Annotated in this window: 112 protein-coding genes, 2 tRNA genes, 1 pseudogene and 1 riboswitch (1 of these 116 running past the window's edge); of the genes and pseudogenes, 55 read left to right on the plus strand and 60 right to left on the minus strand. The window is 53.9% G+C overall.

Translation table 11 applies throughout. The features are described from left to right. Window positions 1–44 precede the first annotated feature (44 nt). The 3 genes from BM485_02280 to BM485_02290 form a co-directional block, all read right to left on the minus strand. Complete coding sequence (locus BM485_02280; GenBank protein OKY76098.1) at window positions 45–1,265, minus strand: IS256 family transposase; 1,221 nt, start codon at window positions 1,263–1,265, stop codon at window positions 45–47. A 378-nt stretch (window positions 1,266–1,643) separates the two neighbouring features. After that, a complete protein-coding gene (locus BM485_02285; GenBank protein OKY76099.1) occupies window positions 1,644–2,543 on the minus strand; it encodes a hypothetical protein in 900 nt (299 codons plus the stop codon). Window positions 2,544–2,803: 260 nt separating this feature from the next. After that, a tRNA-Arg gene (locus BM485_02290) sits at window positions 2,804–2,880 on the minus strand. 460 nt (window positions 2,881–3,340) lie between these two features. Between BM485_02290 and BM485_02295 the strand changes: the two genes are divergently transcribed. Further along, the gene (locus tag BM485_02295) at window positions 3,341–3,613 is read left to right on the plus strand and encodes a hypothetical protein (protein ID OKY76100.1); all 273 of its coding nucleotides are present in this window, start codon (window positions 3,341–3,343) and stop codon (window positions 3,611–3,613) included. Between the two features lie 200 nt (window positions 3,614–3,813). Then, the gene (locus BM485_02300) at window positions 3,814–6,780 is read left to right on the plus strand and encodes a hypothetical protein (protein OKY76101.1); all 2,967 of its coding nucleotides are present in this window, start codon (window positions 3,814–3,816) and stop codon (window positions 6,778–6,780) included. 23 nt (window positions 6,781–6,803) lie between these two features. Here the strand turns inward: BM485_02300 and BM485_02305 are convergent, their stop codons facing one another. Next, a complete protein-coding gene (locus tag BM485_02305; GenBank protein OKY76102.1) occupies window positions 6,804–7,829 on the minus strand; it encodes a tRNA lysidine(34) synthetase TilS in 1,026 nt (341 codons plus the stop codon). Between the two features lie 325 nt (window positions 7,830–8,154). On the opposite strand from BM485_02305, the gene BM485_02310 reads away from it, so the two are divergent. From BM485_02310 to BM485_02370, 13 genes and pseudogenes are all read left to right on the plus strand, one after another. Beyond that, complete coding sequence (locus BM485_02310) at window positions 8,155–9,024, plus strand: UTP--glucose-1-phosphate uridylyltransferase (protein ID OKY76103.1); 870 nt, start codon at window positions 8,155–8,157, stop codon at window positions 9,022–9,024. Beyond that, the gene (locus BM485_02315) at window positions 9,021–11,471 is read left to right on the plus strand and encodes a primosomal protein N' (protein ID OKY76104.1); all 2,451 of its coding nucleotides are present in this window, start codon (window positions 9,021–9,023) and stop codon (window positions 11,469–11,471) included. Before BM485_02310 ends, BM485_02315 begins: the two co-directional genes overlap by 4 nt. Before the next feature lie 151 nt (window positions 11,472–11,622). Next, entirely contained in the window at window positions 11,623–12,066 is a 444-nt protein-coding gene (locus BM485_02320) for a hypothetical protein (GenBank protein ID OKY76105.1), read from the plus strand. Between the two features lie 94 nt (window positions 12,067–12,160). Further along, on the plus strand, window positions 12,161–12,685 hold the full coding sequence (locus BM485_02325; protein ID OKY76106.1) for a peptide deformylase: 525 nt from the start codon (window positions 12,161–12,163) through the stop codon (window positions 12,683–12,685). Beyond that, window positions 12,675–13,625, plus strand: coding sequence for a methionyl-tRNA formyltransferase (locus BM485_02330; protein ID OKY76107.1), 951 nt, complete (start codon window positions 12,675–12,677; stop codon window positions 13,623–13,625). Before BM485_02325 ends, BM485_02330 begins: the two co-directional genes overlap by 11 nt. Then, window positions 13,622–14,806 carry a TIGR00299 family protein gene (locus tag BM485_02335; GenBank protein ID OKY76108.1) on the plus strand — a complete coding sequence of 395 codons (1,185 nt, stop codon included), beginning with the start codon at window positions 13,622–13,624 and terminating at the stop codon, window positions 14,804–14,806. The genes BM485_02330 and BM485_02335 overlap by 4 nt, the downstream gene beginning before the upstream one ends. Continuing rightward, a complete protein-coding gene (locus tag BM485_02340) occupies window positions 14,806–15,261 on the plus strand; it encodes a phosphatidylglycerophosphatase A (protein OKY76109.1) in 456 nt (151 codons plus the stop codon). The genes BM485_02335 and BM485_02340 overlap by 1 nt, the downstream gene beginning before the upstream one ends. A gap of 279 nt (window positions 15,262–15,540) precedes the next feature. Beyond that, the gene (locus BM485_02345; protein ID OKY76110.1) at window positions 15,541–16,728 is read left to right on the plus strand and encodes a chromosome segregation protein SMC; all 1,188 of its coding nucleotides are present in this window, start codon (window positions 15,541–15,543) and stop codon (window positions 16,726–16,728) included. Then, on the plus strand, window positions 16,725–17,282 hold the full coding sequence (locus BM485_02350) for a hypothetical protein (GenBank protein OKY76111.1): 558 nt from the start codon (window positions 16,725–16,727) through the stop codon (window positions 17,280–17,282). Before BM485_02345 ends, BM485_02350 begins: the two co-directional genes overlap by 4 nt. 219 nt (window positions 17,283–17,501) lie before the next feature. Beyond that, the gene (locus BM485_02355; protein OKY76112.1) at window positions 17,502–18,080 is read left to right on the plus strand and encodes a hypothetical protein; all 579 of its coding nucleotides are present in this window, start codon (window positions 17,502–17,504) and stop codon (window positions 18,078–18,080) included. A gap of 169 nt (window positions 18,081–18,249) precedes the next feature. After that, a pseudogene (locus BM485_02360) lies at window positions 18,250–18,381 on the plus strand (transposase). 330 nt (window positions 18,382–18,711) lie between these two features. Beyond that, window positions 18,712–19,032 (plus strand): hypothetical protein, encoded by a 321-nt coding sequence (locus BM485_02365; protein OKY76113.1) that lies wholly within the window; start codon window positions 18,712–18,714, stop codon window positions 19,030–19,032. An 18-nt stretch (window positions 19,033–19,050) separates the two neighbouring features. Continuing rightward, on the plus strand, window positions 19,051–19,491 hold the full coding sequence (locus tag BM485_02370; GenBank protein OKY76114.1) for a hypothetical protein: 441 nt from the start codon (window positions 19,051–19,053) through the stop codon (window positions 19,489–19,491). A 33-nt stretch (window positions 19,492–19,524) separates the two neighbouring features. Here BM485_02370 and BM485_02375 read toward each other — a convergent pair whose 3' ends face one another. Next, window positions 19,525–19,782, minus strand: coding sequence for a hypothetical protein (locus BM485_02375; protein ID OKY76115.1), 258 nt, complete (start codon window positions 19,780–19,782; stop codon window positions 19,525–19,527). 312 nt (window positions 19,783–20,094) lie between these two features. Beyond that, the gene (locus BM485_02380) at window positions 20,095–21,114 is read right to left on the minus strand and encodes an IS110 family transposase (GenBank protein ID OKY76116.1); all 1,020 of its coding nucleotides are present in this window, start codon (window positions 21,112–21,114) and stop codon (window positions 20,095–20,097) included. Window positions 21,115–21,340: 226 nt separating this feature from the next. Here BM485_02380 and BM485_02385 point away from each other — a divergent pair, with 226 nt between their 5' ends. The 5 genes from BM485_02385 (at window position 21,341) to BM485_02405 (ending at window position 23,160) form a co-directional block, all read left to right on the plus strand. After that, window positions 21,341–21,820, plus strand: coding sequence for a hypothetical protein (locus tag BM485_02385; GenBank protein ID OKY76117.1), 480 nt, complete (start codon window positions 21,341–21,343; stop codon window positions 21,818–21,820). Between the two features lie 133 nt (window positions 21,821–21,953). Beyond that, a complete protein-coding gene (locus BM485_02390) occupies window positions 21,954–22,214 on the plus strand; it encodes a hypothetical protein (GenBank protein OKY76118.1) in 261 nt (86 codons plus the stop codon). Further along, entirely contained in the window at window positions 22,211–22,522 is a 312-nt protein-coding gene (locus BM485_02395; protein OKY76119.1) for a hypothetical protein, read from the plus strand. The genes BM485_02390 and BM485_02395 overlap by 4 nt, the downstream gene beginning before the upstream one ends. Window positions 22,523–22,553: 31 nt before the next feature. Then, on the plus strand, window positions 22,554–22,751 hold the full coding sequence (locus tag BM485_02400) for a hypothetical protein (GenBank protein ID OKY76120.1): 198 nt from the start codon (window positions 22,554–22,556) through the stop codon (window positions 22,749–22,751). Between the two features lie 130 nt (window positions 22,752–22,881). Further along, a complete protein-coding gene (locus BM485_02405; protein OKY76121.1) occupies window positions 22,882–23,160 on the plus strand; it encodes a hypothetical protein in 279 nt (92 codons plus the stop codon). 22 nt (window positions 23,161–23,182) lie between these two features. Here BM485_02405 and BM485_02410 read toward each other — a convergent pair whose 3' ends face one another. The 6 genes from BM485_02410 to BM485_02435 all read right to left on the minus strand — a co-directional run bounded on the left by BM485_02410 (window position 23,183) and on the right by BM485_02435 (window position 27,216). Beyond that, window positions 23,183–23,602: a hypothetical protein gene (locus BM485_02410; GenBank protein OKY76122.1), complete on the minus strand. Its 420-nt coding sequence runs from the start codon at window positions 23,600–23,602 to the stop codon at window positions 23,183–23,185. Between the two features lie 194 nt (window positions 23,603–23,796). Then, a complete protein-coding gene (locus BM485_02415) occupies window positions 23,797–24,138 on the minus strand; it encodes a hypothetical protein (protein ID OKY76123.1) in 342 nt (113 codons plus the stop codon). Further along, window positions 24,135–24,716, minus strand: coding sequence for a hypothetical protein (locus BM485_02420; GenBank protein OKY76124.1), 582 nt, complete (start codon window positions 24,714–24,716; stop codon window positions 24,135–24,137). Before BM485_02420 ends, BM485_02415 begins: the two co-directional genes overlap by 4 nt. Window positions 24,717–24,756: 40 nt before the next feature. Further along, window positions 24,757–25,740, minus strand: a complete 984-nt coding sequence (locus tag BM485_02425) for a hypothetical protein (protein ID OKY76125.1) — start codon at window positions 25,738–25,740, stop codon at window positions 24,757–24,759. 24 nt (window positions 25,741–25,764) lie between these two features. Beyond that, window positions 25,765–26,253, minus strand: coding sequence for a hypothetical protein (locus BM485_02430; protein ID OKY76126.1), 489 nt, complete (start codon window positions 26,251–26,253; stop codon window positions 25,765–25,767). A gap of 3 nt (window positions 26,254–26,256) precedes the next feature. Next, window positions 26,257–27,216, minus strand: coding sequence for a hypothetical protein (locus BM485_02435; GenBank protein ID OKY76127.1), 960 nt, complete (start codon window positions 27,214–27,216; stop codon window positions 26,257–26,259). Between the two features lie 230 nt (window positions 27,217–27,446). Next, window positions 27,447–27,661: riboswitch (cobalamin riboswitch) on the plus strand. Window positions 27,662–27,948: 287 nt separating this feature from the next. Between BM485_02435 and BM485_02440 the strand changes: the two genes are divergently transcribed. From BM485_02440 to BM485_02460, 5 genes are read left to right on the plus strand one after another with little or no spacing between them, the layout of a single operon-like run. After that, complete coding sequence (locus BM485_02440; GenBank protein ID OKY76592.1) at window positions 27,949–29,919, plus strand: hypothetical protein; 1,971 nt, start codon at window positions 27,949–27,951, stop codon at window positions 29,917–29,919. Next, on the plus strand, window positions 29,919–30,713 hold the full coding sequence (locus BM485_02445) for a hypothetical protein (protein OKY76128.1): 795 nt from the start codon (window positions 29,919–29,921) through the stop codon (window positions 30,711–30,713). Before BM485_02440 ends, BM485_02445 begins: the two co-directional genes overlap by 1 nt. Before the next feature lie 3 nt (window positions 30,714–30,716). After that, window positions 30,717–31,643, plus strand: a complete 927-nt coding sequence (locus BM485_02450) for a hypothetical protein (GenBank protein ID OKY76129.1) — start codon at window positions 30,717–30,719, stop codon at window positions 31,641–31,643. Window position 31,644: 1 nt separating this feature from the next. After that, a complete protein-coding gene (locus BM485_02455) occupies window positions 31,645–32,652 on the plus strand; it encodes an ABC transporter permease (GenBank protein ID OKY76130.1) in 1,008 nt (335 codons plus the stop codon). Next, window positions 32,649–33,464, plus strand: a complete 816-nt coding sequence (locus tag BM485_02460; GenBank protein ID OKY76131.1) for an ABC transporter — start codon at window positions 32,649–32,651, stop codon at window positions 33,462–33,464. The genes BM485_02455 and BM485_02460 overlap by 4 nt, the downstream gene beginning before the upstream one ends. A 10-nt stretch (window positions 33,465–33,474) precedes the next feature. On the opposite strand, the gene BM485_02465 is transcribed toward BM485_02460, so the two are convergent. Further along, window positions 33,475–34,290 carry a hypothetical protein gene (locus BM485_02465; protein ID OKY76132.1) on the minus strand — a complete coding sequence of 272 codons (816 nt, stop codon included), beginning with the start codon at window positions 34,288–34,290 and terminating at the stop codon, window positions 33,475–33,477. 41 nt (window positions 34,291–34,331) lie between these two features. Beyond that, window positions 34,332–35,636, minus strand: coding sequence for a spore maturation protein (locus tag BM485_02470; protein OKY76133.1), 1,305 nt, complete (start codon window positions 35,634–35,636; stop codon window positions 34,332–34,334). 229 nt (window positions 35,637–35,865) lie between these two features. Between BM485_02470 and BM485_02475 the strand changes: the two genes are divergently transcribed. Next, on the plus strand, window positions 35,866–37,284 hold the full coding sequence (locus BM485_02475) for a hypothetical protein (protein OKY76134.1): 1,419 nt from the start codon (window positions 35,866–35,868) through the stop codon (window positions 37,282–37,284). Here the strand turns inward: BM485_02475 and BM485_02480 are convergent. After that, the gene (locus BM485_02480) at window positions 37,277–37,663 is read right to left on the minus strand and encodes a hypothetical protein (protein ID OKY76135.1); all 387 of its coding nucleotides are present in this window, start codon (window positions 37,661–37,663) and stop codon (window positions 37,277–37,279) included. The genes BM485_02475 and BM485_02480 overlap by 8 nt on opposite strands. A 148-nt stretch (window positions 37,664–37,811) precedes the next feature. Between BM485_02480 and BM485_02485 the strand changes: the two genes are divergently transcribed. Further along, window positions 37,812–38,372 carry a hypothetical protein gene (locus BM485_02485; protein ID OKY76136.1) on the plus strand — a complete coding sequence of 187 codons (561 nt, stop codon included), beginning with the start codon at window positions 37,812–37,814 and terminating at the stop codon, window positions 38,370–38,372. Between the two features lie 196 nt (window positions 38,373–38,568). Beyond that, window positions 38,569–39,828 (plus strand): transporter, encoded by a 1,260-nt coding sequence (locus BM485_02490; GenBank protein ID OKY76137.1) that lies wholly within the window; start codon window positions 38,569–38,571, stop codon window positions 39,826–39,828. 69 nt (window positions 39,829–39,897) lie between these two features. Here the strand turns inward: BM485_02490 and BM485_02495 are convergent, their stop codons facing one another. After that, the gene (locus BM485_02495) at window positions 39,898–41,520 is read right to left on the minus strand and encodes a glucose-6-phosphate isomerase (protein OKY76138.1); all 1,623 of its coding nucleotides are present in this window, start codon (window positions 41,518–41,520) and stop codon (window positions 39,898–39,900) included. 483 nt (window positions 41,521–42,003) lie between these two features. Between BM485_02495 and BM485_02500 the strand changes: the two genes are divergently transcribed. Further along, window positions 42,004–44,232 carry an isocitrate dehydrogenase (NADP(+)) gene (locus BM485_02500; GenBank protein OKY76139.1) on the plus strand — a complete coding sequence of 743 codons (2,229 nt, stop codon included), beginning with the start codon at window positions 42,004–42,006 and terminating at the stop codon, window positions 44,230–44,232. A 57-nt stretch (window positions 44,233–44,289) separates the two neighbouring features. Here BM485_02500 and BM485_02505 read toward each other — a convergent pair whose 3' ends face one another. Next, window positions 44,290–45,087 (minus strand): hypothetical protein, encoded by a 798-nt coding sequence (locus BM485_02505; GenBank protein ID OKY76140.1) that lies wholly within the window; start codon window positions 45,085–45,087, stop codon window positions 44,290–44,292. 70 nt (window positions 45,088–45,157) lie between these two features. Continuing rightward, entirely contained in the window at window positions 45,158–46,522 is a 1,365-nt protein-coding gene (locus tag BM485_02510; protein OKY76141.1) for a phosphomannomutase, read from the minus strand. A gap of 104 nt (window positions 46,523–46,626) precedes the next feature. Between BM485_02510 and BM485_02515 the strand changes: the two genes are divergently transcribed. Continuing rightward, a complete protein-coding gene (locus BM485_02515; protein ID OKY76142.1) occupies window positions 46,627–47,247 on the plus strand; it encodes a hypothetical protein in 621 nt (206 codons plus the stop codon). On the opposite strand, the gene BM485_02520 is transcribed toward BM485_02515, so the two are convergent. The 8 genes from BM485_02520 to BM485_02555 all read right to left on the minus strand — a co-directional run bounded on the left by BM485_02520 (window position 47,236) and on the right by BM485_02555 (window position 54,478). Then, a complete protein-coding gene (locus BM485_02520) occupies window positions 47,236–47,604 on the minus strand; it encodes a transcriptional regulator (protein OKY76143.1) in 369 nt (122 codons plus the stop codon). The two genes, BM485_02515 and BM485_02520, sit on opposite strands and share 12 nt — an antisense overlap. 184 nt (window positions 47,605–47,788) lie before the next feature. Further along, entirely contained in the window at window positions 47,789–49,126 is a 1,338-nt protein-coding gene (locus tag BM485_02525; protein ID OKY76144.1) for a 3-deoxy-7-phosphoheptulonate synthase, read from the minus strand. Continuing rightward, on the minus strand, window positions 49,119–49,733 hold the full coding sequence (locus tag BM485_02530; GenBank protein OKY76145.1) for a hypothetical protein: 615 nt from the start codon (window positions 49,731–49,733) through the stop codon (window positions 49,119–49,121). The genes BM485_02525 and BM485_02530 overlap by 8 nt, the downstream gene beginning before the upstream one ends. 73 nt (window positions 49,734–49,806) lie before the next feature. Continuing rightward, window positions 49,807–50,703, minus strand: a complete 897-nt coding sequence (locus tag BM485_02535) for a dihydropteroate synthase (protein ID OKY76146.1) — start codon at window positions 50,701–50,703, stop codon at window positions 49,807–49,809. A gap of 328 nt (window positions 50,704–51,031) precedes the next feature. After that, the gene (locus BM485_02540) at window positions 51,032–51,241 is read right to left on the minus strand and encodes a sulfur reduction protein DsrE (protein OKY76147.1); all 210 of its coding nucleotides are present in this window, start codon (window positions 51,239–51,241) and stop codon (window positions 51,032–51,034) included. Between the two features lie 39 nt (window positions 51,242–51,280). Next, window positions 51,281–51,568, minus strand: coding sequence for a hypothetical protein (locus tag BM485_02545; protein ID OKY76593.1), 288 nt, complete (start codon window positions 51,566–51,568; stop codon window positions 51,281–51,283). Between the two features lie 213 nt (window positions 51,569–51,781). Then, window positions 51,782–52,537 carry a hypothetical protein gene (locus BM485_02550; GenBank protein ID OKY76148.1) on the minus strand — a complete coding sequence of 252 codons (756 nt, stop codon included), beginning with the start codon at window positions 52,535–52,537 and terminating at the stop codon, window positions 51,782–51,784. Window positions 52,538–52,549: 12 nt separating this feature from the next. Then, complete coding sequence (locus tag BM485_02555) at window positions 52,550–54,478, minus strand: ferredoxin (protein OKY76149.1); 1,929 nt, start codon at window positions 54,476–54,478, stop codon at window positions 52,550–52,552. 280 nt (window positions 54,479–54,758) lie between these two features. Here BM485_02555 and BM485_02560 point away from each other — a divergent pair, with 280 nt between their 5' ends. The 3 genes from BM485_02560 (at window position 54,759) to BM485_02570 (ending at window position 56,887) form a co-directional block, all read left to right on the plus strand. Beyond that, window positions 54,759–55,082, plus strand: coding sequence for a thioredoxin (locus BM485_02560; protein ID OKY76150.1), 324 nt, complete (start codon window positions 54,759–54,761; stop codon window positions 55,080–55,082). Beyond that, window positions 55,082–56,011 carry a thioredoxin-disulfide reductase gene (locus tag BM485_02565; GenBank protein OKY76151.1) on the plus strand — a complete coding sequence of 310 codons (930 nt, stop codon included), beginning with the start codon at window positions 55,082–55,084 and terminating at the stop codon, window positions 56,009–56,011. Before BM485_02560 ends, BM485_02565 begins: the two co-directional genes overlap by 1 nt. A gap of 72 nt (window positions 56,012–56,083) precedes the next feature. Next, the gene (locus tag BM485_02570) at window positions 56,084–56,887 is read left to right on the plus strand and encodes a hypothetical protein (protein OKY76152.1); all 804 of its coding nucleotides are present in this window, start codon (window positions 56,084–56,086) and stop codon (window positions 56,885–56,887) included. Between the two features lie 71 nt (window positions 56,888–56,958). On the opposite strand, the gene BM485_02575 is transcribed toward BM485_02570, so the two are convergent. From BM485_02575 to BM485_02590, 4 genes are all read right to left on the minus strand, one after another. Beyond that, a complete protein-coding gene (locus tag BM485_02575; protein ID OKY76153.1) occupies window positions 56,959–57,516 on the minus strand; it encodes a hypothetical protein in 558 nt (185 codons plus the stop codon). Next, window positions 57,513–59,066: a sigma-54-dependent Fis family transcriptional regulator gene (locus BM485_02580; protein OKY76154.1), complete on the minus strand. Its 1,554-nt coding sequence runs from the start codon at window positions 59,064–59,066 to the stop codon at window positions 57,513–57,515. The genes BM485_02575 and BM485_02580 overlap by 4 nt, the downstream gene beginning before the upstream one ends. A 202-nt stretch (window positions 59,067–59,268) precedes the next feature. After that, window positions 59,269–59,529 (minus strand): hypothetical protein, encoded by a 261-nt coding sequence (locus tag BM485_02585; GenBank protein ID OKY76155.1) that lies wholly within the window; start codon window positions 59,527–59,529, stop codon window positions 59,269–59,271. A 144-nt stretch (window positions 59,530–59,673) separates the two neighbouring features. Next, window positions 59,674–60,201 carry a hypothetical protein gene (locus BM485_02590; protein OKY76156.1) on the minus strand — a complete coding sequence of 176 codons (528 nt, stop codon included), beginning with the start codon at window positions 60,199–60,201 and terminating at the stop codon, window positions 59,674–59,676. Between the two features lie 176 nt (window positions 60,202–60,377). Here BM485_02590 and BM485_02595 point away from each other — a divergent pair, with 176 nt between their 5' ends. Beyond that, window positions 60,378–61,319 carry a hypothetical protein gene (locus BM485_02595; GenBank protein OKY76157.1) on the plus strand — a complete coding sequence of 314 codons (942 nt, stop codon included), beginning with the start codon at window positions 60,378–60,380 and terminating at the stop codon, window positions 61,317–61,319. 13 nt (window positions 61,320–61,332) lie between these two features. On the opposite strand, the gene BM485_02600 is transcribed toward BM485_02595, so the two are convergent. Together BM485_02600 and BM485_02605 are read right to left on the minus strand one after the other, a co-directional pair. Next, entirely contained in the window at window positions 61,333–61,695 is a 363-nt protein-coding gene (locus BM485_02600) for a hypothetical protein (GenBank protein OKY76158.1), read from the minus strand. Window positions 61,696–61,784: 89 nt separating this feature from the next. After that, complete coding sequence (locus BM485_02605) at window positions 61,785–62,213, minus strand: hypothetical protein (protein OKY76159.1); 429 nt, start codon at window positions 62,211–62,213, stop codon at window positions 61,785–61,787. Window position 62,214: 1 nt separating this feature from the next. On the opposite strand from BM485_02605, the gene BM485_02610 reads away from it, so the two are divergent. The 7 genes from BM485_02610 to BM485_02640 all read left to right on the plus strand — a co-directional run bounded on the left by BM485_02610 (window position 62,215) and on the right by BM485_02640 (window position 66,567). Then, window positions 62,215–62,496, plus strand: a complete 282-nt coding sequence (locus BM485_02610; GenBank protein OKY76160.1) for a hypothetical protein — start codon at window positions 62,215–62,217, stop codon at window positions 62,494–62,496. 34 nt (window positions 62,497–62,530) lie between these two features. Then, complete coding sequence (locus BM485_02615; protein OKY76161.1) at window positions 62,531–62,911, plus strand: hypothetical protein; 381 nt, start codon at window positions 62,531–62,533, stop codon at window positions 62,909–62,911. After that, on the plus strand, window positions 62,908–63,225 hold the full coding sequence (locus BM485_02620) for a hypothetical protein (protein OKY76162.1): 318 nt from the start codon (window positions 62,908–62,910) through the stop codon (window positions 63,223–63,225). Before BM485_02615 ends, BM485_02620 begins: the two co-directional genes overlap by 4 nt. Window positions 63,226–63,393: 168 nt before the next feature. Next, entirely contained in the window at window positions 63,394–63,729 is a 336-nt protein-coding gene (locus BM485_02625; protein ID OKY76163.1) for a hypothetical protein, read from the plus strand. Further along, window positions 63,726–64,058, plus strand: a complete 333-nt coding sequence (locus BM485_02630; GenBank protein OKY76164.1) for a hypothetical protein — start codon at window positions 63,726–63,728, stop codon at window positions 64,056–64,058. Before BM485_02625 ends, BM485_02630 begins: the two co-directional genes overlap by 4 nt. A 30-nt stretch (window positions 64,059–64,088) precedes the next feature. Beyond that, window positions 64,089–64,589 carry a hypothetical protein gene (locus BM485_02635; GenBank protein ID OKY76165.1) on the plus strand — a complete coding sequence of 167 codons (501 nt, stop codon included), beginning with the start codon at window positions 64,089–64,091 and terminating at the stop codon, window positions 64,587–64,589. A gap of 55 nt (window positions 64,590–64,644) precedes the next feature. Beyond that, a complete protein-coding gene (locus BM485_02640; GenBank protein ID OKY76166.1) occupies window positions 64,645–66,567 on the plus strand; it encodes a hypothetical protein in 1,923 nt (640 codons plus the stop codon). Between the two features lie 123 nt (window positions 66,568–66,690). Here BM485_02640 and BM485_02645 read toward each other — a convergent pair whose 3' ends face one another. After that, window positions 66,691–68,637 carry a hypothetical protein gene (locus BM485_02645; GenBank protein ID OKY76167.1) on the minus strand — a complete coding sequence of 649 codons (1,947 nt, stop codon included), beginning with the start codon at window positions 68,635–68,637 and terminating at the stop codon, window positions 66,691–66,693. A gap of 282 nt (window positions 68,638–68,919) precedes the next feature. On the opposite strand from BM485_02645, the gene BM485_02650 reads away from it, so the two are divergent. After that, window positions 68,920–69,495, plus strand: coding sequence for an FMN reductase (locus tag BM485_02650; protein ID OKY76168.1), 576 nt, complete (start codon window positions 68,920–68,922; stop codon window positions 69,493–69,495). On the opposite strand, the gene BM485_02655 is transcribed toward BM485_02650, so the two are convergent. Then, window positions 69,485–70,468, minus strand: coding sequence for a hypothetical protein (locus BM485_02655; GenBank protein ID OKY76169.1), 984 nt, complete (start codon window positions 70,466–70,468; stop codon window positions 69,485–69,487). The genes BM485_02650 and BM485_02655 overlap by 11 nt on opposite strands. A gap of 194 nt (window positions 70,469–70,662) precedes the next feature. Here BM485_02655 and BM485_02660 point away from each other — a divergent pair, with 194 nt between their 5' ends. Then, window positions 70,663–71,673, plus strand: a complete 1,011-nt coding sequence (locus BM485_02660) for a hypothetical protein (GenBank protein OKY76170.1) — start codon at window positions 70,663–70,665, stop codon at window positions 71,671–71,673. Window positions 71,674–71,698: 25 nt separating this feature from the next. Beyond that, window positions 71,699–74,443, plus strand: coding sequence for a hypothetical protein (locus BM485_02665; protein OKY76171.1), 2,745 nt, complete (start codon window positions 71,699–71,701; stop codon window positions 74,441–74,443). A 55-nt stretch (window positions 74,444–74,498) separates the two neighbouring features. Here BM485_02665 and BM485_02670 read toward each other — a convergent pair whose 3' ends face one another. Continuing rightward, window positions 74,499–76,076, minus strand: coding sequence for a selenobiotic family peptide radical SAM maturase (locus BM485_02670; GenBank protein OKY76172.1), 1,578 nt, complete (start codon window positions 76,074–76,076; stop codon window positions 74,499–74,501). Between the two features lie 101 nt (window positions 76,077–76,177). Here BM485_02670 and BM485_02675 point away from each other — a divergent pair, with 101 nt between their 5' ends. Further along, window positions 76,178–76,444, plus strand: coding sequence for a hypothetical protein (locus BM485_02675; protein ID OKY76173.1), 267 nt, complete (start codon window positions 76,178–76,180; stop codon window positions 76,442–76,444). Here the strand turns inward: BM485_02675 and BM485_02680 are convergent. After that, on the minus strand, window positions 76,409–76,513 hold the full coding sequence (locus BM485_02680) for a hypothetical protein (GenBank protein ID OKY76174.1): 105 nt from the start codon (window positions 76,511–76,513) through the stop codon (window positions 76,409–76,411). The two genes, BM485_02675 and BM485_02680, sit on opposite strands and share 36 nt — an antisense overlap. Before the next feature lie 261 nt (window positions 76,514–76,774). Between BM485_02680 and BM485_02685 the strand changes: the two genes are divergently transcribed. Then, window positions 76,775–78,430 (plus strand): hypothetical protein, encoded by a 1,656-nt coding sequence (locus BM485_02685; protein ID OKY76175.1) that lies wholly within the window; start codon window positions 76,775–76,777, stop codon window positions 78,428–78,430. A gap of 196 nt (window positions 78,431–78,626) precedes the next feature. Beyond that, the gene (locus BM485_02690) at window positions 78,627–80,312 is read left to right on the plus strand and encodes an energy-dependent translational throttle protein EttA (protein OKY76176.1); all 1,686 of its coding nucleotides are present in this window, start codon (window positions 78,627–78,629) and stop codon (window positions 80,310–80,312) included. Here the strand turns inward: BM485_02690 and BM485_02695 are convergent, their stop codons facing one another. The 6 genes from BM485_02695 to BM485_02720 all read right to left on the minus strand — a co-directional run bounded on the left by BM485_02695 (window position 80,313) and on the right by BM485_02720 (window position 85,350). Next, window positions 80,313–82,514 (minus strand): ferrous iron transport protein B, encoded by a 2,202-nt coding sequence (locus BM485_02695; protein OKY76177.1) that lies wholly within the window; start codon window positions 82,512–82,514, stop codon window positions 80,313–80,315. It lies immediately after the preceding gene. Between the two features lie 268 nt (window positions 82,515–82,782). After that, on the minus strand, window positions 82,783–83,019 hold the full coding sequence (locus BM485_02700) for an iron transporter FeoA (GenBank protein OKY76178.1): 237 nt from the start codon (window positions 83,017–83,019) through the stop codon (window positions 82,783–82,785). 3 nt (window positions 83,020–83,022) lie between these two features. Beyond that, window positions 83,023–83,262, minus strand: a complete 240-nt coding sequence (locus tag BM485_02705) for a hypothetical protein (GenBank protein ID OKY76179.1) — start codon at window positions 83,260–83,262, stop codon at window positions 83,023–83,025. 91 nt (window positions 83,263–83,353) lie between these two features. Further along, window positions 83,354–83,620, minus strand: coding sequence for a hypothetical protein (locus BM485_02710; GenBank protein OKY76180.1), 267 nt, complete (start codon window positions 83,618–83,620; stop codon window positions 83,354–83,356). Window positions 83,621–83,691: 71 nt separating this feature from the next. Beyond that, window positions 83,692–84,303: a hypothetical protein gene (locus tag BM485_02715; GenBank protein ID OKY76181.1), complete on the minus strand. Its 612-nt coding sequence runs from the start codon at window positions 84,301–84,303 to the stop codon at window positions 83,692–83,694. A gap of 12 nt (window positions 84,304–84,315) precedes the next feature. Beyond that, window positions 84,316–85,350 carry a cytochrome C biogenesis protein gene (locus BM485_02720; GenBank protein OKY76182.1) on the minus strand — a complete coding sequence of 345 codons (1,035 nt, stop codon included), beginning with the start codon at window positions 85,348–85,350 and terminating at the stop codon, window positions 84,316–84,318. A gap of 203 nt (window positions 85,351–85,553) precedes the next feature. Between BM485_02720 and BM485_02725 the strand changes: the two genes are divergently transcribed. Continuing rightward, window positions 85,554–86,789 carry a hypothetical protein gene (locus BM485_02725; GenBank protein OKY76183.1) on the plus strand — a complete coding sequence of 412 codons (1,236 nt, stop codon included), beginning with the start codon at window positions 85,554–85,556 and terminating at the stop codon, window positions 86,787–86,789. Between the two features lie 104 nt (window positions 86,790–86,893). On the opposite strand, the gene BM485_02730 is transcribed toward BM485_02725, so the two are convergent. Continuing rightward, complete coding sequence (locus BM485_02730; protein ID OKY76184.1) at window positions 86,894–89,485, minus strand: ATP-dependent chaperone ClpB; 2,592 nt, start codon at window positions 89,483–89,485, stop codon at window positions 86,894–86,896. Between the two features lie 240 nt (window positions 89,486–89,725). Further along, entirely contained in the window at window positions 89,726–89,962 is a 237-nt protein-coding gene (locus BM485_02735) for a hypothetical protein (protein ID OKY76185.1), read from the minus strand. Between the two features lie 49 nt (window positions 89,963–90,011). Between BM485_02735 and BM485_02740 the strand changes: the two genes are divergently transcribed. Continuing rightward, entirely contained in the window at window positions 90,012–90,524 is a 513-nt protein-coding gene (locus BM485_02740) for a hypothetical protein (protein OKY76186.1), read from the plus strand. A 326-nt stretch (window positions 90,525–90,850) separates the two neighbouring features. Then, window positions 90,851–91,066, plus strand: coding sequence for a hypothetical protein (locus BM485_02745; GenBank protein OKY76187.1), 216 nt, complete (start codon window positions 90,851–90,853; stop codon window positions 91,064–91,066). On the opposite strand, the gene BM485_02750 is transcribed toward BM485_02745, so the two are convergent. The 5 genes from BM485_02750 to BM485_02770 all read right to left on the minus strand — a co-directional run bounded on the left by BM485_02750 (window position 91,053) and on the right by BM485_02770 (window position 97,439). Then, window positions 91,053–92,234, minus strand: a complete 1,182-nt coding sequence (locus BM485_02750; GenBank protein ID OKY76188.1) for a 3-phosphoglycerate dehydrogenase — start codon at window positions 92,232–92,234, stop codon at window positions 91,053–91,055. The two genes, BM485_02745 and BM485_02750, sit on opposite strands and share 14 nt — an antisense overlap. 138 nt (window positions 92,235–92,372) lie before the next feature. Beyond that, a complete protein-coding gene (locus BM485_02755) occupies window positions 92,373–93,389 on the minus strand; it encodes a hypothetical protein (protein ID OKY76189.1) in 1,017 nt (338 codons plus the stop codon). A gap of 383 nt (window positions 93,390–93,772) precedes the next feature. Continuing rightward, a complete protein-coding gene (locus BM485_02760; protein OKY76190.1) occupies window positions 93,773–94,738 on the minus strand; it encodes a tryptophan--tRNA ligase in 966 nt (321 codons plus the stop codon). Window positions 94,739–94,899: 161 nt separating this feature from the next. Then, window positions 94,900–96,813 (minus strand): molecular chaperone DnaK, encoded by a 1,914-nt coding sequence (locus tag BM485_02765; protein ID OKY76191.1) that lies wholly within the window; start codon window positions 96,811–96,813, stop codon window positions 94,900–94,902. Between the two features lie 35 nt (window positions 96,814–96,848). After that, window positions 96,849–97,439, minus strand: a complete 591-nt coding sequence (locus BM485_02770; GenBank protein OKY76192.1) for a nucleotide exchange factor GrpE — start codon at window positions 97,437–97,439, stop codon at window positions 96,849–96,851. Between the two features lie 432 nt (window positions 97,440–97,871). On the opposite strand from BM485_02770, the gene BM485_02775 reads away from it, so the two are divergent. Further along, window positions 97,872–98,651: a hypothetical protein gene (locus BM485_02775; protein ID OKY76594.1), complete on the plus strand. Its 780-nt coding sequence runs from the start codon at window positions 97,872–97,874 to the stop codon at window positions 98,649–98,651. Window positions 98,652–98,704: 53 nt separating this feature from the next. Here BM485_02775 and BM485_02780 read toward each other — a convergent pair whose 3' ends face one another. Continuing rightward, window positions 98,705–100,009 (minus strand): aminotransferase, encoded by a 1,305-nt coding sequence (locus BM485_02780; protein ID OKY76193.1) that lies wholly within the window; start codon window positions 100,007–100,009, stop codon window positions 98,705–98,707. Window positions 100,010–100,169: 160 nt separating this feature from the next. On the opposite strand from BM485_02780, the gene BM485_02785 reads away from it, so the two are divergent. Continuing rightward, window positions 100,170–100,376, plus strand: a complete 207-nt coding sequence (locus tag BM485_02785) for a hypothetical protein (protein ID OKY76194.1) — start codon at window positions 100,170–100,172, stop codon at window positions 100,374–100,376. A gap of 21 nt (window positions 100,377–100,397) precedes the next feature. Here the strand turns inward: BM485_02785 and BM485_02790 are convergent, their stop codons facing one another. Further along, window positions 100,398–101,333, minus strand: coding sequence for a hypothetical protein (locus BM485_02790; protein ID OKY76195.1), 936 nt, complete (start codon window positions 101,331–101,333; stop codon window positions 100,398–100,400). A 247-nt stretch (window positions 101,334–101,580) separates the two neighbouring features. Then, window positions 101,581–102,888, minus strand: a complete 1,308-nt coding sequence (locus tag BM485_02795; GenBank protein OKY76196.1) for a citrate (Si)-synthase — start codon at window positions 102,886–102,888, stop codon at window positions 101,581–101,583. Window positions 102,889–103,055: 167 nt separating this feature from the next. On the opposite strand from BM485_02795, the gene BM485_02800 reads away from it, so the two are divergent. Together BM485_02800 and BM485_02805 are read left to right on the plus strand one after the other, a co-directional pair. Further along, entirely contained in the window at window positions 103,056–103,748 is a 693-nt protein-coding gene (locus BM485_02800) for a thiamine-phosphate diphosphorylase (protein ID OKY76197.1), read from the plus strand. After that, complete coding sequence (locus tag BM485_02805; protein ID OKY76198.1) at window positions 103,742–104,398, plus strand: hypothetical protein; 657 nt, start codon at window positions 103,742–103,744, stop codon at window positions 104,396–104,398. The genes BM485_02800 and BM485_02805 overlap by 7 nt, the downstream gene beginning before the upstream one ends. 99 nt (window positions 104,399–104,497) lie before the next feature. On the opposite strand, the gene BM485_02810 is transcribed toward BM485_02805, so the two are convergent. The 6 genes from BM485_02810 to BM485_02835 all read right to left on the minus strand — a co-directional run bounded on the left by BM485_02810 (window position 104,498) and on the right by BM485_02835 (window position 112,329). Beyond that, on the minus strand, window positions 104,498–105,451 hold the full coding sequence (locus BM485_02810) for an HflC protein (protein OKY76199.1): 954 nt from the start codon (window positions 105,449–105,451) through the stop codon (window positions 104,498–104,500). A 102-nt stretch (window positions 105,452–105,553) separates the two neighbouring features. After that, window positions 105,554–106,681, minus strand: coding sequence for an HflK protein (locus tag BM485_02815; protein OKY76200.1), 1,128 nt, complete (start codon window positions 106,679–106,681; stop codon window positions 105,554–105,556). 101 nt (window positions 106,682–106,782) lie between these two features. Next, window positions 106,783–107,721, minus strand: coding sequence for a hypothetical protein (locus tag BM485_02820; protein ID OKY76201.1), 939 nt, complete (start codon window positions 107,719–107,721; stop codon window positions 106,783–106,785). Window positions 107,722–107,764: 43 nt separating this feature from the next. Then, on the minus strand, window positions 107,765–109,690 hold the full coding sequence (locus tag BM485_02825; protein ID OKY76202.1) for a hypothetical protein: 1,926 nt from the start codon (window positions 109,688–109,690) through the stop codon (window positions 107,765–107,767). A gap of 190 nt (window positions 109,691–109,880) precedes the next feature. Next, window positions 109,881–112,073 carry a hypothetical protein gene (locus BM485_02830; GenBank protein ID OKY76203.1) on the minus strand — a complete coding sequence of 731 codons (2,193 nt, stop codon included), beginning with the start codon at window positions 112,071–112,073 and terminating at the stop codon, window positions 109,881–109,883. A 169-nt stretch (window positions 112,074–112,242) separates the two neighbouring features. Next, window positions 112,243–112,329, minus strand: a tRNA-Leu gene (locus tag BM485_02835). Between the two features lie 122 nt (window positions 112,330–112,451). Between BM485_02835 and BM485_02840 the strand changes: the two genes are divergently transcribed. Next, window positions 112,452–113,426 (plus strand): riboflavin biosynthesis protein RibF, encoded by a 975-nt coding sequence (locus BM485_02840; GenBank protein ID OKY76204.1) that lies wholly within the window; start codon window positions 112,452–112,454, stop codon window positions 113,424–113,426. A 107-nt stretch (window positions 113,427–113,533) separates the two neighbouring features. On the opposite strand, the gene BM485_02845 is transcribed toward BM485_02840, so the two are convergent. After that, window positions 113,534–115,087 carry a hypothetical protein gene (locus tag BM485_02845; protein OKY76205.1) on the minus strand — a complete coding sequence of 518 codons (1,554 nt, stop codon included), beginning with the start codon at window positions 115,085–115,087 and terminating at the stop codon, window positions 113,534–113,536. 30 nt (window positions 115,088–115,117) lie between these two features. Then, window positions 115,118–115,343, minus strand: partial view of a hypothetical protein gene (locus BM485_02850; GenBank protein OKY76206.1) — the 3' portion only. 665 nt of this gene lie beyond the right edge of the window; only the last 226 of its 891 coding nucleotides appear in the window; its start codon lies beyond the right edge, outside the window; the stop codon is at window positions 115,118–115,120.

Consider the following 115,343-nt stretch of genomic DNA (forward strand, 5'->3'; position numbering starts at 1 on the left):
GGGCCTGTAAAGAATTTTGTGTAAATGGTTTTCATTTTTAATTTTCAATATGCAGGCATTCTGTCGCCGAACAAGATTGAAAAGCGGTTCAAGGCAGCCTTCCAGTCTCTGATTGGCATAGTCCATTTTTTGGCGATATTGTTCAGCGCCATGTAAAGCAGTTTAAGCATCGACTCGTCATTGGGAAATGAACCCCGGTTCTTGGTAACTTTGCGCAGTGACATGTTCAACGACTCAATAGCATTGGTGGTATATATCACCTTGCGTATCTCGGGCGAATACGCAAAAAATGGGGTGATTCTTTCCCAATTTCTTCGCCAGGATTGGCCGATGGACGGATGCGTTTTGTCCCATTTTTCTTCAAAGGTCATCAGTTCCATTTCGGCCTGCTCGGCTGTTGGCGATTGGTAAATGGCCTTGAGATCCGCAGCCACCTCTTTGCGCTGTTTCCATGAGACATATTTCAGGGAATTGCGCACCATGTGGACGAGACAGAGCTGGACCTGGGTGAAGGGGAAAACCGTCTCAATGGCTTCAGGAAAACCCTTGAGGCCATCGACGCAGGCAATGAAAATATCCTGCACGCCACGGTTTCTTAGCTCAGTCACTACCTGCAACCAGAACTTGGCGCCCTCGTTTTCGGCAACCCACATTCCCAGGACATCCTTGACGCCGTCCATGGTGATGCCAATAGCCAGATAGACCGCCTTGTTCTTAACATGCCCATTGTCGCGCACCTTAACCCGGATAGCGTCCATGTAAACAATGGGATAAATGGGGTCCAACGGGCGATTTTGCCAAACTTTAACCTCGTCAGCAACGGCATCGGTGACCGTTGAAATCAGGGTGGGAGAGACATCAACTCCGTAAATGTCTTCCAAGTGCCCCTGAATCTCCCTGGTAGTCATCCCTCGGGAGTAGAGAGAGATAATCTTGTCGTCAAAGCCGGGAAAGCGGGTTTGCCCTTTGGGAATGATGACCGGATCGAAACTGCTGTCGCGGTCGCGCGGGACCTCAATCGGCATTTTACCGAAGTCGCCCTTGATGGTCTTTGCAGAGTTACCATTTCGGGCATTACCGCCTTTGGTGACGATGGTTCCATGTTTTTCGTGGCCCAGGTGGACGGTCATTTCCGCCTGTAACGCCCGCTCCAGTAAGGCCTTGGTGAGCTGCTTGAGCAGCCCGTTTTCACCGATCAGTTCTTCGGGCTTCTGGTAATTGTAGTCGGCAAGTAAACGATCCAAAATTTCTTTATCAATGGCCATATGAGCTCCTTTTTAAAGGGTAGTTTTTTGACTTACTCAGTCATAGCCATTTACACAAACTATTTTACACCCTCCGAACCCTGGCCGTTTTAGACCTTGCCATCCCGTTTCATATCATTCAGATTACGGCAAACAGCCTTGTTTTCCGCTACGTCGGCAACAGACAGTGGTTCAAAGACCCGGACAAGCTTGACGTCACCCATGAGTCAATCAGCCTGAAAAACCTCCCGGTGGAAACCGTCGCGGATTACCGCATCCCAACGGATATGGTCCAGATGAGATACCATTGTGTCAGATTCAACAATCTTTCCCAGACCCAGACAAAACAACTGGAACACCTCATTCACCTCTGCACACAAGAACCGGGAGCAAACCGACTCACACCTTGCCGCCGGATTTCTTCTGAAAAAGCGCATTGAACCTGGGAGGCAAAGCAAGGGTGAACTCCATCCGCTTGCCCGTTACCGGATGCGAAAAAGCCAGGTAATAGGCATGCAGGCCAAGCCGACCAAGGGGATCCGACGTGGCGCCGTATTTTTTATCCCCTGCCACCGGATGGCCCATGTCGGCCATATGGACGCGGATCTGATTTTTCCGCCCGGACTTCAGGGTAATATCAAGCAGGGCGTATTCGCCCCCCTCCTTCACCACCTCGTAGTCGGTCACCGCATATTTCCCCTCCCCGTCGTCCACACTCCGTGAATAGACGCGCAGCGCCTTGGATTCATACAGATAACTTTCCACCCGCCCTTTCTTATCCAAGGGTACACCTTCAACAATCACCCCATACCGTTTCTCCGCTTCATTCCAACTCCCCTGAAGAGCTCGCTTGGCTGCTTCATTCCTGGCAAAAACAAGCAAGCCGGAAGTGCCCTGGTCCAGTCGATGGACAATGAAAACGCGCTCCTTGACAGTGGATCCCTTTTCCTTGGCCTGCTTATTGACGTAGGCTGTCAACCGGTAATAAGCGGTTTTTACCTTTTCCGTTTCCGAGGCAATGGTCAGCAAACCTGGCGGCTTATTGATAACGATGACATCCGCATCCTCATGAAGAATCTCCAGCCCCTCATAAGAGGGGGCCACGCCCGCCATTTCCTTTTCCGACCTGACGGACACCACGTCAGCCGGCAGCAGTTCGCACTCAGGGCGAGTCACAGGCTGTTGATTAACGGTAATTGCCCGGTATTTGACGAGCTGTTTCACCTTGGTCCGCGAATAGCCGGCAGCACCCAACAGGAGAAGAAGAGTTGTTTTTTCTTTTGCGACAAGCTTGATCATAAATTTTGTTCCTCATACGGGAAGTGACGACAAGGCTGGATTTCAAAATGTTACTCAATGACGCATTGCAAGGAGATGCGTGTGTTTTTAATCCACTGACAAGGAAACAACAAGACGGAATAAAAAAAAGGAGCTTTTCGAAGAAGGTTGAGGCTTCACAGAAACACGGAGGGATTGCGTTGCCGGCTCACACCGACGAAAAAACGGTACCGGCAACCAAGCATAACGACATAAAAAATGTGACTCATCTTTTTGAACCATGGTGGGCGAGACGGGATTCGAACCCACGACCTTTGGCTTCGGAGGCCAACGCTCTATCCAGCTGAGCTACCCGCCCACAGTCTTAAAGACGGTTCTCTCTTTACCACGAATTGACTTGAGCGTAAAGTTTTTTATCCTTCCCCGAGGTTTGACCTTGGTTGGGTTGCGACCTTTTGTCACTTGACAAATCGTTCCTTTCTCGCCTAATAAACGATAAGCGTATCAGCAGAAATCAAAATTATCATTATATCGGCCAACGTGGTCTTTTCGCTGACAGAAATTGCTTTTCCCCACAAAATTAAACTTGACAGCACAATGACACATTGTGCTATTGGTACTTGCTGAAATGAATGCCGTTTCAGAAAATACGCCTAAAAAAAACAAATCCATCTCTTCTTTACGAAATGACGAATTGCCGCGCAGATACCCCCTGCAGCCGGCAAATATCCGGATTGGACCGTTTTTAGGAAGATTTTTTCCCACAAAACCTAAAATGAAGCAAAAAGGACGGCACCAAGGCAGGTTTCATTATCTGGGTGCTTGAGTATGCCGGTGCCAAAAATGTTTCCTACCTGAACCGGGGCATCGAAGGACGGCATGAAGCCGGGTACCACACCTCCGACGAGGAAGCCGAGCCCAAGGCCGTCACCTTCGGCGGCAAACCAGGCATCACGCCGGACAAAACCGTGGTGACGACCTGCAGCACCGGCCAGCCGGCGGGCAGCGCCTACTTCATGTTCCGCTATCTCGGCTATGACAACGTCAAGGTCCACAACGCATCATGGATAAGCTGGTGCGCGGCTGAGTAACAGCTTTTCCCGCAGCTGACAGTACCAGCCGGCCCTTGTTTGAAGCAAGGGCCGGTTTTTATTTCAGGCCCGGTGAAACCAATGCACCCCAAAAACCCTGACAATATCATCTCTCGACATACCAGCAAGCAGCATCAAAAACCACCACGATTCCGCCGGCAAATTATTTTACCGCTGCAAACACATACCGGATAAAGCCCATGGTCCCCTGCCGCATTTTCAGAACAACACTTAAAACCAGATCCATACTCCTGGTTGCTTTTGCCATCACCGTTCTTTCGTTTTTTTACACCAGCCACCACTTTGCCATATACAACAAACACCTGAAATCACACCTGACAGAGCAGCAACAAAATTTCCAACACATTTTTTCATCATCGCAGCACCTCTATTTTTCCATCTACAACAGCTGGTTGACCAATTTCATTGAAAACCACAAAGAAAATGTCCAGGCCTTTGCAGCGCGGGACAAAGAAAAACTTTACGCCCTCACCCTGCCGCTTTATCTGTCGCTGAAAAAGTCCTACCCCGACATTCACATCATGCATTTTCACGAACCAAACGGCCGATCATTGCTTCGCATGCACCAGCCGAAGCTTTTCGGCGACGACCTCCGGCAGTTACGGCCGGCTGTCCAACAGGTCAACCAAACCCATAAACCGCTTACCGGCTATGAAATCGGCATTCACGGCTGCTTTTACCGCATTATCCATCCCGTTTTTTATAACGGCGAGCATATAGGAGTTATCGAACTCGGAGTTAAAATTGATGAAATCGTCAAGGAAATAACCCACGCCACCGGCAGCCAGGCAGCGGCCTTTTTCCCCACCTCTTTATGGAAAAAGGCCGTCAATTCATTCGATGCGGCAACTTCCTACACCGACTACACTCTGGTCGAAAAAAAACCGCAAATCGGACCGCTTCTTCCTGAAAACTTCAACTTTCAGGCAATGACTGAATTTGAAACGAATGGAAAACACTATCTCGCCCTGACACTCACCGGGCTGCTCAACCCCTTTCAGGAATCCCTGGGCGGCATCATCAGCCTGGTGGATATTTCAGATGAAATAAAAGACAAAAAATCCTTTATCCTCCAGTCGCTGGCGGTCAGCATCAGTCTCGGCCTTTTCTGCATTTTCTTTCTTTGTTTAAGTTTTCAAAAAATCATCGGCAATCTTGAAAAATCGAAAGAAAATCAGGAAAAGCTCATAAACCAGTTGAACAAAGAAATCGACAGCAGGCAGGAGGCGGAAAAATCCCTGGCACAGAATGAAATCAGACAGCGCCGCATTTTAAACAGCCTGCCGGACACGGTTTTCCTGCTGGACAGAAACCGCATCGTCAACTGGGCCAATGAATCCGCCCTGAAACTTGCTCCGGATATCATAGGCCGGCAATGCGATCTCTGCATGATTGGAGCCGATATTGACCAGGAAGACTGTTTCTGCAGGAAAGCGCACCTGTCGAACATTATACAAAAATCAATTATTCATCGCCCTGCCGCGGCAGGAAAAAAACAGGAAACATACTGGGAAGCGATCCTCATTCCCCGCTTTGATGATCAGGGCGCCGCAACCGACGCACTGGTTGTCCTGCGGGACATCACGGAACGGATGGAGTCAATTCGAAAAATAGAAAAACTCAACCGACACAACAGCCTTTTGCTGGAAGCAGCCGGCGAGGGAATTTATGGTGTTGACCTCGAAGGAAAAACAACCTTCATGAATCCCGCTGCCGTACGCATGACCGGGTTTACCGAACAGGAAATGCTGGGGAAAAACCAACATGAACTTCTGCACCACACCAAGGCGGACGGCAGTTCCTACCCAGCGGCGGAATGCCCGATCCTCACCACCATGCAGAGCCGGAAACCGCATTTTATCACCGAGGAAGTTTTCTGGAAAAAAGACGGCGGCAGTTTTCCGGTGGAGTATATCGCCACGCCGGTGGAGGAAGAGGGGAAGGTTATCGGCGCGGTCGTTTTATTCAGTGACATCACCCAACGGAAACTGCTGGAAAAACAGCTGCTGCATGCCCAGAAAATGGAAGCGGTGGGACGCCTTACCAGCGGCATTGCCCACGATTTCAACAATCTGCTCACCACCATCTCCGGTTACAGCGAAATACTGCTCATCAAAATGGACAACGATGATCCCATGCGGGACAAAGTGCAGATGATCTTGCAGGCAGGCAAGATGGCCGCTGCCCTGACCAGGCAATTGCTGACCTTCAGCCGCAAGCAGATTCTGGAAATCAAAACGATCAACCTCAACCATGTCATTGACAGATTGACGAAAATGCTGCGCCGACTGATCGGTGAAAACATCAGTCTCAAAATTGAATTCCGCGAGCCGGACTGTTTTATCCAGGCCGATGCCGGACAGTGCGAACAGGTTCTCATGAACCTTGCCATCAATGCCAAGGATGCCATGCCCGGCGGCGGATCGCTGACCATCACCACCGACATTGCCCACCTTGAGGCGACAAAACCGACCGGATTTGACGACATCCAGTCAGGCTCCTATGTTCTCATGCAGATAACCGACAGCGGGGAAGGCATGACCGAAGAAACCCAGAAACTGATATTTGAACCGTTTTTCACCACCAAGGAGCAGGGCAAGGGAACCGGACTCGGTCTGGCCACGGTTTACGGCATCATCAAGCAACACAACGGGTTTATTTCGGTAAAAAGCGCTCCGGGGCAAGGCACTTCCTTTGACATTTATTTTCCTCTTTCCCGGCAAAAACCCGCCCTCAACAACATGATCATGCCCGACATTCTTCCACGCGGCACGGAAACGGTCCTGGTGGTGGATGACACCTCCTCAATCCGCCAGTTTATCAGGGACACCCTTGAACCATTGGGCTATGATATTCTCGAAGCCAACAATGCGGAGGAGGCCATGAAATATTATGACGGCCGCGACAAAGCCATTGACCTGCTGCTCACCGACATGGTCATGCCCGGCCTCAGCGGCAAAGAACTGGCGGTGGTCATGCGGCCCCGTCATGCCGCCATGAAAACGCTGTTCATGTCCGGGCATGCCGCCGCCCTTTTTACGGAGGGAAACGATTCAAAATCGGATATTCACTTTATCCAGAAACCACTTTCTCCCAGTCAGATCGCCCTGAAGGTGCGAAACATCCTGGACGCCAGACAAACATGACAACCTGAACCCGGCTCGCCCAACTACTCCAGATTGCCCCTTGCCGCGACTTTTCCTTGCGGATAGAAAAAGGAAAGCCGCTTCTTTTCTTTTTTCATCCGCAGTCCGCCGGAAAAATGCAGCCGGGCCCCGCCCGCACCAGTGCGTGCCACATCAAGAACCCGGCTGATTTTTTGAAAATCGGGACGATTTTCCAGCACAAGAAACAGCTTTTCGACAATTCGCCGCTGCAGGGCAACATCAAGGCCGAGAAAGAGCTCAAGATTAAGGGAAAAGGCAGGCAATCCGCCCGCCCTCGCGTCCACGGCAACCACCTGCCGCCAGACCTGCTCGGTCAAACGGACCAGCACCGTTTCCTCATCCTGGAGGATGATCGCCGTGCGGCGCAGCGTTTCATCAACATTCGGATTAAAGGTGCGCAGATAGGGGAGCAGGTCAAGGCGGATACGGTTGCGCAAATACGCCCGGGCCGCGTTGGAACTATCCAGGGCAAAGGGAATTTCTTTATCAGTCAGATAGGCGAGCAGCTTTTCCTTCGCCGTTGTCAAAAAAGGCCGGATAATGATGCCGTCGCGCATGCTCCGCATGCCGGCAAGACCGGCCCGCGCCGTTCCCCTGATGAGCCGCAGCAGCACCTCCTCGGCCTGGTCGTCGGCGGTATGCGCCACGGCGATCTTGCCGGCCCGCCGATCACGGGCGACCTGGTGCAGCGCATCATAGCGCAGATCACGGGCCGCATGCTCAATGGAAACCTTCCGGATCGCCGACGCACCGTGCACATCAATACGGCGGATATCATATTCAACCCCAAGGGACCGGGCCCGCGCCTCGACCAGAGCCGCCTCGGCCGGCGCCTCATGGGGCCGGAGACCATGATCGACATAAACGGCATGAATTTCGATGCCCAGCAAGTGCTGCAAGGCCGCCAGCACATGGAGCAGGGCCATGGAGTCCGGGCCGCCGGACACGCCGATGACAATCCTTTCCCCTTGCCGGATCAGCCCCTGGTTGCGCAGAAGGCCCTGGATTTTCTTTTCAAGCGGATGCATGGCGACAATTTGCCGATTGATAATTGATCATTGCGGGTGTATCATGAGAAAAAGTCAAATTTACCATGGCCGATTCATGTATGCTTTTGAATTTGCTCCATTTATAATTTCAAATGACGTTCTGTCCGCTTTTTTCAGCAAAATTCACAAAACCGGAATGCGACTTCACGCGACGGAAAAATAATTTTTTCCGCATTCCGACTTGCCTTTGACAACCAACAATGCACTACGCCGACAGATTGTATTTTTTTCAATATGAGGATAAACTCGCAAGACGTCGCAACGTAACTGTATACCATGAAAATCAAATTTTGAGAGATCATTTATGAGAGTACGCAAAGCCGTTATCCCCGTTGCCGGACTCGGCACCCGCTTTCTTCCGGCCAGCAAAGCCATCCCCAAGGAGATGCTCACCGTTGTCGACCGGCCGACCATCCAGTATATCGTTGAAGAGGCGGTCGCCTCGGGCATCGAGCAAGTGATCCTCATCACCAGTGAAGGAAAAGCGGCCATTGAAAACCATTTTGACTATAACTTTCACCTGGACACGATTTTAAGCAACAAGAAAAAAACCGGTCTGGCGGAAGAGATGCGGCATCTGGCCAATCTCATCGATATCGTTTCCGTGCGCCAGAAAAAACCCCTTGGCCTGGGACACGCCATCTGGACGGCCCGCAACGTGGTGGGCGACGAACCCTTTGTCGTCCTGCTCGGCGATGACCTGGTCCTGAGCGAGGTGCCCTGCACCAAGCAGATGATCGACCTGTTCAACGAGGTGCAGGAGTCGGTGGTGGCCGTGCAGCGGGTGCCCCAGGAGGAAACCTTCCAGTACGGCATCGTCGAAGGTTCCCGGGAAAGGAGCAGGGTCATCAAGGTTGACCGCATGATGGAAAAACCCGCGCCCGGCACGACAAAATCAGACATGGCCATTATCGGCCGCTACATCCTCCAGCCGGATATTTTTTCCATCCTGGAAACAACAACCCCCGGCCACGGCGGCGAGATCCAGCTCACCGACGCCCTGCTCGCCCTGTCCAACAAGCGCGGCATGTACGCCTATGAGTTTGAAGGAACCCGTTTTGACGCAGGTGACAAACTGGGCTACCTCAAGGCGATTGTGGCCTTTGCCCTCCGCCATCCGCAGCTTTGCGAAAGTTTCAGCGACCACATCAAGGAAATCGCTTCCCATCTATGATCCATCTGGAAGTGGCGGTGGCGGCACCGGTCACCGAATCACTTACCTACTGTTATGCAGCCGATGATGCCCGTCTTCTCCAGCCGGGCATCCGGCTGCTTGTCCCCTTAGGGGCCCGGCAGGTCACCGGCTATCTGCTCGCGACCAAAGCACCGGGTGACACGCCGTATCAAATCAGGCCGGTAACCGATGTGCTGGACCGGGAGCCTCTTTTTCCGCCGGCCATGATTCCTTTTTTCCGCTGGCTTTCCTCCTATTATCACTATCCGCTGGGAGAAACCATCAAGATTGCCCTGCCGGGCGGCCTTTCACCCCACAGCGACAGACAGGTACGCCTCGCGCCGTCAGGCGAAGAATTGCTGATGAACCGGGAAAGCGGCAATCCGGAACAGAGGCCCGACTGGCTCGAAGAGCTGACAAGCAAAGGCTTTCTCTCCGCCGCCCGGCTCCGTCCGATCTGGCGTAAAAAAAAATGGCAGACCCTGCTGAAAAAATGGCAGGAAGCGGGCGCGGTTGTTATTGAAGACTGCGCCATTTCCTCCCGCAGCAAGGCGAAAACGGAAAAATGCGTGCGATTGGCAGCCGATAGTCCCGCCGGATCGGCGGCCGCGCTCAAGCCGTCTGAAGAGAAAACCCTGGCCCTGCTCCATGATCTGACCCGAGGCGACTGCTCGACCCTGGTTTCGGCAAGCAACCTGAACCGCGCCTATAGCGGCGCAGGCAAGGCATTGAAATCCCTTGCCGAAAAACAACTTGTTTTCTGGGAAGAACAGGAGGTGTTCCGCGATCCGTTCGGCGAGGAGCCTCCCTTTTACCCGCCACCCGCCCAGTTGACGGATGAACAGAACGAGGTGCTGGCGCAACTGCTGCCGGCCGTGGCGCGAAAAAAATTCATCCCCTTTCTCCTCCACGGCATCACCGGCAGCGGCAAAACGGAAATTTACCTGCAGGCCTGCCAAAAAACCATCCAGACAGGTCGAACCGTCCTGGTGCTGGTCCCGGAAATTGCCCTGGCCAGTCAGCTTGAGGCCCATTTTTATTCACGCTTCGGCAGACAGGTGGCGCTTCTCCACAGCGGACTCAGCGATGGGGAACGTTTTGATCAATGGCGCAGAATCATGGGGGGCCGGGCCAAAATCGTCATCGGCGCGCGCTCGGCGATCTTTGCCCCGCTCAGCGATCCCGGCCTGATCATCGTCGACGAGGAGCATGACGGCGCCTACAAGCAGGAAGACACCCTGCGTTACCAGGCCCGGGACATGGCGGTGCTGCGCGGCAAGCTGCAGGATTGCCCGGTGCTGCTCGGTTCCGCCACCCCGTCGCTGACCAGCTTCCACCATGCCCGAAGCGGCAAATATCAGTTGCTGAACCTGACGAAACGCATTGAAAACAGATCGCTTCCCGACGTCACCATCATTGACCTCAAGTCCGCAGTGAAAACCGGCTCACCCCATGCATTCTTTTCCGAGGAACTGCTGGACGCACTGCGGGAAAATCTTGCCGCCGGTAACCAAAGCATTATTTTCCTCAACCGCCGGGGCTACGCCAACCTGATGATCTGCGCCGATTGCGGCAGCCCGGTCAAATGCCTCCACTGCGACATCTCCCTTACCCTGCACAAAGGCCGGGGTCAGCTCTGTTGTCATTACTGCGGCTTTACCGCCAAGAGCGCCATTATCTGTCCCGCCTGTCTGTCGCCCCGGGTGAAAGAAATCGGTTTCGGCACGGAACGGCTTGAGGAGGCCTTGACCAGTGAATTCCCCACGGCCAGGATCGCCCGGCTCGACCGCGACACCTCCACCAGCCGGAAAAAATTTCTCAAAATCCTGAAAGACGTGCATCAACAGCGAATAGACATCCTGGTCGGCACCCAGATGATCACCAAAGGCCACCACTTCCCCCATGTCACCCTGGTCGGCGTGATATGGGCCGACGCCGGACTCGGCCTTCCCGACTTCAAGGCCGGTGAGCGCACTTTTCAGCTTATTTCCCAGGTAACCGGCCGGGCCGGACGGGGTGACAAACCGGGCCGGGTTTTCATCCAGACCCATCAGCCCGACCACTATGCGCTGATCAACGCCCGCCGACATGATTATTCCAGCTTTTACGAAAAGGAAATTTCCCTGCGCAAGATACTTTTCTACCCGCCCTTTTCCCGCCTGATCAATCTTCGTTTTTCCGGCGATAACGGCACCAAGGTGGAGGATGCGGCAAAAGAGACGGCCCGCGCGGCAAACGCCCTTGCCGCCCCTTTCCGGGTGACCGTTCTCGGCCCGTCCCCCGCGCCCCTGGCAAAACTGCGGGACAAATACCGCTGGCAGCTTCTCCTCAAGGGCGAAGACAGCACTGCCCTGCACGCCCTTTACCGGCAACTTGCAACCCGGCCCGACTGCCGGCTGCCGGGCGTTGATCTGCAGGTGGATGTCGACCCGGAAAGCATGCTGTAAAACGCTCGACAAGCAGGCTCGTGCAGGGGGTCCCCCTTGACAAGCCGCGCCACCGGGCATTATTTGTTGCCCAACCGCATCAATTCTGCTATATTTACAAATTTTTTTCAGCCATCAACTTTCAACCGACCAACCAAAGACACGAATCGACATGAAACATTTTATTCTCTTTCTTTGTATCGCGCTCCTTGCCCTGACCGGCTGCTCCAATGAGGAAACAGGCGCGGCCCAGACCCCTTCCCAGGGGCAAAACACCGCCGTTGCCGGCGGGCAGCCCGCCACTTTCCGGTCAATTCCGGTTTCCGAGGCCAAAAAAATACTGGAATCCCGCAACGACATTGCGGTGCTTGATATCCGCACTCCCCCGGAACTGCGGGAAGGGGCCATTCCCGGTTCCACTCTGGTGCCGTTCTGGGCGATCATGCAGAACAAGCTCAACCTGCCGCTGGAAACGCCGATCATGCTGATCTGCGCCGTGGGGGGAAGAAGCTATGCCGCGGGCCAGATACTGGCACGATACGGTTACCGGGAAGTTTACAATGTCAGCGGCGGCCTGGTGTCCTGGAAAGAAGCAGGCTACCCGGTCAAGTATTGATGGATTCCTGAAAAGCATATTTACCGACACATTCTTTTTTGATATACATTCTCAAAGACTTGTGATTTCCCATTCCGAACCTTATAGTTAAGCAATGGCCATACGCGAAATTCTCAAATATCCGCATCCCATTCTTCGTCATCCGGCCAAACCGGTTACCGAATTTAACGAAGAGCTCAAGCAACTGATCTCGGACATGGCGGAAACCATGTATGACGCCCCGGGAGTCGGTCTCGCCGCAAACCAGATCGGCGTGCTGCTCCAGGTGGTGGTGATTGACGTCTCGCCCAAGGACGAGAAGAAGCTGATTCCGCTGATCAACCCCGAAATTCTCGCCGGTGAAGGCAGCCGGGTGGACGAAGAAGGATGCCTCAGCGTGGTTGACTATTGCGCCAATGTAAAACGGTTCGAACGCATCAGGGTACGGGCCTGCCGCCCGGACGGGCAACAGGTTGAATTCGAGGCGGAAGGCTGGTTTGCCCGTGTCATTCAGCACGAGGTGGATCACCTGCACGGCACCCTTTTTATTGACCACCTCAGTTCGCTGAAAAAAGCCCTGTACAAGAAGAAACGCAAGAAACAACTGAGGGAAGAACAGGCGAAAGACCATGATAAATAAAATCAACAGGATTATTTTCATGGGCACCCCCGAATTTGCGGTGCCGACACTGCAGGCCTTGCTCGATCACAATGAAAACGTGGTTGCCGTGGTCACCCAGCCTGACCGCCCCAAGGGTCGGGGCCGCAAACTGTCGTTGCCGCCGGTGAAGATCCTGGCGGAAAGCCATGCCATTCCCGTTCTCCAGCCAACCAAAATCAGGACCGACGACTTTCTTGAAACCATCCGGGAATTTGACCCGGACCTCATCGTGGTCGCCGCTTACGGCCGCATCCTGCCCGGCCCGCTGCTCAACCTGCCGCCGCTCGGCACCATCAACGTCCACGGCTCGCTGCTGCCCAAATACCGGGGCGCCGCCCCCATCCAGCGCGCTATTCTCAACGGCGAAAAGGAAACGGGCATCACCATCATGCAGATGGACGAAGGCATGGACACCGGCGACATCCTGCTGCAGAAAAGCCTGTTCATCAAAAAAAACGACACCTCGGCAACTCTTGCCGCGAAAATGGCGGATCTGGGCGGTCGCCTGCTGATCGAGGCGATTGACCTGCTGCGCAAGGAAAAGCTCCAGCCGGAAAAACAGGACGACTCCCTTGCCACCGATGCGCCGATGCTGGACAAGGATGAAGCCCGGATCGACTGGAAAAAACCGGCCGAGCGGATCAGCTGCCTCATCCGCGGACTTGACCCCTGGCCCCTGGCGTTCACCGAACATGAAGGAGAATGGCTGCGGCTCTTTGCCCCGGAGGTGATCAGCGGCGAACCCACCGAACCGCCCGGCACCCTGTGCCGCGCCGACCGGGACGGCCTGATGATTGCAACCGGCCATGATTACCTGCTGGTGCGGGAAGTGCAGCGCCAGGGCGGCAACCGAATGACGGTGGACGCCTTTCTGCGCGGGCGCCCCCTCCAAACGGGCATCCGCTTCGGCGCACGATGATCATCGCCTACACCGACACCTTTTCCGGCATCAGCGGCGATATGTTTCTCGGTGCACTGATCGACGCCGGACTCCCCCTTGCCACCCTTGCCAACGAACTTGCCGCCCTGCCTGTTGCCGGTTACGAAATCTCGGCGGAAAAAACCGAGGAAAACGGCATCAGCGCCACCCGGGTCAGTATCATTGTCGGCCACGATCACCATCACCGCTCCTGGCGCACCGTCCAAAAACTCCTGCGGGAAAGCGACCTGCGGGACCGGATCAAACAAAACGCCCTGGATATTTTCACCAACCTCGCCGCAGCCGAGGCACGGGTGCACGGCTGCGCCGTCGATGATGTTCATTTTCATGAGGTCGGGGCCGTCGACGCCATCGTCGACATCATCGGCGCGGCCATCGGCATGGATTATTTCGCCATCGAGCAGCTCACCTCATCCCCGCTCCCCCTCTCCCACGGCTGGGTGCAGTGCGCCCACGGCACGCTGCCCCTGCCCGCTCCCGCTGTCTGCGAATTGACAAAGGATATCCCGGTTTACGGCGTTGATCTGCAACAGGAACTGGTTACACCCACCGGTGCGGCCATCATCAAAAGCTGCTGCCGCGGCTTTGGCCCCTTTCCCGCCATGCGCATCAAACAGGTGGGGTATGGCGCGGGCAGCCGCAAACGTGACGACAGTCGGCCCAATCTGCTGCGCCTGGTCATCGGCGAATCGTTTTCCGCCAGGGAAGCCCAGGAGGTGGAGGTGATCGAAACCCATCTGGACGACTGGCAGCCCGAGGGCTTTCCCTATGTCAGCGAACAACTCTTTGCCCAAGGCGCGCTGGATGTGGCGATCATCCCCATGCAGATGAAAAAGGGCCGTCCCGGCTTTCTTCTGCGGGTGGTGAGCGAACCTGCCCTGTCCTGGGAGCTGCAACGCATCATCCTCAACGAGACAAGCGCCATCGGCCTGCGTTACCGCAAGGAATCGCGCTGGACGCTGGCCCGTTGCCAGGGCTTTATTTCCACCCCGCTCGGCCCCGTTGCGGTGAAAAAGGTAACAACCCCGGCGGGCAAAGAAGTGCTCTATCCGGAATATGAGGATTGTCGGCGCATAGCCGCGGAAAAGAACATCCCCCTGCGGGAGATTTACGGGATGGTGGGCGCGGCCCAACCGGAAAACTTCCAGGAGAGGACCTGATGGACAAACTGATCATGCTGGTCGCCACCGGCTTCTACACCGGCCACCTGCCGAAGGCGCCCGGCACGTGGGGAACCCTGGTCGCTTTCCCGCTTCATTTTCTGCTGCTCCGTCTGCCGGGGGGAATGTATTACCCGGCGCTCGGCATCATCTTTCTCCTTGCCGTTTTTACCGCCGGCAGCGCCGAGAAAATCATTGATCGCGCCGACCCGGGCCTGATCGTCATTGATGAAATCATCGGCATGCTGATCGGCCTCATCGCCGTGCCCTTGAAACCAGTCCCCCTGCTCTGCGCCTTTTTGCTCTTCCGTGTTTTCGACGTCCTCAAGCCGTTTCCGGTGGGCTGGGTCGACTCCCGCCTGCACGGCGGGCTCGGCATCGTCCTGGACGACGTGGTGGCCGGCATCTACACCCTGCTTGTCATGCAGTTCCTCAAATACTTCCTCGCCTGGTAGAACGAACGAGATTTACAGCGCCGCGACCGTTGACCAGGCCGAGACGAACGTGAAAACCATTTCCACACAAAGGATAAATTTTCTCCTTTTGGGAAATAGGTTGACTTTTCCCTATGAATTATCCTATCTGTTAAATCAAGGACGATCGGGATATCTTATCGTAAATACAGTGTTAATTCCATCTCAAACCAAGAGAAGCAGTGATTTGGAAGTTAAGCGCACCTCTCAAATAATTAATTTGGATGCATGCAATGCGGTTAAGCAGCGAGGAAATAGCGAATGAAAATCGAATCAATAAGGTTAAAGAATTTTAAGGCCTTTCAAGACGCTGAACTGACGAATCTGCCTAATTTCTGTGTTGTTGTCGGCGCTAATGGTACTGGAAAAAGTACCATTTTCAGTGTGTTTGGTTTTCTCCGCGATGCGCTCACTACTAATGTAAATACTGCCTTAATGAAGCTCGGTGGAAGTCGGGGATTTCAAGAAGTACGTAGTCGTAATTCCAAAGGTCCAATTGAAATAGAGCTGAAGTTCCGCGCAAAACCCGATAGTCCCTTAACCACTTATTTCCTGCAGATTGGTGAAAAAAAAGGCAAGGCATTAGTGGAACGGGAGGTTCTTAAATACAGAAGGGGGAGCAGCGGCCAGCCTTGGCACTTTCTTGATTTTACCCGAGGCAAAGGGACAGCAGCTACAAATGAATTTGATCCCGTATCTAATGTAAAGGAATTGAACAGGGAAGAACAAACGCTGAAATCAACCGACATCCTCGCCGTCAAAGGATTAGCGCAGTTTGCGAGATTTCCGGCAGTTATGGCACTCGGCAATCTCATCGAAAATTGGCATGTTTCCGATTTCCATATCAGCAAGGCACGGCCGGAACAGGAAGCAGGATATGCTGAACATCTGTCCCGCGAAGGCGAAAACCTGTCCTTGGTTATTCAATACCTGCACAATCATCATGAAAAAATTTTTCAAAAGATTCTCGATCTTCTTAAAAAGAGAGTACCCGGCATTTCCCATGTCGATTCCAAAACTACTGAAGAGGGACGAGTCCTTCTGAAGTTCCAGGACGGCGTGTTTGAAGATCCTTTTCTCGCCCGGTACGTTTCCGACGGCACCATCAAGATGCTTGCTTACCTAACTCTTCTTTATGACCCAACCCCACATCCGTTGCTGTGCGTGGAAGAGCCGGAGAACCAGCTCTATCCGAAACTCTTATGGGAACTTGCCGAGGAATTCCGAGCTTATGCCAATCGAGGTGGGCAGGTTTTTGTCTCAACACATTCTCCGGATTTCTTGAACGCGGCAAGAATTGATGAGGTGTTCTGGCTGGTAAAAAAAGATGGCTATTCCCAAATCCGGCGAGCAAAGGATGACGAACAGCTCACAGCGTATATGGCCCAAGGCGATCAGATGGGGTACCTCTGGGAGCAAGGTTTTCTTGAAGGAGCCGATCCTCGATGAAAACCATTGTTTTTTTTCTTGAAGAGCCATCAGCGCGAGAAATGCTTGCCGGGATTCTTCCACGTATCCTCCCTGATGATATGCGGATTCGCTATGTTGTTTTTCAGGGAAAGCAAGACCTGGAGAAAAACCTAAAAGCGAAATTGCAGGGCTGGATGCTGCCGGACTCCATCTTTGTTGTAATGCGTGATCAGGATTCAGGTGATTGCAGGGCAATAAAAACAAAGTTGGTCGGACTCTGCCGCGAGGCTGGAAAGGATGGAGTCCTGGTTCGCGTTGTTTGTCGGGAATTAGAGAGTTTTTATCTGGGCGATCTGGCTGCCGTGGAAAAGGGGCTTGGCCTCAAAGGGCTTAAAAGAATGCAACAGGGAAAGAAGTTTCGGAACCCCGATGCTCTGGGTAATCCAGCCGTTGAGTTATTCAGACTTACCAGCAATACGTATGATAAAGTGTCAGGCTCTCGTGCGATCGCTCCCTATTTGAATTTAAAATCCAACTGCTCCAAAAGTTTCAACGTGCTCTTGTCTGGAATCAACAATCTGATAGAGCCATGAAAATGGAGCCATCCCAAGCAAAGTTGACAGAGAGCTGGTACCACAATTCCGGACAGTGCGTTAAGGTGGAGAACACACACTGACCAAGGAGAGTCCCAATGAGCAAAACGAAACGACAGCGGGGAATCGTGTTCATGGCGTTCGCCTCGGCAATGAGCCAAGGGCAGACCTGTCCCTTTTCCTGACAAACTTTTGGCATACAGAGAGGCGTTAATACATATGACGACCATCGAATATCTCACTGCAATTTTAGTTTTTATAACTGCCATTTACGCGTATCTAACTCATCGCATGGCCAAAGCGGCCGATGCTTCAGTGCAGGCGGTCATCGCACAATCAGAGGCGATGATGCGCCCGTACGTAACAATTTCACCATGGGTCCGTCCGTTTTCCTCATTTTTCTACCTTCGAATAACCAACACCGGCCGCACAGCTGCGGAGAAGGTTCACTTGACAATTGATCGGGACTTTTTTCAATGGGGCAACACAGGCCCTGATGCCAACCTTCGCACCAAAACTGCATTCTCGCAGCCGATTGACAGCTTGGCGCCGGGAGCCGAGATGCTCTTCGCGTTGGGTCAGAGTTGGGTTGTACTTGGAAAGGACGCCAAGCCCGAAGTTACTCCACCGCAATTTAGCGTGACGGCGACCTATGAATATTCTGGTCGAAAGGTAACCGAGGTTTCTCGGGTCGACCTACGTCCATATATCGGGTCTACCAGCGAGGGTAATCCCATTGTTGAAGAATTGGAACGAATTCGAAAAGTTATGGAAAAAATATCATCAGTTCCGCAATAAATGGGGTCAAAATTCAAGGGACACCAAAATTCACACCAAAATTCACACCATTCAAGCACACCATTCAAGGGACAACCATTCAAGGGACAACCATTCAAGGGACAACCATTCAAGGGACACCATACTTATTTATTGACGTCACGGCTGGTTCAGGAATAGACTTGAGATTATGGCACGAATAGCACGAGTTGTCGTACCCGGCACTCCCCATCACATCACCCAGCGTGGCAATCGCCGCATGGAGACCTTCTTTGCGGAGAGGGATTATCATGAGTACCTCTCTCTGATGGCCGAGTGGTGTAACCGCTGCAAAAAAAAGAAAAGGGGTCGGGGGTCGGATTTATTTTTGAGCTGCCACCTCCTCGGCCAATGAAAAATTCACCGGCGTAGCGTAGCGGAGACCGGTGGAATGGCTGATTGGCGTCTTTCCCTTCTTATCCGATGATCGGCTGCAGGACTTCCTGGAGTGTGGAATATCAAATGGGGACAAACCCCAATAAAATCGAGTAATTCAAGCCTTTCAGAAAAGCAGACCTGGCCCGGTAATTACGGCTACGACTCTCGTGATCGGTCGGACTTCCGGCCCCCCCCCCCCGAAAATCGCCCAGCAGAAATTAGAAGGAATGCGCCAATGATCGCAAAAATAATACGAGCGCTATGGATTGGGGCGACGGTTTTCGTGCTTGCGGTCACGCTTTATGCATTCGATGGAAAGCCTGATAGCGATATCGGAATTTTCTTCGCGTGGTGTATGTTGCCCCTCTCTTTTCCCGGCGGCCTGCTGGTTTCGTTGGCACATGTGGCGTTATACGATTTTTTTTCCGTCACAATTGAGACTTCCTATCTATCGTTCGTGCTGGACTGGATTGGATTCTTAATCCTCGGCTATCTCCAGTGGTTCAAGCTCGTGCCCTATCTCATCAGCAAGCTACGCGGGTCGAAAAAAATGTAGGTGTGGAGCAAGCGGCGAATGGCAGATAATTCACAATCTTCCGCTAGAAAGTGGTTGAAGGTTTCACAGCTGTTTAAAGTGCTGGCGAAAATATCTTCAATTATGCTCGTCCCGTACGGTTTCTTTATCGGTTTTTTGGGATTAGCCCCACATGGAGATGCCCCTGCTCTTTATAGAGAGCTGGGTGTAGCTATATTTGCATTAGGAATTATTTACTATTTCCCCAATAGCCAGATTGCTACAAGCGGCAAGAAAATTTTTCTATATTTTGGGGCGACCATTTCGCCGATTGTTTTTTTGTTTTTTGCAGCCTTAAAGACAATAATGATTGAGGATGTTTGGTCATTTGTAGCCAGTGGCGGGATCGTTACCTTTTTGATAATGGTGCCAGTATTCTCACTAGCACCATTGTCATTGTGGGCTTTTATAAAAGGTGCCGGGAGACATAAAATTTCTTAAAGTCTTTTCCTGATGCTTTTCCCAAGGGGGCTCCTAGAGGGCAGACGGGTTGGCCGGGTGGGCGCTGTAATCGTAAGTGGTTGGCGGATTTTGCTGGAGAGGATGGTCACCCATTAAAAGGCCCTCGTCAAGAGAAAAAAGTACCCCGTTCAAGAAAAACACTGTTTTCTTGCGAGGGTAAAATGTCCGCTCTTGCACCATATTTGCCAGTGACTTCAAAGCCTTGACCGCATCCGCTATTTCACTTGCCAGGTTGCGGATTTTCTTACCGCTACCGCACCAGTCACCCATGAGGATCAAGAGCCGGGAAAACCTCCACTGAAAAGTCGATTGCGGAGCGCAGAGACCTCAAAATATCTCGGAGCGAAGCAATCTTTCCTTACAGTTTTTTGTTTTCTGCTCCCTGTTCGCAATTGCGAACCCAGAAAATCAGCGGTTCCATGCCGTAGCCAATTATTTGTATCAAATCCGCTGGTTGCAAACCAACCCTTGCTGGTTTACGACATGGGCAGTAACGCATTTGCAATCACGGACAAAACGGTTGCCAATCAAATCTGGTGGTTAATGCCAACCCCCTACACAGGTTCACCGTTCTGGCCAATTTCAGGCAAAGAGCTTTTTCTCATCAAATGCCACACCGTCTCGCATGATGTAATAGGATGCCCTTGCCAATTTGTGCGCCAGGGCAGCGTGAGCCACCATGCGGTTTGCTCTGGCCGCTTTCCTGTTATAAAACGCCTTGGCGGAATCGCTGTATCGTTTTGACAGTTCGGCAGCCTCGGAAAACGCCCATGCCAGGTATTTGTTGCCGTTTTTGGTGTTCCCTTTCCCCTTATTCTTGCTGTTGCTCGTCCATTGGGTCGGCACCTTTCGGCAATACGAGGAAAAAGAACCAACCTTGGAGAATCTGCTTATGTCACCGGTTTCCAGCAGAATGGTCAGCGCCAGGATATTCCCAACTCCCGGAATGGTCTGCAGAGCCAGAAAGGATGTCTTTTCCATCATGCTGCTTTTGATGGAGTGCTCTATCTCTCTGATTTTTCCGGTTAAAAAATCAATGCACTCTTTGCTGACCGTGCCGCTCAATTGCAGATCGCTTTGTCCGGCAAGCAATGGGGTAATGAAATCTTCCTTGACCGCCTTTATCTTTTTCGCATGAAGGCTGCAGCCGCAATTACGGCTAATGATCCCCTGCAGGCTGTTGATGAGTGCTGTACGCAATTGCACCAGATGCCCGCGTTTTCGCAGTAAATCCCGCACTGGCCTGTCATCCTTCGGGTAGATGTAGCCCACAGGCAGAATGCCAAGTCTCAGCATATGAGCCAGCCAGAAGGCATCATGATTATCATCGCTATGCTTGAGCCCTTTGTATTTCTGGATTGCCGCCGGGTTGGCCAGATGCACGTGATAGCCGGCTTCCCTGAGCAGATCAACGAGCCAATACCAGTTGAATGTTGACTCAACGACAACGCCTTCAACTTGCTCCCTGAAAGGTGCAAGTGTTGCAAGAATCGTCTCCGGATGGTTAGGGAGTTTTTTCTTGAACACCCGGTTGTCATTGTCGTCAATGATTGCCAGATAATTGTTGTTTGAGTGCAGATCGATTCCGGTGTAAAGTTTCATAGGCACCTCCATCAGGGTTGAATTGGTCTTCTCCCTTGATTGTACAACCTTCCAGGTTGCAGCGGGAACTGAAACCAGCTCCCGTGAGGTGCCTTTTAGATGATTATCAGGTCTGCTCTTGGCTCTTGGGCAAGGGAAAGAGGGCCAGATTGGCTCTTAGCTCATTGCTGAGGCGGACGCAACGAACACGATGAGAAAATAAGGAGACCACGTTCCCGTCGGCCTCATGACCGGGCTCACCGATCAGGCAGGAGCCCGGACCGCCTTCACTTGTGACAACCGGGGGCAAGTCCTCACCCGCACCGATCCGTTGGGCAAAATCGCGACCAGCACCTACGACAACGACGGCCGGGTCATCGCCATGACCGATCCACGCGGTTTTACCACCGGCTATGAGGATGACGCGGCCGGCAATCTCACCCGCCTCACCTATCCGGGCAACAAAACAGTGACCTACACCTACGACGCCCTGAACCGGCTTGATACCGTCACCATTGACTGGTGCGGTAGCGGCAAGAAAAACCGCAACCCGGCAAGTGAAATAGCGGATGCGGTCAAGGCTTTGACATCACTGGCAAATATGGTGCAAGGGCGGACATTTTGCCCTCGCAATAAAACAGCGTTTTTCTTAAACGGGATACTTTTTTCTCTTGGCGAGGGCCTTTTAATGGGTGACCCCTTTCCGAGATGCAATGGCGAACAGTAACAAAGCGGTTTAATTCCTCTCCTTCTTTTTTGTGCAGGATCATGTGTCTATTCTGTTGTTTCGGTGGATAAAGCCCCTTGTCTTTTGTTCCTGAAAGGCGCATATTGGGAAATAAAGTAGGGAGGTTAAACCAATGTCTAAAACTCGATTAAACATCAGCCTTGATCAAGACATTGCAGACTTTGCCAAAGTTTTCGCGGCCGAAAATCGAACATCTGTTGCCGATATGGTGACTCAGTATTTGCTCACCTTGAAACGCAAAATAGAAGGGAAGGAAACGGAGAAAATTCTGTCAGATCCATCCTTTCAAGCCGCAATGGAAGAAGCACAGGAAAAACTTCGCAAGGGCACCGCAGTATGGCATTCTTATGATGATGTTTTTGGCGGCAGATGAGAGCCGTGTTTGAAAAGGCGTTTCTTGCCGCCATTACAAAGCATTCGTCGATAAAGAAGCTGGTCCAGAAGAAAGTCGACATGATTATCGAGATCCCGATTGCCATGGGAGAACCATTAAAGGGCAATCGGCAGGGTTTCTATTCTTGCCCCGTAAAGCGCAACTTTATCATTATCTATCTGTATTGCGAGTCGTGCAGAAAAAAATCTGACGACTTTGTAGTCGCTTGCTCAGACTGCAAACAATGGCCTGATGATACTATCAAGTTCGTGTTGCTTGGACCTCATGATCAGGATTACGAAAAATAATTGCTTATTTTCCATACAGGTGGGAGTGTTCATGCCATTTTCAGTGCGGTGTGGCATCGCCTGTTTCCCCATCCCCCAAAAGCAAAAAATAAATAAATCCCGATTCGGGGAATGTGAAATTCCTCTCAAAACAGTAACCTACACGTACGACGAGGCCGGCAGGATGACCGGGCTCACCCAGTTCAACATCACGGTGGCCGCCTGCACCCATGATAACGCCAACGGTTGACTGATCTGGTGAACCTGACCGCGCCGGCCGAAAACTCCATCGCCGCCTGTCACTTCACCCGGACAACAACGGCGACCGGATTCAAGAGGCACTGCGCCATGCCGAAGAAGAGCTCAGCCGCCGGGATCAATTGAAAGTAGCCGGTTACGGTCTTGACGAATTGGGCAAGGAGGTGGCCGGTCTTTTTGCTATCGAGCCGGGGCACATTTATTCTACCGGTAAATATCAGAGAATTGTTCAGGCTCGCAGTCTGTTCTGCTCCTGGGCGGTTCGACAATCGGGTTTGACGGCAACATCCCTGGCCAAAAAGCTCCATCTCACCCAGCCCGCTGTCAGTATCGCCGTAAAACGTGACGAGAAGATCGCGCAGGAAGGACGATACGCCCTCGGCAAAACAGGAAAATTATAATTTTATGGACGTCCCCAGTTGACTAAAAAACCAGGTTCATGTCCGCCGGGATGACGGTCCCGGTGTAGTAGGTCTCCGGATCGGCCAGGACCACTCCTTCGACAAAGTCGTCGTCCTTGAAACCGAAGACCACCTTATTCAGGGGGCAGGCGAGCAGGCTGGCCCCCTCCATGTGCAGCATGAGCAGCATATCCTCCGGCATCGGCAGGTTCATGGACTCCATGCGGTCCATCACCTTTTTCTGCTCATCCTCCGGTTGGTCCGGCAGGCACTTGAGATGGTTGATCTTCTCCTTGTGCACCGCATTGATTCCCCGCGAGCCGAAAAAGATCGTGACCTCGGCCCCGGCCCGTTGCAGGCTGATGGCGGTCATCAGGCCGTTAAAGACTTGGCAGAGTTCGTCATGGAAGATCATGATTGACACCTTCTTTTTTCCCGGCATAACGCTACCTCCGAGGGGTATTGGGGACGTCCATTAAATTACAAATTAATCATTGCCGGGCGAGTTGCTATACCGGCAACATGGCGGTACAGGGATGGGGGGGCAGATCCGCTCTTGACTTTTCGTGGTTATGCAAAAGTCAAACTATTTCCCTGATGTTCCCCAGAAAGAAAGCCCACCATAAATCTCTGTAATCAGCAGGTGAGATGAAACCCGGCGGCGATGTTTTTCCCCGCATCAAACAGCCGGTTGAAGGTTGCTACCGCTTTCGCGGTCGGCTCTTCAATCAGTGCGATCCCCAGTCGCCCCAACTCGTCCTTCAGCTCAGCCGTCACCCGCATCATGCCCGGATTTCCCTGGCCGATGATTACGACGTGCGGTTTGACCGCAAGAATATCGACAATATCATCCTGTTCGACGGCGTGCCCTGCCTTTCTCCACCAATGCGAAATCACTTTCCCATTGATAATTTTCAAATCCGAGGTGTAGGCTGTCCCGGCAATGACGATCCTGCCGAATGAATAGTTTTCCATCATGACCCGTCGACCAGCTCCTCCCGCTTAAAGACAACACTGATCGGCACGTCCAGCATATTCACCTTCAGAAATTTCCGTATCCTTTCAACGCCTTCACCATGCTGGGTGTCGATCATGACGACGATCTTTTTTATCTCCCCTCCAAGCTGCATGACCTCCTGGACAGAACGAAGAATAAGATCGCCGGAGGCCACCACGTCTCCGGCCAGGGCGACCCGATCCCCACCCTTGATCCGCGATTCGATCCATTTGGGATCATGCAGATTGCCTTCCTTCTTCATGCTGTCCCGGATATAAAACACACCGATCTTCTTTAAAAAGGCGGCGCGGCATAAAATGGAGGCAATGCCGTGGGAAGGGCCGCCAAGGGCATGAATATCAAGATCCTTTATTTCATCATAAAGCACCTGGCCGGCCAGCTCCACCCCCTTGTGTTTCAAGGAAATTTCCAGGAAATCAAAATAGCTGGTGACAATGCCCGCCGGCGTTTTGAAAAGGCTGTCCTTTTTATAGGCGCGTTCCCGGATGAGCTGCTTTAAACGTTCCCTGGCATTTTGCCCATTTTCATCTGAATCCATGTCTTCCCTCTTCCCCGCGCCCCGTTATTCCCGCCCTGCCTCACAGCACGGCAACCACTTTTTCCACATCATCCACCAGTTCTTCAACCGTATCGTACCAGACGCTTGCCCCCTGGGAAAAGTGCATGAAAATATTGTTCATCTCCGGCGGGATATAGGGATACAGCTTGCGGAGATTGACCACCCGGTTTTTGGAGAGCAGTGAATAATCCTCCGGCTCAATTGTCGCCAGCACCTTTTCCCCGAGGGAGGGCTCATCAACGATTTCACGGGGATGATAGTTGCCCCGGGCCACCAGAAACATGAGCATATTGCCCAGCTCCAGCAGATCAAGGGCAAAGGGCCGTTCCGGCAGGTAAAACTCATAGTCGAAATCTATCCAGCGGAACATGCCGGTTTCATATTCCACCAGGATATGGTCACGGCGGATGTCGCCATGACGGAAGCCGGCCTCGTGCAACTGCTGAATCGCCCTGGCGCAGGCGACATATTCCCGCAGAACACCGGGCAGAATGGATTCAAAATAGTCCCGGTGGCCGCAGTCATCCCGATAGATATGTTTGTCAAGCCTGCGGCCGCTGATGATATCGAGAATCCGCACCAGGTTGCCGGCCTCGTCTTCCACCGCATAGCCCTGCATGAAACGTTCCTGCCCATGGGTCAGCTCAAGAATCCGCGCCTCTTTTTCCGGGCTGCGATAGCAGGGAATGGTAAAATGGCCGACGGTGACGGAAAACACCTCATGAAAAACAAGCTTGAGGATGTAGGAAACACCGCTTTCCAGATCAGACACCTTGGGCACCCACTGCTTCGGCTGGTCATCGACCCCGAAGCGCCCTTCAACCGTATGGCCGGTGACGAGAAAATAGCGGTTATCGGCGACAATGATATCGCCGTAATCAATGGAGCTGAAATTCGAGGTATCGCCGTAAACCTTCGGCTGTCGTCGCAAAGATTTGCCGATTCGATGCTCCCGGAAAAGGGAAACGATACGGTCCGGTATGTCCTGTAATGTTTTCGGCATGCGGATCTCCCGTCAGGAATGCAATCAGGACACAATCCACACGGTGAAATCTCGGCTTTCCCGCAGAACCGCGGTGGAAACACTGCCGAAAAGAAATTCTTCCGCTTTGGAAATGCCGCGCTTGCCGAGGACCACGGTGCCGAAGCCGCCTTCTTTCTGGACCTGCAGGATCGTTTTGCTGAAGGTTTTGCCGGTGGCCATCAGGCAGGAGGTGGTGATCCGGGTCCCGGCTATGGCGTGGCTGCCGAGCACCTCGACGGCTCGACTGAACACCTGGCGAGCCGCATTCTCCTTTTCATCCCTGTATTCCTGCAGGGTGTGCTTTTCGGTGAAATAATAGGGCGGCGGTTCCGGATACACATGCAGCAGACAGATCTCCGCCTTGTCAATACCGCCGACCACCTCGCCCACATAGTTCAGGACCAGCTCGGAAAGGTTGCTGTCATCCACCGCCACCAGAATCTTATGCCAGTTTGTCATTTGGTTCACCCGGTTTCCGCTGGGAAGCGGCAATCATCAGAATCTCTCTTCCTTGTCGTCAACCATGCCGTAGCTCATCTCCACGCTCTTGATCAGTTCGAACATGGTCTGATGAGTCACGGCCTCAACCCCGTTTCGCTTGCCGTAGCGGTAGAGGATACCGTTCAAGGCGTCAACCTCGGTTTTTCTTTGGTTGATGATATCCTGCAGCATGGGAGAAAGATGGTTGAATGTCCGACGGCAGGTGGCGAGCAGCATGGCATAGAGGTCGGTGGAGCCGAGGACGATGCCGCAGGAATCGGCGATTTCCTCGCCTTCATCCACCAGCCGCTTCAGCAGGGAAATGGACTCCAGGCCCTCGATGAGATGGCCGTTGCGCTGACGCACCACCGCGGAAACGGAATTAATGGCGGCATGAACGATCACCTTGCACCACATGCGGCTGACAATATCATGCACCGGCTCTGTTTCAATGTCGCATTTGTTCAGCAACCCGTTTATTGTCTGCAGCCTGGGACTTATCGTGCCGTCGTCTTCGCCGATTTTGGTCTTGCCGACGCCGTCGTTCACCACCAGGCCCGGCCCCAGAGCCGTTGCCGCCATATTGGTAAAACCGGCGATGATGTTTTTGCGCTCCACAACCCTGCCCATCACTTCAAGATGGCCCAGGCCGTTCAACAGGGTCACCACCGGCGAGGCATCGGCGACCAGATGGGAGACCCCGAGAATAGCCTCATACACATGATAGGACTTGACAGCCATGATCAGCAGATCGCACGCCGCGATTTCCCTGCCGCTGTCCGCGGCCCGGGCCGGATAATAAGTGATCTTCTCCGGCGTCGCATGCTCATGCAAGGTTACCCCGATACCTTTTGCATTGATGGCGGCAACGACCTCGCGGTCCGGCTCGACAAACCAGACATCTTCACCGCCCCTGGCCAGCAATGCCCCGAACAAGCGACCCAAGGCCCCTGCTCCGACAATGACAATTTTCATCTCGACACCCGCCCTTCCCGGTTGATTGGGAGCTGTCACAAAACAGCATCTTCATTTGAGAAATAACGAAACAAGATCATAAATATATCTCATCACATCGGCAAAACCCCTGTCAAACGAAAAAACGGATACCGCGTGAAACATCCGCATCAGCATGATAAAAATATGATTTTCAGGTTGGCGATCATCTTTTCACCTTTCCCTTGACTTCCTTTTTTTTTGCCATTAGTTTGAGGGCACATTTTTCAGGCGCTCTTAACCGAGCTTAATAGGGAACCCTGTGTAAATCAGGGACGGGCCCGCCGCTGTAACCGGGGACGAAGGTCGCACCATGTCACTGGCCCAAATGGGATGACGCTTTTTCAGGGCGCATCGCAGGGCTGGGAAGACGCGACCGCAGGATGATCCGGAAGTCAGAAAACCTGCCTGGAAAGTACGCTTTGTTGCTCCCGTGGATCAGGAGCAGCACACTGCATCTGAGGAAAAATCAGGGAATCCCCGGATCAATTTTTATTGGTCCGGGGATTTTTTTTGTCTGCCAGACGCCATCTCCCCCGGACTGTGACTCTCATTTTTCATCACATCAATTCGGAGGCAACACATGGCAACACACGAACAATCTTTCTGCAAAATCACCCTTTTTCTCATCAAAGACTGGGATGCCTTTCAAACGGCCATGCGCGGCTGCCTGTAAACGACGAAAAGGAGCAGACAATGCAGACAAAAACAACAATGCAATGTTTCATGCTGGCGATGTGCCTGCCTTCCATGGCATCTGCGGCGGCAACCACGGACATGCAATCATCCGTGTCCATGGAAGAGATGGTGGTTACGGCGGCCAGGGTGGACGAATCCGTCAAAGAGGTTAGCGCCTCGATGCTGGTTATCGGTGCGGAGGAAATCGCCGCCTCCCCTGCCGACAACGTGGGCGAACTGCTGGCCGGGCTGGGACTGGGTTCCGTCAAGCAGTACCCCGGCGCCCTGACATCAATTGACATCCGCGGATTCAAAAGCGAATCCTACGGCAATGACCTCAAGTCCCATGTGCTGGTGCTGTTAAACGGCAGGCGGGCCGGAACCGGCAATGTCGCCAAAATCATGACCGCAAACGTGGAACGCATCGAGATCATCCGCGGTCCCGGTTCGGTGCAATACGGGTCGGCGGCCATGGGCGGCGTGGTCAATGTCATCACCCGCCGGGGAAGCGGCGCTCCTTCCGCCGAGGCGACCGGCACCATCGGCAGTTACGGTTACGACGAAACAGCTTTTCGTCTTGCCGGACAACGCGCGAATGTCGATTTCTCCGGCAGCTTTTCCCGGTCCACCATGGATGACTACGATACCGGATCCGGCGATAGATTTGCCAACAGCGGCTACGACCATATTGACGCATATTCGGTCAACACGGGCTACACCTTCTCGCCGGCCAGCCGGATCGGCCTTCTTTTCAATCGCTATTACGGCGATGAAATAGGCTCCCCCGGCTATATCAGCAGCAATGACCTGGACAACAGCAAGGACGCCGCCAACCACTCCATGGATCTCATCTATGACGGGGCGGCCGCGGACGAAAAAACCAGTTGGCAGATGCGCCTCTTCAACGGCAGGGACAAAGACACCTGGCATGATCCGCTGGTCAGTAATGCCGGCGGCTGGGATGACGGCGTTGACGACTGGAACAGCACGGATTTTGACGGCGCCCAGGCCCAGGGCAGCATGCACATCGGCATCGTGCGGGTGACCGCGGGCATTGACTGGCTTTCCTATGAAACACGCAGCTCCATGGACCCGGCAAAGTCGGAGTATGAAAACCATGCGGCCTTTGTGCTGGCCCAGGCCAAATTTCTGCAAAAAAAGCTGATCATCACCAGCGGACTGCGCCATGACAGCTATGAGGTGGAGGTCGTGGAACCGGCCGGCAGAAATGAAGAAGACAGCAACCTGGCCGGGAGTCTCGGCATGGTTTACCTGGTCAACGAGGAAGTCAAACTGCGCGCCCATTACGGCGAGGCCTTCATCATGCCTGGCGCAAACGAACTGGCCGCCGATTTCGTTTCCGACTTCGGGATCCATTACCTGGGCAATTCCTCCCTTGATCCGGAATCAAGCAGGACCTATGAGGCAGGGGTTGATTACAGCGCTAACGGAATTACGGCCAGCCTCGGTATTTTCCACACCCGCTTTAAGGACAAGATCGAAAGCGTGGCCGCCGGGCGCAACCGAACCTGGGAAAATGTCGGCAAAGCAGAAATTTCCGGCTTTGAAGCAAGCGCGTCCGTGGATCTCGGCAGCCGTTACGGCTGGGATTATGAAGTGCGGCCGTACCTCAACCTGGTCTTTCTTGACCGCTATGAAGACCTGGACGCCCAGGAGGAGCTGAAATACATCAGTGACCTTAATGCCGCCTACGGTATCTTTATCAGCGATTATGACAGCCTTTCCCTGCGCCTGAACTTCAGCTACCGGGGCGAGCAAAGGATCGAGGACTGGGAATCCGGCCTTTTCCCCGCGCCGGTCGACACCTCCGGCGGTTTTACCGTGGCCGACCTGACCATGAGCAAGAAAATCCTTGATTTTCAGGACCGGGGCTCTTTTGCCCTCACCGGGAAAATCACCAATCTCCTTGACGCGGACTATGCGTATGTCAAGGGCTACCCCATGCCGGGCAGGATGTTCTTTGCGGGGTTGAACTTCCTCTACTGATGAACGCGGAAAAAATGGCGACGGGAGAGGCAGGCGATGCGGACAAGGCGTTGCTTGCCGATCCTGTCTCCGGACAAACATCAAGGCGCCGGCTGGCCATCGCCGGGGCGATACTGCTGCACGCAATGCTGCCGGCAACGGCAATCAACAGTCGGCCGAGAAACCAGCTTGCAACTGAGCCGCGGGTGATCGAAATCAACCTGTCGGCACCAGCGCATAGCAAAGCGGCTCTGCCGCCCCGGAAAACGGAAAACAGCGGGAAAGGCGGCGGACTGAAACGAGCAAAGGAACCGGCGTTGCACAAGGGGAAAGAACCGGAGCAATCCGTGCAGCGGCAAACGCCTGAACGCAACAGGAACAGTCAGCCAAACAGCGTGTCCCCGGCTGCTCCGGCCCAGGGAAAGGAGCGGCAAACGCCTTCGTCCCGTCCGACAAGCGCCGCAATGCCGACATCCCCGGCAGATTCACGGCCTGACGATACGGGAGATACGGCGACTCCGCCGCTGCCGCCCCTGCAAAAAGCCGCTCCCCGCTACCACGCAAACCCGCCGCCGGAATATCCGCCCCTGGCCCGGAAGCGGGGGCTGGAAGGGACCGTCGAGCTTGATGTGCTGGTCAACCGGCTGGGAGCGGCGGAACAGATAAAATTGGCCCGGAGCAGCAGCCACGATCTCCTTGACCGGGCGGCGATCGCCGCTGTCAGTCGCTGGTTGTTTCTGCCCGGCAAACAGGGGGCGGAAGATATCCCCATGTGGGTGCGCATTCCGATCCGCTATGCATTACAGGAGAAATGACCGATGAAAACACCACTCTTTTTTTTAAAATTCACGGCAATCCTGCTTCTGCTGCTGCTTTCCCGCGGCATGGCACAACCGGTTGAGGCGGCAATCTTCGTCGACCAGCTGGGCCGCGAGGTCAGCCTTGCGCACCCGCCGCAACGGATCGTCTCCCTGATGCCGAGCATCACGGAAATCGTTTTCGACCTGGGCGCCGGCGACCGGATCAAGGGGGTGACCCAATTCAGCAATGAACCGCCCCCTGCGGCCAAACTGCCGAAAGTCGGCTCCTATGTCCATCTTGACCTGGAAAAGATCGTCAGCCTGCGGCCTGATCTCTGCCTGGCGGCGCGGGACGGCAACCCCAAACACATGGTGGACGGCATCATTGCCCTCGGCATTCCGGTCTACTCCCTTGACCCCCGGAGCCTGGAGGAGATCATGGAGTCAATCCTGCTGCTGGGCGACCTGCTGGCAAAAGAAAAAAGGGCTGCCGCCATTGTCGGTGAAATGAAGGAAAAGATCCGGGCCGCCGCCCTGCTGGCCGCCCGGGATGGTCGAACGCCCAGGGTTTTTTTCCAGATCGACGCCGCACCGATCATCTCAGCCGGTTCAAATACCTTCATCGACCAGCTTATCTCCCTGGCCGGCGGGATCAATCTTGCCGCGGGTTCCGTCGTCTATCCCCGTTATTCATGGGAAGACATCCTCATCATGCGGCCCGAGGTTGTCATCATCGCCTCCATGGCAGGCGGCTACAGCGATGACGAATTGAAAGCCGCATGGCGCAGATGGCCCCAGTTGCCGGCGGTACGCGACAACCGCCTTTACGTACTCAAGGCCGACATGTTTGACCGACCCACCGCGCGGATTGCCGACGGGCTGCAGATGCTGGTTGACATCCTTCATCCCCGCCTGCCCCCGGATCAGACGGAAACCAGGAACTAAAATGGACAGGATATTCACCCCCATCGGCAAACGGCTGGTTCTTCTCTGCCTGCCGCTCGGCCTGCTGCTGGCGCTTGCCTTTTTTTTCGGCAGTCTGCTCGGCTCCTCCAATCGCAATCCTTTTCTTCTCGGCGACATGCTCACGGAACTTGCATCCCCGGACAGCACCCAACGGACCATCATCACACAGATTCGCTTTCCCCGGGTGTTGCTGGCCGCCGTCACCGGCGCCACCTTGTCGCTGGGGGGCCTGGTCTTTCAGGTTCTACTGCGCAATCCCCTGGCCGAGCCATACATTCTCGGCATTTCCGGCGGCGCCGCAGTGGGGGCCATCGGCGGCATGCTGGCGGGCGTCTCCTTTTTCCCCGGCGTGACGGCAGCCGCCTTTGCCGGCAGCATGACCACCCTCGGACTGGTGCTGCTGCTGGCCTCCGGCACACGGGCGGTTCGTCGGGATTCACTGCTTCTGGCCGGGGTGATGATGAACGGTTTTGCCGGAGCGCTCATCATGTTTCTCATCTCCCTGTCAAAAAGCAGTGAACTGCACCACATGCTTTTCTGGCTGATGGGCGACCTTTCCATGGTCCAGCCGGAAAGGCTTGCTTTCTTTTACCTCATTGTCCCATGCGCCATGATTATCTTTTTTCTCGCCCGGCCGATGAATGTTCTCCTCGCCGGCCGGGAGGCCGCGGTGTCACTGGGGGTGGATGTGAAAAAAATCTCGCTTCTCCTGCTTGTCACCTCGACCTTCATGGTCAGCCTGGTGGTCTGCTTCTCCGGGCTGATCGGTTTCGTCGGCCTGGTGATTCCCCATATTCTTCGCCTGGTCATCGGACCCGACCACCGACTGCTGGTGCCGGCAGCCGTTTTCGGCGGCGCCTCCTATCTGGTGATCTGCGATCTTCTGGCGCGAACCCTGCCCGCCTCGGGAGAACTTCCGGTGGGGATCATCACCGCCATGATCGGCGCGCCGCTTTTCATCCTGCTTCTCCGGAGAAGCCGGCAATGAAAGCGGTGGAGGCCCGGAACATATGCCTGGCGTACAACGGCAAGAAAGTGTTGGAGAATCTTTCTTTCCACATCGAAAGCGGGGAATTTTTCATCATCATCGGCCCCAACGGCGCGGGCAAATCCTCCCTGCTCACCACGCTTGCCGCCACGGGGAAAAAAGCGGCAGGGACCATCTCCCTTTTTGCAAGGGAGCTGCATCAGTATCGTCGCCGGGAACTGGCGCGGATTGCCGCCCTGGTACCCCAGGGACTGGAGTCCGGCTTCCCTTTCAAGGTTGCCGACACGGTGCTCATGGGCCGTTCACCTCATGTCGGCCTGCTGGGGATTGAGACGGAAAAAGACCATGCAATCGCCACGCACGCCATGGCGGCGACCGATACCCTGCACCTGGCGGGGCGCACCTTGGACCAATTGAGCGGCGGAGAAAAACAGCGGGTGAGCATCGCCCGGGCCATCTGCCAGCAGCCGCGCATCCTTTTTCTCGATGAACCCACCGCCGCGCTTGATCTTGCCCATCAAATACGCATCATGGATCTGCTGGAAAAACTGCGCCGGGAAAACGGCATCACCATCTGCATGGTTTCCCACGACATCAATCTGGCCGCCATGTATGCCGGACGCCTGCTGCTGTTAAAGAACGGCAGGCTGGTTGCCTGCGGCGGACCAGAGGACGTGCTGCGGCGTGAATTGCTGGAAAAGAGTTACGAGTGCCGGCTGCTGGTGGATGAAAATCCGCTCTGTCGCACCCGGCGCGTCCTGCCCGTGCCGGAAAAATTTCGGCACGGGCCCGGGGCGGAGCACGACAAATGACAAACGGAAATCACCAGGAGGAGGCAGCCTGCGCAAACAGACGGCGGTCATGCAGGGCAATGGCCTCCTTTTCGCAGACCCCCCGGCAGATGCCGCAGCCGTAGCATTTTGCAGCATCGATCACGCATTTCTTCAACCGCCGGTCAAAGGAGACCGCATCAAAGGAGCAGGCCTTGCGGCACTTGCCGCAACCGGAGCAGCGGTCATGCTCAACCGCCGCCACATACTCCGCCTTCCACATCACCCTGGCAAGTTTCAGCTCATACTGAACCTTATAGGCCATGCAGTCGTGGTCACAGTTGCAGATCGCGCCGATAAAGGGGGTCTGGAAGGTCCAGACGCTGTGGGTGTTCCCCTCCAGATCAAGGCCGCGCATCTCTTTTTTCGCCTCCGCCGCGCTGATCCGGTCGAAATCACGAAAATCGGGCTGATCCTTGAGAATATGGGTCATATCGAGCCCCACCCCGTAACAGTATCGCTTGTCGGCTCCGGTATTTACCTTGCGGCAGATACAGGGCAGGCGAACAATGGAGCTGACCCGGTCAACGATATGATTGACATCTTCCAGGGGCAGAATCTGGCCGAAATGGCCTTTTTTCTGTTGCCGGGTAATCCAGGGATAGGCAAGGAGATCATAGAGACGGGGAAAACGTTTTCTCCATTTTTCCGCCCGCGCCAGGCCATCATGCATACCTTGGCCGAAGTGGAGGAGAAAGTGTCCCAGTCGCTCCTCGGAGTTGACCTGCAAAAACACCTCCCGGGAATAATTGGCCATATTCTCGTACCATTTTTTCCCTTCTCCATGGCTGACACAAAACTCGCACATGATTTATCCTTTCTCATTCACAGTTACAAAAAAAATGAAGATCACCCTCCCCACCAAAGCCGGCAAACCACAACCGAGACCACGATGCCCGCCGCATCGGCGCACAGGGCGGCCGGCAGGGCATGACGGGTGCGGATGATGCCCACGCTGCCGAAATAAACGGCCAGCACATAAAAGGTGGTTTCCGTCGAACCCTGCATGACGGAAACGAGAAAGGAAAGGAACCCGTCCGGATCCTGGTTGACCATTTCACTCATGATGCCAAAGGCGCCGCTGCCGGAGAGCGGCCGCATAAGCGCCATGGCCAGGGCCTCGGCCGGCATGCCAACCGCCTCGGTCAGCGGGGAAAGCAAAAGGATCATGATGTCCATGGCGCCGCTTGCCCTGAACATGCCGATTGCCGTGAAAATGGCCACCATGAAAGGAATGATGCGGATCGCGGTGGTGAACCCCTCCTTGGCGCCCTCGGTCAGGGTTTCATAAATCTTTACCCCGCGCAGATAACCGAAGAGAAGAAAAGCGGAAATGAGGACCGGAATGAGCCAGCTTGACACGGCGTTCAAGGAGTCGGAGGAAAAAACGGAAAAATCCGGCGTCTGTCCGAGCCGGTAAAGGATCCCTCCAAGAAAAGCGGTGATCAGCAACCAAATGAATATTTTACCGATGCGGCCGGGCGGCACAAGCTCACTCTCAACCGTTTCCGCCTTTTCCGGCTCGCTGTTCGTTGCCTCATCCCGGCCGGCCCCTGCCTGATCGTCGCGCCCGGCCAGCACTTTAGCCATGACAACGGCAACCAGTGTGGAACAGCAGGTGGCGATGAGCGACGGGATGAGGATTGCCGCCGGGTTTGCCGCATTGGCCGCGGCCCGCACCGTGATGACGCCGAGGGGAAGCAGGGTGACGCTTGAGGTGTTGATGGCCAGGAAAAGACACATGGCATTGGTGGCCGTCCCCTTTTGCGGCGCCAGTTTTTCCAGCTCCTGCATGGCCTTGATCCCCATCGGGGTGGCGGCGTTGCCGAGTCCCAGGGCATTGGCCGCCATGTTCATGATCATGGCGCTCATGGCCGGATGATCATGGGGCACATCAGGGAACAGCCGCACCATCACCGGCCGCACCCAGCCGGCGACAATGCGCATCAACCCGCCGGCCTCGGCCACCTTCATGATGCCGAGCCAAAGGGCCATGGGGCCGATTAGTCCGATGGCCAGGGTAACCGCGCTTTTTGCCGATTCAAACGAGGCCTTGGTGACCTCGTCCATCCTGCCGGTATAGGCGGCCGTCACCGTGGCGATAACCACCAGGGAAAGCCAGATGATATTAATGGCGGCAGGTTTTTGCTTCATTGATGAACTCCGGATTCAAGTTTGCGGGAGCATATTGCGGAACCACCATAGCATGTTGCGGCCCAAAATGCTTGCAACGGATGCGGATATTTCATCAACCGCATCCCCTTTTTTGCGGCATGCCGTTAAAGAAAAACTATTGAAATCATTTTCATTTACAATTGAATCCGGAATCGATTTAATATGTTATCATGTTTCCCGCAGTGAATTCCCCCAGCGGAGCAAATGAATGAAAAAATTTTTTGCGAGAAGCCACAGCCTTTTTATCAATCTCCTTTTCGGCATGGGCGTCATCCTTTTTCTGTGCATGGGCTCCCTGGCCTATTTCAGCATCAGCTACGTCAACCGAACCATCATCAACAATGTCATGTCCGAAGCCGATCGCTTCAACAATACGATCAAGCTCGGCACACACTACAGCATGATGAGCAACATGAGGGACGACATAACGCAGATTATCAGAAACATCGCCAGCCAGGAAAACATTGAACACATTCGCATCTACCACAAAGGCGGCCAAATCAAATTCTCAAATAAAGACGAAGAGGTCGGCACAATTGCCGACATCAACAATTACGCCTGTGCCATTTGCCATCAACTCACCCCGCCCCCTTCCGTCCTCGGCCTGCAAGAAAGGACTCGAATATTTTCTTCCGCCGGCCAGCGCTTTCTCGGGATTGTCACCCCCATATATAACGAACCAGGCTGTTCGTCCGCCTCCTGTCATGCCCATTCTCCGGATGCAACCGTACTTGGCACACTTGATACGGTTATCTCGCTTCATGAGGTTGACCGGGAGATCCATTTCCTGGAGCAGATTTTTTCCTCTTTCATCATTTTGATTTTTTTAGTCACCTCGATCCTGATTGTTCTTTATCTGTTTCGTTTTGTCAGCCAACCGGTAAAAAAGATGATCACCGGAACACAAATGATCGCCAATGGCGAATTTTTCAATCCCGGGACGGTTGATCGAAATGACGAGATGGGCAGGTTGGCCTCGGCCATCAGCCGCATGGGCGAAGAGATCGCCAGACAGCAGAACGAATTACTCCGGACCAATGCGGAACTGGTCAAGACAAACAGGGAACTTCAAGAATTATCGAATACGGATGCCCTTACCCGACTCTGCAATCGCCGCTTCCTCCTGGAAACCTTAACCAAGGAATACCGGCGGGCAAGACGCTACGGACACGAGCTGTCCGTGCTCATGATTGACGCGGATCATTTCAAGCAGGTCAACGACCGCCATGGACATCTCTGCGGCGACACGGTTCTCATATCAATTGCCGACACGCTCAAGAAAACGGTGCGCAACACCGATCTCGTTGCGCGTTACGGCGGGGAAGAAATGATTGTCCTTTTGCCGGAAACCGGCCGCGAACAAGCGATCCGCATTGCGGAAAAATTACGCAAAGAGATTGCGTCGAGCGTCATTCCCTGTGACGACGAACAGATCTCGATCACGGTCAGTATCGGGGTTGCCGCCTATCCGGAAAATAATGTCGCAGACCCCATGCTCCTCGTGGAAGCGGCAGATCTGGCCATGTACAAGGCAAAAAAAACGGGAAGAAACAAGGTGGGCTATCACAACACGGATACGACGATGGTCGTGGACAGCGCGGAGAAGGAAAAAGAAAAAATCAGATAACCGTATTGACGAGCAGGCCGCTCTGTTCGGCGGGATCGGCGGCGAGAAATTCGTCGACATTCCGCTTCAGATCAAAGGTGCGCCCGCTGTCATCGACCAGACGGATAACCGGCTCATCACCGGAAGAAAGCTCAAACTGCGATGAGCCGCGGCCCAGTTCATCAAGCTTCCTGTTCAGCTCGCGAATCCTTGATTCAAGTTCGCGGCGGACCCTGGTCGTTTCAACGGTTTTCTCTGTGGTTGTTTTGGTCGATATCTCGGTTTCGGCCCCTTGCTCACGCCGCACCTCCCGGGCAACCTCAACCTGCCGGCTCCGTTCATACTGCTGCGTTCTGCTTATTTGGCCTGAGGTGGCTGAAACAGATCCACTTCTCTCCATGACAAAAGCCCCTTTCGAATTTAACAGGCTTCTCCTTGACCGCACCCTATCTTTATCTTATAAAGTCGCAGTTACTGCTGTCAATCTTTGAGTGTCATAAAAATTTAGCCATGAAAGCCCTCGAGGTCAAGAGAGCCCTTCTAAAAACATGGAACCAGTCACCCTTCTCTTCATCGCCGTCGCCCTTGCCATGGATGCCTTTGCCGTGTCGCTTGCCGCCGGAGTGGCCCTGCATCCGGTCAGCAAACGACAACTCTTCCGCCTCGGTTTCCATTTCGGCCTGTTCCAGGGGATGATGCCGATCATCGGCTGGCTTGCCGGCCTCAGTGTCCAGCACCTGATCAGCGCCTATGACCATTGGGTCGCCTTCGGACTTCTCGCCTTTGTCGGCGGGAAAATGATCCACGAGAGCTTCCAGGACGGAGAGGAAAAAGAAAAAAGCGATCCCACCCGGGGGCTGACCATGGTCATGCTCTCCGTTGCCACCAGCATCGATGCCCTGGCCGTGGGACTGTCACTTGCCGTTATCGGCGTCACAATCTGGACGCCGGCCCTGGTCATCGCCCTTACCGCCTCGATACTGACCGTGGCCGGCATGCTGATGGGCGGCCGCATCGGCATGATCTGGGGAAAACGGGTGGAGGTATTGGGCGGCCTGCTTCTCATCGGCATCGGCCTGAAAATCCTCCTGCAACACCTGTGGACCTGAACAGGAAGGACCCCGCAAAAAAACAGGGTGTCACCTTCTTGACCCAACCAATACTTCCGGGGAAAATCAGGCGCTCACCGTCATCGTTGCAAATTTTTGACTGGGCCAAATAGCCGTTTTACTTTTCTCTTCGCTTTTGCTACAAAATATTGTGGCATTATGCCGCACCCGAATTCCTTCAACAAACCAGGCAATCGTGAAACAGCTTATTTTTCTTCTTATACTGCTTTTTCCCATCGCCGCCCATGCCACCAACGGCTACTGGGCCCATGGATACGGCGCGAAAAGCAAGGCCATGGCCGGCAGCGGCTCGGCCCTGCCCCTGGACGCCATGGACGCCGCATCAAATCCGGCGACCATGGTCCATCTCGGCAACCGTCTGGACGTGGGAATGTCGGCATTCATGCCGGACAGAAGCTTCACCGCCGGAAGCGACACCGGCGGCAACCCGTCGTGCATTCTTCCGGGCGCCTACGAAAGCGACAATGATATTTTCTTCATCCCCCATATTGCCGGTAACCGCATGCTCGATTCCCGATCTTCGCTCGGCATCAGTATCGGGGCAAACGGCGGCATGAACACCGAGTACGACAGCGCCGTCTTTTCCTCTTTCGACAATCCCGGCGGCACGGCTTCTTCCCCCACCGGCATTGATTTCAAACAGGTGTTTCTGGGATTGACCTATTCCCGGAAAATATCAAACAACCACTCCTTCGGCATCACTCCGATACTTGCGGCGCAGTCATTCAAGGTCACCGGCCTGGAACCCTTTCAGCCCTTTTCCTCCGATCCTTCCCACGTCACCAATCAAGGTTCGGACTATTCCTACGGCGGGGGGATAAAAGTCGGCTGGCTGAGCAGATTCTCGGACAGCTTCTCGGCAGGCATCTCCTACCAGTCCAAGCTGTGGATGTCCCGATTCGAGGCGTACCAGGGGCTTTTTGCCGAGCAGGGTGATTTCGACATCCCGCCGAATCTTACCGTTGGCCTGGCCTGGGAAATCCTGCCGACTTTCACCCTGGTCTTTGATGTGCAGCGCATTTACTTTGAAAAAATCAAGTCAATTGCCAACCAGGGCGATATGATTTTTCAACCGGGGAGCATCCTGCTGGGCACTGATGACGGGCTTGGATTCGGCTGGGAGGATACCACCATCGGCAAGCTCGGCCTGCAGTGGCAATGGCGTCCGGATGTCGTGCTGCGGGCCGGTTACAGCCTGAGCGAGCAGGTAATTTCCGGAGAACAGGCCCTTTTCAACATCCTGGCCCCGGCAGTGGTGACCGAACATTACACCTGCGGCCTGACCAAAACCCTTGCAAACAAGGAAATCAACATCTCGCTGATGTATGCGCCGGGGGAAAAAGTCACCGGCCGTAATCCCAACACCGGTTCACAATCCGGAACCCTTGAAATGGAACAATTTGAATTTGAAGTCAGTTTCTCCTTCCTCTTTTAAACCGCGGCAATCGACCAGTCATAAGCGTCTTCGCCGCCGAAAAAGACAGGCGACAACACATCCCTCCCGTCACTCGGCACTTTCCGCCAGGCCCGCGATCCGCAGCATGGCCCACCCTGCATCCTCGGCATCTCCGGAATACGATGCATCGGCGCGGCGACCGGCAAAGTGATCAAGCAGCTGGTTGGCCAGTTTTTTACCGAGCTGCACACCCTCCTGGTCAAAGGAATTGATATTCCACACAAATCCCTGAAAGGCGATTTTGTTTTCATAGATGGCCAGCAGACTGCCCATGCTCCGCGGGGTGAGCCGGTCGGCCAGCAGTATGGAATTGGGCCGGTTGCCGGGGAATCGCTTGTTCGGATTTTCATGGTCCTGACCGGTGGCCAGGGCCAGTGACTGGGCCAGCAGGTTGGCGACCAGCTTCTCCTGGGAGGTGGTGCCCTGGATAAGAATGTCCTTTTCGTATTGCGACTGACGGAAACCGACAAACTCCACCGGCACCACGGTTGTGCCCTGATGGATGAGCTGATAAAAGGCATGCTGGCCGTTGGTGCCGGGCTCGCCCCAGATGACCGGCCCGGATTGATGGGACAGGGCATCACCCCGGCGGTTGATCGACTTGCCGTTGCTTTCCATGTCGCATTGCTGCAGGTGGGCGGCAAAACGGATAAGCCCCTGGCTGTAGGGCAGAATGGCCAGGGTTTCACTGCCGAGGAAATTGTGGTTCCAGACACCGAGCAGGGCCAGCAGCAGCGGAATATTTTCCCAAATGTCCTTCTTCTCCGCTGCCCGGTCCACCTCATGGGCACCGCGGAGAATATCGACAAACCCTTCATATCCAAGGGCAAAACCGAGCAGCACGCCGCCCACCATGGAGGTGGCGCTGTAACGGCCGCCGATATAGTCAAACATATAAAACGAACGAAGGTAGCGCGCCGGGTTGTCCATCGGGCTTGCTTCGCCGGTAACCGCGACAAAATGAACCGCCGGATCAAGCCCGGCCCGGCCATAGGCATGGCGAACCAGCTCTTCATTGGTCAAGGTTTCCAGGGTGGTGCCGCTTTTTGACACCACATTGATCAGGGTCCGGGACAGATCAAGACCATTGAGCACCGCCGCCGCATCGTCGGGATCGACATTGGAAATGAAATGAACCCGCCGCTCCTTCTTTTGAAAGGCGGCCAGGGCATGGTACAGGGCCCTGGGGCCGAGATCAGAGCCGCCGATTCCCACCTGCACCATGTCGGTAAAGGACTCGCCCCTGCTGTTGACGATACGGCCCTGGTCAAGATCGGCAAGAAACCGCTCCAGCTTGGCCAGCTCTTGCCGGGCCTGAGCCGAGGCATGCGGCTCCAGGGGGGGATCACTGAAGACATCGCGGGTGGCGGTATGCAGCACCTGCCTGTTTTCGCAGGGAAATCCTTCAATACGGTTCATCACCGCCCCTTTTTTCATCGCCATGAACTGTTCGACCAAACCCGCCTCATCGGCAAGTCCCTGCAAGGCGTCAAGCACCGCGTCGTCAAGCCGCTGGGTGGCAAAAAGAAGATCAAAGCCGCAGGAAGAACAGACATAGCGGTTGATTCTCTGCCGATTCAAGGCTCCCGGTTTCCGCAAGTCATAGGGAGAAAGGGAAAATTGCCGCAAGGGGGCAAAGGCGGAAAGCTGATCAAAATTTGTCGTGTGCATAGTCGCTAACCTTTCGAATGGTTTACAAAAAAGGGGAAAATCATTTCACCTGCCGACCTTCATCAGTTCATCACAATTCCATGTACCGAGTCAAATCTTTTTACGCTCAAGGCCCACATCATCCGGTCCGTCGAGCTGGGAAACACGCATTGATAGCCATCTCAATATTGATGAAATCGTAAAAAGTCTTTTTTTACCACACAGGGCACAGAGAAAACATTTTGCCTTACAGTCATTTATCTCCGTGTGCTCCGTGGTTGATTCTCAGTTTTTTGCGAAACCATCAATAGTGATCAAAGCCATTTCGTTTCAGCCAAAGTGTGACGGAAAGGGCGATTCACCGCGCGCCGGACAATAATGCTATTTGCAATCCCAAACCGTATATGCTAATTCTTTCAACACATCATCGTTCATGCCGGTTCATTGAAAACCATTTTTTTATAAAGCTTCAGTTGATACAAGCATTAAAATCAAGGAAAAATTATGGCAACACAAAAGATCATTTACACGGAAGTTGATGAAGCACCCGCCCTGGCAACATATTCATTGCTTCCTGTTCTGCAGTCATACACCAAGGGCTCGGGCATCTCCTTTGAAAAAAAGGATATTTCGCTGTCCGGACGAATCATCGCCAATTTCCCCGACCGGTTGCCCGACAGCCAAAAAATCCCCGATTATCTCGCGGAATTGGGCAAGCTTGCCAAGCTGCCGGAAACCAACATCATCAAACTGCCCAATATCAGCGCCTCCATTCCTCAGTTACAAGCGGCCGTCAAAGAGCTGCAGGACAAGGGATATGACATCCCGGACTATCCCGAGAACCCGCAAACCGATGCCGAAAAAGAAATTCAGGCGCGATTCGCCAAGGTTCTTGGAAGCGCCGTCAACCCGGTCCTGCGTGAGGGGAACTCGGACAGAAGGGCTGCGGCATCCGTCAAACGCTTCGGCCAAAAAAATCCCCATAAGCTGATGAAACCATGGCCCGCGAATTCCAAATCCAGGGTCGCCAATATGAATGCGGATGATTTCTACGGCAGCGAGAAATCCCTGACCACCCAAAAGGCGTGTGAGGCGCGGATTGAATTTGTCGACGAAAAGGGCGCAATCACCCTGTTCAAGGAAAAGCTTCCCCTGCTGGCGGGCGAGATCATTGATGCATCGGTCATGAATATTGCCGCCCTGCGGAAATTTTACGGCGAGCAGATCAAGGCGGCGAAAAATGACGGGCTCCTGCTGTCACTCCATCTCAAGGCGACCATGATGAAAGTCTCGGACCCGATCATGTTCGGCCATTGCGTTTCCGTCTTTTATCAGGATGTGTTTGCCAAGCACAGCGTTGTCATCAAGGAACTGGGTGTCAATGTCAACAACGGCCTGGGTGATCTTTATGCCAAAATCCAGCACCTGCCGGAAGACCGGCGGGCGGAAATCGAGGCGGACATTGTCGCGGTCTATAAAACAAACTGCGAACTTGCCATGGTGGACTCAAGCAAGGGCATCACCAACCTGCATGTCCCCAACAATATCATTGTTGATGCCTCCATGCCCGTTTTTATCCGCGACGGCGGCAGGATGTGGGGGGCGGACGACACGCTGCACGACACCATCGCCATGATCCCTGATCGTTGTTATGCAACGATCTATCAGCAGGTTGTGGAAGATTGCAAAAAACATGGCGCCTATGATCCCGCCACCATGGGCAGTGTCGCCAATGTCGGCCTGATGGCGCAAAAAGCGGAGGAATACGGCTCCCATGACAAAACATTTATCGCCCCGGCAGCCGGCACGATTCGCATTGTTGATGCCGTTTCCGGCGAGACCCTGCTTGCCCGGCAGGTGGAAGCAGGCGATATTTTCAGGGGCTGCCAGACCAAGGACGCGCCGATCCGCGATTGGGTCAAGCTTGCAGTCAGCAGGGCCAGGGCAACCGGCACTCCGGCAATTTTCTGGCTTGATGCAAACCGGGGTCACGATGCCGAGATCATCGCAAAAGTGAACAAATATCTGCCGGATCACGATACCAGCGGACTTGATATCCGCATCATGCAGCCGGAGGAAGCCATGCGCTTTTCCCTGGAGAGAATCCGCAAGGGAGAAGATACCATTTCCGTCACCGGCAATGTGCTGCGTGATTATCTCACCGATCTTTTCCCCATCCTGGAACTCGGCACCAGCGCGAAAATGCTTTCCATCGTGCCGCTCATGAACGGCGGCGGCATGTTTGAGACCGGCGCAGGCGGGTCAGCGCCGAAACATGTCGAGCAGTTTTTGCGGGAAGGCCATCTGCGCTGGGATTCCCTCGGTGAATTCTGTGCGCTGGTTCCCTCATTCGAGCACATCTACAGCACATGCAAAAATGAAAAAGCACGACTTTTCGCCGAAACCCTCGATCAGGCCATCGGCACGTTTCTGGAAAACGAAAAGTCTCCGTCACGGAAGGTCGGACAACTCGATACCCGAGGCAGCCACTTTTACCTGGCCCTTTACTGGGCGCAAAGCCTCGCCGCCCAGAACAAAGACAAGGACGTGCAGGCGCGTTTCACCAGGGTGGCGCAGGAGTTGCGCGACAATGAAGAAAAAATCATTGCCGAATTAAACAGCGCCCAGGGACGACCGGCGGATATCGGCGGGTATTATCGGCCGGATGCGGAAAAGACGTTTCGCGCCATGCGCCCCAGCGCCACCTTCAATAACATAGTGGATACCATCTAACCAGCGCAAGGTGATCATTCCCCGGTCCCGGGGTGGGAATGATCACCCAATCCCGGATCAGTTGCAGCTGCCGGAGCGGCACAGCTTGTTGCCGTCGAAAAGAAGGCATCCCCGGTCTCCGCATTGCCGATACTGTATGACTTTCTGTTTGCCGTTATTGTAGGAAACCGTGATTGTTCCCTGCTCGGTGGTCCCCTGGATGGACCAGCTGCCTGAGCCTCCCCCCTGACTCGCCGTGCCCCACGCCATGGTTTGATTACCGAGCGAATCGGCGGAGCTGCCCGAATAGCCCGACTCCCGGTAGTCGTTATAGCTGCCATCCGGACAAAGTGCTATTTTTCGTTCCGTGGAACCGGAATATCCCCACCAAATACCGGCCATCTGTTCCGCGAGCTTGGCGTCATTGCCGGCCGGGGGAGTTGTGCCGACCTTTGCGCCGCTGCCTTGTGCGGCGGTTTTCTCGGCAAAGGCCTTTTTCGCGTAATGACCGCCGTAATTCATCGCTCCTTCCGGCGCGCTCAAGTCAATATCAAGGCGTTCGCTGCGGTCTTGCAGCAGAACGGCCCATTTAATTTTGCGAACCTGCAGGATATAGAGTCCGGGAGGCAAGCCGGCGAAGGTGTATTTGCCGAAAAAGTTGGTGGTATCGCTTGTTATGGGTCTTTCGCTGTTCCCGTCAAGCAGGGTGACGGGCTCCGAGGCGGCCGGGACTTCCGGTGATTCACCCACAAAGCCGGTGATGGTGTAGCCGGTTTCCGGACTGCCCGGAGGTGTCATCGTCACACAGGACACGATCAAAACGGATACCAACAGACTGACAAGCATCGAAAGCTGCATGGTGACACGCCTCTTCATAAAGCCTCCTTTTCTTCATTTTTCGGTTACTCGTAAAACCATCTCGTGCTCCGGCAGCAGAGCTTCTTTCTCACACTTTTTTATACTCACCAATGATACCGAGCAGTTCCCCTGTTTTCTTCTCAAGCAGATCTTGATCATGCCGGGTTTCCACGTTGAGCCGCAGCAATGGTTCCGTATTTGATTTCCTGATATTGAAACGAAAGGCCGGGCCGCTCATGCTGAGCCCGTCTGTATAATCCCGATCCGGACACTGCCCGGCAAAGATGCCCTCAATGCGGGCGATCACCGCATCCGGATCGCTGACCCGGCTGTTGATTTCCCCGCTCACCGGGTAGGCTTGCCGCATATCGCGAACCATGGAGGAAAGGGTCATGCCGGTGGCGCCGACAAGTTCGGCAACGAGCAGCCAGGGAATCATGCCGGAATCGCAATAGGAAAACTGTCGAAAGTAGTGATGAGCGCTCATCTCGCCGCCGTAGAGGGCGTCTTCCGCCCGCATCCTCTCCTTGATAAAGGCATGGCCGGTCTTGCTCATCACCGGAACCCCCCCGGCCTTTTGCACCACGTCAACCGTATTCCAGGTAAGACGAGGATCATGGATAATCTTCTCACCCGGCCGTTTGGCGAGCAGCGTCCGGGCCAGCAGGCCGACAATATAGTAGCCCTCGACAAATGTTCCTGTCTCGTCAAAGAAGAAACAGCGGTCAAAATCTCCATCCCAGGCAATTCCCATGTCTGCTCCGTGGGCAAGAACAGCCTCAGCAGTCTTCCGGCGGTTTTCCGGCAGCAGTGGATTAGGAACGCCGTTGGGAAACGAGCCGTCCGGCTCATGGAAAATTTTGACAAAACTGAAAGGAAGTGATTTTTCCAGCTGATCGATCACCGCTCCGGCACAGCCGTTTCCGGCATTGACCACCAGTCGCAGAGGTTGCAGCGATGAAACATCAACATAACCAAGAAGGTGATCGACATATTTTCCCCGGTTGTCGACGTGTTCGAGTTTGCCCTTCCGGGGCGCGACAAAACCCTTGCCGGAAAGGGCAAGCTGCTCGATGTCTTTCAGACCCGTGTCACCGCTGACCGGCACCGCACCCTTGCGAACCAGCTTCATGCCGTTGTAGTCGGCGGGATTATGGCTCGCGGTGACAATGATGCCGCCGTCAACATCAAGGGAAAAGGCGGCAAAATAAATCTCTTCCGTGCCGCAGATGCCAAGGTTCACGACATCCACCCCGGCGTCCAGAAACCCAGCCGCCAGGGCGCGGGACAATGTCGGTCCGGAGAGGCGGATGTCATGGCCGACGGCCATTTTCGCAGGCGTAAAACGAGCCGCATAGGCCTGCCCGATCTTATAGGCCAGCTCTTCGTTTAACTCATCCGGCACCCTGCCGCGAATATCATATGCCTTGAAACATCTCAACCCCTCACCCATGCATGTTGCTCCTGAAAAAAATTGAAAGCCAGGAATAAATTGACACAATGCCATTAATTGACCATTATCAATGGCCGATTGTCAATTCATTAAAAGGATGCGCCATGAAAACCGAAATTTTACCGGAGGAAATCGCCCGCCAGGTGGCGGAACTCTATTCCGATATGGAAACCGCTTACGATGCGCTGGCACGCGAACTGATGTTCACCTGCCGAGGCTGCCCGGACAACTGCTGTGACAGTTATTTCCAGCACCATACCTATACGGAATGGGCCTATCTGTGGGAAGGACTACGAAAACTGCCGGAAGAAAAAAGAAAATATTTTGAAAAACGGGCTGAGGATTATGTAACGAAGAGCAACCGCATGCTGGCCCAGGGGGAAAGACCCAGTCTCATGTGCCCCGTCAACGAGGAAGGCCTTTGCGCCCTTTACCCGCACCGGCTGATGATCTGCCGCATGCACGGGGTGCCGTCCGCCATGACCCGGCCGGACGGCAAGCGGCTGGAGTTTCCCGGCTGCTTCCGCTGCCAGGAGATTGTCGCGGGGCGAGACGATGTCCCGCATCTCGACCGGACCGGACTTTATCAACGGCTGGTATTGCTTGAAATGGAGTGGCTGGGCCGGAAACGCACCATACTGCCCAAGGTCAAGATGACCCTGGCCGAGATGATCGTCAAAGGCCCACCTCATTTCACTTTCTGCGGAAGCGACTCACAGGAGTGAGGTCAGGACTTCGCATTCCTTGCAGGTCTCGATTTTTTCCTTGCAGCTTTTCTCCACTGTGCAGTCACAGAGTGTGCCGCAGATGAACCAGCAGAGATGTCCTGCCTGAAATTCCCAGGCAGGGCACTGCTCCTTGCGCTCGCAATTTTTCCTTTCCCAGCATGGCTTCCGCGTCTTGTCCAGCCTTCGCTGGCTGGACAGCAGAAAAAAAAGCTGCCGCTGGATATGGGAGGGGATGGTGCGCCAGCCCTGTTCATAGCTGTGAATGGCCTTGAGTGAAACCCCGAGAAGAGATGACAGTTCCTTCTGGGTTTTCCCCAAACTCTTTCTTGCCTTGGCAAATTCTATTTTATCCATAACCTCTGTTTTTTTTAATTTTTAATTGGAAAAGCGGATTCCGCCGCGATGTCACATCGTAGCATCGACAGATATTTCCTCATAATAGTAAAAATTATTCTCAAACACAACAAAAAGCGGTCATGAAACATATTCTCATGACCGCTTGCAAGAAAAACGGTGAATCCGTATCGATGATGCGCGCTTAACTGCGGATCATCTCGGCGATCTGGAACGCAAGCTCCAGGCTCTGCTCGGCGTTGAGACGGGGATCGCAGTTGGTCTGATAATTCTGCTGCAACTGGTGATCGAGAATATTGCGGCCGCCGCCGGTACACTCGGTGACATTGTCGCCGGTCAATTCAAAATGAACTCCGCCGGGAATCGATCCCTCTGCCCAGTGAATCTCGAAAAAGCATTGCAGTTCCTGGAGAATTTCGTTGAAGTTCCTCGTTTTATGACCGGACTCCGCCGTATAGGTGTTGCCGTGCATGGGGTCGCAGCTCCACACCACCTTGAATCCCTCGTTCTTGATCGCCCGGATCAGGGGAGGGAGATATTTGTCCACATCCTTGGCGCCGAAGCGGGTGATCAGGGTCATTCTGCCGGCTTCGTTTTCCGGATTAAGTTTGCGGATCAGCTTTTTAACCTCCTCCACATCGTGCTTCGGTCCGATCTTCATGCCGATCGGGTTCAACACGCCGCGAAGAAACTCCACATGAGCGCCGTCCAGCTGCCTGGTCCTGTCGCCGATCCAGACCATGTGAGCGCTGCAGTCGTACCACTGACCGGTGATGGAATCCTGCCGGGTCAGGGCCTCTTCATAGCCAAGGAGCAGGGCCTCGTGCGAAACAAAGAAAGAGGCCTGATTGAGTTGCGGGATATCGGTATCCAGGCCGATAACCTCCATGAAATGCAGGGCCTGATTAATGTTGCGGGCCAGCCGTTCATAGGAGCGCCCCATGGGCGAGGCCTTGACAAACTCGTTGTTCCAGGAATTGACCCGCTGCAGAGCGGCATACCCTCCCCGGGTGAAGGCCCGGGTGATATTCATGGTGGCCGCGGCCAGATAATATCCCTTGACCATGCGCTGCGGATCAGGACGGCGCGCCGCTTCATCGGGATCGGGACTGTTGACCATATCGCCGCGGTAGCTGGCGATCTCCTTGCCGTTCACCATTTCCGTGTCCGCGGATCGCGGTTTGGCATACTGCCCTGCCATGCGACCCACCTTAATGACCGGCTTGCCGCCCGCATAGCTCAAAATGACCGCCATCTGCAGAATAACCTTCAGGGTTTCCCTGATTCCAGGGGCGGTGCATTTATTGAAATCCTCGGCGCAATCCCCGCCCTGCAGCAAAAAAGCCTTGCCTTCAACCGCATCGGCCAGCTGTTTTTTTAATTCGCGGATTTCCCCGGCAAACACCAGGGGCGGCAATTTTGAAATAGTATCAATCGCCTCCTGATATGCCTGCCGATCAGGCCATTTCGGTTGTTGCAGCGCCGTAAAATTCTGCCAGCTTGACTTTGTCCACTCAGCCATCTTTTTTCTCCGTTATCGTATTCCCGCCCCTTCCTTCCGGGGCATGGGGCAAGGCGCAGGGACCTCCCGCGCAGCAAACCTCAACATCATAGGCATTTAATATCCGCAATTCCTTCTCCCGCTTTACCGGCTCGGGCAATGGAAGAAAGCGGAGCTGATCAAACATCCGGGCCGCATCGTCCCGGGAGGGGATGGCACCCATGCCGCTTCCCAGCACCTTGCCGGTCAAACAATCGAGCAACTCGGCATCCACGCCGTTGGTGACAACGGCAAGCGGTATCTGGTAATCCTCGTTGAGAACCCTGGCCGCGGCAATGGCGGAGCGTTCGCGGGTGACCAGCGATCCCGGGGCATAACGGATGATCATAAAACTTTTACCGTTATACTGAACAACAATATCAATCTTCGAGGTGACAAACTGATGGGCGAAAAGGGTTTCAATCCGCCGGCGCATTTCAAGTTCACCTTTGGCAAATCCCCTTTCCTCCACCAGCAAACGGGAAATCCTCTGCCGAATCCTTTCATCATCGGTGTCGGTCAATGTCTCCCCGGTGACGAAATCAGTGCATGTACCGTAGACAATATGATGCAAAGGGATATCCGTCATGCCGCCCTCCGTTCGCTCAAACAGCAAAGGGGCCTGAGGCGGCCCCTTTCACCATTTCAGACCGTGACAACTTTTACAACTCAAGCCATGACTCGGAAAAGACGGCCTGACCGGAAAGAACTTTATAGGTTTTGTAATGCTCAAGGGCGGTGCCGGTCAAGGTGGACGGATCAGGATCATTGCCGTCCATCATGCCGTGTACCATATCAACCAGATTCTGGCGCTCGCCCTTGCAGATGGCCATCAGCTCGGCATCGTAGGAATTAACAATAGCGGTGCTGATGCCGTATTTCATCAGCATGATGAGGTAGGTCCGGTCAAGATATTTGCGCAGATGCTCGGCCACGCCGTTTGACACATTGGACAAACCGACGGTTGAACCGGCACCGGGGGCGATATCCTGCAGCATGCTGAGAAACTCAAGGCCTGAGGCGATCTGATCGGCACCCAGGGTAATCGGGGTGCCGATGGGATCAAAAAGCATCTTTTCATTGGGGATCCCCGCTTCGGCCAGCGCCATCATCAGGTCAACCGCCATGGCGGCGCGCTCGTTGGAATCACGGGGCATACCCTCCGGTCCCCACAGCAGGGCGATGACGTTGCAGCCTGCCTCGGCGGCAACCGGGATGAGTTTCTCCATTCTTTCCGGCTGGGCGGAAATGGAATTCATGATGGCGTCCGCCTTGTTTTTCACCGCCTGGAAGCCTGCAGCCATGGCTGCGGTATTGGTGGTATCAAGGCAAAGAGGGGTCGCGGTGACGGCTTCCACGGTCTGCACCACCCAGGGCATCAATTCGGTACCGTCTTTTCGTGCCGGGCCGATATTCAGATCAAGATAGGAGGCGCCCGCGGCACTTTCTTCCTTGGCCATCTCCTGAACGGGACCGGGGTTTCTCTCTTTCATGGCGCCGCCGCTTCTCTTGCCCATGATGTTGATGCTTTCAGCAATTGCTAATACCTTCTGCGACATGCTCTCACTCCTTGTCATATATAGATTGAACGGTTATGGACGTACGGACCGGAATTGGCCGGATAAGGGGTAACAAGGCAAAATAGCGTGATTAACCTGCATTGTCAACACGCAAAACTACCTAGCGGACATGGCTGAAAGCGATGAGCCGTGCACGGTTCAAGACAGTCTTCCGGTCAGGCGGCGCACGATGAACAGAGGCCGCACCCCCGCCGGTCTTTCAAAAGGTTACAACGCGATCACTTTTCACAATCAGTTCATAGAGATCGTCCTGTTTGCCCCGGCGGTGAAATCCTTCCTCCACACCGTGGAGGTCGAGACATTTCCCTCAGGCGAGCAAAACGCCCTCGGACAGGGTAAACAGCTTTGCCAGCTCCGACAGGGGAAAATTCTGCGAGGCCAGCGACGCATAGGAAACGGATGGGCCATTGAGAAAAATAGTGACCTCATCCATTTTTTCCAGCATGAGATTGCCCATGCGAAAGGCATTCCATAAAATTTCCGGATTATCGCTGCATGCAATCAGGGCTATATTCATCATTCCTCCTCATCAAGCAGGTCGCGCCTGCTGCGCTGTTTAGTCGGTGGTGTTATAGGTATACGAGCTCACAACCTCATAATTATCAAAACGTATCACCAGATCCCGGGTGCTGGTTTCGGAAAAAACGCCATACCGGTATTTGCCGTAGGTCCATGTTTTTTCGCCGTTTTCAATACCAACCCGCCAGGGCTCGCCGAACATTGCCCGGATATCGTTCTGGGTCGTCCGGCCGATCTGGATACGGGGAATCTGCGAAACGGGAAAATCACGGCCGACGGTGGCGCAGCCCGGCAGGAGGAACATGGCCGCCAATAAAACGGCCATGAGGAACCGGAAAAAAGCAAGGGACGGACGGATACGGCATGATGGATCAGGGGAAGCGTGCATGTTCATGGTGTTGTCCTCATCGCAAATTTTATCATTTCAACCTCATCCATCTCGCGCCGACCACGGCAAGAGATTGAGGCGTTTCAGCCGCTGAAATTTTACTCCTGTCCACCTTCGACAACAACAAAAAAACCGGATCGGGTAAGAAATCTATTCACGCCGCCGGGGCCACATCAGCAGACAAACCCGCCACAGTCGACGGACCGGGCCGGATGCCGTCCCTCCCGTTGCCGCCTGCCACCGTGCCAGGGATCCCGTGGCCTGGGCATCATGCAGATAATGAACATGCCAACCGGAACGAAGGGCTGCCCGGCACAACTCAAGCTGCCAGAAAAAGCCGTCAAGACGGGAATGGAAGCCGTTGATCTCGTCAAGCAGACAGCGGTTGACAACCATGCCCGGTCCGGCGAACCAATCCGTCTCGCCGCCGGCATACTCCCCCCAGCCGGGAACCGGCTGCCCGGGCAAAAGCGAGGAAGAAAAAATCAGGGACAAGACCGAGGGAAATTTCCGGGCCACCGGCTGGATCCGCCCCGATTCATCTCGTATCTTCGGCCCAACGATGCCGGCCTCCGGCACCTCGTCGAGAAAGTCGACAAGGGAGGCAAGGCAGCCCTCGGCGACCATTGTCGACTGATCCCACAGGGAAAAATAGCGGCCGCGCGAACGACGCAGAACCTCATTGACCACTCGACCCGGAGGATCACCGCCGTTACAGGCCACAAGCGTGAGATCGGAAAATTCTTCCGCCAAGGCAGCGGCGTCACCCGCCGGGTCGCGCATCGCGACAAAAACTTCCAATCCCACATGATCCGCCGTGCCGTAAAGGGTGCCCAGAAAACGCCGGATCAGCGCGGGCCGGCCCGCAGCCCACACAAAAACGGAAAGATCGGGCTGCACCTCCACTCTTTTGCCCTCTTATCCCGCCTGCTTGATCTTGACGGACGGAAACAGACTCAGGTCGGTATGGGGCAAAAACAGGGCGGCCATGTAATGGTTCATGAAATCCGGGCTTTCGCTGAGCTCCATATTGGTGATCAATTTGCTCACCTCCGACCTTTCGCGGAAACGCTTGTGGTCATCAAGGCTGATTTGGGCGCCGAGCAGCGAACCGTTGCCCAGATAAAAGAATTTTTCCCGGTTGATGTCCGGCAGCAGCCCGATGCTGATGGCCTGCTCCAGATCGAGATACGCGCCGAAATTTCCCGCCAGGATGATCCTGTCAAGGTCGGTGAACGTCATGCCCACGGAGTCAAGCAGGGTGAGGTACCCGGCATACATGGCTCCTTTGGCCCGGATCAGATTGTCAAGATCAACCTCGGTGATGACGATATCCTCGCCGATCAGCGAATCCTTTGACCAGGCCAGCACGTATTCATACCCATCCAGCCCTTCCCGGATGCGGGGATGATCGATGGATCGGTTGAATTTCCCCTGCTGGTCCACCACCCCCGCCTCGAACAGCTCGGAAACGATGCTGATCAGACCTGACCCACAAATCCCACGCGGCTTGGTGCGATCAATGGTGATGATCATCGGGTCATAGGTCTGGGGATGGATATGAAAATTCTCAATCGCCCCGCTGCTGGCCCGCATGCCGTGGCGGATGCCGCCGCCCTCAAAGGCCGGCCCCGCCGAACAGGCGGTGCACATCATCCAATCCTGGTTGCCCACCACAATCTCGCCGTTGGTGCCGATATCAATGAACAGGGTCAGCTCGGGGCTCTTGTGCATCTGACAGGCATGAACACCGGAGACGATATCGCCTCCCACATAGCTCGAAATGGAAGGATAAAGAAAGAGACGCACCGAGGAGTGGGCCATGACGCCGAGCCCCGCGGCCCGGGTCAACGGAAACTGGCTGCAGGTCGGCACATAGGGGGCCTCGCGGATAAATTTCGGATCAATGCCGAGCAGCAGATGACTCATAACCGTATTGCCGGCCGCCATGATATAACTGATATCGCTGGGGCTGATCACCACCTTGCGGCAGACCGACTGAATAATCTCATTGATGGTATGCACCACCCTTTCCTGCAGGATGCGCAGCCCACCCGGTCGCTGGGAATAGATAATGCGGGAAATGACGTCCTCGCCGTAGGGAATCTGACCGTTATAGGCCGAAGACTCGGCCAGCACCTTGCCGGAATTGAGATCCATCAGGATGCCGCCCACCGTGGTGGTGCCGATGTCAACCGCCAGACCATACAAACGGTCGGTGGTGTTGCCCGGCTCGATGGCGATAATCCTGTCCGGCTCTTCCGACCGCTTGCCGCGCAGCATGAGGACGGTCACCTCCCATTTTGCCTCCCGCAGGATGAAAGGCAGCTCTTTCAACATCTCCGGGTGATCGTAGGTTGGTTCCTTGCATTCGTAACAGCCCTTGCGGATCGCCCTGAGCAGGCGCTGCAGGTCCGGCACGTTGTCTTCAAGGGAAGGGGGATCAAGCTTGAGGAAACGTTTTTCCACCGGCGGATCCACATCCCATTTCCCGATCAGCGCCTCAAGGGATCTGGCGGAAATAGCCCTGGTGGTCTTCGGCTTGCGCCTCAGGGCCTTGCCGTCCTTTCCCATTTGCGCCGGAATTTCAACCACAACATCACTGACCACGGACGCCTGGCAGGCCAACCTGATTCCCTGGTCATACTCTGTCGATTTCAGATGCTGGCCCCGATCAGCGGCCACCTCCCCTTCGACGATCTTTACCTTGCATTTGCCGCAGACGCCGTCGCCGCCGCAGTATGCGTGCAGATAGACCCCGGCCCCGGCCGCCGCGGCAAGCAGGTTTTCTCCATCCTCAACCGTGATGGTGGTCCGGTCCGGTAAAAATGTAACTTTTTTCCCCATAGTGGTTTATCCCCTGTGAAATAACTGAAAAGCGGTTTGCTGACACAATATCAGCTCCTTTGTTCTTGTCAAGAAACAAGCGCGGCAAAGACCGGTTCACTCGGCTCCTTGTCACGTGAAAGGTATTGAAAAAGGAGAGAATTATCTTGTCATCACATGGAACTCCCGTTAAAATGACCAAGATATTCCAGCAATAAGACTGCAGGAGGAAATCACCGACATTTAAATTCACCTATCAACTGTTTTTTGGGATATTATCACTTCACCCAGGGAGGAAAGCATGGCGGACGACAAGGTTCTTCACGTAACAGATGCGGATTTCGCGCAACAGATTCTCAAATCGGACATTCCGGCCCTGGTTGACTTCTGGGCGCCCTGGTGCGGCCCCTGCAAGGCCATCGGCCCCATGATCAACGAACTTGCGGGCGAGTATGCGGGCAAGGTAAAGATCGTTAAGATGAATGTTGACGAGAATCCCGAAACCCCGGGAAAATACGGTATCCGCGCCATCCCGACCCTCATCTTTTTCAAAAACGGCGAAGTTGCCGATCAGATCACCGGCGCTGTCGGCAAAACCCAGATGATGGCCATGCTTGACAAATAATGACAACCACTGATTACCAACTGGTCATCGTCGGCGGGGGACCGGCCGGACTCACGGCAGGCATTTATGCGGCCCGGGCACGACTGAATGTCGTGCTTCTGGAAAAAGGAGCCCCCGGCGGCCAGGTCATGAACACCGACTGGGTGGACAACTTTCCCGGTTTTCCGGAAGGGATCTCCGGATTCGATCTGGCGGAAAAAATGACCGCCCAGGCTGCCCGTTTTGAACTGGCTACCAGGCTGGGCGAAGTACGCTCCATGGACCTTGTCGGTCCGGTCAAAAAAATCCTCCTGGAAAACGGAGAAACCATCACCAGCCAGGCGGTTATTATTGCCACCGGCGCCAGACCGAATCAGCTCGGTGTTCCCGGCGAAAAGGAGTTGACCGGCAAAGGGGTTTCTTACTGCGCCACCTGCGACGGCCCTTTTTACCGGGGGCTTGAGATTGTTGTGGTCGGGGGCGGCAACACCGCAATCCAGGAGGCGATCCACCTCACCAAGTTTGCCGCCAAGGTTTCCGTCATTCACCGCCGGGATGAGTTGCGGGCCACAAAAATCCTGCAGGAAAAGGCCTTTGCCAATGACAAGATCGAGTTCATCATGAATTCGGTTGTCACGGAAATCCTCGGCAACAAGGAGGTCGAAGAAGTGGGTCTGAAAAACGTCGTTACCGGCGAAGAATCAACCCTTGCCGTCAAAGGCGTGTTCGTGCTCATCGGCACCCGGCCCAATAATGAAATGCTGCCCTTTGACCAATTGAAAAACGAAGCCGGCTTTATCGTAACCGACGGGGAAATGAGAACATCCCAGCCCGGCGTTATGGCGGCGGGCGACATCCGCAGCAAACTGGTCCGCCAGATTGTCAATGCCGCCGGCGAAGGCGCGGTCGCCTGTCTTGCCGCTGAGGACTACCTCGGCTCACTCAAATAAAAAAAGCGCGGCAAAGCCGGCATTCCCATGTCCGCGCCTTTCACTTGTCCAGGAAAAACAACGATCCTTACCATGAAGCTCATTTTACGAAACCATTCTCGCGCATTATGGCCCAAACAGCTGCTTCTGCTCTTTCTCTGTGCCGCCCTGCTTCTCCTGCCCGGCTGTTCGGTTTACCGCGACATCCGGTCCATGTTCTCGGACGGCGATACGGTCCAGGCCTCACCGGAATCCCTGGCCATGGACGCCATGGACGAATTCAACAACGGCCAGTACAGCAGCGCCCTGAAACTCTTCGGAGAAATCCAGGAGCGTTTCCCCTTCAGCCGCTTCAGCCTGATGGCCGAACTGAAAACATCCGACTGCCACTACCATCTGGGCCATTACGGTGAAGCGATTGCCGCTTACGAGGAATTCAGCAAAAACCACCCGACCAATGAGGCCTTGCCCTATGTCCTGTATCAGATCGGGATGTGCTATTACAAGCAGATAGACACCATCGACCGGGATCCCGGCCACGCCATTGATGCGGAAAACGCCTTCAACAAATTGCTCAAGGTGTACCCGGTATCGCCCTACACGGAAGAAACCAAGGCCAAAATCCGCATTGTCCGTGATTTTCTCGCCGGCCATGAGATGTATGTGGCGGCTTTTTACATCAAAACCGAAAAGTTCGAGCAAAGCAAGGCCAGGCTCCACTATATCATGGACAACTATCCGGACAGTTCCGTTGCACCGGAGGCGGAAAATCTTCTTGCCCAGCTTGAATCGGGGCAGTCGATAAAAGGCAGCTGGCGGGACTGGATTCCGGAAATCGGCCTGCCGGACTGGGCCACATTCAAGGATTTCGGCGCAACGACGCAAACGACGCAATAACTCATCATCCTCGGTCGGCAAACAAACAGGCCGTCATGTCGGTGCCATTCGCCGCATGAAGGCCTGTTTGCCTATCCACCCCTTTCCATTCTCTTTCGCCACCCTTTATCATAGCGCTCCTGCTCACTGTAAATACAACCACAGTAAGGCTGACGATAAAGCCCCATGGCCTTCGAGCGATCAATGCCCTCCTGCCAGCCGGCACGAAAATCCTGATAGTAAAACGGCATGCCGAAACGCTCTGCCAGCACCTCTCCCTGTTTGCGGATCAACTCGTGATTCTGGTAACGGCTGTACAGCAGGGTGGAAGTAAATGCATCCGCCTTGACGGCAAGAGCGTGCCGGACCGTGGCGGCAAGACGCATCTCATAGCAGAAACCGCATCGATCATCCTCATGAAAGACAACCTGCCGGAGAAATGACCGCAAGCCATATTCCCGGTCGATGGTAACCTGGAAATGCTCGTGCGCGGCAAGCTCCTCCAGGGCACCAATCCGCTGCTTGAATTCCCGGAAGGGATGAATGTTGGGATTATGAAAAAATCCACTCACCGCCATTTTCTCTCGCCTTAAAACATCAAGGGGATAAACGGCGCATGGTCCGCAGCAGACGTGGAGAACGATCTTCACGGCGGTTCCACCTTGAAACCCTGGGGCTCAATAGCGTATTTATGGATTTTATAATTGATGATGCGCAGGCTCGTTTCCAGCATCCTGGCGGCCCGGGTCTGATTTCCCCTGGCCCTTTTCAGGGCGTCGATAATGAGTTCCCTTTCAAAGTTTTCCACTGCCGCGGCAAGGGAAAGAGGGTTTCCCGCATTGGTGCTTTCCGAGCTCTGCAGGGTGGGCGGAAGATGATAACTCTTGATGGCATCCTCATCACAGATCAGCACTGCCCGCTCCATGCAGTTCTGCAGCTCCCTGACGTTGCCCGGCCAGTGATACTGCATGAGCAGATCAATGGCCGGGGTGGTGATGCGGGGAATATTTTTTTCATTTTCAGCGCAGAACTTCTTGAGAAAATATTCGGCCAGCAGCAGGATATCGGTTCTCCGTTCCCGCAGGGGCGGAAGGTAAACGGGAAACACATTGAGCCGGTAATAAAAATCCTCGCGGAAGTTGCCGCTTTCCACCGCCTTTTCCAGATCCTTGTGCGTGGCGGCAATCAGCCGTACATTACATTTAATCGGCGCGGTTCCTCCCAGTCGCTGAAACTCCCGGTCCTGCACCACATTGAGCAGCTTCACCTGCACCGGATGGCTCAGATCCCCGATTTCATCAAGAAAAACGGTGCCGCCTTCCGCCTGTTCAAAACGGCCTTTTTTCAAATTGCTGGCCCCGGTAAAGGCCCCCTTCTCATGACCGAACAGTTCGCTTTCAAGCAAGGTTTCGGGCAAGGCGGAACAGTTCACCGCCACAAAAGGTTTTTTTTCACGTTTGCTGTTGTAATGAATCGCCTTGGCCACCAGGGTTTTCCCGGTGCCGGACTCCCCCCGCAACAGCACGGTGGCGTTTGAATCAGCCACCCGGAAGATCATCTCGAATACTTCCTGCATGCGACTGCTGTTACTGATGATATTACCGATCTGATACTTGCCGCGCAGTTCCTTTTTTAAAAGTATGTTTTCCCTTTCCAGCCGCTTCCGTTCTTCACTGACGGCCAAAATCCGGGTGACGGACTGGGCGATGAGACCACTGATAATGGTGAGAAACCGCAGATCCTTGTCAAACTCGAGCCCTTCGCGATACTCCCGGTCGACACTCAAGGCACCGATGGATTGCTGCCCCTGCTTTATAGGAACACAGAGAAAGGAAACCATCTTCTGCCTGATATCCCCCCTGGATCTGGTCCTGTTCAAAAACAGCGGCTCCTCGCTGATCTGCGGGACCACGATCGGCGCACCGCTTGCCACAACCCGGCCGGTGATGCCCTCGCCGACACGATATTTCCCCCTTTTCCGCGCTTCGGCCGTCAAGCCGAAGGCCACTTCAATTTCCAGATTGGAGGTAGCAGGATTAATAATGCTGACGGTGCCGTTATGCAGGCCTTTTTTTTCCGCCAGAATCTTCATGACGTGATGGAGACATTCCCGCAGGTCAATGGACGAAGCCAGAACCTTGGTTATTTCATACAATGTCGTGGTTTCGGCTAATTCGTGCTCAGCTGTTTTCCGGTCCATTTTCCCCACCGGCAATTGTGCCCCAAACCTTACAAGCCATCATAACGGGAGAAAGCTCACCGAAACACATTCGTGAAATGACAAAAGACGGCAAGCAAGTGCCATTACTTGAAAACAAAATAAACCTCAGCACAGCACGGAACCTCTTTCGCATCAGGAGGATATGGACGATACCGCGGCACGGGAAAAAAAACGGACCGGGTTATTTAATTAATTCAGAAGAGGGGAAGATAATGGAAACGTCTTTTTTATTCAGACTGAGAAATTTTGTCTTGGCGATGAATTTTCCGTCAACCAGGGTATATATTGACGCATCGGTCATGGGGAGTGTGTTTGACGAACCGGATTCACTCATGAAATCGGTCAATCGTTCCTGGGGAAGTGTATAAATTGTTCCGACAATTTTCGTCGTTGCGGTTAAAACGATTACCTCAATTGATTCTTTGTCAATTTTCACGTACATAAAAAAACCTCAATGCGACTGATTTGAAAAAATAAAACTCCGCTGTCGGTCAAGCTCCGAACCAGAAACCATTCGATGTAAAATACATAAAACACTATCATCGCCTCCGGTAAATAGCAAGCTCTCTCGCCAAAAAAACACCCCCTATCCATCCGACAGCCTTCGCAAATAATGCCGTATCTCTTCCGTCCAAACCCGGTATCCGGTTTCGCACAGATGCACCCCATCCGCAACAAAACAACTGTTGCCCCGTGATTCCACCGCAACAAAATGTTCATGGATGTCAAGATAATCCGCCTGCCATTCACCGGCCGCCTTCCGCAACAGGCGGTTAAGCCGCAAAACGCCATCCGGAGCAAGCCGGGGAAGCCGGAACGGGAAAAGACTTGTCACCACCGGCCGGCACGTCGGATTTTTTTCTCTTACCTTGCCGAGAATGGCCTGATAATCCGGCATGAAGCCATAATCCTGCATGACGACATTGTTGGCGCCGATCATGAGCATAACGACATGCGCGTCAGCGGCAAACCGATCAAGCTCGTGATCCATGCGCTGACGCAACCCGCCGACTGTTTCACCGGCAATCCCCCTGTTGACGACGGAAATCCCTGGAAAGCACTGCTGCCAATCATAAAATTGAACCAGGGAATCACCAAGGAAAACCACCTTCATCCATCACCCCCATCAGCGTGATTTTTTATCAAGCAATCATTGCCTTTAAAGCTTGCTTTTTTACAAAACAATAACTATTATCAAATATAAACTTTATTTTGTTTTCTCGTCATTGACTGAAGGCTCTCACAAATCATCCGCCGGGCAACGTAAAATCCACTTCACGAGGAGGAATCATGGGCTTATTTCAAAAACTGGACTTTCCATCCGACAACCTGCCGAACATCGACTGGGACCTGCATCCGGCAGAGACCTTTGCCATCTTCGAAAGCTGGGGCGGCAAGGAACGCATTAAACACGCGTCGGAGCGCTATTATTATTTTTTTATCGACACCTGGCAAGATCCGCCAACCTTATGTCTCATGGAGCGCGGCATCAAACACGCCCGGGTTCTTGCCCGTATCGATGCACCCCAGGAGCTGATCGACACGGCCGTCAAAAAACAGGGGAAAACCTTCGGCCTGGACAAAAGCTACGCCATTGACGAAATCCTGAAGAAATGGCTCAAGGAATACGTTGTGGACACGCCCGACGATGCCAAGGTATTGCCCTTTGACACCATTATCACGGAGGAAGCAATGGGCAGCGGCCTGCCGTCGGCAAGAACCCCGCTGCCGGCCGACATGAAAAACGTTCAGCTTGACCGGCCGGCCGCGGCAATTCGGGACGAAGACGTTCCGGCAATCATCAGACAGGCAAAATTCTTCGACAGCCGGCATAACCCCTCCGGCAGTTTCAGCAATTTCCTGGTGGACAACGGCGACGGACTGACGGTTACCGACAAGACAACCGGCATCATGTGGCAGCGCGGAGGCTGTGACATTAACAGCATCCGCAAAATACAGGCGTATATAAGGCAAGTAAACGACGAAAAGTTTGCCGGGTTTGCCGACTGGCGGCTCCCGACCATGACCGAGGCATTGTCCCTGCTCGAGCCGCAACAGAACACAAAAGGGCAGCATCTCCATCAATGCTTTTCCGCGGCCCAGCCGTTTATTTTCGTCGACGGCAGGCGAGAACCCGGCGGCTACTGGTTTTGTGATTTTAAACAAGGAACGATTTTCTGGGCATCGGGTACGATTCCCGGAGGCTTCGGCCGCCTCTGCCGCACGGTATAGGCGAGAGATACGCTCAGTCGAGCAGCTCCTGAACAAGCGTCACGATTTCATGATTCGTGAAAGGCTTGTTCAGGCAGCCGTTCGCGCCTAGCGGTTTGGTCAAGGGAAGATAATCACAACCGCTGCTGTCCCCGCCGGACATGGCAATCACTTTCACGGTCGGGAAATCGCGCCTGATCTCCATTATTGTTTCCAACCCTTCCTTCTCCGGCATGAAAATATCGGTTATGACCAAGTCAAACTGTTCCTGAAGCAGCAACTTCAACCCCACTGATCCATTATCGGCGGTGATGACTAAATGCCCCAAGCCTTCCAGCAGTCTTTTCAACAAACCCTGTATTTGTGTTTCATCATCGATAACAAGAATTTTCGCCACGCAGAAACTCCATTTCCTTTTATTTCCAGCAATCCTTCTTCTTTCGACATCGTCTTTGCCGCATAGCGAACAAAAAATAATCCCGTCGTTTACTTTATTTTTTCACCGGTCAGAATATCAACAATGGACTCCCGTTCCTCTCCACCACCACTCCTTTTTCCATCGTCGATCGGACGGGGCCGTCCGGTGACCGGTTTTCCGGACAGTTTCACGTCGGAAGTCAAATCGGCAAGAACATCAACCTCCCGCCCCCGGGCAGAAGACTTTTCGCCGGGCATCACGGTTTGCTCGGTCGTTGCGGAAGGAGAAACGGCAGACGCCGACCCGGCAAGCTCACCGTCCATGACGATCTGCGCAAGAGCGCCCAGGGCGTCACTGACTTTTTCCATGCGACGGGCGATCTCGGGGTCCACCCCGAACATTGCGCCACGGGCGATACTGATTATTTCAAGACAGGCAAAAACATCTTCAATGCGCCTCAGATCGTAAACATGATCACCGGAGCTTTCCGTTCCCATCTTGTCCCCTTTGCTTCTTAAAAAAACAATCAAAATCGTCGGCCGTTCGGCAGGGCGGCAGCCAAGATCGATCCCCCGCTGGTTACCTTTGCAATATTACCACGAAAAATATTTGATTTCCTATTTTTTTCTGCCGGACAGGCGGCCCGGAGCGATCATTCAACCTGATGCGGGAAAATTACGCCTTCAGCAAATTCCCCCAACAAAAGAGAAGGTTGTATTCCGAACGAAAATATGCCATAATTCCTCTCGTTATCATTCGGCTGAAAAGCTGGAAAGATGACCGGATATAATTTCAATGCAGGATAATGGGAGTCATGTCGGTGAAAAAAATTCTGGTTATCGAGGACAATGAGCTGAACCTGAAACTAGTCCGAACCCTCCTTGAGTTGGGCAATTTTCTTGTTTTGGAGGCTGCCAATGCCGAAAACGGCATCTTGATCGCGCAAAAGGAACTGCCGGATCTTATCCTCATGGATATCCAACTGCCCGGGCTTGACGGTTTAAGCGCGGCGAAAACCATCAAAAACGACCCGCTCACCAGCCACATCCCCATTATTGCCGTCACCTCTTTTGCAATGGAAAGCGACGAAAAAAAAGCCCATGCCGCGGGTTGCGCCGGCTACATCAGCAAACCCATCGACACGCGAACATTCGTCAGTGAGGTCAGCCGTTATCTGAACGAGGCGCTCCAATGATGAAAAATATCCCGCAGCTTCCCGTTCCGGCCGGCATGTGTGCACGGATCTTTTGGGTGCTGGCCATGCTGCTGTTATTTTCCGCAAGCATTGTTCACGGCAAACCGCTGCAGTATATTACTGCTCCGGAAGTCAAAAACATGATTGAAAACACCCCCCATGTGGTCGTAATCAACGTATTGAGCGATATCGAATATAATGGTCTGCACATCCCCGGCTCGATCAACATCCCTGTTGTCGACTTCCCTGGGACAAAACTGTTGCCGGCGGACAAATCAACGCCGCTGATCATCTACTGCATGGGACTCGACTGACCTTACAGTCCTCGAGCCGCAAGGATTGCGGTCGAACGTGGTTACACCAATGTTTTTTGTTTCAAAGGCGGCATCCCGGAATGGAGGTCATTCAATTACCCTCTGATTGCCGACGAGGATTACGCAAATATCAAGGTCAACAAAATAAGCCCCAAGAAACTTTACTCCATGCTTGCAGAGGACAATTCCCTGTACGTTCTCGATGTCCGGCCCATCGACTGCAACCTGGAAAAAATCTTTATCAAGGGCACCCATGTTTGCCCCATGGTTTATCTGGCGGACTGGCATAAAAATATTCCCAAAGAAGCGAATATCGTTATCAGCGACTGGACCAATAAAAAATCCATCCTTGCCGCCAAGTACCTGACCAATCTCGGATATAACGTCATCGGCGTTCTCAAGGGAGGCATAGTCCGCTGGCGCGACGAAAAACTTCCTCTCGAGTACCGGGAGACCTCCCTGGCCTATGACAAGGATCTTTGCGAAAAAGAGCGCCAACGATGAACAGACGAAAAAAACTCTACGGATTTCTCATCATCTTATTTTTCGGGTTGTTTTTGCCCCCCCCCCTTGATGCGCAAGAACGGACAAACGCCGGAGAGCAGCGGGAACAGCCCCTGGAAGGCTACAAGGAAATTGCGGCATTTGAGCTGAAGCAGATGCTCGACAGCAACAGAAAAATTGTCATCGTCAATGTTCTTAGTGAAATCGAATACGCTTTCCAGCACATTACCGGGTCGATCAACATCCCCATCACCAAAATGGCAACCACCAAGGATCTGCCGGTTGACAAGTCGACCCCGCTGATATTTCATTGCCTCAGCGACAGGTGAACCTACAGCAATCGCGCCGCAAGGATTGCGGTGGCAAAAGGTCACACGGAGGTATACTATTTTACCGGCGGCATCCCCGAATGGCGCTATTTCAATTACACCATGACCACCAGTGAAGAATGGCAAAAGGTCAAGGTAACAAAACTGCCGCCGCATGAATTTCAAAAAATCTTAAACGAAGACAATAACATTTTCCTGCTTGATGTCAGGAGCCTGGATCGACAGACCTTGACGCTGGACGATCTCGATTTCCAATTCGACAACTCCACCCTGGCGGGCAATTACATCAAGGGTGCACGCCATTGCCCTCTCGTCTTTCTCGAGGACAATTTTCATCTGATTCCGAAAAACAAAAAAATACTTATTACGGACTGGATTATGAAACAATCCACCATTGCGGCAAAATTTCTCACCATGCAGGGATATGAGGTGATTGGAATTTTAAAGGGGGGGACCTCTCGCTGGCAGGCAGAGGGATTACCGCTGATCCACGGCCAGAGCAGCTTGCAGAAACGGCTTTCGTGCGAGTAACCTGCTCTTTCCGCGCGCTTCGCCGTCAACACAAAACCACCCGGAAGATTCTCCAATGATGCGCTCCATGCCTTCCCATTCCGCGCGGAGGGAGGCCCTCGAAAAGGGGCCGCGCCGGACCATTATCCGCAAACTCATCCTGCTTTTCATCCTTCTCATTGCGGTGATTATCGGCAACGCCATTTACTCCTCCATCCAGGAAACCAGAAAAGTAAATTTACAGCTAAACCAACAACTGCAATCAAAGCTGATCATTGCCGAATCAATCCTCAATTACGAACTCGATAAAATCGGCATGGTCTCAGGTATTATCAAGGAACAAAACCGCAAGTTCGTCGATTTCCTCGATTATGACAAGATCAAGCCGATAACCGTCATGCTGCAGACCATCGCCGCAAAACACAATATCGACTTGATCTTCCTTTTTGACGGCGACCTTAATCTTGTTTCCTGCAACCGCCTCGGCACGGAAATTTCCCATCATTCAAAATACCAAATTTTCGTGCGGCGACTCGAACAGCATGTCTGCCTGACCGAAATTCCCGCATCCATTCTCGCCCTGCAAGGCATGTCTCCCGCAATCAGCAAGGGCCGGCAGAAAATCATGGCGATCAAGTCCATCGTGTCCCTGGTCCATGATTCCGGTGATACATACGGGCATATTGTCATGATCAAACTGATTAACGGCAATACCAACCTTATCCAGCACATGACGGAAATCGCCGGATCGGAAATCGTCCTTTTCAATCAGGATCTTCAACCCATCCTGACCAGCTTCATTGGCGATACCGTCCAGTTCCCCCAGGGAGACAGCCTCACCCACCAGGGCCTGTCCTATGCCACCAAAACAAAAAATCTGTCGAACAATTTTGGTGAAAACGTCGGCTACCTTACCATGGCCCTCGACAAACAAAGCTTCATCCAGCAACGGCGTCGTCTGATAACCGCCAACCTGATTCCTTTTTTTGCTTCGGTAACGATCTCCATCGCCCTTTTTTTCCTGCTCAAAATGCGGGTTTTCAACAAAATCAATCAGTTGATAACCGCCCTCCACCAAGTAACGGAAAAAGAGGGAAACCTGAGCATCCGTGTTCCCGCGCCCAAGCAATGGGAATCCGCCATTGACGAAATGGAAAACATGACCATGGATTTCAACGTGATGATGGACACCCTGGAGGAAACCTACAATCAGCTGAGCAGGGCGCGGCAGGAAGCGGAAGTGGCCAATGTGGCCAAAAGCGAATTTCTCGCCAACATGAGCCATGAACTGCGGACACCGTTGAATGCCATCATCGGCTTCACCGAAGTGGTGCTGGACAAGCATTTCGGTGAACTCAACGGCACCCAGGAGGAATATCTGCACAACGTTCTCCAATCCAGCCGTCACCTCCTGTCCCTGATAAACGATATCCTCGATCTCTCCAAGGTTGAGGCCGGCAAGCTGGAACTTCGACTGGAAAAATTTGATCTGGCGGCGCTGCTTGCCCATAGTTTCATCATGATCAAGGGCAAGGCGGACAAATCAAATATAACCCTTGCCCTTGATATCGAAGAAAATCTTCCCCAACAAATCACAGCGGACGAACGCAAACTCAAACAGGTTATCTTCAACCTGCTGGCAAATGCCGTTAAATTCACTTCGCCCGGCGGCCATATTACCATCAAGGCCCAGGCCGCGGAATTATCTGAATGGTATCGCCATGTGTCACCGCATGACAGAGACACAAACGCTCCCACCGGCAGGAAGTTGATCAAAATTTCCGTGGTTGACACGGGAATCGGCATCGCACAAATTGATTTACAACGGATCTTCACCCCGTTTGAACAGGTGGAGAGCTCGGTCAGCAGGAAATATCAGGGGACGGGCCTTGGGCTTTCCCTGACCAGACGGCTGGTGGAACTCCACCACGGCATAATCTGGGCGGAAAGCGACGGTAACGGAACAGGCAGCACATTTTCTTTTCTTCTGCCGGTTTAGAAATTCGACTGTCTCGCCGAACGCCGCTCGACAGCCGGACAGCGCACGACAACTTGCCGATTTATCGTCACGAAAATTCGGAACCAGGATGTTTTTTACGAATCCAACAAATCCGGCGCGCTTTTAATACTTCTCCTCCTTCCACATATCCGGGGTAAAGCTGATCACCCGGTTGCGGCCCTGTTCCTTGGCGCGATAAAGGGCCACATCGGCAAACTTGATCGCCTCCCAGAAACCCTCCGTATCGCTCGGGAACTCACTTACCCCGATACTCAAGGTCTTCTGCAGGGCCCCATCCGGAACGTTGATCACCGTTTCCTCCATGGTTTTGCGGATCTTTTCGGCAAGATCAAGAATGTCCTTCCTGCTTTTCACATCGATCAGCAGAACGATAAATTCCTCCCCGCCATAGCGGATCACCATGTCCGACGCCCTGACACACGACTTTAACACCTCAGCCGTTTTGATCAGCACCACGTCACCGGTTTCATGACCGTAGGTATCATTGACTTCTTTGAAGAAATCCATATCGCACATGAGAATGCCCACCCTGGTCTGCCGGCGAATGGTGCTCGCCACCAGCGTGTCGGTGAAAGACTCCAGAAAACGCCGGTTATAGAGATCGGTCATGGGGTCGCGCAGTGTTGTTTCCTGGAGGGCGGAGGCAAAACGTTTGGCCTCGATAACCGGCGTGGCCTCCTTGATATAGCGCGTTGCCCGCTGCACCAGATTTTCAAAGACCTCCCGGCTTTCAGCGGAACTCACCTTGTCATGCAGAAACTGGACAACGCCGACAACCCTGCCGCCGGCAATCATGGGAATGCAATGATGTTCGAGCCTGTCCTTGTGGGGGAACATCTTGCAGATATTGGGAAACTCCAGAGAGGAAATGGCGTGGCCGGTCCGCTTCGCTCGGCAGAAATTAGAATCGTCGAGTATTTCCGGGCTGCAGACATCCCTGTATTCAGCGGCATAGGCGACGGACATCTTGTTCTTGTTGCCGGTTATCTCATAAATAAAAAGGCGGTCGAAATGATATCTTTCCCGCAGCAGGGCAGCCAGCCGCTGATTGACCTCGGTGGTCGACTCCTCTTCCTCGATGATGGCCTTGAATGAATTGAGCGTAAAAATATTATCAACCAGAGTATTAAATTGATAGGCAAGCTGGCCGACCTCGTCATGACTTTTCACTTCAATGCGCTGGGCAAGGTCGCCCTCGCCCTTGGCGATGATCTTTATTTTCTTCAGGATATCGCGCAGCGGCATGACGATAATGAGGATATAGAGCATGGTGGCAATGGAAAGGATGACCGCAATGACCACTCCCAGCCAGATGGAACGGAACCGGGAGTCATCGATGATATTCTCCAGGTCTTGAAACCGAGCGGAATGCTGATTGTTGATCTCAACCGTCATGTCAATGACGAGTTCATACATCTCGTCAAGGCTGCTCACCAGATCCTCAAGATGCTCCTGTTTTTTGGCCGTCGGCCCCATGCGCACCATATTGCCGATCAGATCACGGTAGGACTCCCGCAAGTATTGATGTTCATCCAAGATATCGCTGACAAGTTCGCTCATAACGGGACTGTCGGGGGGCTTGACGGTGAAAACATCCAGGGTGCGGCTCGACACCTTGGCCACATCAAGCACCGAACCGCCGTTTTGCAGCGACTTGATCATGGTGCCGATGTCGTCAATCCGTTCCTTGTTGGCCTTGACATGAGGGTTGTCGTTCTTGAGTTCCGGCTCGTTCAGAATATGGATCAATGAGATCTTGAAACCATTAATGCTGCGCAGGATATATTGGCTGATTTTATACTCGGGAATGGCAACATCCCGAATGGCATTGTTCTGGGTTTCAATCTTATGCAGGGCCACGGTATTGATGACGATCAATACGGCAAAGCCGAGCAACGAAACAACCAGCATGCCGATCAGTTTTCCGGTAATGCTGGTATCGAGACATTTCTGGACAAAACAGCCGGGAAAACTCTCCGCAGTGCAGTCAAAAAGCCCCATGAAAGAAAATTTATTTTCCCTCATCCTGATTTTTTCTGGAGAAGACATGGCCGATCCTGGGTAATATGAAGTGGAACAATGTTGCAATCTTTGCTTACTACTGCATATCACGAACTTTTTTCGGAAGTCAAGAAAAGAGCAACGAGTTTTTCTTTCACCACGAAAAAGATTTCAGGCTGATGATTGTCCTGAAAAAAAATTTCACGGAGTGCGCAGGTTCAAAAAGTTGCCCGGCCGTCATACCATGTTTCCCTGTGATCTCCGTGTGCGCTGTGGTACAAGAAGATATTCAGTCAATTCCTCACTTTCCCAAAACAAGGAGAAACAGTCATGAAAGTCGTTGCGTTCAGCGGCAGCGCCCGCAAAGGCGGGAACACCGCCCACCTATTAAACCATGTCCTGGCGGAGCTTGAACAGGAAGGAATATCCACCGAACTGATTGAACTTGCCGGCAGAAGCGTGCCGGGCTGTTTCGCCTGCTATAAATGTTTCGAGCGAAAAAACAGCCGTTGTGCGGTGGAAAGCGACATCATCAACGAGGCCATTGAAAAAATGGCCGAGGCGGACGGCATTCTGCTCGGTTCCCCGACCTATTTTGCCGATGTTTCCGCCTCGATGAAGGGCCTGATGGAACGCTGCGGCATGGTTTCCCGAGCCAACGGCGACATGTTCCAGCGAAAAGTCGGGGCCGGAGTGGTCGCCGTCCGCAGGGCCGGGGCATCCCATGTCTTCAACTCCCTGAACAATTTCTTCACCATCGGCCAGATGATCATCGTCGGCTCATCCTACTGGAATATCGGCATCGGCCGGGAGCCGGGAGAGGTGGAAAACGACGAGGAAGGAATCAAAACCATGCGGGATCTGGGTCGAAACATGGCCTGGCTGCTGAAAAGAATCAAGGGATAAAAGGGTTCTCCAGGTCTTCAACCGCCACCCACTGGTCCCTGGTTGCGGAAAGCACGCAGGCCCGGCAAACAGCCAGCGCGGCCAACCCTTCTTCCCCGGCAACAGGATTGGCCGCGCGACCTGACAGGAAAGAGTGCCAGTCGGCAAGCAGAGGCACAATCGTGCCGGTGAGAAGAGGGTGGCCCACCACTTCCCTCCGGCTGCCGCGGATAAAATCCAATTGCCCGTGAATCTGGTCGCCATGGAGCTCACCGTCGATGCCGACAAACTCATAGCGCCCCGACCTGCCCCTGCCGACCCTGGCGCCATCCACGACACCGATCACGCCGTTTTCCATTTCAAGCTGGGCAGTGAAAAGATCCTCCAATCCGGGATTGTGAATGTGAAACATGGACCCCCGCACTCTTTTCACCTCACAGCCGGTCATAAAGCGCAAGGCATCAAACATATGCACCGCGGTCTGCAGAATCACGCCGCCGCCGGCAATTGACTGCTCGGCCTGCCAGGAATTGGTTGAGGGCTCAAGGCGATGACTTGCGGAAAAAGCAACAAGACGCCCGACCCTGGGAAGCGACCGGCGGAGCGCCCGTATAACCGTGTTATACCGCAGGGTCTGCCCCACGGTGAGCGGCAAACCGGCTTGAGTAAACATGGCAACAATCTCTGCTCCGCTGCGGTAATCGATGGCCAACGGTTTTTCCATGAGCAGCGGTTTCTTTTCCGCCACACAGCAGCGGGCAATCTCCACATTCAATACGGGCGGAGTGACGGCAATGACCGCATCGACCTCCCGGTCTCGAACAAGATCCGGCCAATCGGCATAATAGCGGCTCCGCCACTCCGCAGCCTGTTTTTTTCCCTCTTCTCCCCTGCGGGATATGGCCGTCAGTCGAAGCCCGGGCAAGTCATTGACGATATGCCGGGCATATCGGGAGCCGTGCGCACCGGTGCCGATAATTCCCACTTTCATCATTGCATTGCCTCTCCTTTGCAAAAAAAGTCTTCGTATCCTCAATTATAGCACAAACTATTTGTGCGTCATATATTTTGGGAAGTCCAACCAGACGAAACAATATTACAATGTTACATTTTTCTTGACGTTTCAAGCTGCCCCCCGCCATAGTTATACATATTCTTTTCTATTTTTTTTCTCCTAACGGTGAAAATATGATCCGCGGCAGAACCGCACGCCTTTTTTCCCTGGTTGCCCTGTTGCTTTCCCTTATCGCATTTCCCCATGCAACGGCCTGGGCACGCCCCAAACATGTCGTTTTCATCCGTTATCCCATATCCCCTGCCCATTTTGCCGACGTCGTCACGGAATTCAAAAGCACCATGACCCTGCGCGGCTTTATCGAAGGACGCGACATCGAATATACCGACATCCTGACAAAAACAGCGAACCAGGACTCCATTCCCGAGGTGCGTGAAGCGGTGAACCGATACAGAGACAAAGCCGACATGTTCATCACCTGCGGCTGGGTCTCCATGCCTGTGCGTGAAATACTGCAGACGACAAACGTGCCCCAGCTCTTTGTCCCCGTGCTTGAAGCCGTTGCCCTGGAGATGCTCCCCTCCCTGACTGCCCTGCCGGAAACCAACCTTTCCGGCATCTATCTCATGTACCCGCCGGAAAAAATTCTGCGCATCGCCCGGCTTATCATGCCGGAAAGCCGCCGCTATGCTTATGTTCACGATTCCCGCATTCCTGCCGATCTGGTTTCAAAAAAAGCATATGTCGATCTTTCCCTTGAAGAACGGCATGGTTTCACTCTCTTTTTCCCCGACCTGGCAAACAGCGTGACGCCCGTCCTCAATGAACTGCGCAATGAAAAAATCGACGCATACGGCGGCATAGTCGGCAGCTTTCAAAGCCGGGAATCCCTGAAGTCAAGCGGCGTGCCGGTTATTACCGCCTTGACCCTGGACATCGATCGGGATTCGATCAAGGATTATCTGGACGATGATATTCTTGCCGGACTGTTCAACCCCTTCGGCTTCTGCGGTGCTCAGGCTGCACAAATGACCGCCGATATCTTTGCGGGGAAAAAAGCCATCAGCGAAACCCTGCCGCAACCGGCCAGACAAGTCTCTTTCATCAACCTCAAGGCAGCCCGGAATCACAATCTGACAATTTCGTTCGATGCCCTGGAAGCGGTCGACATCCTTGTTAAATAAAAACCCCCGACACAGGCCTGCTGTAATGACGCGAACAAGGACAATCTTCTCCTCCATCCGCAGCCTCTTTCTGCTGGCCATGTCTCTGTTGATTCTCGCCCTGTCCCTGCCGCAGCTTTTCGCCGGCAGCAAGCTGCTGGACGGAATCATTTTCCAACTGGGCACCGAACTGCTCGGGGAAAAACTGGAATCCCTGATCCAGCCCATTGAACGGCGCCACGAAACGCTTCGTCGCATCGGTCTTGAAGACAGCCAGAGCCACCTGGACGAGATCAAAACAGATGGTCTGGCACAGCTGGCCGCCATCCGCTACAAAGAAAGCGGTACCGTGTTTGTTATCGGCCGGGAGCGCGAAATTCTTCTTTCCAACTCTTTTTCCATGAGCTCCGACCCGGAATTTTCCTTTTTTTTCGCGCGCCTGACCAAGAAAAACGAACGCCAAATTCTCTCGTATACCGTTCTCGGTCAAAAAATGTTGGCAGTAAGCCGTTTCTATCTCCCCTGGCAGAGCTACATCGGTCTCTGCATCAGTTACGACGAGTTGTTTGCCGCCAAGAATCTGTTTCTGCGTATCAGTCTGATCGTCCTGACAATGGCCTTGATTATCGGCATTCTCCTTATGATCGGCATGCAGAAACTCATCATTTCACCCATTATTACCCTGTCTCGTTTTGCCGAAAACATCTCCCAGGGTGATTACCGGCAACAACTCAAAGGAAAAGCCATTCTTGAGCTTGCCACCCTGCAGCAGGACATCGCCACGATGGTCGAAACTCTCCGTCGGCAGATGGAGGAGAAAACGCTGCAACTGGAAATCATCAAAAAAAGGGAAAGCGAACTTGATCAGGCCCTGGCAGACCTGCAGATCAGTGAAAACCGCTACCGGGCCATATACAATGCCCCGAGCGACGCGATTTTCATCCATGACGGCAAGACCGGAGAAATACTTGATGTCAACCAGACCATGCTGGATATATACGGCTATACAAAAGAGGAGGCATTGCAACTTACCATCGGTGACGTGAGTTCAGGCATACCTCCCTATACGGAACAGGAAGCCAATCAGAAGATGCGCTCTGCCGTCATGCCGGAACCTCAACTCTTTGAATGGCACGCCAGAAAAAAAGACGGATCGCTCTTTTGGGTTGAAGTTGCCATGAAATCCACCCGTTTCAACGACAACCAAGTCGTTATCGCCGTGGCGCGCGACATCAGCGACAGAAAACGGGCGGAAAGAGCCCTGGCCGCGGAAAAGGAACGATTGTCCGTTACCCTGCGCAGTATCGGTGACGGCGTCATCACCACCGACACCGCAGGCAGGGTGGTCATGATCAACAAGGCGGCCGAAGATCTCACCGGCTGGCCCCAGAATGAAGCGGCAGGCAAGCCGCTGCAGGACATTTTTCACATCATTCACGAAAAAAGCGGAGAAAAATGTGAAAATCCGGCGGACAAGGTGCTGGCCACCGGCAACATCATCGAACTCGCCAACCACACGCTGCTTATCAACCGCGACGGCCAGCGCCGTCACATTGCCGACAGCGGCGCCCCCATCCGCGACCAGGAAAGCCGCATTATCGGCGTCGTTCTCGTCTTTCGCGACGTCACCGAAAAAGTCCATTTTGCCGAAGAAATCCTCAAGGCAAAAAAACTTGAATCAATCGGCGTTCTTGCCGGCGGCATAGCCCATGATTTCAACAATATCCTGGCCGCCATTCTCGGCAATCTCAATCTTGCAAAAATCCAGATGGCGGATTTTCCGGATACGGCGCAGCTGCTTCACCAGGCGGAGAAAGCATCGCTGCGCGCCAAAAATCTCACCCAGCAGCTGCTGACCTTTGCCAAGGGCGGGGCACCGGTCCGTCAGCTTACCTCCATTGCCGACATTATTCGGGAGTCAGCCTCTTTCGTCCTCCGGGGCAGCAATGTCAACTGCGAATTTAACCTGGCCGACGACCTCTGGCTGGGGGAGATCGATCCGGGACAAATCAGCCAGGTAATCCAGAACATGGTGATTAACGCCCGTCAGGCCATGCCGGAAGGAGGCACGGTGACAATCACCTGCCGCAACCGGGCAAAGGCAAAGGGGTACGAAGATCCGGATTTTGCCGGATTCCTCGAAATCAGCCTCGGTGATTCCGGCATCGGCATCCCCGAAAATTATCTTGATAAAATATTCGACCCTTATTTTTCATTGAAACACCAGGGAAGCGGCCTCGGCCTTGCCATCTGCCATTCCATTGTTCGCAATCACAACGGCCGTATTGAAGTAAAATCTTCCCCCGGAAAAGGGACAACTTTCACCATCCTGCTGCCTGCGGCCAAAGGAACGCCGTCACAATCGGTGCCGGAGGAAAAAGCGATATTGACATCCGCCCGAAAAGCGAAAATCCTTCTTATGGACGATGAGGAAATTGTCCGTACCGTTGTCATAAAAATGCTCGATCATCTCGGTTTTACAGGCGTCCCCGCCAAGGACGGCGAAGAGGCGATCCGGCTTTATCAGGAAGCAGGGAAGTCAGGGAAACCCTTTGATGCGGTGATCATGGATCTGACCATTCCAGGCGGCATGGGGGGCAAGCAGGCGGTCAAACATCTTCTTGCCATGGACGGCACGGCGAAAGTCATCGTCTCAAGCGGTTATTCAAATGATCCGATCATGGCCGACTTTCAAGCTTATGGTTTTTGTGCCGCCATCGGCAAACCCTTCCAGATCGACGAACTTGTCCGGGTATTCAATCAGTTGCTGGGAAGCGAGACCACACGCTGATTCCCGCTGCCCGCCGCATTCACGCAGGGACAATTCAGGCGGAATTTCAAGATACTCAAATAAAACAATAGGGATCCCGGTTCTGAAAGGGATCGAGCCCCAGGCCATGCACCACGGCAAGGCAGCCGCCGCACACCGGCCTGATCGAGCATGATGCGCATTCGGCGGGTCCCATCCGATAGCGGGCGGCCCGTTCACCGTGGTAGATTTCGCTGATGCTGCTTTGAAAAACATTGCCGATATGGGAGGGAAATTTCCGGCAGGCATGGGCCTCACCGTCCGGCAGGATGGAAATAAAATTAAACGCGGCGCCGCAACCGTATCCGGCGCACCCGCCGAACACCGGCATGTTTTCTTCGCGTCGGACAATATTCAGCAGGTTATCCTTCAGGCTGATAACGGGATTTTTCCGGGCAGCGGCCAGATAGTGCCGCAAAAAATCCTGAAACCCTTGCCTGTCGGCCGACTGCAACTGAGCCCCTTCGCCGACCATGGCCAGACGATTAAAGGTAAAGAGGTCCGTCCGGTCCCGCAGCAGACCGGCCAGGGGCAGCACCTGGTCCATGTTGTCTTTCGTCAGGGTCAGCATGACCATGGAGTAGATGCCGAGCTCCTTGAGCAGCTCAAGGAAATGAAGCACCCGCTCAAAATGACCCGGGCCGCGGATGTAATCATTATGCTCCGGCAATCCTTCCAGGCTGACCTGATAAAAAACGGGCTTTTCAATGGCCAGGATCTTCTCCATGGTTGATCGCGGCGCCGGATTACCGAGGATGGCCGCCATCATATTCCGCTCAACCGCCCCCTGGTACAGTTCCAAAAAATGCGGGTAGAGCAAGGGGTTGCCCCCGGAAAAAGACACCTGTCCCTTGACGTGATGTTCGATGCAGAAATCGCGGAGATCATCGAGAATGCGCAGCCCCTGCTCAAGGGGCAGGGCTATACGGTCGCTTCGGTCATAACAGTGACGACAATGCAGATCACAGGTCTGGGTGACATGCCACTGCAGGGTGAAAACAGGGGAAACGAAAAACCGTTCGTCAACGCCCTCGGCATGAGTGAAAAAGGCCGGATCACGTCTGATTCGAGACGGCGGCGCAAGAAGAATTCCCTGCAACACCGCCTTTTCCAGACAGCGGTCAATGACGCCCACCGCAACTCCGGCAGCCCGCGCGGCCACAGCGGGGCTGATTTTTTCCGTCACGATTTTCAGGGCCAGCAAATCGTTGCCCCGGGCCGGCCGCACCAGCACCCTGCCGCTCTCCGGACCGCGAAAAACAAGGACAAACTCTTCGCCGGCCAGGGGCGGTACCGCCGCATCTCCAGCCACGGCCCGCAGAAGATGAGGAAGATTTTTCCAGTCAAGGCGAAGAAGCTGCAACGAAGGGCTGGCAATAAGTTCATCCACGCCATTCACCGGTTTTTCCTCACCCTGCTCCCGCACCAGAAAAACAGCATATTCAAGCCGGGCAAGATCAGCAAGATAAAGGGGGATATCTAATTTTTCCCCCAGACCACCAAGCAGTTGCGGAAAATATTCAACACCGGCGCCGGCCGCCAGCTTGAGCAGTTTACACGTTGCGTCTTCGGTGAGAGTGGAGAAACAGGCCGGAAAAATTTGTTTGAGTTTCATGCGGGATCATGTCATGCGAGAAGGAATAAAAAAATGACAAAGGAGCAGGGGGGTGAACCCTGCTCCTTGTAACAAAGACGGCGTGGTGGAAAATTTCTGCAATGCCGACGGCACTGCTACTTGTTGCCGCCTCAGCCGCTGCCGCCGGCCGGGGCTTTCTTTTCTTCTTCTTCAGGAACGGTTGCCGGTTTTTCTTCTCCAGCAGCGCCTTCAGTTTTTTCCGCGGACTCTTCCTGAGTGCTGACCGCACTCCCTTTGTTGCCGCCTCAACCGCTGCCCGCGGCAGCGGGCGCTTGCTTCTCAGTGCCAACTGCACTGTCGTCTTTTGCGCCTCAGCCGCTGCCGCCAAAGGCGACACCGCCGTTTAAGGGCATGCCGGTCAACAAGCCGGCAATACCCACTCCCGCCAGGATTTTTTTCAATTCTTTGCTGTCCATTCCAAGCCTCCATTTTTTTGATTGTTCAGCCTTACGGTACGTCTCCGGAAAAACGCCCGCACCATTGGGCATGGGTAATCGTTTTTATTATCGAAATTTACCATTTAAATGTCAATAAATATAGAAAAACCCTTTCAAGAAAATTCTCGTCTCGCGGTGGAGGCCGAACTCGAAGGAAGTCTGGACAAACCCATTAGCCATGGTGTACATTATTTTCTTTATATTCCTCCTGAATGAAGCTCAAAAAATTACCCGAACCCAATGGACAATCTTCCTCTCCGGATAGTCTTTTTTCTCGCCGTTACGGCCGGCCTGGCCTTGGTCGGTTGGTTCTTGTTCCGAAAAAAAAAGACATCGAAAAGGGTAAAATCACGGCATGTGCCGCCCGCGAAAACCCGGGCTGCCCTGCCCCCGGCGCCACACTCGTCCGCATTGCCCAGCGGCGACTTTGCCCATCTGCAGCTTGAAATAATTCGTCAGGCCCTCGGCCTCACCAGCGCGATTCTTCTCTGGAGCAACCGCGATGAGCAGGAGATTCAGGTTGTCAGCGCGGCCAGTCTGCGCGATGATATCATCCAGAATCCATTTCCACGCGGCAGCGGCTTTATCGGCGGACTCAAGGATGATTGTCATGAAATTTCCGTCAGCCCCGTTCCCCGCAATCTCGTCATCCCTTATTATTCATCCCGCAAAGAAATCGGAGCACTGCTTGCCGCCGTCATTCCTCTTTCTGCCGCAACAGGCGGGCCGGTCCAAAAAGGCCTTGCCCCGATGGCCATTCTCTGCCTTGACCGGGAGGAGCAAGAGCCGTGGACTGAAGCGGAACGCAACGTGATAGCGCTCTCCTGCAGCAAAATCGGCCAGGATCTTCATCTTGCCCACAAAATGGAGGAAACCCGCCGCAACAAACAGGTAATCCACCAAATCTGCATGGGAATGCAGGATCTGAACCAGGTCCTGGAGCTGCAGGCGGTTTTCACGGCAACCATCAAAATGGTGAAAGAGCTGTCGGCCGCTGATTTCATCGCCATCAGCCTGCTCGGCAACGGCCTGCACCGCATCGTCAAAGCAGCAGGCACCAAGGCGGATCGTTTCGAGGGACTGGAATTCCCCGAGGACGACGGCCTCGTGGGTCAGGCCATCAGACTGCGACGCTGGATGCCCGCCCATGACAACTACCAGGACGAATTCCCGGTTTTCAGTAATGAAATGAGGATGGTCGGGCTGCAATCCCTGCTCATCCTGCCCTTGCTCAACGGAGATGACCAGGCCATCGGCGCCTTGACCGTTGCCGGGAAAAAAGCGGACATGTTCACCGCTGAACGGCGGGAAATCCTCCAGGTCATCGTCAGCCAGGTCACGACCAAAATCGAACTTGCCCGGGCCCATGAAAAGATTTTTCATCTGGCCACCACCGACGGCCTCACCGAACTCGGCAACCACCGTACCTTTCAGCAGGCATGCGACAACATGCTGCATCGCGCCCAGCGCCAGTCCAGCCCCCTTACCCTGGTCCTTTGCGATCTGGATCATTTCAAAACCATCAATGACACCTTCGGCCATCCCATCGGCGACCGTGTCCTGCAAAAGGTCGCCCGGGTGCTCGCCTCCTCGGTGCGCAAGGTTGATCTTGCCGCCCGTTACGGCGGGGAGGAATTTGCCCTGCTGCTGGAGGATTCGGACCACAAGGGGGCACGTATTCAAGTCGAAAGGGTGCGGCAGGCAATCAGCGACCTTTCTCTTCAGCATGAGGACCAGCAGATATCCGTCACCATGTCGTTTGGCCTTGCTTCGTATCCGGTTGACGCCGACAACAAAAAAGACCTGATCCATTACGCCGATCAGGCCCTCTACCATGCCAAGGCAGGCGGCCGCAACCGCACGGTGTCGTGGGCCGAGATGCACCCTTCCAACTGAAAGCACAAAACCCCGTCTCATTTCCTGCTGGTTTTTCTCCGCCCTTTATGCTAAGTTGTGCGGTTTCCGCAATCACGATGACACACGTGACCCATACGGATTCGGGCATGTACCGACAGCGGGACTCATCACGTCACCAACCGACCGACCCGCGCCCCATCAACCTGGAACTTCAGCCGCACAGAAGGAGACTGCCATGAGCAACGAACCGGATAAAATTATCTACTCCATGATCGGAGTGAGCAAATATTACGACAAGAAGCCTGTTTTAAACAATATCAACCTTTCCTACTTTTACGGGGCAAAAATCGGCGTTCTCGGCCTGAACGGCTCCGGGAAAAGTTCATTGCTCCGTATTCTGGCAGGAATTGACCGGGATTTCGAAGGCAGAACCTCCATCTCCCCCGGGCTCACCGTGGGTCTGCTGGAACAGGAACCGGCGCTCGATCCGGACAAGACGGTCAAAGAGGTTGTGGAAGAGGCGGTGCAAAAGACGGTTGACCTGCTGGCCGAATTCAACCGCATCAATGAAAAATTTGCCGAGCCGATGAGCGATGACGAGATGAACGATCTCATTGCCAGGCAGGGTGAGGTGCAGGAAAAACTTGATGCCCTGGATGCCTGGGAGCTTGACTCAAAACTTGAAATGGCCATGGACGCTCTGCGCTGCCCGCCGGGGGAAAACAAGATCACCCTCCTTTCCGGCGGTGAAAAGCGACGGGTAGCGCTTTGTCGGCTGCTGCTGCAGAAACCGGACATCCTGCTGCTTGACGAACCCACCAACCACCTTGACGCCGAATCCGTTGCCTGGCTTGAGCACCATCTCCAACGCTATGAGGGAACAATCATCGCCGTTACCCATGACCGCTATTTTCTCGACAACGTGGCCGGCTGGATCCTTGAGCTTGACAGGGGTCAGGGTATTCCCTGGAAGGGCAATTATTCCTCCTGGCTTGAGCAGAAGTCCAAACGGCTGAAGCAGGAGGAAAAGCAGGAAAGCGACCGCCAGAAAACCCTGCAGCGCGAGCTTGAATGGATCAACATGAGTCCCAAGGGGAGACACGCCAAATCCAAGGCGAGAATCAAATCCTATGAGCAGTTGCTGAGCCAGGAGAGCCAGAAGCGGGCCGGGGAGCTGGAAATCTACATTCCGCCGGGCCCCCGGCTGGGTAATGTGGTCATCGAAGCGGACAAGGTTCGCAAGGCTTACGACGGCAAGCTGCTGGTGGATGAGATGAGCTTTTCCCTGCCCCCCGGCGGTATCGTCGGCGTCATCGGGCCCAACGGGGCGGGCAAAACCACTTTGTTTCGGATGATCACCGGCCAGGACCAGCCCGACTCCGGCGCCATCCGGCTGGGCGAGACGGTGAAGCTTGCCTATGTGGATCAGAGCCGCGATGACCTTGACCCGGACAAGAGCATCTGGGAAGTCATTTCCGACGGCCGAGATGTTATCACCCTGGGTAACAAGGAGGTCAACTCCAGGGCCTATGTGGCCCGCTTCAATTTTTCCGGCACCGAACAGCAGAAAAAAGTGGGCCAACTGTCAGGCGGCCAGCGCAACCGGGTGCATCTGGCCAGGATGCTGAAAGAAGAGGCCAATGTCATCCTGCTCGACGAGCCGACCAATGATCTTGACGTCAACACCCTGCGCGCCCTTGAAGAGGCGCTGGAGAATTTCGGCGGCTGCGCCGTGGTAATCAGCCATGATCGGTGGTTTCTGGACCGCATTGCCACCCATATCCTCGCCTTTGAGGGAGACAGCAAGGTGACCTATTTTGACGGCAACTACTCCGAATACGAAGCGGACCGCAAAAAACGGCTCGGTGCCGCGGCCGATCAGCCCCATCGCATCAAATACAGACAGCTGACCCGAGGGTAATCAGCAGAAAAAAGAGCCCACCTGGTAAACGACGACCGAAAGCAGAAAGGCGAAAAGCGTGTTGAAAATCATGGAAAAAGCACCCCATTTCCAGGAGCCCGCCTCCCTGGAGATACAGATGACCGTGACAAAACAGGGTGCGTAATAGGAAATGAAAAGCAGCACGCTCAACGCCTTGACCGCATTCCAGCCCGGATCCTTGCCAAGTGTTTCTGCAAGAGAATCATCTTGCTGGTTATCCCCACCCAGGGAATACGCGGTGCCGAGGGTGGACAGGATGACCTCCTTTGCGGCAACACCGCCGATCAAGGCAATATTGGTACGCCAGTCAAAGCCGGCGAGTGAGCTGATGCTTTCAAGGGCAGTGCCGATGCGACCGGCAGCCGAGTAGCGCAGCTTCTTTTTCGCCTCCGCCTGATCAATGGCGACAAGCTGACGATTTCTTTCTTCCCGCTCTGTTTCCAGAATCGTCACGTTTTCCCCGCCCACCACCATTGCCGGAAAGGCAGCTTCAACCTGTTGCCGCTGCCGCGCAAACTGCTCCTTTTCACTGTCCGGCAGGCCGGGAAAGGTCATCATGGCCCAGATAACGATGGAAAAGCCGAGGATAACGGTGCCCGCCTTTTTGATATACTGCCATGTTTTTTCCCAGGTGTGGATGAAAAGCCCGCGCAGGGTGGGAAAACGATAGGGCGGCAGTTCCAGGACAAAAGGGGTGGATTCCCCCCTGAGCACCGTCATACGCAGAAATTTCGCCACCAGCAGGGCCACCAGCCAGGAAAGCATGGTAAAGAGGAACATGTACTGCGCCTGATTTTCCGAAAAAAATGCGCCGATAAACAGGGCCAACACCGGCAGCTTGGCCCCGCAGTTCATGAAAGGCGCGGTGAGCAGCGTTGCCATTCTTTCCTTGGGGGAGCGGAGTGTTCTGGTGGCCATGACACCCGGCACGGCGCAGCCCCCGGCAATACCCCCGGAAACGATATAGGCCATCACCGAACTGCCGTTTAATCCGAAAATGCGAAAGATACGATCCAGCATGAAGGCCACCCTGGCCAGGTAGCCGGAGTCCTCGAGAATGGCGATGCCGAAAAACATGAACATGATAAGCGGCACAAAGCCAAGCACCCCGCCCACACCATCAATAATTCCTGAAACGACAAGAGATTTCAGATAGCCGTCCGGCAGCAGACCTTCCACCGCGGAGGAAAGCTTGCCGAAAAGAATTTCCAACCAGGCAACAGGAAGCTCACTGTAGGTGAAGGTGAATTTGTAGAGGCCGAACAGGACCAGTCCCATAAAAAGCGGCCCCAAAAACCGGTTGGTCAGCACCTTGTCGATGCGGTCCGATGTATAGAGCCTGTCCTTGTCGTACTTGTGGGCAATGACCCCTTTTTTGACGATGCCCTTGATATAGCCGTAACGATGGTCCGCCACCATGGCCTCGGGATAGGTATCCATGGTTTCGCGCAGATGACGGGAAACGGAGTCGACCGCCTGTTCCAGTTCAAAGGAAAGGGCCGGATTCTCCTCTCGGCCCCGCTCCAGAATCTGCTGGTCCTTTTCCAGATACTTAATCGCCACCCAGCGGGTCGGGTAGACCTCGGCGAGGAAATTTGCCGAACCTATCTTTTCTTCAAGATCAAGCAGGGTTGAATCCAGATCCTCGCCATAGGAAATACGCTTGGGATTCCATTCCTTTTTTCTGGCGGCGAGACGAACCGTCTCCTCCATCAGTGTCCTGGTGCCGTAGCCGCTGCGGGCAATGATCGGCACCACCGGGACGCCGAGAAATTCGGCGAGTCGGTCGGCTTTCACCTCAATGCCCCGATCGCGGGCTGCGTCAATCATGTTCAGGGCGATGATGATCGGAATGCCGAGTTCAAAGAACTGGGTGGTGAGATAGAGATTTCTTTCGAGATTCGAGGCATCGATGATGTTGACGATGACCTGCGGTTTTTCAAAAACGAGAAAATCACGGGCCACCACCTCTTCCTCTGAATAAGCGGTGAGGGAATAGGTCCCGGGTAGATCGACAATGTTGATCTTCTGCTCCTCCAGCAGATAGCTGCCCTCCTTTTTCTCAACAGTGACGCCGGGATAGTTGCCGACATGCTGGCGGGATCCGGTGAGGGCGTTGAACAAGGTGGTTTTGCCTGAGTTGGGATTGCCGGCAAGGGCGATTGTCACTGCTGAAACCATATCTACTGAACTCACAAAAAAAAGAAGATGAATCTCTTCGGCAAGCCGTCACTCTCCTGCCGACAAAAAAACGGCGGCAATCGCTTGCCGCCTTCCAATATTTTCATCCCCGCGCCGGACGCAGCGCACCGCGAGGAATTTATCAATCATTTCAAAGCAATACCCATCGAGACAGTCAGGCCGACAGGCCCATGCGGTCATCTGCATGAGTATGTCGCAGCTCCTCGGCACCGTCCCCGGAAACCTGTTGTCTTCTCATGCATTTACCTTACGGCAACAGTTCCACCTCGATGAAGTCCGCCTCGTTGTTGCGCAGGGTCAGCACACTGCCCAGCACCCGCAGGGCAACCGGGTCATAAAGAGGCGCCCTGCCCTGCACGATGATTTCCGTTCCCGGCACCAGCCCCATATCACGAATCCGCCGGCCAAGCTCACCGCCCTGCTTGACCGCGGTAATAACGCCTTTCTGGTTTCGCTTCATATTCCGCAACATCATCCGAGACATTTCTTACTTCCCCCCGCAACCGCATCCCGAACATTTTTCAATTTCCTGTCGCTCCTCCGGCAGATCGGTGCCGATTTTTGTCCCGGCGGAAGAACAGCCGGCGCGAGACGAATCACAGTTCCGCGCCGAACCACACCGGCACGAACAACCAGCACCGGAAGAGGATGCGAAAAATCTTCTTAGCAGATAAAAGGCGGCAGCCGCCACAATTAAAATTACAAGAATTGTATCAAATCGGATCATTTTTTTCTCCGACAAAAGTCAAGTGTTCATAATAAAATTAGGTATACCTAATTTAGCCATGAATAAAAATTAATGAATCACCGTCCTTCTGTCAATATTTTTTATCAGCGACAGCGTAAAGGCGATGATACGAATCACTCCGGCGGCACTCAAACAGGATAAAGGCTGCCAGCACGAGATGAATTACCATAAACAGCTTGACCGTCAGGACCAGGCCGTCACCCAAGAGCAGCGCGCAGGCAACATCAACCCATATACTGACAACCGTCGCCACCCGTAAAATCGGGACATGACGTTTGCAGAGAACCGAACGAGACCCATCGTTTCCAGACAGAAAAAGTTTCCGGCAGCAGCCCATAACAGTTCCTCCCCCAGACGCTTGATGTCAATATAAGACCCCGGAAACTCCACACAAGTTCCCCTTGTCCTTCACGGGATTTTTCGCATTTTTTTCATGAAAGCAGAAACCGTCGGTGAATAAAAGGAAAAAATCATGCCCAGAACCGTGGCGCCGGTGGTCAGCCAAAAAAGAAAAAGATGCAGCGCGGTCCGGCGATGAAAAAAAAGATCAAGAACAAACAAAATAATGCCAAGGTGGATGAGCGATGAACCCAGACGCAGCCAGTAGCCGCTTTTCTCAAAATGGAGGGCCTCGCTGCCCATGGCGGCAAGAAAGAGTACAACAAACTGCAGCAGACACGAGGCGGACAGGACGGCAATTAATGCGGCCTTGACGCCCCATCCCAGGGCAATCGCAATGCCTCCGCCCGCAAGAAGCAGGGCGAAGCGATTCAGCCAGACGGCCGGCAGCAGCCGTTTCGGCACACAGATGCCCAGCAACAGCACCAGGCCGACGAGGAAGGGGGCGATCACCATGTTCATCCGGTTCATATAGGCGAGCTTGGCGGCGGGATCAAGCTGGTGGATCTGGGCAAGTTTGAAATAAAACATGCCGTAAATGCAGATCAGCGAAATAATGAACAATACGGCCACCGTGGCCAAAATGAGATAAAAATCCCAGGAGCCTCTGCGCTTATTCATCCTCCGCCTCGCTCAGGAAACAAAACTGTGCTCGCCCGGAAAGAAGAACGAGCTGAGAAAGGTAAAAATCATGGCCAAAAAACAGAGAATACCGAGCAGCGACGAAAAATACCACATGGACGGTCGGTTGACATAAAGCCGCGTATGAAGATAGGTGCTGTAAATCGCCCACATCATGATGGAGCTGCAGATCTTCGGGTCCCACCACCAGTTCGGCCCCCAGGCCTGCAAGGCCCATGGATAGCCAAGCAGCATGCCCAGGGTCAGGAGAAAATAGCCCAGTTTGGCGCAGTCATAACCCAACTTTTCAATGGCCGGATCACGCTCCTTCAGCATAAAAACAGACGTAACAAAGGTAACGGTGATGCAGGCATAGGAAAGAAAGAGCAGGGGCGGATGAAACCACATGTAGGGGGCGTTGTAGTAAAACACCATTTTCGGGTAAAGCTTCATGAAAAGCCCGAAGCGCTGCCCATCCCAGCTGCTGCCGGCAAACCAGGGACTGATTTCATTGAAAAATTTCGGCAGAGGATCTAGAAAAGGATCAACCCGCAGAAAAAGAATCGCCACCTGCAGCCCCAACAACAGCGAGAGCGCACCCCGCAGCCGATGATGGTTGAGACGCACATGGGCAACCAGGGTCATGACGGCGTAACACATGAACCAGAAGTAATATTTTTCATTCTCGAGCCAGAGGGGCAGCACATAACGGGGCGGCGCCTGCTGATTATAAAAAGGCAACCCATATTCCGCTCCTTTATTCATGACAACAAGCTGTTGGTTCAACATCTCGGCAACAAAGCCCGGCAACGCCAAGGGCAGATTGTGAAAAACCTGATAATGAAACCAGCCGGTCCAGAAAAATCCGGCAACAAAAAGCAGGACAATGACGCCAAGCAGCATGATGCCGGCACGGGGGAGAAAGGAGCGGGGCAGGCAGAGGTTCACCGCTCCGACAAGACCGGTTATGCAGGAAAGCACGAACAGGGCAAGAAGAAGCAGGTGACCGAGCCGGCTATAATGAAGAATCGGCAGCAGGGTTTCCATGGTCGCCTAAGTAATTTTTCGTATGATATGCACCAGCAAGCAGGATATCGCAACTTGTCGTGAAAGTCCACTCCCACCTGCACCGTTTTGTCATGTTCAGGGAAATGCAATCGGGCCCGCCACGACATAATTTGTCCCATTGCACTTCTTTCCATATTATTCCATAATGGCTACGGCAGCTAAATTTTCTCACGAGCGAGGCAATGAATCTCCACGGCGACTTTGAAGGCTCTTTTCTAACCAATATCCTGCAACTGTTATGCGACGATCACAACACGGGCATTTTACAGGTACGGAGCGGCCGAAAAATCTGCAAGGTATTCTTCAGGGAAGGGGCCATTGTTTACGCGCAAAGCTCGGAACAACGCGCCCGGCTGGGTGAGATGCTGGAACGGGACGGCATCATATCAGCCGCCCAACTCCAGGATTGCATCGAGTCAGCCGAACAAAACAAAAACGCCATCGGCAAGGTTCTCCTGGAAAAAGGCTATATCTCTCCGGAAATTTTCAAGCAGTACAACAACCGACAGGTCGAGGATATCCTTTACTCTCTCCTCTTCTGGAAAAAGGGGAAATTTGATTATCAGGACACCCCGTTACAATTTGACGGGATGGTGATCACCCAGCTGAACCCGATAAAACTTATCCTGGAGGCGTCCCGGCGTATTGACGAGATGTCGCTCCTGACTGAACAGATTGCCAGCGACCGGTTCATCTACAAAAAGGTTTCCCGCAAGGGCAGCGGCACGAACGAAGCCATCACCTTCAGCACCGACGAAAAACGCATTCTCTCCCTGGTGAACGGTAAGCACACCGTGCGCGACATTGTCAATGCCAGCCGCTACGACGACTTCACCGTTTACAAAAGTCTCTATTCCCTGCTGACATCGGGACTCATCGAAAAAGTCGAAACAAAAAAGGTCCCGGCCAACGGTTTTGATTTTGATTTCACCCTTGGTATCTACACCGGCATTCTTGAAGAAATAACCTCGGCCCTTGCCGCCGTAACCGACGAAAGGATCAATCTGCTGGTTCGCCGGGTCAAAAATAATCTGGCCCCGGCCCAGGCTGAGCTGCTGCAAGATTTCCATATAAGCAGCTCCCCGCAAGTCAACCGCAAAGCCGTCATTGACGCCTGCCGCAAATCAGGCAGCCACAAAATGCAGCAGAGCCTGCTGCTGATTGACAGCTTTAACGGCCTCTGCCATCATCTTCTTTTGCAGATTATCCCCATGGCGGAAGAGTCCCGGATCTACGACCTGATCAGGGAAATTGACAAAATCCTGGAAAAGGTAAAACGATACCCGGCAAACTCCGTGGAAAAAAATAAAATTTTGAGCGATATGGGAAATGTTCTAAACGACGCCATGAAACAGCTGCGGCTTACTCCGGCAAAACCGAAAGCAAAAAGGCTTTTTTCTTTGTTCGGCAGGAAATGACCGGCGGCTGGACAGTTTGCAAAAAAACCGGAAGCGGAAGATACCTCTTCCGCCCCCGGCTCGCTCCGCTCACTGCTTCAGGGTAAATTGAAAGCTCCGGGATATCACTTCTTCCGGAAGGACAATTTCTCCTGCCCGCTCATCACATCAACCAGAATGTGGTCACCTTCCTTGAGCTTGCCCTCCAGAATCTCCATGGCCAGTCCGTCCTGGATATATCGCTGCATCGCCCGTTTCAGGGGCCTTGCGCCGTAAGCCGGATTATACCCCACGTTGATGATGAATTGACGGGCAGCCTCAGTCAGCTCAATGGTGAATTTCTGTTCCTCCAGACGCTTTCGCAGCAGGGCAACCTGAATATCAACAATCTGGGCCAGATCCTCCTTGGACAAACCGTGAAAGGTGATGATCTCATCAATGCGGTTGAGAAATTCCGGTTTGAACTGCCTGTGAAGAATTTCATCAATCTGCATTTTCATTTCATCCCTTCTCGCTTCACCAAGCTCCATGATGAGCTGACTGCCGAGGTTTGAGGTCATGATGAGAATGGTATTCTTGAAATCCACCGTCCTGCCCTGACCGTCGGTCATACGCCCGTCGTCCAATATCTGCAGCAGGACGTTAAAGACATCGGGATGCGCCTTTTCAATCTCGTCAAAAAGGATGACCGAATAAGGCCGGCGCCGCACCGCCTCGGTCAGATAACCGCCTTCCTCGTAACCGACATAGCCGGGAGGGGCGCCGATCAGACGGGCCACCGAATGTTTTTCCATGAACTCGGACATATCGAGACGGATCATGGCCTGTTCGCTGTCAAAGAGAAATCCCGCCAGAGTACGGGCCAGTTCGGTCTTGCCCACCCCGGTTGGACCAAGGAAGATAAACGAGCCCAAGGGCCGGTTCGGATCCTGCAGACCGGCCCGGGCGCGCCTGATGGCATTGGCGATGGCGCTGATGGCCTCACGCTGCCCCACCACCCGCTTGGCCAGCTCTTCATCGGCATGCACCAGTTTTTCCTTCTCACCCTCCAACAGCTTGTCCACCGGAATGCCGGTCCATTTCGCGACCACCGCGGCAATGTCCTCCTCCGAGACTTCTTCTTTCAGCATTTTTCGATCTTTCTGAATCTCGGCCAGATGCGCGTTTTCCTCCTCAAGCCGCCTTTCCAGTTCCCTGATGCGTCCGTAGCGAATTTCCGCCACCCGGCTGAGATCGCCTTGACGCTCCGCCTGCTGTTCCTCCACCCGGGCCTCATCGATTCCCGCCTTGACCTGGCGGATCTTTTGGATAATTTCCTTTTCCAGCCCCCAGTGGCCTTTCATGCTGCGCAACTTCTCATTGAGATCAGCAAGCTTTGCCTCAATCTTTTGCAACAGTTCGCCGGATGCCGCATCCTTTTCCTTTTTCAACGCCTCCCGCTCGATTTCAAGCTTGATCCGGTGCCGCTCCACCTCGTCGATCTCGGTGGGCATGCTGTCGATCTCAATGCGCAGCCGGGAAGCCGCCTCATCAATAAGATCAATGGCCTTGTCCGGCAGAAAACGATCGGAAATATAGCGTTTGGAAAGGGTCACCGCGGCAACGGTTGCGGTATCCTTGATCCGTACCCCGTGATGCACCTCATATTTTTCCTTGATGCCCCGCAGAATGGCGATGGAATCCTCCACCGACGGTTCCTGCACCAGAACCTGTTGAAAACGGCGCTCCAGGGCAGGATCCTTTTCAATGCGGCGATACTCGTTCAAGGTGGTGGCCCCGACACAATGCAGCTCACCCCGGGCCAGGGCCGGTTTAAGCATGTTCGAGGCGTCCATTGCCCCTTCCGCCGCGCCAGCTCCCACCAGGGTGTGGATCTCGTCAATAAAGAGGATGATCTCGCCCTGCCGTTTTTCCACCTCTTTCAGCACCGCCTTTAAACGATCCTCAAATTCACCCCGGTACTTGGCGCCGGCCACCAGCGCTCCCATATCCAAGGACAGGACCTGTTTATTGCGGAGTGTTTCCGGGATGTCGCCGCTGACGATGCGCTGGGCCAAGCCCTCGACAATGGCAGTCTTGCCCACCCCGGGCTCGCCGATGAGCACCGGGTTGTTTTTGGTGCGGCGGCTCAGCACCTGCACCACCCGGCGCACCTCGTCATCCCGGCCGATGACCGGATCAAGCTTGCCCCGCTTGGCCAGATCGGTGAGATTCTTCGCATACTTTTCCAGGGCCTGATATTTTTCCTCGGGATTGGGGTCGGTCACCCGCTGGCTGCCGCGAATCTCCGCCAGGGCCTTCAAAAAGCTCTGCTTGCCGACACCATTCGCCTTCAGCACCTCCGCACCCTTTGCTCCGCTTTCGCTGATGATGCAGAGGAAGAGATGTTCCTGGCTGACGTACTCATCATGCATCGCCGAGGCTTCCTTAAAGGACTGATCAAGCAGCAGACGCATCCGCTGGGAGGCATAGACCTGACCGAAACCAGCCCCGCTTACCTGCGGCAGTTTCTCCAGCACCTTGTCCACCTCGGCGGCAAGCTGGGCGGGATTTGCGCCGATCTTCTGCAATACCGGCACAATCACCCCTTCCGGCTGCCGCAACAGAACAGCGAGCAGGTGCTCGGGCACCATCTCCTGATGCCCTTTCTGACTCGCCAGATTTTGGGCGGCCTGCAGGGCTTCCTGGGATTTTACGGTAAATTTATCAAACTGCATAGTGCAACTCCTCAACCGGATGACCGGCTTCTTCGATGTAAAAATGAAATAACCTCAACTCCCTTCATCAGGAAGGAAGTCAAAAAAGACCGCGCAAACAACCCGAAAAAAGAAAAAATAGATGTTAGGCTTCAATAAATACTTGTAAGTCCAGTCATTATTCTTGTCAAGCACGAGACCCTTTCCGGCTCTCGCGTCCACTGCCAACCGATTGAGAACCATCGGAATTTTCTTTGCGGCTCATGAAAAAAGCAAATGGTATTCGAGACAGGCAACACCACCTTCCACTGCAATACGAACGGAAAAACAAAAAGCTCCCTGCCATGGAACCTTCCCGTAATTTTCATCGTTCAAAATAAATATAGGCAAGAAAAACGGGCTGACGTTCGCCGCGAAGAAAGAATAACAATCATGCAGTTTGAAGTGGTTCGACAGTTGCTGTTGACCCATGAATAAAAGCTTTTTCAGCGCATCCATGCCGGATTTGCATGGATGAAAATTACAATATTATTGGGGGAGGCGTCCTATGCAAACTGAAAAAAAAATGCCGGCAACTCGTGCCCTGTTTTCCGTTCTTTTCCTGGCTGCCTTTATCACGGCCCCCTCAGTTGTCCATGCCGATGAATTATCGATTGACACGGTTATCGCGCCCGGGGTGCTGATCATTGATAAGACGAATTCCTGTACGAATGATGATTGTGATGTCTCCGTCGATTCCCTGACCGTGCATGCGGCGATTGCCTATAGCACGGTTGATCGCGCTCTCTGTCCTGTTGAATTATGTTATGACGCCTGCACGGAGGCGGTGGCGACTTTTGCGGACAGCAGGGGAGAATTGGTGGCGAAGTTCGCCATCGCTGATGTACTGGCCTTGGGCCTTGAAAAAAACGCTTACAATGAACTGACGATGTCCGGCTGCACGACAACTCCTGATCAAACTTTTTCCGGATCGGATGTCATCTATCTGAAAACATATGGCGCCTCGCCCGCCGATCCTCCTGTCGGCCCAATGGGCCCGGGCGCACCTCCAGCCGAATAAAAATACGATTTTCCCTCTGCGGCAAAATCGCCTTCGCCATCAGTTCCCCTCCAACACACTTCTGATGGCGAAGGCGATGCGGGGGAATTTGCCATCCATTCACGGCGCACAAAACATCACCAATTGTTTCCAAAAATCAAGAGACATCCCTCTCTCTCCGTGCCAAACAGCCTCCTTATAACCGCTGACGAGTTCAAGGCCCGCCTGGAAAGCGGCACTCCGCAGATAAATGTTGATATTCAGGTTGCCGAGGAATACGCCTTGCACCATTTCGCGGACTCAATTGCAACAAAGCCTTTCCCGTTGAGATGGAGCAACAGCGCGCAATGATCGATCCGGCAACGGCCGAGGACAAGAAATCATGGAAAAATGTGGTGGTTGTCTGCCCTCGGGGTGGAGGAGAGGCCAAACGGTGCTACGACTCCTTAAAGGAGCAGCGTGGAAGGCTTTCCCGACAAGAGAGGAGAGCACAGCGTCTTCTTGGCGACACGCTGCGGCCTCCCCGGGGCAAGCAAAATATTGACGAAATTACCGCACGGTGATGACTCTGGTGCGGATCACATCGGGGTGGGCCTCAATCAAACTGACAACATCAGCCGGAACGGCGCTTTCCAGATCAATAATGTTATACCCGATCCGGCCGTTGCTTTCATTGAGATAACTTGCGATATTGATTCCATGGGACCCTAGGGTCTGTGAGGCAAAACCGATCATCCCGGGTTTGTCCCGATTGATCATGATGATCCGGGTGTGGGAACTGTCGCCCGGAATGGATTCGATGTTGGGGAAATTGACGCTGTGGGTGACGGATCCGCGTTCCAGATACGCCTTCAACTCATTCACCGCCATGGTGGCGCAATGCTCTTCCGATTCCTCGGTGCTGGCGCCCAGATGGGGAGAGGTAATCACCTTCGCATGGCCGATGAGCGCCGCGGACGGGAAATCGGTAATATAGCAGCCGATCTTTCCTGAATCGAGCGCCTGCCGCACATCGTCGTCCACCACCACCCCGCCCCGGGCATAATTGATCAGCATGGCGCCATCCGGCAGTCGGGCAAGAAACGCCTGGTTGACAAAGCCTTTGGTTTTGTCGTTGTACGGCATGTGCAGGGAAAGGATATTCGCCTTTTCCACTACCTCGGAGAGAGAGCGGGACAAAATGACATCCGGCGACAGCATGTGAATATTGGCAAGCGTCGGACTCGGATCAAAACCGATGGTACGCATCCGTCGCTGGGCACCGCCGTTGGCCACCCTGACACCGATCTGCCCCAGGCCGAGAACGCCCAACGTCTTGCCCGCCAGCTCAAAACCACGGAAGGCGGACTTTTTCGCCTCCACCTCTTTTGTCAGCTCGTCATCAGGGAGGGATGCCAATCCCCGGCAGAACTCTATGCCATGATGGATGTTACGCGCTCCGATTCCAGCCATGACAAAAACCAGCTCAGCCACCGCGTTGGCATTTGCCCCCGGGGTATTAAAAACACAGATTCCCCTTTCCGTGGCGCGATCCACCGTTATATTATTGACACCAGCCCCGGCCCTGGCAACGGCAAGCAGGGAAGGAAACTGATCAGTATCGACCTTGCTGCTCCGAACAAGAAGACCATGCGGATCCTTCTCGTCCTGGGTGACATGATAGTTGTTACCCAGGAGAGCGAGCCCCTCCAAGGCAATTTTATTGGCGATCCTGATGCGGAATTTTCCCATTTTTCCCCCTGCCGGTTGCATCATGTTTTTTTTATTGCGTGCCTTAAAAAAGAATAAGGGAAAATGTTGCCGTATTTCAACGAAAACATTTTCCCTTCTTTCGGCAAAAACTACCGTTTGCAGTTTTTTACGACACCGTCACCAGCAGACTCGGCTGCGGCCATTGTCCTTGGCCTGATAGAGCAGCTGATCCGTCTGTTGCAGCCATTCTTCCCGGCTCAAGTCCGGATGCCACTGGCTGAGGCCGATGCTGACCCCGAGCCGTTGTCCCGGCGCCGCGTAAATCTCCAAATCATCAATGGCGCGGCACAATCTCTCCGCCAGAATTTTGGCGGCATCCAGCGAGGTCTCCGGCAGCACAAGAACAAACTCATCGCCACCCAGCCGCACCAGCAGATCACTGCCCCGCACCATGCTGTTAAAGGTGTCGGCAACTTTCTTCAACACCCGGTCGCCTTCAGCATGGCCCAGATTATCATTCACCAGCTTGAACCGGTCAAGATCCATGCAGGCAATGGTCAAAGGATGATTGTGGCGCCGACTGCCGTCCATCAAGGGCCCCATTCTCTCCTCAAAAACTCTTCTGTTGGCAAGCCCGGTCAATGCGTCGCGCCGGGCAATTTCAAAAAGATCTTCATAGTCCAGCGCTCGCTGCAGAGGCTCACGCAAAACCGACAGGGCCTCGTTGATCAAGGCAGCCTCTTCCGCGTCCAGCACTCGAGTCTGGCGCAACACCAGGACCAGCCCACTTGAATCGATCGAACCAAGGTGCCAGTTCTGCACATAAAAATCATCATCACACCAGCCATACCCGCCGTTCTCAAGCCGTGACAGGAAAAGCTTTTCAGCCAGCTCAAAGATGCGCTGCCGCTCCGGACCATGGGAGGAGCTGTACATATAACTGCGTTTCCGCTCCGGATTATGGTAGGCAACGAGATCATGTTCCACCAGCGGCATAAGCCAGATGGAAAACGACTCAATCATGGCGGGAAGATCCACGGCTCCGGCAAGCCGTCCATGCAGTTCATTCAACTGGGCAAGCCGGGCTGTTTTTTTCCGAAACTGATCGAGTTCAGCCATAAGAGCCGGCATGTCGATCTGGCATGTTTCGGGGACCGATTTTTCAGTTTGGCTTAACGAGACGGATTCACTCATTCAGCAACTCCTTTTTCATTGAAAACACTCTTTATCTGCTCAACATAGCTATTTTCATGCCAAGAGAAAAAAGTGCCTACACAAAAAAGCAACCACACCACAACTTACTGAAAATTAAAGTTTTTTTTATCGGTCATCGAGGTGCCGAAAATTTTACAACCAGGAAAATTTTGCCGAGCAAACGCATAACAGGCAAGGCCGCCGACAGACTTGCGTCTTTATCGTCAAATTTTCAACACATGTATCGACGTTTTTTGTTCAAACCTTGAACATTGAAAGAAAAAAATTAACAGAAGAGATGGGAAAGACGAAGGGGAATGGCCTGGAGGGAATAATTTTCCCTCCAGGAACAGCAAAACCGCGGAAGTATTTTTTAAATGCCGTCAATATTTGAGACCGACTCTTTCTCGAACAAGCTCAAGCGTGGGAGATGCCTTTTCCCGTGCTTTCTCCGCACCCTTGGCCAGCAGAGACCGAAGATACCCGGGATCGGCAACAAGCTTTTCTCTTTTTCCCCGGGCAGGACGAAAGTACTCCCAGAGTATGTCCACCAGTTCAAGCTTCAGATAGCCATACGCCGCTCCGCCATTGACATAAAGGTCATGCACCTCCCGCAGGCGATCGACAGGAGCAAAAAGCTTGAAAATATTAAACAAATTACACTTGTCTGGGTCCTTCGGCGCCTCCACCGGCGCGGCATCGGTGACAATGGCCATGACGCTTTTCTTCAAGGCCTTGGCATCAAGGAAAATACCGATGGTGTTGCCGTATGACTTGGACATCTTCTGACCGTCCAGGCCGGGCACCGTCGCCATATTGTCATCGATTGCCGGTTCGGGAACGGCAAAGGTCTCGCCGAAGGTGTTATTGAACTTGATGGCGATATCACGGGCAACCTCAAGATGCTGCTTCTGATCCTTGCCCACCGGCACCAGATCGGCCTGATACAGCAGGATGTCCGCCGCCATGAGCACCGGGTAGGAAAAAAGTCCGTGGCTTGGGACAATCCCTTTGGCCACCTTATCCTTGTACGAATGACAGCGCTCCAGCAAACCAATGGGCGTCAAGGTGGAGAGAATCCAGGTCAATTCGGTCACCTCCGGCACATCCGACTGAACCCAGAAAATACATCGGTCCGGATCAAGTCCCAGTGCCAGAAAATCGGCGGCCGCTTCCAGGGTATCCCGGACAATGGCCTTGCTGTCATGGACCGTGGTCAGGGCATGCAGATTAACAATAAAGGCATAGAGCTCTCCCCGATCCATGTTGTTGATCATGGGTTTCATCATGCCGAAGTAATTCCCTATATGCAGTTTTCCAGAAGGCTGGATACCGGAAAGAATTTTCATATCATTGCCAATGGTGTTTTCTCTGAGCTTTCAATTTGAAGATAGATGAATGTGACCGCGAAAGATGCGACCACTGTTTATACCCATCATGACCGAGAAGGACAATAAAAAAAGGGAGCAAAATTGCTCCCTTTTTTCAGCACTGCAACGGCTCCGCACGCTTATTTCACTTCTTCAAAGTCGGCATCAACCACATCGTCGTCATCTTTCTTGCCGCCGGCCGCGCTTCCGCCGGCCGCGCCACCGGATGCATCACCACCCGGCTGGCCTTTTGATGCCTGGGAATACATGATCTCGGCCAGTTTGTGGGATGCCTGGGTCAGCTCCTCGGTCGCCGACTTGATGGCGTCGATATCTTCGCCTTCAAGAGCCTTTTTCAGCTTGTCAATACCGGCCTGCACCTTGCCTTTGGTATCGGCGTCAACCTTATCGCCGACATCCTTCAGGCTTTTTTCCGTGGCATAGATCAACGAGTCGCCATTATTCTTCGCCTCAACCAGCGCCTTGCGCTTCTTATCCTCATCGGCATGGGCTTCGGCATCACGCTTCATCTTTTCAATTTCCGCCTCGGAGAGACCACTGGAGGCGGTAATCCGGATGGACTGTTCCTTGCCGGTGCCGAGATCCTTGGCCGATACGTGCAGAATGCCGTTGGCGTCAAGGTCAAAGGTGACCTCGATCTGCGGCACCCCGCGCGGGGCGGGCGGAATATCGGTCAACTCAAAACGGCCGATGGTCTTGTTGCCCTGGGCCATTTCTCGTTCTCCTTGGAGAACATGGATGGAAACGGCCGGCTGGTTGTCCGATGCGGTGGAAAAGACCTGGCTCTTCTTGGTGGGCACCGTGGTATTTTTCTCAATAAGACGGGTGGTGACCCCGCCCAGGGTTTCAATGCCCAGAGAAAGAGGGGTTACATCAAGCAGCAGAACATCCTTGACATCACCCTTGAGAACCCCGCCCTGGATTGCCGCGCCGATGGCGACCACCTCGTCGGGATTGACACCCTTATGGGGATCCTTGCCGAAAATCTCTTTTACTTTCTGCTGCACCCTGGGCATCCTGGTCATACCGCCGACCAGAACCACCTCGTCGATATCCGCGGGGGAGAGGCCTGCATCCTTCAAAGCGGTCAGGCACGGCTGCACCGTGCGATCAACCAGATCCTCCACCAGCGACTCGAGCTTGGCCCGGCTCATTTTGATGTTCATATGCTTGGGACCGGAAGCGTCGGCAGTGATAAAGGGAAGATTGATCTCCGTCTCCATGGTGGAGGAAAGTTCCTTCTTGGCCTTTTCCGCCTCTTCCTTCAAACGCTGCAGGGCCATCTTGTCGTTGCGCAGATCAATACCCTGGTCGCGCTTGAACTCATCGGCCAGCCAGTTGACGATGCGCATGTCAAAGTCTTCACCGCCCAGAAAGGTATCACCGTTGGTGGATTTTACCTCAAAAACGCCGTCGCCGATTTCCAGAATGGAAATATCAAAGGTACCGCCGCCCAGGTCATAGACGGCAATGGTTTCCTCGCCTTTCTTGTCGAGTCCGTAGGCCAGGGATGCGGCAGTCGGCTCATTGATGATTCGCTGCACATTCAAACCGGCGATGCGTCCGGCATCCTTGGTGGCCTGGCGCTGGCTGTCGTTAAAATAGGCGGGAACCGTAATGACCGCGTCGGTTACCTCTTCGCCCAGGTATTCCTCCGCGGTCTGTTTCATTTTGGTCAAAACCATGGCGGAAAGCTCGGCCGGGGTATACTGCTTGCCCCCCACCTCGATTGCCGGGTCGCCCTTGCCCTCCACGATCTTAAAGGGGCTGACCTCGATTGACTTCTTGACTTCCTGGTCGCTGAATTTACGACCGATGAGGCGCTTCATGGCAAAGATTGTCCGCTCCGGATTGGTGACGGACTGCCGTTTGGCAACTTGTCCCACCAGCCGTTCACCGCTATCGGTAAAGGCAACCACCGAAGGGGTTGTTCTGTTTCCTTCCGCGTTGGTCAGAACTTTCGGCTCACCGCCTTCCATTACCGCCACGCATGAATTTGTCGTACCCAAATCGATTCCTATAATTTTACCCATAATAATTCTCCAAAAATCTATTTTTGCAACACCGGCTATGCGCCCGCTGTTTCATTTTTTTTCGCCACGACAACTTTTGCCGGGCGGATAAGCCTGTCTTTATACATGTATCCCTTTTCGAATTCCCGCAACACACAGTTGGGCGCGACCTCGTCGCTTGCCTCCATGGCCAGGGCCTCATGAACATTGGGGTCAAAGGGCTGTCCGATACTGTCCAGGGGAGAAACGGCAAATTTTTCCAGGGAACTCATCAACCCTTTACAGGTCAACTCAACGCCGGCCAGCAAATCGTCGGCATTATGCGTCCTGCGGCCCTGCTCCATCGCTCTTTCCAGATTATCCACGAAAGGCAGCAATTCCTTCAGAATCGATTCTTCCGCATATTTCAAAGAGATACTCCGCTCACGCTCCATGCGTTTACGGTAATTTTCAAATTCAGCAGCCAGCCGAAGCAACTTATCCTGTAATTCACTTATCTGCATTTTGGCCTGGGCCAGCTCATCGCCTGCTTCCCCTTCAACCTTGCCGGGAATTTCGACACTTTCATTTTCTTCCGCGCCGTTATCCGAATGGTGTTTCTCCGCGTCGAGCGCGTCCTCGACGATTTCCTCTTTTTCCGCCACCAGCTCCTCCTTTACTCGAAAAACTCACATGTCCCGGAGAGATCCGAAAAGATCATGAAAAATAGAACGCTCACTTTGCCTGCGGCACAACCCCGCTTCCTTGTCCACGACAAGTCAGGCAGGCCGCATATCGTTGAGGGGAACAATAAGTATACTCTTTTTCAATGTCAAGTTATCAGGCCATATTGTTGCATCTTGTTAAAGCCGCGCAAAAAAGTACGCTTCATCGTCTCAACCGCAACCGTCAACAAGGGGAAACGCGGCAAGATGCATAGAATGGAATGGATATCTCGTTACGACGCTAAATATTTGCCAAAATCGCGACTCTTCCTTGATTTCCACGAAAGGTATCTGCTAGTCTGGGACATGAAAGGAATGGATGTGTCACCATCAAAAAAAGGTTCCGCCTTCAACCTGAACAACAATAATCAGCCCATGCAAACAATCAAGCTCACTTTCCTGGCGACACTGCTGTTTTTTCTTTCTCTCGCCGGAGCATCGCAGGCGGAAATGCAACCGCTGCTTAAAAACAGGGCAGGGGTTCCCCCTTTTGACATCTTGAAGGAAATCCTCGCAACCCAAAACAGGCAGCCCTGCGGCAACGACAGACTGCCCCAGGATAACGCCGCCCCCTATATCACCTGGCTGGCTGACTCCGATGCCAGGGTGCAACCGCATTCCATTATTGCCTGCCCTGAAAGAAAAATTTTCTCCGTGCGCAACCTGGCCAACCAGCTCACCTCATCGCTTGCCGCCCTTGATTACGGAGTCCGCCACCTGCACAGCCCCATGCTCCTGATTACCGGCAACACCGACAGCGAGGCGCTCCGTCTCTTTGCAAACGGCTATGCGTATCTTGAACCGACAATACGACAGGAACTCGACCATCTTTACCCCGCCTTGCGATCAGCCGGAACGGAAACAACAGACGAGGGAGGAAACGAGGAAACCAGACAGGTTGAAAAAAATGTCGACTACCAGGTGAGGCAGGCCATGAACCGCTATGCTGACCGCATCAAAAATGGTCGGCTGACGGTGGTGGGAAGCGTTCTTGATATTACCAATCGATACGGCAGAGGCGCAAATCAACTGATTATTATCAATATCAACGGAGAAATCGACGGCCGGAAGCTGAGAAAAATGGAACTGCTGCGCCGCATGGACCCTGTCCTGTTGACTCCCATCGGCAGGCAGACGGCTGGAGCATATGACTGAACAAAAAAATGACGTTCAAGAGACGCGGGAGCTTTTCAGCTCCCGCATCATGCTCACGAGGCGAGATATTTTTTGATGCTGTCCGCGATGGTTGCAAAAATCAGGCGGAACTTCTCTTCATTTCTTTCCAGCAGGGTTACCCGGAATCCCTGGATCGGCGTGGCAAAGGATGAGAGAGGCACAACACAGACCCCGGTCGCGCCCAGCAGGTAATAAACAAAACGCTTATCAAGGGAAATTCCGGGCTGGCTGACCAGCCTTTCTATCTCCGCCTGCACCTGGCTGTTTTCTATCTCCAGCGTCTGCCGGTGATTCAATACCCCGTCACGGAACGCCACACTCATGTAAAAGGCCCCGTTGGTACGGTTCACCAGCACCCCGTCAAGATCCTTCAGCGCCTCATAGGCGATATTGGAACACTGTTCATACCGCTCCACCCGCTCGGCCAGATAATTCCCATACTCCGGATGGCTGACAATGCGGGGCAGCGCTTTCTGCGGCAGGGTTGTCGAGCAAACCTCCACCATTTTTGAGTTGAGGATCGATTTCACATAGCTTTCAAACATGGGGTCACTGTGACCGTTATACACCTCGATCCAGCCGCAGCGTGACCCCGGCCATGGCATCTCCTTGGAAACGCCGCGCATGGCGATGGCCGGCACATCGCCGACAATGTCGGAAATGGGCACGGTTTTCTTGCCGTTATAAACGATATTGTGATACACCTCATCACAGATGACAAAAAGATCATACCGCCGCGCCAGATCCACCATGCCCCGCAGAATGGACTCCGGATAAACCGCGCCGGTGGGATTGTCGGGATTGATGATCAAAATGCCGGCAACCGCGGGATTATATTTGATCCGCTTCTCCAGGTCATCAAGATCCGGATACCAGTTATTTTCCGGATCAAGCATATATGTCACCGGCCTGTCGCCGGCATGAGCCGCCTCGGCGGAGGAATGGGTGGTGTAGCTCGGGGTCGGCACAACCACCCGGGCGGTGGGACGAAGCAAACCGAAAATTTTGGTGATGGCGTCACCAAGCCCGTTAAAGAAAAGAATATCGTCCGCCGTTATCTGCGCCCCGCCGCGCGCATTGGTCCTCTCGGCGATAAACTGCCGGGTTTCCAGCATGCCCCGGGTCGGGCTGTAGCCGTAGCTGAGATCCTCCATCGCCAGTTCCGCGACTATCTCTTTCATCCAGGTCGGAATTTTTTCACCCTTGGCCACCGGATCACCGATATTTTCCCAATAGGTCGACATTCCAAGCTTCTGTAATTTTTCTCCGACACTGACAATATTACGAATTTCGTAAGTCAGTTCACCAGCACCTATATGCACAATATCCGTACGCATTTTTCTGATCCTTTGTTTTCTGCACGGGAAGACAGTTAAAAAACAGACAAGGAATTTTTCTACCACACCCCATAAATATAGTCAACAAGGGGTTTAAGCTATCCGGAAAGGGTGCCGATGAGAGGTGTAAGAGCAATTTTTTTTCCAGGGAGGGAAGAAAATGGCACAGATCTGGAAATTTTCGATCAGCGACAACAAGGTGACAAGCGGGAGACGCGAAAGAATGCAGCTCTCAAAAAACGGCTGCAACGAACCGTTTAAAAACCGATATTGGTGTCCGAAAGCGCAGTGGTTCATGAAGGAAGCCTGCCCGTTCATAAACCGCCGTGAATGCGAAAATTACCGGGTCATGTGCGGCAGCCTCTAATGGATGAACAGCGGGGTAAAATCAAACTGTCAGATGATATGCTCCCTGCCCCTGAGGCACGGAGCGGTAACTGGCAATCCCTTTCATTGCAACAGATGTCGTCCCCGACATTTTTTCGTTTTCCGTTGATGACGTCCCGGCTGCATCGGCATCGGCTTCTTCGCCGGAGGATTCATCGACAATCTTCTCCCGGGTATCGGCTTCTATTTTTTCCAGGCGCAAGTCTTTCACGGCTTCGCTTTTGACCACGGAAGCAGCCTGTGCCACTTTTCGATCCTGCGGGGAAGGATCAGCGGGCGCCAGTGCCGCTGATCTGACCCGATCCATCTTGGATATGGTTTCCGTCGGTGTGTCACCTTTAGAGGTATCAATCGACACCTCACCGGCAACCGCATAATTGCGGCCATCCGGTCCTCTTCTATAGGAGAAGTTGGCCCCGCCCTTGGCAAGGCCGCCCGCCGCGGCAAGATGGGCCTGCTCATGAGCGCGGACCTCACCGTCAGCTTTTTTCAGTTCCATGAGCAGTGTCACCTCTTCCGCAGAAAGGGGCTCGCCGTCACGCCCCTTGGGCTGCGAAGAGGTCACGGACCGAGCCGCGTCTGTTTCTTCGGTCGATTGGTCGCCATCCTGCCCCGCAGCCATTTGGGAGCCGGACAGATCCGTTTCGTCGGCATCATCCGTAACGCCGGTGCCCTTTTCCGCCGCAAGCCGCTGATCCTGAGCCGCATAGACGCGCGCCGCGCACTGCAGGCAATTCCCGCACCGGCATCCGGAGGAAAACAGTCCGCCGCTCTCGGCGGTCGCTTTGTTTTTCCAGGAAAGACCCCGCTCAAAAACATCACCGGCATTGCCGTTGTCCCGCGGCTCCGGTGTTTGCCCGGGAACCCCGGAAAAACCACTTCCGCTCGGTGCCGCAGGGGAGGAGATCCGGGTAAATATTGCACTTAATCCGGTCATAGCAGCAACTCCCGAAAATTTGTCGGGCCGTGGCGAAATACCCATTACAGCCCAACCAATTGGCCACGGCCTCGCATGCCACGTTAATTTCCGAAAATGGCTTCACGGCACAACAGGTCAAAAAAGCAGTGGACATGCCAATCATTATTCTTATCGGAAAAACGGAGGCCTTACTTAAATTTTTTTTCAAAAAAAATCCCCGGCCAAAGCCGGGGATGATTCGCACCTTTCCAACATGGCGGAAAAACTACTTCCGCTCATCAATGGGAACAAAGGCTTTGCGTGTCGGACCGGTATAAATCTGACGCGGCCGTCCGATGCGCCAGTTCGGATCATCCCACATCTCCGTCCAGTGAGCGATCCATCCCGGCAGACGCCCCAGGGCGAACATAACGGTGAACATATTGTTGGGGATGCCGATGGCCCGATAGATGATACCGCTGTAAAAGTCCACATTGGGATAAAGATGGCGTTCAATAAAATAGTCATCCTTCAAAACCACCTCCTCAATCTCGCGGGCGATATCAAGCAAAGGATCTCCTTTGAAACCAAGCGCCTCAAGCACCTTGTCACAGGCGCCCTTGATGATGCGGGAACGTGGATCATGGCTCTTATAAACCCGATGACCGAAGCCGACCAGCCGGAAAGGATCCTTGGGATCCTTCGCCTTTTCAATATATTTCCGGTAATCATCGCCATTTTCATAGATCTCCTCAAGCATTTCGATCACCGCCTGGTTGGCGCCGCCGTGCAAGGGACCCCAGAGGGCGTTGATACCCGCGGAAATTGAGGCGTAGAGATTGACCCTGGCGCTGCCGACCAGACGCACGGTGGAGGTGGAACAATTCTGTTCATGGTCGGCATGAAGAATGAGCAGCTTGTTCAAGGCGGACACCACGGCGTCATTCACCACATAGGGCTGCACCGGAGAATCAAACATCATGTTGAGAAAATTGGCGCAATAGGAATAATCATGGCGCGGATAAACCAGAGGTTGCCCCATGGACTTCTTATAGGAAAAGGCGGCAATGGTCCTGATCTTGGAAATAAGCCGCGCGCTCATGAGATCAATATTGTCCAGGGGATTGGCCGCCATCTCCGGATAAAAATTACAAAGCGAGTTGACCATTGAGGACAGGATGGACATGGGCGGGGCATATGGAGGAAAATGATCAAAAAAATGAATCATATCCTCATGAAGCAGGGCGAAACGGCCCAGCATGGTGCTGAAATTACCCAGCTCCTGACGGGTGGGCAGAGAACCGTGCACCAGCAGATAGGCGACCTCGACAAAGGTGCAGTTATCCGCCAGATCCTCGATGGCATACCCGCGGTAGTTGAGAATCCCTTTTTCCCCGTCCAGATAGGTGATCTGACTGCCGCAGGAACCGGTGTTCATGTAGCCCGAATCAATGGTCACATAGCCGGTTTCCGCTCGCAACGTTCTGATGTCAATGGCCTTTTCCCCTTCCGACCCGACAATAATCGGCAGGTTATAGGTTTTCCCGTCGATTGTCAGCTGCGCCTTTTTATCGGTAATAAACTTATTAAGCATATTGCTATCCTTTCTCGCACACGCATCAGAGATTGACGAATGCTGTTTAACTCATTATAAAAGGCGGATTATAGGAAAGTTTACCACAACTTTCAACCAATAATATGTAACCCATGTCATCTCAACGAGTTAGAGCCAAGCGAAACCCAAACTGGAATAACCGCAAAGTGACACCGCCAAGCAGCATCTACCAGCAACGACTGGCACAATTTATCGAGCAGGTTACCGTCTATCCGGTTTCCTGCGAAAAACTCGCCCGCGGACGAAGCGACGAACAGTGGCTTGACGGGGTTCTTGCCGGAGGCGCACGCATCGTGCAGCTGCGGGATAAAATTTCCGACGACCGCATCCTGTTTGCCAAGGCGTTGGTTTTCCGAAAAAAAACCAGCGCGGCTGGCGCCCTGCTTATCGTCAACAACCGGGTCGACATCGCCCTGCTTGTCTCGGCCGACGGCGTGCATCTCGGCAACAGCGACCTGCCTGCCGAGGAAATACGGCGGCTGGCCCCGGACCTGCTCATCGGCGTATCGGCCAACAGCCGCGAACAAGCAGCATCCGCCAGGGAGCGGGGGGCGAGCTATTACAATATCGGCCCGCTTTTTCCCACATCGACCAAAGCAGGTCTGACGGAATTTATCGGCGAACAAGCCATCACCGACTACTCCTCTCTTTCCGACCTGCCCTTCACCGTGATGGGCGGCATCAAACTCCCGCATGTGGCAGGGCTGACCGCGCTGGGGGCCAAACGCATTGCCGTTGTCACCGCCCTGACCCAGGCAGACGACATCGCCAGGGAAACCAGACGCTGGATCGAGGCGATCGGCACCGGAATCAAAACTCGCGGAGAACGACATTGCTAAGCGACAAAATCAAGGAAATCAAATTACTCATGCAATATGCCGTCCCACCTGAAGAGCGGGAGCAGGCGCTGGCCCTGCTGGAAAAATACGACGGCGACCGCATTGCCCTCAATCTTTTTCATTCTTTCTACAGTTATCTGCCGGAAGGGCTGGATGACGCCATCAGCGCCGTCCACGTTCTGGCACGAAAAGAAGGGTTGTTTCTCCTCTGCGCCGTCACAGGCATCAACAACTATCTCTACATGGTGAGCCAGGAGGATGCGGAATTTCTCGGCAGCAGCGCGGAGGGAATCTGGGACAGTGACGTCCGGGACTTTTTCGGCTATCGGGATCAGGAGGAAAGCGCCAAAGAATTGGCGGATATTTCCAGTTTTTCCCCGTATACCCCCGCCCATGCGGATGAGGAACTCTGCCCGGTCTGTTCGGCCGCGGACGGCGAACTGCACGCCCTCGGCTGCCCGGTGGAGGTCTGCCCCTGGTGCGACGGGCAACTGACCAGATGCAATTGCCGCTTCACCATCACCGGCAAGAGCAAACTGCACACCGAAGCGGATCTGCTTCCCCTGCAGGAAGAACTGCATAAAAAAGGGCGCGTCCCTTATGATGCCAAGAGACAGCGCCCCGCGTATCCCGAGGATATTGAAAGCTGATTCCCGAGTTGCAATACCATGCAGGAAACAAATACTTTTTTGAGTTACTCGAAGCGTGCTTTCAGAAAATTCAGTTGCCGGGAAACGGAATAAAACCTCTTACTTCAGCTCATCCAGGTATCTGTAAAACTCGGAATCGGAAGAAATAATCAACCGGGTATTACCGCCGATGGTGTTCTGGTAGGCCTCCAGGCTCTTGGAAAAGGCATAAAACTCAGGATCGCGGCCGTAGGCCTCGGCATAAATTCCCGCCGCCTCCGCATCGGCCTTTCCCTTGATTTCCTGCGCCTTGCGGGTTGCCAGGGAGGTGATCTCCTTCAGCTCACGATCCACCTTGCCGAGAATTTCCGCCTTCTGGCCTTCACCAAGGGATCTCTTTTCCGCCGCAATCCTCTTCCTTTCGGAAATCATGCGTTCATAAACCTTCTGGCGCACACTGTCGATATAATTGACCCGCTTGAACATGACGTCAACCAGTTCAATACCGTACTCGGGAGTCAGCTTGGCGGCCGACTCAAAAATCATCTGGGAAATTTTGTCGCGGCCAAGCTTGATCGGCTTTGCCACCTCCGCTTCGGCAACCGAACTTTTGATCGTGCCGGGAACCCAGTCGGAACTTCTGATAATTTCCACCAGATCGTTTTTATTCACCATGTCCCGGATGGTACTGTCAATGATATCATCAAGAATGGTCTGGGCCCGGGTGACATTATTGACCGACTGGAGAAAACGCAGCGGATCGGAAATGCGCCAGCGGGCGGTGGCGTCGATATAGACAAAGGTCTTGTCATTGGTGGGGATCTGATTGGGATCGCCATCCCAGATCATCACCCTTTTTTCAAAAAACCGCACATCCTGGATAAACGGTGTTTTGAACTTGAGTCCCGCCTCGGTCACCGGCGTGCCGACCGGAGCACCAAACTGGGTCACCACCACCTGCTGCCCTTCAGGCAGGATATAAAAACCGTCCCAAACGGTGATGCCCGCGCCAACCACAAGGGCAATCAAAATATAACGCACAAAGATATTCACTGTATTCTCCCTTTGACTCATTGACAGAGTTTCATTGAGAGGCCCCGAAAATGGTCATGACCTCTCCACCCATTTCATCCCGGCCCCTGATGCCGTTCACACTCCTGCGATGCAGCAGTTTTTTTACTGCGGCTGCGCTTTTTGATCCGAAGATTTGCGGGTCGAGGTCAAATCAAGAAAAGGCAGTATCGCCTGCTGCTGCTTGTCAATGACATAAACATCCGTCACTGTCGGCAGCACCTTCTGCATGGTCTCCAGGTACATCCTCTTGCGGGTCACGTCCTCGGCCTTTTTGTATTCCTCGAGAATGGCGAGAAAACGGCTGGTTTCACCCTTGGCCAGGTTGGTTCGTTCAACCGCATAGCCGTGCGCCTCCTCCAGCACCTTCTTGGCGTCACCGCGGGCCTTGGGAATAACATTGTTGTACGTCTGTTCCGCCTCGTTGACCATGCGCTTCATTTCCTGATCCGCTTCATTAACCTCGTTGAAAGCGGGCTTGACCGTGTCCGGCGGGTTGATATCCTGGAGTTTGACCGCAAGGATATTGACACCGCTTTCGTAGCGGTTCAGATTTCCCTGCAAATCCTTGGCGATCGATGCCTCAAGGATCTCGCGATTGCTCAGCACGTAATCAAAATCCTGATTACCGACAACGCGGCGAATAACCATTTCCCCGATATCGCGCACCGCCTGATCCACATCCCGCACCTTGAAAACGAAATGAAAGGGATCGGCAACCTTGTACTGAACAATCCATTCGACATCAATGACGTTCTTATCCCCGGTCAGCATCAGCGATTCCACATCAAGACCTTCCTTGACATAGATCGATTTCTCCCCCGGAACCTTGGTGCGGAAGCCGAATTCCAGTTTGCGCACCGTCTCCACATCAACCTTGACCACATCGTCAATGATGGGGACCTTGAAGTTGAGCCCCGAGGAGGCAAGCTTATTGAACTTGCCGAACCGCAGAACCACGCCTTTTTCACCCGGCTGGATGGTGTAAAAGGACGAATAGAGGATCTGAATGATGAAGACGACCGCGACAATGGCGACAATTTTCATGATGCCGGCGCCGATGTTCGGCGGCGTGCCTGGAGACGAGGAAGGAGTCTCACCCCCGCCGTTGCCCTGCCCTCCGCGGTTCTCAAAGCTGTCTTTGATCTTTTTCAAAAAACCGGCAAGGATATCTTCCGGAGAGGTGGGACGCTTTTTCTGACCCCACGGTGGTTGTTGATCGTCGAATGCCATTTTTCGTTCCTGTTTCAAATTGAAGAGATCAGCTCGCCGGCATGGCCGCATTGTAAAGGGCAGCCCCGACAAACACTGTGTTTTTCATTACACCATTTTTATCAAGAAAAGGCAAGCCACCAGCCGCCGATAACGAGTAGAAGAGTCGACATCAGGAAGCAGAACTGGCGCTTCCAGGAATTGCTCCATGTCAGGAAATTCGGGAACAAAGCGGCAAGAAAGCCGATGGCCACCCCGGCAAGCAGCCCCCAGAAATGGGCGCCCAGATCGGTTCTTTCGCCGCTGCTGCCCAGCATGGCGAGCAGGCTGAGTCCCGCGCCCAGGGGCAGAATAATTCCCTGCAGGCGGAGTTGCCTTTTCAGCTCAAGACCGGTCAAAATGCCGATGGCGCCGAAGACGGCGGTGGAAAATCCCACGGACAGATGCTGCTCCGCACGGAGAAAGATGTTTAAACTGTTGCCGAGGATTCCGGCGGCCAGCACAAGCAGCCAACCAAGGCCGCTGCCCAGTATTTTGCAGAGAAAATGGATCACCATGCCACCGATGATGACATTGCCCAGCACATGCACCGGGTCGGCATGCAGGGTCAGTCCGGTCAGCAGACGCCACCACTGGCCGTGGTTGACAATCTGTTCTAAATTCACCGCACCTGCCTGAAACCAGGGGCTGCCGTCCCGCCATGGCCCGGTGACCCAGTAAAAGATCAGGAGAAACCCCATGAGCAGCAGGGTGGGCGGCTGTCTCTCCCGGAAGGAAAAAAACCCGACAGGCTCCTCTTTCCGGGGGGGCCAGTTTCTGTTTTCCCGCTCAAAAGCGGCAATATGACTGATGGCAAAAGATTTGTCCCGTTCATCCACACTGAGCAGCCAGTAATTGGACTCCCTGACCAGACGATGCGGGACATTGACGGACTGCAGCACCAGCGACCAGATATAGGCCTGCTGGTATTTTTTAATGTGGGCCAGGGAAACCCAGTTTTCATTTTCCGACACAAGGGTCAACGCTGCCGCGTCCTTCCGGCCAGGGGGGACAATGCGCATCGCGCCCCGCGCACCCTGGGCGTAAAAAAAGGTTAGCCGAATGTTACTGAGGGTTCAATATAAGCACTCCCTTGTCGGAATCAAGCTGCATCTTGAATCTATTAAGAAAATTAAGCCCCAGCAGACCAAATTCACCCACCCCGCTGCCGTCAATGACAAAGGCGGGCACATCACGGACAACCCAGCCCTGCAGTTCAACAGAGTCCAGCGTCACCTCCCGGACAACCTTCATTCCTCCGGCGGTGGCAACCAGGCGACGGGGTGTCTGCTCATTGATTTCCAGGCCGATTCGACCAAGAAACGCCGCCGGAACAGCGACAAATGACGCCCCGGTGTCGATCAGAAAGGGAAGTTCGGCCCTGCCGTTGACGGTTGTCGTCACATGGATCTGGTGCGCTCCCGGCGGAAAGGAAATGACGATCTTGCCCTCGCGCATTTTCAGCTCGGAAACGGCATCAGCCAGCAGGGTGAACCTGTCCTGCAGCGAGGGCGGATATTGACGCCGCCACAGCAGATCTTCGGCAGTTTCCCAATCTCCCAGGGAAACAAAAAGGGCAACCTCGATCAGATGGAGAACGGGATCATCGGCGAAAAGCATTCTCCCCCGCGCCAGAACCGCGCCCGCCCTGTCACTCCTGCCGTGGGACAGCTCCGCATCCGCCCAGAGGCGATACAGTTGCAAATGCAGTTCCTGCAGGTTTGTCGAAGCCCGGCCATCCGGAAAATCAGCCAGCGATTCTTCCAGGAAATCCAGGCTTTTTTCATAGCCCCATTCAACGACCCGAACCTGCACGGCAATCTCAAGCAGCAGTTCATCCCGCATCTGGCCGACAACCTTGGCATCAAGCAGATCAATCAGGGTCGCCGTGTCCCCCTGATTGAAAATCTCCAGGGCCAGCAGCCGTACCTCGGAAAGGAGAGCGTTCGGCTGCAAAAAAAACAAGCTTTCCTCGGCAGCCGCTTTGGGAGGAGACAAAAATGCGTCAATCAAGGCACGCAATCGCTCAGCGGGCAGCGCCTCGTCACCCATGGCCATGGCCATGGCAAACTTCTCTTCCCGGCCGCCGGCAAAAGTCGTTTCATAAAAATCGGCGACCGTTCTATTTATTTTTTCCTCGGCGTCTCCCAACCAAGGTCTGCCCCACAGATACCCACCCTCAAATCCCGCGCCGAAGCTCCAGCCAACCACCCTGCCCTGCTGCAGGAAAACACCCGGTTCATCGTCCATTTGCGGGACCGTGACATGCAAAAAATCACCCTGAACCCAATCCGGTACCAAGGAAAGCCCTGACAGCCGTTTTTCTGAAACCAGGGAGCGCCAAAGGGTCTCCTCCTTCTCCCGCCAAGGGGCCAGCGGCAGGCTTTCTCCCGGCAAAGACCGGTCCAAACGCCAGAGGGCGACGGCAGTGTCTTGCAACCACAGGCCGTCCCTGATTTCCGCCGCAAATCGGCCATGAATATCCCGAAATGACCAGCGCACCGCGCCCAAACAAAAACGAACCGGCAAGGCCAGCCAGCGTCCATCAACCACCACGGCCGAGACAACGGCGATTTCATTGCCCCACGGATCAAAGAGGGTGACAAGGCCGATTGGCGGATTTTGCGGCGTCTCATCGGCAATCGGCGCGGAAGCAGACGGTTCCCGAATCGCTGTTTTGGCCGGCAATTCCTTTACAAAATCACCACGGCCGGCAATTTCAGTTTTATCTCCGCTTTCCTGTCGCGTATTTTCCCGCGGGCCGGTAGCAGCCGGTCTCCCGATTTCCCGCTCCTGCTCCATTGACTCCGGGAAAGGGAAAAGGATGTTTTTGAAAAAAGAAAGTATGCAGACGGACAGCCCGAAAGCCAGCACCACCAGGAAAACAGCGGGGAGCAACGACCGTTTTTTCACCTGGGTCAATTGCTCCCCGCAATGCCGGCAGTAATTTGCGCCGGCGGCATTTTCACTGTCACATTTCCGGCACTTCATTTCACCCCTTCAAGGATAATGATCCCGCACGCACGTGAACTTTGACGCCTGAGGGGCAAAGCCACAAAGAAATTCATGTCAAAATAATGGTTGCCTTTGCCGCCCGGGCCTGTGTGTTAAGCAAACGACTTTTCCCGCATCCACCATTGCTGATTATGCATCAGCGCCCCATGGGGGGATCAGTTCACGTTCACTTGATTCCGGCGGGAGGCAGGGACTTTTTATCAAGGGCATTGCGGACGGCAAAAAGAAAATCGCGCGTGGAAACCGGCTTGATCAGGTAATCAACAACGCCGATGGCCAACGCCTTTTCTTTACTAACAAGTTCATTTTGCCCCGTGCAGAGAATGATCGGCATATCCCGCCTGATTCCGAGAATTTTTGCCGCAAGCTCTACGCCGGTCATAGACGGCATGGTCATATCCGTTATCACGAGGTCGAATTGGTCGGGGTGGTTTTGAAATTCCTCCAAGGCCTGTACCCCATTCGCGCAAGTCGTCCCCCGGTAGCCGTGCAATGAAAAAAGCCTGTCCGCAAACTCACGAATCTGTGCTTCGTCATCGACAAACAGAACACGTTCGCCCTTGCCGGTGTAATCAGACGGATCAGCAAGGGGGCGTGCGACATGCGGTTCAACAGCCTGCGCTTTCACCAAGGGCAGATAGACGCGAAAGGTTGTCCCCCCCCCCGGTTCACTGGAGACGGTGATATGACCGCGGTGACTTTTGACGATACCGAGTACCACCGCCAAACCAAGTCCTGTTCCTTCCCCTGTTTTTTTGGTGGTAAAGTAGGGTTCGAAGATCTTATCCCGTATCTCCGGGTTGATACCGCTTCCCGTGTCGCGGACCTCAAACTGCAGGTATCTGCCCGGCACCAAGTCACCATACGCCTCATTTTTCTCCAAAATATCAATTTCGTCCAAGGAAACGGCAAGGGTTCCGCCGTTTTCCCGCATGGCCTGGTAGGCATTGGTGCACAGATTCATGACAATCTGATGAATCTGTGTGGGATCAGCCAGCACCGTGCCTTGCGAGTTTATGTTCTGCCGGATGTCAATAGTCGTCGGGATTGAGGAGCGCAACATCTTCATGGCTTCCTTCATGACCAAGGCGACCCGCAACGGCCGTCGCTCATGCTCTGTTCTATGGCTGACGGCAAGGATCTGCTTGACAAGCTCCTTGGCCCTTTCCGCCCCCAAGCGGACCTGCTCGAGTTCCTGTCTGCGCTCTTCGGGATCTTCCTCGACAATGGCAAGTTCCGTATAGCCGAAGATAGCTGAGAGAATATTATTGAAGTCATGGGCAATGCCACCGGCAAGGGTGCCGATTGCCTCCATTTTCTGGGACTGGCGCAATCGTGCTTCCATTTCCGCCCGTTCCTCTTCCGCCCGTTTGCGCTCACTGATGTCGCGGACAAAGACACAGTCATATTCATCGTTTCCGACCCGGACATAATTGGCGACAATTTCCACCGGCACCACACTGCCGTTTTTCCTGCGGTGCTCGGACTCGAAAATCAGGGTGCCCTGCGCCTGAAGTTCCTGAAAATGCTGTTGCCATTTCTCGACGTCGTAGAGGATATCAACATCCGGAACACGCAACAGGAGCAATTCCTGCCGTTTATAGCCAAGCGAACGGCACGCCGCCTCATTGACATCCACGATGCGGGCATCGGGCGTCATCCAGAAAAGGGCATCCGATGCGGCCTCAACGCTGATACGAGTCAACCGCAGGGCCTCCATGGAGCGAATTCCCGCTTCCTGAGCAAAAAGGAGCTTGCCGATGACGAGCGTGGCCAGGGGATAGATGAAAAGAATCGGCAGGCCAAGTCGCGTGATGGCCTCAAGACCTTTCCCCGCGGGCAGGGTGAACATCAGAAGGAGCATGACCAGATGGACCAGGAAACCGACACCCAGCAATCGTTTCGCGGTCAACGGTTCGTCCCTGCGATGCCAGCGAAAGTGAAAAACAAGGCCAAGCAGCGCCGATGAGGCGATGATGAGCACGCCCGTATAGAGGCCGATGCCTCCGAGAATGATCCGGTAAACAGCGGCCATGCCACCCGCAACGGCCACAGCCGTCGGACCGAAGAACAAACCACAGAGGCTGATGACCACGGACCGGCCGTCGAAGATGAATCCCGGTTCCAGGATCAAAGGACGCAGCATGCCGATCAACGCCGCCGAACCGAAGAGCACCCCCTGAAGAATCGCCCCCCGCCCCTTGTTCCCCCACCGCTGCCTGACAAAACCCGACATTGCGCACATGGCCACCAGGACAGCAAGATTGTAGGTCAATTCGATGAAAGGTGAGTACATGGCTCTCTCGGGCAAAGAGGGGAAACGCCCGGCCGTTTCGGGCGGGGTCGCATCAAATTTCATTGCTTCTGTTGTAGCTTAGTAAAAAGAGGCTCTGTTGGTCAAGTGGAAACAGAAGGGCCTTCGTGTCCATATCACCGCGGCCATCATGGTGAAGCACATCAAAGTCCGGCATGAAAATGGACAAAAAAAAGCCCGTAACTAAAAAAGTTACGGGCTTATCTCTTGCAAATGGTGCCGAAGGCGAGACTCGAACTCGCACATCCATACAGACACTAGACCCTGAACCTAGCGCGTCTACCAATTCCGCCACTTCGGCTGTGATGAGCGATCTTTTTAACGACTTTTCCGCTCTCTTGTCAAGTCTTTTTCACACGACTTTTTGCAACACCGATGATTTTCATCCTTGAGGGATTGCGGTTCTCTGATTATCATGGGTCCATGAAAATTTACACAGACCTTTCCGACATAACCGCACCTCTCCCGAACCCCTTTGTCACCATCGGCAACTTTGACGGGGTTCACCTCGGCCACCAGATGCTCTTCAGCGAAGTCATGAGCAAGGCTTACCAGCATAACGGCACCAGTGTCGCCATCACCTTCAACCCGCATCCGCTCAAGGTTGTCCGGCCGGATATCGGCATCAAACTCATTTCCAACTGCGAGCAGAAACGTGAGCTCATTGAGCTCGCCGGCCTTGACGTGCTGATCATCATCCCCTTTACCCGACAATTTGCCGCCACCCGGGCAGAGGACTTTGTCGACCAGGTCCTCATCGGGACAATCGGCCTCAGGGAACTTGTCGTCGGCTATGACTACGCCTTCGGCAAAGGACGGGCAGGCGACATCTCCTTTTTGAAACAGCAGGGAGATCTGAAAAATTTCCCGGTCACCGTGGTTGAACCTTTTTACGTGGATGGCGTGCTCGCCAGCAGCACCAAGGTTCGCGAACTTGTCAGCTCGGGCAAAATGAGTGATGTCAAGAAACTGCTCGGCCGCGCCTACCAGATCAGGGGAGAGGTGAAACGGGGCAAACAGCGGGGAGGAACGGAACTGGGGTTCCCCACCGCCAATCTGCATATTTCCGAGGAGGATCTTTGCCCCAGACATGGAGTGTATGTGACCCAGGTGATTTACGACGGCAAATGCTACGGCGGGGTGCTGAACATCGGTTACAACCCCACCTTCGGAGAAGAACAGCTCTCCGCTGAAACCCACATCTTTGACTTCAATCAGGACATTTACGGCAAACCGATCAAAATCAACCTGCTCCGATTCCTGCGACCGGAAAAGAAATTTTCCGGGGTTACGGAACTGGCCCGACAGATCGGCGAGGACATCAAGCAGGCCAAAGCGGTGCTTGCCGATACCCAGAAGGAGCTGCTGCTTTCCTGTGAGGAAAAATACAACAGCTGACCAGGATCCGTCATGAAACAAGCTCTTCCGGCATGAGCATTTCGTGACCGCCCTTTGTGCCGTGCCTGGATCAGGACACCGCTTTTTTATGCCGGCGGCTTTCCCGGTCAGAACTCCTCAAAATCATCCGACACCGCCGGCTTTTCGGCAATGGCCCGCACCCGGGGTTTCACGACAGGTTTGGCCGCCACCTTCTGCTCCGTTTCGCCCCTGAAGTTTTTCTCTTTTGCCGCGCCTTTGTCTCCTTTGACCAGGGCCAGCAAGTCCACCGCCAGATTGGCGAGATTGGCGGCCTGCGCATGCATCTCGGTTGCGGCGCTTGCCGATTCCTCGGCATTTGCCGCCGTATCCTGGGTCACTCGATCAATTTCCACCATGCTCGCGCTGACCTGGTCAAAGCCAACGGCCTGCTCCTTGGAGGCCCCGGCTATTTCACTGACCAGGGTCGCCACCTTGGCGATCTTTTCCGACATTTGACCGAACTCTTCATTGGTCTGATGAACAATATCCGTCCCCTCATGAACCTGCTTGACAATGCCCTCAATCAGTTTTTCCGTATCCTTGGCCGCAGCGGCAGCCCGCATGGCAAGATTGCGCACCTCATCCGCCACCACGGCAAAACCCGCACCGGCTTCACCGGCCCGGGCGGCTTCGACCGCGGCATTCAAAGCCAGAAGATTTGTCTGAAAGGCGATTTCATCAATGGTTTTGATGATTTTCGATGTCGCCTCGCTTGAACGGGAGATGGCGGACATGGCCTCGGTCTGCCGCTCCATGGAGAGATTTGCCTGATTCACCACCTGCTGCGCCTCCCGCATCAGTTCATCTCCATGGCGGGAATTTTCGGAATTTTTTCTGGTCATGGCCACCAGTTCTTCAAGGGCGGCCGAAGTTTCCTCCAGCGAGGCGGCCTGGCTTGAAGCGCCGGCAGCCAGCAGTTGGCCGGAACTTTCCAATTGGAGAGAGGCGTCCGTCACCTCATCGGCGCCGAAGGTGAGACTTGCGGCGACCTTTTCCACCGGCTTCACCACATACCGTTTCAGACAGAAATAAATCACCAGACAAAGGATGAAAACACCGACAACCGCACTGACCAGCACGGCATACATCAAATTCCGGCTCGCCTGGCGCAGGGAGACATCAGCTTCGGCATCCAGTTTTTTGTTCCGTTCAGCGGCCTCGATTTCTTTTTGGCCGATCAAGGCAAGACTGAGACCAAGTTCAACCGTGCCGATCTCCTCCCCCTCAAAAACGATCGGCGCGGTGAGGACTTCCAGTCCTTTTTCTTTATCCTCAACTGCCTTGGTTAACGGGTTTCCATCCTTGCCGAGAAAGAGGACATAACTGACATCACTGTCCCGGCCGGCATTGTCCGCCATTTTCTGCAGGGAATCAAAATCATAGCCGAGAATCAGCGCCACCGAATTCATGGACAGCAGCCCGGCCAGCGATTTGCCCTTTTCCAGCAGTTTATCCTGCAGGGTTTTCTTTTCCCGGCTGAGGAGTTCCCGGATAACACCCTTGAACTCCTCCACCTGAGCGCGCTGTGCTCTGGCGGAATTTTGAATGATGACAAAGGTAAGTGCGGCAAAAAGAAGCGCGCTGACAATCACCACACTGGTCATGAATTTTACTGTTATGCCGCTTTCTTTCTTCACCATCATCCTCCGCCGGAAAATTCAAAAAAAAAATTACTGGGCAAAGGGCCCGTATTTGATGACAGTCAAACATTCCCGCACGCTGGCGTAATCACCCGCCTCCTTCCAGCCGAAGATCTTGCCGGCCTTGGCGGCCGGGGAATCGGCCGGCATCGCCTTCAGCGCCTCCGCCACCTTGGTTGCCGCGTCTTCCCCGACGTGGGCCAAGGCCACCATGGGCCATTCCGGATAGAGTTGCGTGCTGTGCACAAAGGGGAAA

The organism is Desulfobulbaceae bacterium DB1 (assembly GCA_001914235.1).
Taxonomy (GTDB): Bacteria; Desulfobacterota; Desulfobulbia; order Desulfobulbales; family SURF-16; genus DB1.

Bases quoted from the DNA above. Each gene is read 5' to 3' on its own strand.
- BM485_02280 (OKY76098.1), bottom strand. From the start codon at position 1,265: ATGGCCATTGATAAAGAAATTTTGGATCGTTTACTTGCCGACTACAAT.
- BM485_02285 (OKY76099.1), bottom strand. From the start codon at position 2,543: ATGATCAAGCTTGTCGCAAAAGAAAAAACAACTCTTCTTCTCCTGTTG.
- BM485_02300 (OKY76101.1), top strand. From the start codon at position 3,814: ATGGTCCCCTGCCGCATTTTCAGAACAACACTTAAAACCAGATCCATA.
- BM485_02305 (OKY76102.1), bottom strand. From the start codon at position 7,829: ATGCATCCGCTTGAAAAGAAAATCCAGGGCCTTCTGCGCAACCAGGGG.
- BM485_02310 (OKY76103.1), top strand. From the start codon at position 8,155: ATGAGAGTACGCAAAGCCGTTATCCCCGTTGCCGGACTCGGCACCCGC.
- BM485_02315 (OKY76104.1), top strand. From the start codon at position 9,021: ATGATCCATCTGGAAGTGGCGGTGGCGGCACCGGTCACCGAATCACTT.
- BM485_02320 (OKY76105.1), top strand. From the start codon at position 11,623: ATGAAACATTTTATTCTCTTTCTTTGTATCGCGCTCCTTGCCCTGACC.
- BM485_02325 (OKY76106.1), top strand. From the start codon at position 12,161: ATGGCCATACGCGAAATTCTCAAATATCCGCATCCCATTCTTCGTCAT.
- BM485_02330 (OKY76107.1), top strand. From the start codon at position 12,675: ATGATAAATAAAATCAACAGGATTATTTTCATGGGCACCCCCGAATTT.
- BM485_02335 (OKY76108.1), top strand. From the start codon at position 13,622: ATGATCATCGCCTACACCGACACCTTTTCCGGCATCAGCGGCGATATG.
- BM485_02340 (OKY76109.1), top strand. From the start codon at position 14,806: ATGGACAAACTGATCATGCTGGTCGCCACCGGCTTCTACACCGGCCAC.
- BM485_02345 (OKY76110.1), top strand. From the start codon at position 15,541: ATGAAAATCGAATCAATAAGGTTAAAGAATTTTAAGGCCTTTCAAGAC.
- BM485_02350 (OKY76111.1), top strand. From the start codon at position 16,725: ATGAAAACCATTGTTTTTTTTCTTGAAGAGCCATCAGCGCGAGAAATG.
- BM485_02355 (OKY76112.1), top strand. From the start codon at position 17,502: ATGACGACCATCGAATATCTCACTGCAATTTTAGTTTTTATAACTGCC.
- BM485_02365 (OKY76113.1), top strand. From the start codon at position 18,712: ATGATCGCAAAAATAATACGAGCGCTATGGATTGGGGCGACGGTTTTC.
- BM485_02370 (OKY76114.1), top strand. From the start codon at position 19,051: ATGGCAGATAATTCACAATCTTCCGCTAGAAAGTGGTTGAAGGTTTCA.
- BM485_02375 (OKY76115.1), bottom strand. From the start codon at position 19,782: ATGGGTGACTGGTGCGGTAGCGGTAAGAAAATCCGCAACCTGGCAAGT.
- BM485_02380 (OKY76116.1), bottom strand. From the start codon at position 21,114: ATGAAACTTTACACCGGAATCGATCTGCACTCAAACAACAATTATCTG.
- BM485_02385 (OKY76117.1), top strand. From the start codon at position 21,341: ATGACCGGGCTCACCGATCAGGCAGGAGCCCGGACCGCCTTCACTTGT.
- BM485_02390 (OKY76118.1), top strand. From the start codon at position 21,954: ATGTCTAAAACTCGATTAAACATCAGCCTTGATCAAGACATTGCAGAC.
- BM485_02395 (OKY76119.1), top strand. From the start codon at position 22,211: ATGAGAGCCGTGTTTGAAAAGGCGTTTCTTGCCGCCATTACAAAGCAT.
- BM485_02400 (OKY76120.1), top strand. From the start codon at position 22,554: ATGCCATTTTCAGTGCGGTGTGGCATCGCCTGTTTCCCCATCCCCCAA.
- BM485_02410 (OKY76122.1), bottom strand. From the start codon at position 23,602: ATGCCGGGAAAAAAGAAGGTGTCAATCATGATCTTCCATGACGAACTC.
- BM485_02415 (OKY76123.1), bottom strand. From the start codon at position 24,138: ATGATGGAAAACTATTCATTCGGCAGGATCGTCATTGCCGGGACAGCC.
- BM485_02420 (OKY76124.1), bottom strand. From the start codon at position 24,716: ATGGATTCAGATGAAAATGGGCAAAATGCCAGGGAACGTTTAAAGCAG.
- BM485_02425 (OKY76125.1), bottom strand. From the start codon at position 25,740: ATGCCGAAAACATTACAGGACATACCGGACCGTATCGTTTCCCTTTTC.
- BM485_02435 (OKY76127.1), bottom strand. From the start codon at position 27,216: ATGAAAATTGTCATTGTCGGAGCAGGGGCCTTGGGTCGCTTGTTCGGG.
- BM485_02440 (OKY76592.1), top strand. From the start codon at position 27,949: ATGCAATGTTTCATGCTGGCGATGTGCCTGCCTTCCATGGCATCTGCG.
- BM485_02445 (OKY76128.1), top strand. From the start codon at position 29,919: ATGAACGCGGAAAAAATGGCGACGGGAGAGGCAGGCGATGCGGACAAG.
- BM485_02450 (OKY76129.1), top strand. From the start codon at position 30,717: ATGAAAACACCACTCTTTTTTTTAAAATTCACGGCAATCCTGCTTCTG.
- BM485_02455 (OKY76130.1), top strand. From the start codon at position 31,645: ATGGACAGGATATTCACCCCCATCGGCAAACGGCTGGTTCTTCTCTGC.
- BM485_02460 (OKY76131.1), top strand. From the start codon at position 32,649: ATGAAAGCGGTGGAGGCCCGGAACATATGCCTGGCGTACAACGGCAAG.
- BM485_02465 (OKY76132.1), bottom strand. From the start codon at position 34,290: ATGTGCGAGTTTTGTGTCAGCCATGGAGAAGGGAAAAAATGGTACGAG.
- BM485_02470 (OKY76133.1), bottom strand. From the start codon at position 35,636: ATGAAGCAAAAACCTGCCGCCATTAATATCATCTGGCTTTCCCTGGTG.
- BM485_02475 (OKY76134.1), top strand. From the start codon at position 35,866: ATGAAAAAATTTTTTGCGAGAAGCCACAGCCTTTTTATCAATCTCCTT.
- BM485_02480 (OKY76135.1), bottom strand. From the start codon at position 37,663: ATGGAGAGAAGTGGATCTGTTTCAGCCACCTCAGGCCAAATAAGCAGA.
- BM485_02485 (OKY76136.1), top strand. From the start codon at position 37,812: ATGGAACCAGTCACCCTTCTCTTCATCGCCGTCGCCCTTGCCATGGAT.
- BM485_02495 (OKY76138.1), bottom strand. From the start codon at position 41,520: ATGCACACGACAAATTTTGATCAGCTTTCCGCCTTTGCCCCCTTGCGG.
- BM485_02500 (OKY76139.1), top strand. From the start codon at position 42,004: ATGGCAACACAAAAGATCATTTACACGGAAGTTGATGAAGCACCCGCC.
- BM485_02505 (OKY76140.1), bottom strand. From the start codon at position 45,087: ATGAAGAGGCGTGTCACCATGCAGCTTTCGATGCTTGTCAGTCTGTTG.
- BM485_02510 (OKY76141.1), bottom strand. From the start codon at position 46,522: ATGGGTGAGGGGTTGAGATGTTTCAAGGCATATGATATTCGCGGCAGG.
- BM485_02515 (OKY76142.1), top strand. From the start codon at position 46,627: ATGAAAACCGAAATTTTACCGGAGGAAATCGCCCGCCAGGTGGCGGAA.
- BM485_02520 (OKY76143.1), bottom strand. From the start codon at position 47,604: ATGGATAAAATAGAATTTGCCAAGGCAAGAAAGAGTTTGGGGAAAACC.
- BM485_02525 (OKY76144.1), bottom strand. From the start codon at position 49,126: ATGGCTGAGTGGACAAAGTCAAGCTGGCAGAATTTTACGGCGCTGCAA.
- BM485_02530 (OKY76145.1), bottom strand. From the start codon at position 49,733: ATGACGGATATCCCTTTGCATCATATTGTCTACGGTACATGCACTGAT.
- BM485_02535 (OKY76146.1), bottom strand. From the start codon at position 50,703: ATGTCGCAGAAGGTATTAGCAATTGCTGAAAGCATCAACATCATGGGC.
- BM485_02540 (OKY76147.1), bottom strand. From the start codon at position 51,241: ATGAATATAGCCCTGATTGCATGCAGCGATAATCCGGAAATTTTATGG.
- BM485_02545 (OKY76593.1), bottom strand. From the start codon at position 51,568: ATGGCCGTTTTATTGGCGGCCATGTTCCTCCTGCCGGGCTGCGCCACC.
- BM485_02555 (OKY76149.1), bottom strand. From the start codon at position 54,478: ATGGGGAAAAAAGTTACATTTTTACCGGACCGGACCACCATCACGGTT.
- BM485_02560 (OKY76150.1), top strand. From the start codon at position 54,759: ATGGCGGACGACAAGGTTCTTCACGTAACAGATGCGGATTTCGCGCAA.
- BM485_02565 (OKY76151.1), top strand. From the start codon at position 55,082: ATGACAACCACTGATTACCAACTGGTCATCGTCGGCGGGGGACCGGCC.
- BM485_02570 (OKY76152.1), top strand. From the start codon at position 56,084: ATGAAGCTCATTTTACGAAACCATTCTCGCGCATTATGGCCCAAACAG.
- BM485_02580 (OKY76154.1), bottom strand. From the start codon at position 59,066: ATGGACCGGAAAACAGCTGAGCACGAATTAGCCGAAACCACGACATTG.
- BM485_02585 (OKY76155.1), bottom strand. From the start codon at position 59,529: ATGTACGTGAAAATTGACAAAGAATCAATTGAGGTAATCGTTTTAACC.
- BM485_02590 (OKY76156.1), bottom strand. From the start codon at position 60,201: ATGAAGGTGGTTTTCCTTGGTGATTCCCTGGTTCAATTTTATGATTGG.
- BM485_02595 (OKY76157.1), top strand. From the start codon at position 60,378: ATGGGCTTATTTCAAAAACTGGACTTTCCATCCGACAACCTGCCGAAC.
- BM485_02605 (OKY76159.1), bottom strand. From the start codon at position 62,213: ATGGGAACGGAAAGCTCCGGTGATCATGTTTACGATCTGAGGCGCATT.
- BM485_02615 (OKY76161.1), top strand. From the start codon at position 62,531: ATGTCGGTGAAAAAAATTCTGGTTATCGAGGACAATGAGCTGAACCTG.
- BM485_02620 (OKY76162.1), top strand. From the start codon at position 62,908: ATGATGAAAAATATCCCGCAGCTTCCCGTTCCGGCCGGCATGTGTGCA.
- BM485_02625 (OKY76163.1), top strand. From the start codon at position 63,394: ATGCTTGCAGAGGACAATTCCCTGTACGTTCTCGATGTCCGGCCCATC.
- BM485_02630 (OKY76164.1), top strand. From the start codon at position 63,726: ATGAACAGACGAAAAAAACTCTACGGATTTCTCATCATCTTATTTTTC.
- BM485_02640 (OKY76166.1), top strand. From the start codon at position 64,645: ATGATGCGCTCCATGCCTTCCCATTCCGCGCGGAGGGAGGCCCTCGAA.
- BM485_02645 (OKY76167.1), bottom strand. From the start codon at position 68,637: ATGTCTTCTCCAGAAAAAATCAGGATGAGGGAAAATAAATTTTCTTTC.
- BM485_02650 (OKY76168.1), top strand. From the start codon at position 68,920: ATGAAAGTCGTTGCGTTCAGCGGCAGCGCCCGCAAAGGCGGGAACACC.
- BM485_02655 (OKY76169.1), bottom strand. From the start codon at position 70,468: ATGATGAAAGTGGGAATTATCGGCACCGGTGCGCACGGCTCCCGATAT.
- BM485_02660 (OKY76170.1), top strand. From the start codon at position 70,663: ATGATCCGCGGCAGAACCGCACGCCTTTTTTCCCTGGTTGCCCTGTTG.
- BM485_02665 (OKY76171.1), top strand. From the start codon at position 71,699: ATGACGCGAACAAGGACAATCTTCTCCTCCATCCGCAGCCTCTTTCTG.
- BM485_02670 (OKY76172.1), bottom strand. From the start codon at position 76,076: ATGAAACTCAAACAAATTTTTCCGGCCTGTTTCTCCACTCTCACCGAA.
- BM485_02675 (OKY76173.1), top strand. From the start codon at position 76,178: ATGCCGACGGCACTGCTACTTGTTGCCGCCTCAGCCGCTGCCGCCGGC.
- BM485_02680 (OKY76174.1), bottom strand. From the start codon at position 76,513: ATGGACAGCAAAGAATTGAAAAAAATCCTGGCGGGAGTGGGTATTGCC.
- BM485_02685 (OKY76175.1), top strand. From the start codon at position 76,775: ATGGACAATCTTCCTCTCCGGATAGTCTTTTTTCTCGCCGTTACGGCC.
- BM485_02690 (OKY76176.1), top strand. From the start codon at position 78,627: ATGAGCAACGAACCGGATAAAATTATCTACTCCATGATCGGAGTGAGC.
- BM485_02695 (OKY76177.1), bottom strand. From the start codon at position 82,514: ATGGTTTCAGCAGTGACAATCGCCCTTGCCGGCAATCCCAACTCAGGC.
- BM485_02700 (OKY76178.1), bottom strand. From the start codon at position 83,019: ATGTCTCGGATGATGTTGCGGAATATGAAGCGAAACCAGAAAGGCGTT.
- BM485_02705 (OKY76179.1), bottom strand. From the start codon at position 83,262: ATGATCCGATTTGATACAATTCTTGTAATTTTAATTGTGGCGGCTGCC.
- BM485_02710 (OKY76180.1), bottom strand. From the start codon at position 83,620: ATGGGCTGCTGCCGGAAACTTTTTCTGTCTGGAAACGATGGGTCTCGT.
- BM485_02715 (OKY76181.1), bottom strand. From the start codon at position 84,303: ATGAATAAGCGCAGAGGCTCCTGGGATTTTTATCTCATTTTGGCCACG.
- BM485_02720 (OKY76182.1), bottom strand. From the start codon at position 85,350: ATGGAAACCCTGCTGCCGATTCTTCATTATAGCCGGCTCGGTCACCTG.
- BM485_02725 (OKY76183.1), top strand. From the start codon at position 85,554: ATGAATCTCCACGGCGACTTTGAAGGCTCTTTTCTAACCAATATCCTG.
- BM485_02730 (OKY76184.1), bottom strand. From the start codon at position 89,485: ATGCAGTTTGATAAATTTACCGTAAAATCCCAGGAAGCCCTGCAGGCC.
- BM485_02735 (OKY76185.1), bottom strand. From the start codon at position 89,962: ATGGATGCGCTGAAAAAGCTTTTATTCATGGGTCAACAGCAACTGTCG.
- BM485_02740 (OKY76186.1), top strand. From the start codon at position 90,012: ATGCAAACTGAAAAAAAAATGCCGGCAACTCGTGCCCTGTTTTCCGTT.
- BM485_02745 (OKY76187.1), top strand. From the start codon at position 90,851: ATGATCGATCCGGCAACGGCCGAGGACAAGAAATCATGGAAAAATGTG.
- BM485_02750 (OKY76188.1), bottom strand. From the start codon at position 92,234: ATGGGAAAATTCCGCATCAGGATCGCCAATAAAATTGCCTTGGAGGGG.
- BM485_02755 (OKY76189.1), bottom strand. From the start codon at position 93,389: ATGAGTGAATCCGTCTCGTTAAGCCAAACTGAAAAATCGGTCCCCGAA.
- BM485_02760 (OKY76190.1), bottom strand. From the start codon at position 94,738: ATGAAAATTCTTTCCGGTATCCAGCCTTCTGGAAAACTGCATATAGGG.
- BM485_02765 (OKY76191.1), bottom strand. From the start codon at position 96,813: ATGGGTAAAATTATAGGAATCGATTTGGGTACGACAAATTCATGCGTG.
- BM485_02775 (OKY76594.1), top strand. From the start codon at position 97,872: ATGCAAACAATCAAGCTCACTTTCCTGGCGACACTGCTGTTTTTTCTT.
- BM485_02780 (OKY76193.1), bottom strand. From the start codon at position 100,009: ATGCGTACGGATATTGTGCATATAGGTGCTGGTGAACTGACTTACGAA.
- BM485_02785 (OKY76194.1), top strand. From the start codon at position 100,170: ATGGCACAGATCTGGAAATTTTCGATCAGCGACAACAAGGTGACAAGC.
- BM485_02790 (OKY76195.1), bottom strand. From the start codon at position 101,333: ATGACCGGATTAAGTGCAATATTTACCCGGATCTCCTCCCCTGCGGCA.
- BM485_02795 (OKY76196.1), bottom strand. From the start codon at position 102,888: ATGCTTAATAAGTTTATTACCGATAAAAAGGCGCAGCTGACAATCGAC.
- BM485_02810 (OKY76199.1), bottom strand. From the start codon at position 105,451: ATGAGTCAAAGGGAGAATACAGTGAATATCTTTGTGCGTTATATTTTG.
- BM485_02815 (OKY76200.1), bottom strand. From the start codon at position 106,681: ATGGCATTCGACGATCAACAACCACCGTGGGGTCAGAAAAAGCGTCCC.
- BM485_02820 (OKY76201.1), bottom strand. From the start codon at position 107,721: ATGCGCATTGTCCCCCCTGGCCGGAAGGACGCGGCAGCGTTGACCCTT.
- BM485_02825 (OKY76202.1), bottom strand. From the start codon at position 109,690: ATGAAGTGCCGGAAATGTGACAGTGAAAATGCCGCCGGCGCAAATTAC.
- BM485_02830 (OKY76203.1), bottom strand. From the start codon at position 112,073: ATGAAATTTGATGCGACCCCGCCCGAAACGGCCGGGCGTTTCCCCTCT.
- BM485_02840 (OKY76204.1), top strand. From the start codon at position 112,452: ATGAAAATTTACACAGACCTTTCCGACATAACCGCACCTCTCCCGAAC.
- BM485_02845 (OKY76205.1), bottom strand. From the start codon at position 115,087: ATGGTGAAGAAAGAAAGCGGCATAACAGTAAAATTCATGACCAGTGTG.